84 protein-coding genes and 1 riboswitch (2 of these 85 cut by a window edge) are annotated in these 115,343 nt (G+C 72.2%); of the genes, 41 read left to right on the plus strand and 43 right to left on the minus strand.

Features of this window, described 5'->3' with window-relative positions:
- The 5 genes from WMF42_RS04490 to WMF42_RS04510 all read left to right on the plus strand — a co-directional run.
- Positions 1 to 1,260: the end of a protein kinase domain-containing protein gene (locus WMF42_RS04490; protein ID WP_437690397.1), read on the plus strand. 2,355 nt of this gene lie to the left of the window's left edge; only the last 1,260 of its 3,615 coding nucleotides appear in the window; its start codon lies off the left edge, out of view; the stop codon is at positions 1,258 to 1,260.
- 146 nt (positions 1,261 to 1,406) lie between these two features.
- On the plus strand, positions 1,407 to 3,203 hold the full coding sequence (locus tag WMF42_RS04495) for a hypothetical protein (RefSeq protein ID WP_437690399.1): 1,797 nt from the start codon (positions 1,407 to 1,409) through the stop codon (positions 3,201 to 3,203).
- Positions 3,200 to 4,150, plus strand: coding sequence for a 3D domain-containing protein (locus WMF42_RS04500; protein WP_437690401.1), 951 nt, complete (start codon positions 3,200 to 3,202; stop codon positions 4,148 to 4,150). The genes WMF42_RS04495 and WMF42_RS04500 overlap by 4 nt, the downstream gene beginning before the upstream one ends.
- A 147-nt stretch (positions 4,151 to 4,297) precedes the next feature.
- The gene (locus tag WMF42_RS04505) at positions 4,298 to 7,123 is read left to right on the plus strand and encodes a protein kinase domain-containing protein (RefSeq protein WP_437690403.1); all 2,826 of its coding nucleotides are present in this window, start codon (positions 4,298 to 4,300) and stop codon (positions 7,121 to 7,123) included.
- The gene (locus WMF42_RS04510) at positions 7,120 to 11,304 is read left to right on the plus strand and encodes a DnaJ domain-containing protein (protein ID WP_437690405.1); all 4,185 of its coding nucleotides are present in this window, start codon (positions 7,120 to 7,122) and stop codon (positions 11,302 to 11,304) included. The genes WMF42_RS04505 and WMF42_RS04510 overlap by 4 nt, the downstream gene beginning before the upstream one ends.
- A gap of 29 nt (positions 11,305 to 11,333) precedes the next feature.
- Here the strand turns inward: WMF42_RS04510 and WMF42_RS04515 are convergent, their stop codons facing one another.
- Together WMF42_RS04515 and WMF42_RS04520 are read right to left on the minus strand one after the other, a co-directional pair.
- Positions 11,334 to 13,217, minus strand: coding sequence for a S41 family peptidase (locus WMF42_RS04515; protein WP_437690407.1), 1,884 nt, complete (start codon positions 13,215 to 13,217; stop codon positions 11,334 to 11,336).
- A complete protein-coding gene (locus WMF42_RS04520) occupies positions 13,214 to 13,369 on the minus strand; it encodes a hypothetical protein (RefSeq protein ID WP_437690409.1) in 156 nt (51 codons plus the stop codon). Before WMF42_RS04520 ends, WMF42_RS04515 begins: the two co-directional genes overlap by 4 nt.
- A 204-nt stretch (positions 13,370 to 13,573) precedes the next feature.
- Between WMF42_RS04520 and WMF42_RS04525 the strand changes: the two genes are divergently transcribed.
- Positions 13,574 to 14,413 (plus strand): sigma-70 family RNA polymerase sigma factor, encoded by an 840-nt coding sequence (locus WMF42_RS04525; RefSeq protein ID WP_061613340.1) that lies wholly within the window; start codon positions 13,574 to 13,576, stop codon positions 14,411 to 14,413.
- Between the two features lie 87 nt (positions 14,414 to 14,500).
- On the opposite strand, the gene WMF42_RS04530 is transcribed toward WMF42_RS04525, so the two are convergent.
- Complete coding sequence (locus WMF42_RS04530) at positions 14,501 to 15,334, minus strand: MBL fold metallo-hydrolase (RefSeq protein WP_061613339.1); 834 nt, start codon at positions 15,332 to 15,334, stop codon at positions 14,501 to 14,503.
- 289 nt (positions 15,335 to 15,623) lie between these two features.
- Here WMF42_RS04530 and WMF42_RS04535 point away from each other — a divergent pair, with 289 nt between their 5' ends.
- From WMF42_RS04535 to WMF42_RS04545, 3 genes are all read left to right on the plus strand, one after another.
- Complete coding sequence (locus WMF42_RS04535; protein ID WP_437690412.1) at positions 15,624 to 16,169, plus strand: YdcF family protein; 546 nt, start codon at positions 15,624 to 15,626, stop codon at positions 16,167 to 16,169.
- 2 nt (positions 16,170 to 16,171) lie between these two features.
- Positions 16,172 to 18,598: a peptidylprolyl isomerase gene (locus WMF42_RS04540; protein WP_437690414.1), complete on the plus strand. Its 2,427-nt coding sequence runs from the start codon at positions 16,172 to 16,174 to the stop codon at positions 18,596 to 18,598.
- Positions 18,599 to 18,766: 168 nt separating this feature from the next.
- The gene (locus WMF42_RS04545) at positions 18,767 to 19,891 is read left to right on the plus strand and encodes a glycosyltransferase family 2 protein (RefSeq protein WP_437690416.1); all 1,125 of its coding nucleotides are present in this window, start codon (positions 18,767 to 18,769) and stop codon (positions 19,889 to 19,891) included.
- 97 nt (positions 19,892 to 19,988) lie between these two features.
- On the opposite strand, the gene WMF42_RS04550 is transcribed toward WMF42_RS04545, so the two are convergent.
- The 3 genes from WMF42_RS04550 to WMF42_RS04560 all read right to left on the minus strand — a co-directional run bounded on the left by WMF42_RS04550 (position 19,989) and on the right by WMF42_RS04560 (position 24,282).
- On the minus strand, positions 19,989 to 20,750 hold the full coding sequence (locus WMF42_RS04550) for a YdcF family protein (RefSeq protein ID WP_437690418.1): 762 nt from the start codon (positions 20,748 to 20,750) through the stop codon (positions 19,989 to 19,991).
- 172 nt (positions 20,751 to 20,922) lie between these two features.
- Positions 20,923 to 22,764 carry an MYXO-CTERM sorting domain-containing protein gene (locus tag WMF42_RS04555; protein ID WP_437690420.1) on the minus strand — a complete coding sequence of 614 codons (1,842 nt, stop codon included), beginning with the start codon at positions 22,762 to 22,764 and terminating at the stop codon, positions 20,923 to 20,925.
- An 87-nt stretch (positions 22,765 to 22,851) separates the two neighbouring features.
- On the minus strand, positions 22,852 to 24,282 hold the full coding sequence (locus WMF42_RS04560; RefSeq protein ID WP_437690422.1) for a PQQ-dependent sugar dehydrogenase: 1,431 nt from the start codon (positions 24,280 to 24,282) through the stop codon (positions 22,852 to 22,854).
- A gap of 109 nt (positions 24,283 to 24,391) precedes the next feature.
- Here WMF42_RS04560 and WMF42_RS04565 point away from each other — a divergent pair, with 109 nt between their 5' ends.
- The 3 genes from WMF42_RS04565 to WMF42_RS04575 are packed head-to-tail and all read left to right on the plus strand — an operon-like array spanning position 24,392 to position 27,444.
- The gene (locus tag WMF42_RS04565; RefSeq protein WP_437690424.1) at positions 24,392 to 25,150 is read left to right on the plus strand and encodes an EboA domain-containing protein; all 759 of its coding nucleotides are present in this window, start codon (positions 24,392 to 24,394) and stop codon (positions 25,148 to 25,150) included.
- A 23-nt stretch (positions 25,151 to 25,173) separates the two neighbouring features.
- Positions 25,174 to 26,058 (plus strand): TatD family hydrolase, encoded by an 885-nt coding sequence (locus WMF42_RS04570; RefSeq protein ID WP_434045694.1) that lies wholly within the window; start codon positions 25,174 to 25,176, stop codon positions 26,056 to 26,058.
- A 12-nt stretch (positions 26,059 to 26,070) separates the two neighbouring features.
- Positions 26,071 to 27,444: an alkaline phosphatase family protein gene (locus tag WMF42_RS04575; protein ID WP_437690426.1), complete on the plus strand. Its 1,374-nt coding sequence runs from the start codon at positions 26,071 to 26,073 to the stop codon at positions 27,442 to 27,444.
- Between the two features lie 59 nt (positions 27,445 to 27,503).
- Here WMF42_RS04575 and WMF42_RS04580 read toward each other — a convergent pair whose 3' ends face one another.
- From WMF42_RS04580 to WMF42_RS04595, 4 genes are all read right to left on the minus strand, one after another.
- Complete coding sequence (locus WMF42_RS04580; protein ID WP_437690428.1) at positions 27,504 to 28,103, minus strand: hypothetical protein; 600 nt, start codon at positions 28,101 to 28,103, stop codon at positions 27,504 to 27,506.
- A 474-nt stretch (positions 28,104 to 28,577) separates the two neighbouring features.
- Positions 28,578 to 29,459, minus strand: a complete 882-nt coding sequence (locus tag WMF42_RS04585; RefSeq protein ID WP_437690429.1) for a UbiA family prenyltransferase — start codon at positions 29,457 to 29,459, stop codon at positions 28,578 to 28,580.
- A gap of 2 nt (positions 29,460 to 29,461) precedes the next feature.
- Positions 29,462 to 30,865 (minus strand): metabolite traffic protein EboE, encoded by a 1,404-nt coding sequence (gene eboE / locus WMF42_RS04590; RefSeq protein WP_437690431.1) that lies wholly within the window; start codon positions 30,863 to 30,865, stop codon positions 29,462 to 29,464.
- A complete protein-coding gene (locus WMF42_RS04595) occupies positions 30,862 to 32,082 on the minus strand; it encodes a 3-dehydroquinate synthase (protein ID WP_061612373.1) in 1,221 nt (406 codons plus the stop codon). Before WMF42_RS04595 ends, eboE begins: the two co-directional genes overlap by 4 nt.
- A 254-nt stretch (positions 32,083 to 32,336) precedes the next feature.
- Between WMF42_RS04595 and WMF42_RS04600 the strand changes: the two genes are divergently transcribed.
- The 4 genes from WMF42_RS04600 (at position 32,337) to WMF42_RS04615 (ending at position 38,036) form a co-directional block, all read left to right on the plus strand.
- Entirely contained in the window at positions 32,337 to 32,945 is a 609-nt protein-coding gene (locus tag WMF42_RS04600; protein ID WP_061612374.1) for a polysaccharide biosynthesis/export family protein, read from the plus strand.
- Positions 32,946 to 32,947: 2 nt separating this feature from the next.
- A complete protein-coding gene (locus tag WMF42_RS04605; RefSeq protein ID WP_233562522.1) occupies positions 32,948 to 34,429 on the plus strand; it encodes an oligosaccharide flippase family protein in 1,482 nt (493 codons plus the stop codon).
- 193 nt (positions 34,430 to 34,622) lie between these two features.
- Entirely contained in the window at positions 34,623 to 35,957 is a 1,335-nt protein-coding gene (locus tag WMF42_RS04610) for a nucleotide sugar dehydrogenase (RefSeq protein WP_061612376.1), read from the plus strand.
- 384 nt (positions 35,958 to 36,341) lie between these two features.
- Positions 36,342 to 38,036 (plus strand): SpoIIE family protein phosphatase, encoded by a 1,695-nt coding sequence (locus tag WMF42_RS04615; RefSeq protein ID WP_061612377.1) that lies wholly within the window; start codon positions 36,342 to 36,344, stop codon positions 38,034 to 38,036.
- Positions 38,037 to 38,120: 84 nt separating this feature from the next.
- Here the strand turns inward: WMF42_RS04615 and WMF42_RS04620 are convergent, their stop codons facing one another.
- From WMF42_RS04620 to WMF42_RS04640, 5 genes are all read right to left on the minus strand, one after another.
- Entirely contained in the window at positions 38,121 to 39,524 is a 1,404-nt protein-coding gene (locus WMF42_RS04620; RefSeq protein WP_437690434.1) for a hypothetical protein, read from the minus strand.
- Between the two features lie 88 nt (positions 39,525 to 39,612).
- The gene (locus WMF42_RS04625) at positions 39,613 to 41,469 is read right to left on the minus strand and encodes a CpsD/CapB family tyrosine-protein kinase (protein WP_061612379.1); all 1,857 of its coding nucleotides are present in this window, start codon (positions 41,467 to 41,469) and stop codon (positions 39,613 to 39,615) included.
- Entirely contained in the window at positions 41,462 to 43,021 is a 1,560-nt protein-coding gene (locus WMF42_RS04630) for a GumC family protein (RefSeq protein WP_061612380.1), read from the minus strand. The genes WMF42_RS04625 and WMF42_RS04630 overlap by 8 nt, the downstream gene beginning before the upstream one ends.
- A gap of 290 nt (positions 43,022 to 43,311) precedes the next feature.
- Positions 43,312 to 43,611, minus strand: a complete 300-nt coding sequence (locus WMF42_RS04635) for an STAS domain-containing protein (RefSeq protein WP_044985570.1) — start codon at positions 43,609 to 43,611, stop codon at positions 43,312 to 43,314.
- Complete coding sequence (locus WMF42_RS04640) at positions 43,608 to 44,168, minus strand: ATP-binding protein (protein WP_061612381.1); 561 nt, start codon at positions 44,166 to 44,168, stop codon at positions 43,608 to 43,610. Before WMF42_RS04640 ends, WMF42_RS04635 begins: the two co-directional genes overlap by 4 nt.
- A 92-nt stretch (positions 44,169 to 44,260) precedes the next feature.
- Between WMF42_RS04640 and WMF42_RS04645 the strand changes: the two genes are divergently transcribed.
- Entirely contained in the window at positions 44,261 to 44,992 is a 732-nt protein-coding gene (locus tag WMF42_RS04645) for a sugar transferase (RefSeq protein ID WP_061612382.1), read from the plus strand.
- A 99-nt stretch (positions 44,993 to 45,091) separates the two neighbouring features.
- On the opposite strand, the gene WMF42_RS04650 is transcribed toward WMF42_RS04645, so the two are convergent.
- The 5 genes from WMF42_RS04650 to WMF42_RS04670 all read right to left on the minus strand — a co-directional run bounded on the left by WMF42_RS04650 (position 45,092) and on the right by WMF42_RS04670 (position 52,339).
- A complete protein-coding gene (locus WMF42_RS04650; protein WP_061612383.1) occupies positions 45,092 to 46,468 on the minus strand; it encodes an O-antigen ligase family protein in 1,377 nt (458 codons plus the stop codon).
- A 116-nt stretch (positions 46,469 to 46,584) separates the two neighbouring features.
- Complete coding sequence (locus tag WMF42_RS04655; RefSeq protein WP_437690439.1) at positions 46,585 to 47,550, minus strand: hypothetical protein; 966 nt, start codon at positions 47,548 to 47,550, stop codon at positions 46,585 to 46,587.
- 198 nt (positions 47,551 to 47,748) lie between these two features.
- The gene (locus tag WMF42_RS04660; protein ID WP_437690441.1) at positions 47,749 to 50,247 is read right to left on the minus strand and encodes a hypothetical protein; all 2,499 of its coding nucleotides are present in this window, start codon (positions 50,245 to 50,247) and stop codon (positions 47,749 to 47,751) included.
- Positions 50,244 to 51,254, minus strand: coding sequence for an NAD-dependent epimerase/dehydratase family protein (locus WMF42_RS04665; protein ID WP_434045708.1), 1,011 nt, complete (start codon positions 51,252 to 51,254; stop codon positions 50,244 to 50,246). Before WMF42_RS04665 ends, WMF42_RS04660 begins: the two co-directional genes overlap by 4 nt.
- The gene (locus WMF42_RS04670; RefSeq protein ID WP_061612386.1) at positions 51,251 to 52,339 is read right to left on the minus strand and encodes a Gfo/Idh/MocA family protein; all 1,089 of its coding nucleotides are present in this window, start codon (positions 52,337 to 52,339) and stop codon (positions 51,251 to 51,253) included. The genes WMF42_RS04665 and WMF42_RS04670 overlap by 4 nt, the downstream gene beginning before the upstream one ends.
- Before the next feature lie 227 nt (positions 52,340 to 52,566).
- Between WMF42_RS04670 and WMF42_RS04675 the strand changes: the two genes are divergently transcribed.
- Positions 52,567 to 53,808 carry a glycosyltransferase gene (locus WMF42_RS04675; RefSeq protein WP_063815973.1) on the plus strand — a complete coding sequence of 414 codons (1,242 nt, stop codon included), beginning with the start codon at positions 52,567 to 52,569 and terminating at the stop codon, positions 53,806 to 53,808.
- Between the two features lie 276 nt (positions 53,809 to 54,084).
- Positions 54,085 to 54,462 carry an STAS/SEC14 domain-containing protein gene (locus WMF42_RS04680; RefSeq protein WP_061612387.1) on the plus strand — a complete coding sequence of 126 codons (378 nt, stop codon included), beginning with the start codon at positions 54,085 to 54,087 and terminating at the stop codon, positions 54,460 to 54,462.
- Positions 54,463 to 54,646: 184 nt separating this feature from the next.
- On the opposite strand, the gene WMF42_RS04685 is transcribed toward WMF42_RS04680, so the two are convergent.
- A complete protein-coding gene (locus WMF42_RS04685) occupies positions 54,647 to 55,849 on the minus strand; it encodes a P1 family peptidase (RefSeq protein ID WP_437690444.1) in 1,203 nt (400 codons plus the stop codon).
- Complete coding sequence (locus WMF42_RS04690) at positions 55,846 to 58,188, minus strand: D-alanine--D-alanine ligase family protein (RefSeq protein ID WP_437690446.1); 2,343 nt, start codon at positions 58,186 to 58,188, stop codon at positions 55,846 to 55,848. Before WMF42_RS04690 ends, WMF42_RS04685 begins: the two co-directional genes overlap by 4 nt.
- A 179-nt stretch (positions 58,189 to 58,367) precedes the next feature.
- Between WMF42_RS04690 and WMF42_RS04695 the strand changes: the two genes are divergently transcribed.
- The 3 genes from WMF42_RS04695 to WMF42_RS04705 all read left to right on the plus strand — a co-directional run bounded on the left by WMF42_RS04695 (position 58,368) and on the right by WMF42_RS04705 (position 63,268).
- Positions 58,368 to 60,842, plus strand: coding sequence for an ATP-dependent helicase (locus WMF42_RS04695; protein WP_437690448.1), 2,475 nt, complete (start codon positions 58,368 to 58,370; stop codon positions 60,840 to 60,842).
- Positions 60,843 to 61,005: 163 nt separating this feature from the next.
- Positions 61,006 to 61,995, plus strand: coding sequence for a hypothetical protein (locus WMF42_RS04700; protein ID WP_437690450.1), 990 nt, complete (start codon positions 61,006 to 61,008; stop codon positions 61,993 to 61,995).
- A 253-nt stretch (positions 61,996 to 62,248) separates the two neighbouring features.
- Entirely contained in the window at positions 62,249 to 63,268 is a 1,020-nt protein-coding gene (locus WMF42_RS04705) for a hypothetical protein (protein WP_437690452.1), read from the plus strand.
- A gap of 92 nt (positions 63,269 to 63,360) precedes the next feature.
- Here WMF42_RS04705 and WMF42_RS04710 read toward each other — a convergent pair whose 3' ends face one another.
- Both WMF42_RS04710 and WMF42_RS04715 read right to left on the minus strand, forming a co-directional pair.
- Positions 63,361 to 64,428, minus strand: coding sequence for a hypothetical protein (locus tag WMF42_RS04710; RefSeq protein WP_437690454.1), 1,068 nt, complete (start codon positions 64,426 to 64,428; stop codon positions 63,361 to 63,363).
- Between the two features lie 566 nt (positions 64,429 to 64,994).
- Entirely contained in the window at positions 64,995 to 65,801 is an 807-nt protein-coding gene (locus WMF42_RS04715) for an MBL fold metallo-hydrolase (protein WP_437690456.1), read from the minus strand.
- A gap of 188 nt (positions 65,802 to 65,989) precedes the next feature.
- Here WMF42_RS04715 and WMF42_RS04720 point away from each other — a divergent pair, with 188 nt between their 5' ends.
- From WMF42_RS04720 to WMF42_RS04730, 3 genes are all read left to right on the plus strand, one after another.
- Positions 65,990 to 67,213 (plus strand): MFS transporter, encoded by a 1,224-nt coding sequence (locus tag WMF42_RS04720; protein WP_437690457.1) that lies wholly within the window; start codon positions 65,990 to 65,992, stop codon positions 67,211 to 67,213.
- Between the two features lie 648 nt (positions 67,214 to 67,861).
- Entirely contained in the window at positions 67,862 to 69,100 is a 1,239-nt protein-coding gene (locus WMF42_RS04725; RefSeq protein ID WP_437690459.1) for a DNRLRE domain-containing protein, read from the plus strand.
- A 167-nt stretch (positions 69,101 to 69,267) separates the two neighbouring features.
- On the plus strand, positions 69,268 to 70,191 hold the full coding sequence (locus WMF42_RS04730; protein WP_437690461.1) for an N-acetylmuramoyl-L-alanine amidase family protein: 924 nt from the start codon (positions 69,268 to 69,270) through the stop codon (positions 70,189 to 70,191).
- A 63-nt stretch (positions 70,192 to 70,254) separates the two neighbouring features.
- Here the strand turns inward: WMF42_RS04730 and lon are convergent, their stop codons facing one another.
- Entirely contained in the window at positions 70,255 to 72,666 is a 2,412-nt protein-coding gene (lon, locus tag WMF42_RS04735) for an endopeptidase La (protein WP_061606388.1), read from the minus strand.
- Between the two features lie 121 nt (positions 72,667 to 72,787).
- On the opposite strand from lon, the gene WMF42_RS04740 reads away from it, so the two are divergent.
- The 4 genes from WMF42_RS04740 (at position 72,788) to WMF42_RS04755 (ending at position 77,875) form a co-directional block, all read left to right on the plus strand.
- Positions 72,788 to 73,771 (plus strand): alpha/beta hydrolase, encoded by a 984-nt coding sequence (locus WMF42_RS04740; RefSeq protein ID WP_061606389.1) that lies wholly within the window; start codon positions 72,788 to 72,790, stop codon positions 73,769 to 73,771.
- Between the two features lie 15 nt (positions 73,772 to 73,786).
- The gene (locus tag WMF42_RS04745) at positions 73,787 to 74,176 is read left to right on the plus strand and encodes an NFACT RNA binding domain-containing protein (RefSeq protein WP_061606390.1); all 390 of its coding nucleotides are present in this window, start codon (positions 73,787 to 73,789) and stop codon (positions 74,174 to 74,176) included.
- A gap of 358 nt (positions 74,177 to 74,534) precedes the next feature.
- Entirely contained in the window at positions 74,535 to 75,455 is a 921-nt protein-coding gene (locus WMF42_RS04750; RefSeq protein ID WP_437690463.1) for a transposase, read from the plus strand.
- Positions 75,456 to 76,081: 626 nt separating this feature from the next.
- Positions 76,082 to 77,875, plus strand: a complete 1,794-nt coding sequence (locus tag WMF42_RS04755) for an AMP-dependent synthetase/ligase (RefSeq protein WP_061606392.1) — start codon at positions 76,082 to 76,084, stop codon at positions 77,873 to 77,875.
- A gap of 112 nt (positions 77,876 to 77,987) precedes the next feature.
- Here WMF42_RS04755 and WMF42_RS04760 read toward each other — a convergent pair whose 3' ends face one another.
- The 5 genes from WMF42_RS04760 to WMF42_RS04780 all read right to left on the minus strand — a co-directional run bounded on the left by WMF42_RS04760 (position 77,988) and on the right by WMF42_RS04780 (position 83,345).
- Entirely contained in the window at positions 77,988 to 78,710 is a 723-nt protein-coding gene (locus tag WMF42_RS04760; protein WP_061606393.1) for a glutathione peroxidase, read from the minus strand.
- A gap of 296 nt (positions 78,711 to 79,006) precedes the next feature.
- Complete coding sequence (locus tag WMF42_RS04765) at positions 79,007 to 80,020, minus strand: hypothetical protein (protein WP_437690466.1); 1,014 nt, start codon at positions 80,018 to 80,020, stop codon at positions 79,007 to 79,009.
- Positions 80,021 to 80,102: 82 nt separating this feature from the next.
- Positions 80,103 to 81,293 carry a methylated-DNA--[protein]-cysteine S-methyltransferase gene (locus tag WMF42_RS04770; protein ID WP_437690468.1) on the minus strand — a complete coding sequence of 397 codons (1,191 nt, stop codon included), beginning with the start codon at positions 81,291 to 81,293 and terminating at the stop codon, positions 80,103 to 80,105.
- 237 nt (positions 81,294 to 81,530) lie between these two features.
- Positions 81,531 to 82,373 carry a helix-turn-helix transcriptional regulator gene (locus WMF42_RS04775; RefSeq protein WP_437690470.1) on the minus strand — a complete coding sequence of 281 codons (843 nt, stop codon included), beginning with the start codon at positions 82,371 to 82,373 and terminating at the stop codon, positions 81,531 to 81,533.
- A 66-nt stretch (positions 82,374 to 82,439) separates the two neighbouring features.
- Positions 82,440 to 83,345, minus strand: a complete 906-nt coding sequence (locus WMF42_RS04780; RefSeq protein ID WP_437690472.1) for a hypothetical protein — start codon at positions 83,343 to 83,345, stop codon at positions 82,440 to 82,442.
- A gap of 81 nt (positions 83,346 to 83,426) precedes the next feature.
- On the opposite strand from WMF42_RS04780, the gene WMF42_RS04785 reads away from it, so the two are divergent.
- A complete protein-coding gene (locus WMF42_RS04785; protein ID WP_437690473.1) occupies positions 83,427 to 84,293 on the plus strand; it encodes a hypothetical protein in 867 nt (288 codons plus the stop codon).
- Between the two features lie 35 nt (positions 84,294 to 84,328).
- Here WMF42_RS04785 and WMF42_RS04790 read toward each other — a convergent pair whose 3' ends face one another.
- Genes WMF42_RS04790 through WMF42_RS04800 form a run of 3 tightly spaced genes read right to left on the minus strand, consistent with a single transcriptional unit; the run spans position 84,329 to position 86,035 of the window.
- Positions 84,329 to 85,162 (minus strand): nucleotide-binding enzyme, encoded by an 834-nt coding sequence (locus WMF42_RS04790; protein WP_434045730.1) that lies wholly within the window; start codon positions 85,160 to 85,162, stop codon positions 84,329 to 84,331.
- On the minus strand, positions 85,159 to 85,566 hold the full coding sequence (locus WMF42_RS04795) for a sigma factor-like helix-turn-helix DNA-binding protein (RefSeq protein ID WP_437690475.1): 408 nt from the start codon (positions 85,564 to 85,566) through the stop codon (positions 85,159 to 85,161). Before WMF42_RS04795 ends, WMF42_RS04790 begins: the two co-directional genes overlap by 4 nt.
- Positions 85,538 to 86,035 carry an HD domain-containing protein gene (locus WMF42_RS04800; protein ID WP_437690477.1) on the minus strand — a complete coding sequence of 166 codons (498 nt, stop codon included), beginning with the start codon at positions 86,033 to 86,035 and terminating at the stop codon, positions 85,538 to 85,540. Before WMF42_RS04800 ends, WMF42_RS04795 begins: the two co-directional genes overlap by 29 nt.
- A gap of 226 nt (positions 86,036 to 86,261) precedes the next feature.
- Between WMF42_RS04800 and WMF42_RS04805 the strand changes: the two genes are divergently transcribed.
- A complete protein-coding gene (locus tag WMF42_RS04805) occupies positions 86,262 to 86,855 on the plus strand; it encodes a hypothetical protein (RefSeq protein ID WP_437690478.1) in 594 nt (197 codons plus the stop codon).
- A 200-nt stretch (positions 86,856 to 87,055) separates the two neighbouring features.
- Entirely contained in the window at positions 87,056 to 88,096 is a 1,041-nt protein-coding gene (locus WMF42_RS04810; RefSeq protein ID WP_061610336.1) for a serine/threonine-protein kinase, read from the plus strand.
- A 405-nt stretch (positions 88,097 to 88,501) separates the two neighbouring features.
- On the opposite strand, the gene WMF42_RS04815 is transcribed toward WMF42_RS04810, so the two are convergent.
- Positions 88,502 to 89,233, minus strand: coding sequence for a haloacid dehalogenase type II (locus WMF42_RS04815; protein WP_063815886.1), 732 nt, complete (start codon positions 89,231 to 89,233; stop codon positions 88,502 to 88,504).
- 247 nt (positions 89,234 to 89,480) lie between these two features.
- On the opposite strand from WMF42_RS04815, the gene WMF42_RS04820 reads away from it, so the two are divergent.
- Positions 89,481 to 90,395, plus strand: a complete 915-nt coding sequence (locus WMF42_RS04820) for a LysR family transcriptional regulator (protein ID WP_437690481.1) — start codon at positions 89,481 to 89,483, stop codon at positions 90,393 to 90,395.
- Positions 90,396 to 90,407: 12 nt separating this feature from the next.
- Here WMF42_RS04820 and WMF42_RS04825 read toward each other — a convergent pair whose 3' ends face one another.
- On the minus strand, positions 90,408 to 90,965 hold the full coding sequence (locus tag WMF42_RS04825) for a hypothetical protein (RefSeq protein ID WP_437690483.1): 558 nt from the start codon (positions 90,963 to 90,965) through the stop codon (positions 90,408 to 90,410).
- A gap of 71 nt (positions 90,966 to 91,036) precedes the next feature.
- Positions 91,037 to 92,923 carry a translational GTPase TypA gene (typA, locus tag WMF42_RS04830; protein ID WP_061606313.1) on the minus strand — a complete coding sequence of 629 codons (1,887 nt, stop codon included), beginning with the start codon at positions 92,921 to 92,923 and terminating at the stop codon, positions 91,037 to 91,039.
- A 103-nt stretch (positions 92,924 to 93,026) separates the two neighbouring features.
- A riboswitch (cobalamin riboswitch) is annotated at positions 93,027 to 93,233 on the plus strand.
- 237 nt (positions 93,234 to 93,470) lie between these two features.
- Here typA and WMF42_RS04835 point away from each other — a divergent pair.
- From WMF42_RS04835 to WMF42_RS04870, 8 genes are all read left to right on the plus strand, one after another.
- Positions 93,471 to 95,678, plus strand: coding sequence for a TonB-dependent receptor (locus WMF42_RS04835; protein WP_437690485.1), 2,208 nt, complete (start codon positions 93,471 to 93,473; stop codon positions 95,676 to 95,678).
- 65 nt (positions 95,679 to 95,743) lie between these two features.
- The gene (locus tag WMF42_RS04840; RefSeq protein WP_437690487.1) at positions 95,744 to 98,233 is read left to right on the plus strand and encodes an ATP-binding protein; all 2,490 of its coding nucleotides are present in this window, start codon (positions 95,744 to 95,746) and stop codon (positions 98,231 to 98,233) included.
- A 260-nt stretch (positions 98,234 to 98,493) separates the two neighbouring features.
- On the plus strand, positions 98,494 to 100,188 hold the full coding sequence (locus tag WMF42_RS04845) for a serine/threonine-protein kinase (RefSeq protein WP_061606316.1): 1,695 nt from the start codon (positions 98,494 to 98,496) through the stop codon (positions 100,186 to 100,188).
- 454 nt (positions 100,189 to 100,642) lie between these two features.
- Entirely contained in the window at positions 100,643 to 103,096 is a 2,454-nt protein-coding gene (locus WMF42_RS04850; RefSeq protein WP_061606317.1) for a sodium-translocating pyrophosphatase, read from the plus strand.
- A gap of 132 nt (positions 103,097 to 103,228) precedes the next feature.
- Positions 103,229 to 103,432: a hypothetical protein gene (locus WMF42_RS04855; RefSeq protein WP_061606318.1), complete on the plus strand. Its 204-nt coding sequence runs from the start codon at positions 103,229 to 103,231 to the stop codon at positions 103,430 to 103,432.
- A gap of 191 nt (positions 103,433 to 103,623) precedes the next feature.
- Complete coding sequence (locus WMF42_RS04860) at positions 103,624 to 106,029, plus strand: alkaline phosphatase PhoX (protein ID WP_437690490.1); 2,406 nt, start codon at positions 103,624 to 103,626, stop codon at positions 106,027 to 106,029.
- A 14-nt stretch (positions 106,030 to 106,043) separates the two neighbouring features.
- Positions 106,044 to 107,732 carry a hypothetical protein gene (locus WMF42_RS04865; RefSeq protein ID WP_437694205.1) on the plus strand — a complete coding sequence of 563 codons (1,689 nt, stop codon included), beginning with the start codon at positions 106,044 to 106,046 and terminating at the stop codon, positions 107,730 to 107,732.
- A 505-nt stretch (positions 107,733 to 108,237) separates the two neighbouring features.
- Positions 108,238 to 109,623, plus strand: coding sequence for an MATE family efflux transporter (locus WMF42_RS04870; protein ID WP_061605335.1), 1,386 nt, complete (start codon positions 108,238 to 108,240; stop codon positions 109,621 to 109,623).
- Between the two features lie 9 nt (positions 109,624 to 109,632).
- Here the strand turns inward: WMF42_RS04870 and panD are convergent, their stop codons facing one another.
- The 7 genes from panD to WMF42_RS04905 form a co-directional block, all read right to left on the minus strand.
- Positions 109,633 to 110,088 (minus strand): aspartate 1-decarboxylase, encoded by a 456-nt coding sequence (panD, locus tag WMF42_RS04875; protein WP_437690492.1) that lies wholly within the window; start codon positions 110,086 to 110,088, stop codon positions 109,633 to 109,635.
- Between the two features lie 125 nt (positions 110,089 to 110,213).
- Positions 110,214 to 111,437, minus strand: a complete 1,224-nt coding sequence (locus tag WMF42_RS04880; RefSeq protein WP_437690494.1) for a hypothetical protein — start codon at positions 111,435 to 111,437, stop codon at positions 110,214 to 110,216.
- A 357-nt stretch (positions 111,438 to 111,794) separates the two neighbouring features.
- Positions 111,795 to 112,871, minus strand: a complete 1,077-nt coding sequence (locus WMF42_RS04885; RefSeq protein ID WP_437690496.1) for a metallophosphoesterase — start codon at positions 112,869 to 112,871, stop codon at positions 111,795 to 111,797.
- A 99-nt stretch (positions 112,872 to 112,970) separates the two neighbouring features.
- A complete protein-coding gene (locus WMF42_RS04890; protein WP_061608815.1) occupies positions 112,971 to 113,516 on the minus strand; it encodes a DUF1232 domain-containing protein in 546 nt (181 codons plus the stop codon).
- A gap of 121 nt (positions 113,517 to 113,637) precedes the next feature.
- Positions 113,638 to 113,793, minus strand: a complete 156-nt coding sequence (locus WMF42_RS04895; protein ID WP_437690498.1) for a hypothetical protein — start codon at positions 113,791 to 113,793, stop codon at positions 113,638 to 113,640.
- 13 nt (positions 113,794 to 113,806) lie between these two features.
- The gene (locus WMF42_RS04900; RefSeq protein WP_437690500.1) at positions 113,807 to 114,910 is read right to left on the minus strand and encodes a hypothetical protein; all 1,104 of its coding nucleotides are present in this window, start codon (positions 114,908 to 114,910) and stop codon (positions 113,807 to 113,809) included.
- A 46-nt stretch (positions 114,911 to 114,956) separates the two neighbouring features.
- Positions 114,957 to 115,343 carry the end of a dipeptidase gene (locus WMF42_RS04905; protein WP_437690502.1) on the minus strand. 687 nt of this gene lie beyond the right edge of the window, so only the last 387 of its 1,074 coding nucleotides appear in the window; its start codon lies off the right edge, out of view; it ends in the stop codon at positions 114,957 to 114,959.

Here is a 115,343-nt window from a genome sequence, read left to right on the forward strand (position 1 = left end):
GCGCTGCGCCTTGTCCAGGCGGAGGCCCACCGCTGGCGGGGCGAGCTCGAGCAGGCGCAGCGCTGCGCCGCCCAGGCGGCGCGGCGCCTGCCCCGCGGCGCGCCGCTCTGGTTCCGCGCGGCCGACGAGCTGATGATCGCGAGCGGCCGGCGGGGCGACACCATGCTCACGACCGCCTGGGCGAAGGAGGTCACCGCGTGCGGCGATCTCGCCGCCGAGGGCCCCGGCGACGAGGGCGCGCGGCGCCCGGAGGTCCGCGCCGAGCCGCTCGCGGCGGACGCCCGGGCGGCGCGGGTGATCGCCCTGTGCTCGGCGGCGCGCCAGCTCTTCCCCGCGGGGCGCTACGCGGAGGCGAGCGCGCTGATCGCGCGGGTCCGCGCCCTCGTGGCGGATCTCGCGTCGCTCACGCCGCGCGTCGCCGCCGAGGTGCACCGGCTGCGCGGCGCGCGGGCGCGGCACGTCGGCGATCCCGCGGGCAACCTCGCGGGCTACGCGGCCGCGATCGACGCGTTCGAGCGCGCCGGCGACGCCCGCGACGCGTGCAGCGCCCGCGTCAACCTCGGCGTCGCGCTCCTCGAGATCGGCGACGTCGAGCGGGCCGGCGAGGAGCTCACCGCCGCGCTCGAGGCGGCCGAGCGCATGGGCCTGCGCGCCGTGGCGACGCGCGCCCGGCAGACCCTCGGCCGCGTTCTCGCGGCCCGGGGCCAGCTCGACGAGGCCCTCGCGCTCGCGCGGCAGGTCATCCTGGAGTGCCGCGGCCAGGGCAACCTGCGCTTCGAGGGCGGCGCCCGCGTCCACGCCGCCCTCATCGCCCACGCTGCCGGCGATTTCCGCGCGGCCGAGTCCGACGCCCGCGGCGCCGCGGAGCTCCTCGAGGTGGCGCCGCCGTCCCGCGCCGGCGCGCTCGCCGCGCTCGCGCGCGCCCTCACGGCGCAGGGGCGCGCCGACGAGGCGCTCGCCGCAGCGCGCGAGGCCTCCGAGCTCCTCGCGCGCCACGGCGGCATCGAGGAGTTCGAGTCGCTGGTCCTCGTCGCCTTCGTCGAGGCGGCGCGCTCCGCGGGCGATCTCGAGGGCGCGCGCGCCGCCGCGGCGCGGGCCCGCGGCAGGCTCCTCGCCCGGGCCGCCGCGATCCCGGAGCCCGCCCTGCGCGAGAGCTTCCTGCACCGCGTCCGCGAGAACGCGATGCTGCTCTCGCTCGCGCGCATCTGTCTCGGCGAGTCCTCCGTTGTCGTCGCCGCCCGACGCGCCTCGAGGCCCTGACGCGCCGCTGCGTCCGCGTCGCGCCTCGTCGCGGCCCTGGGCCTCCTCTCGGCCCCTGGCGCCGCGCCTCGGCCACGCCGCGCCGCGCGTCCGGCGATTTCGCAGGTTCGTGGTCGATCGCGGCAGGAAGGCGCTACGGTTCGTTCGTGATCGTGCATCCGACCTCCTTCTTGCGCCACCGCGCCGCCGCGGCGCTCCTGGCCGCCTTCGTCGGCCTGAGCGCGGGCGCGCTGGGCTGCAAATCGCCGGGCGCGCCGGCCGACGCCGGCGTCGCGGGCCTGAGCCCCGTGCCCGCGCCGGCGGGGCTCGTCGCCGAGGCGTTCCTCCCGACGCCCGACGCCACGTGGGCCAAGGTGCGCGCCCTCGTCGGCGGCTCGGCGGCGCTCCTCCCGGGCAGCGCCGGCGCCCTCGCCGCGTCGCTGCTCGGCCTGCCCATCGCCGTCGCGTCCGAGATCGACGGCAGCGTGCCGGTGCTCGGCGCGGCCGTGGAGGCCCCCGACCGGCCGCGCCCTCGGGTCGTGATCGGCATCCACGTGAAGGACGGCGGGCGCCTCGTCGATCAGCTCACGCGCGGCGAAGGGGCGCGCTTCCGCGCGGCGCCCGACGCGGCGACCTCGATCGCGCTGCTCGAGCCGCTGCAGGGGACGAGCCCGGCGGCCCTCGGCGTCCTCGGCAACTACCTGCTCGTCGCCGAGAGCGCGGGCGATCTGACCACCGTGGGCCCGTATGTCGCGCGGACGATGCCGCAGGCGCAGGCGCCGAAGGAGGACCTCGCTGTCGAGATCCCGCGGCCGGCGATCGAGGGGCCGGTGCTCAGGGCGGCGCGGAGCGCCTGGGACCAGGCCCGCGGGCCGGACGGCGCCCCGCGCCCCACCGCGGTCCCGCTCGCCCCGGCGATCGAGGGCGCGCTCGCGATGCTCGGCGATCTCGAGCGCGCGCGCGTCACGCTGGTGCTCGACGAGAACGCGCACCTGCGCGTCTCCGGGACGCCGAAGGCCGGGGGCGGCCCGGCGTCGAAGGCGTCGACCGATCTCGCGGTGGGCGACGTGAAGCCGCTGCTCGAGCTGCCCGCGGACGCGCTCGCCGGGATCGTTGTCCGCGACCGGGCCGCGTCGCGCGCCGAGAACGTCCCGAAGCTCGTCGACGCCCTCGCGGGGCTCGTCGAGGGCGGCCTCCCGCCCGCGGAGCGGGAGCGGCTCGGCGCCGTCATCCGCGCGGCGTCGGACGCGCGCGGCGACTGGTTCGCCGGCGGGCTCCGGTTCAACGAGGCAGGCCCCACGGCGTTCGTGCGCGCCGCGGTGGGCGACCGGGCCAAGCTCGAGACCGCCGTCCAGGATCTCCTCGGGATGGCGGAGATCCAGCCCGTCAAGGCCGCGCTGCAGCGGGAGGGGCTCCGGATGTCCACCGGCAAGGCGGAGCTCCCGCAGCTCGAGGGCGAGGTGCGGCGCGTGCGGTTCGAGCAGACCGCCGCCGCGGGCCAGCCCGGCGCAGGCCAGCCGCCGGCGCGCAAGGGGCCGGCGGGCCCGGGCGCCTCGGCCGACAAGCGCGGGGCCGGCGCGCCGGGCGTGTCGCAGCCCCCGCCGACGATCGAGCTGCTCTACATCGTCCGCGACGACGGCCTGTTCGCGTCGGTCGGCAACGACCCGAGCGCGGGTCTCCGCAGCGTTGTCGCGGCGCCCCAGGGCGAGCGCCTCGGCGGGGTGCCGGCCATGAACGCCGCGCTGGCCCCGCTCGGCTCGGACATCGCGTTCGCGATGGTGGTCGATCCGCTGCGGCTCGTCGCGAGCCGCCTCGGGCAGCCGGGCGCGGGCGATCCGGCGCCCGTCGTGATCGCCGCCGGCGCCGCGCCCGCTGCCGCCGGCGCCCCCGCCGCGCTCTGGGCGCGCGCCGACATCGCCGCCGCGGCGATCCGGGAGCTCATCCGCCTCGGGGGCGCCTTTTGACGAGCGCGGCGCGCGCCGGCGCGTGCGCGGTCCGCGGGCTCCTGCTCGCGCTCGTCGCGGGGTGCACCGCGAAGGCGGGCGCCGACTGGGTGCACGACGGGTCGAGCGAGCCGCAGATCGCGCGCGGCGGCGGCGGCTGGCTCCACGCGCCCGCGTCCGACGACGGCGGCCGCGACCGGGGCGCCGCCAGCGCCGGCGGTCCCGGAGGTCGCGTCGCCAGGGCGCCGGGCGATCCTCGGCGCGGCGCCGCGGACGCGGACCTCGGGCAGGACGAGCCCGCGATCCTCGTGCGCGAGCACGGCCGGCCCGCGCGCGCCGCCGACGCTGCGCAGGCGGCGCGCGGGACGCGCACGGCGTCAGATCCCGGGCCCGGGCTGTTCCGGAACACCTACTACGACTTCCCGACCGAGGGCGGCGGGCCGAAGGACGCTGTGCTCTACGACGCGGCCTGCGCGCCGCTCGCGAGCGTCCCGCGCGCGTTCCACGATCAGGTCTGCGTCCAGGGGAGCGGCCGGCTCGTCTCGGGCGACACCGTGAGCTTCGCGCGGCGCGGCTGCGCGTGCGCCGACGTCTGCCCGCGCACAGACCAGCAGGTTTGCTTCGAGCGGCTCGACCCGCGGCGGTTCCCCTACGGCCGGGGCGCGACCGGGCGCCCGATCACCCCGCTGCGCACGGTCGCTGTCGACTCGAGCGTCATCCCGCTCGGCACATTGCTCTATGTGCCCGAGCTTGTCGGCCTGCCGCTCCCGGGCGGTGGCCGCCACGACGGCTGCTTCGTCGCCGAGGATCGGGGCATCAAGGTCGTCGGCCGGCAGATCGACGTCTTCACCGGCGATCCAGCGGTCACCGCGCGCCTCAACGCCCTCTTCCCGTCGAACCGCGGCGTGCGCCCCGTGCTCGACGACGCGCGTTGTCGCACGATCGTCGCCGCGCCCGGGCCATCCTGACCGGGCGTCCCGCCCTCGGAGCGCCTGGGGCCGGGGCAGGGACCTGCCAGCGGTAGGGTCGACCGCCCTCCCGCGCGAAATCCGCGTGAAATCCGGAGCCTGGTGAGGGCGCGGAGGTGATACGATTTGCCGCCTTCCGGTGGCCAAATGACCTCACGCGGCGTCATCCCCGAGTCCGTTTTCCCTCCGCCATCGGAGGTCACGGACGCGCCGGACGAGAAGCTGCGGGCGCGCGCCCGCGTCGGGATGACCGTCAAGAACAAGTGGCGGATCGACGCCCTCCTCGGCGTGGGCGGCATGGCCTCGGTGTACGCCGCCACGCACCGGAACGGCTCGCGCGCCGCGCTGAAGATCCTCCACGCCGAGTTCGCGCGCGACGTCGGCATCCGCGAGCGGTTCCTGCGCGAGGGCTACGTCGCCAACAAAATCGATCACCCCGGCCGGGTCGCGATCCTCGACGACGACATCACCGAGCAGGATGAGCCGTTCCTCGTCATGGAGCTGCTCGACGGGGAGACCGTGCAGCAGCTCTGGAAGCGCAAGAGCCGGAAGCTCCCCGTCGCGGAGGCGCTCTGGATCGTGGGGGAGGTGCTCGACACGCTCGAGAGCTTCCACGCCGAGGGCATCGTCCACCGCGACCTGAAGCCCGCGAACATCTTCATCACGAAGGACAACGCGGTGAAGCTGCTCGACTTCGGCGTGGCCAGGCTGCGCGGCGCGCCCGGCGACAAGACCAAGGCCGGCACGGCGCTCGGGACCCCCTCGTTCATGGCGCCCGAGCAGGCGATGGGGCTGACCGAGGGGGTCGACGGCCGGGCGGACCTCTTCTCGATCGGGGCGACCCTGTACGCGGTGCTCAGCGGCCAGCGGCTCCACCAGGGGCGCTCGGACAACGAGGCGTTCATCCTCGCCGCGACCACGCCGGCGCCCTCGCTCGCGCGGATCGCGCCCGAGTTGCCCGCCCCGGTCATCGGCCTCGTCGACAAGGCGCTCGCCTGGGATCGGCGCAACCGCTACGAGTCGGCCGCGCAGATGCGGCAGGAGGTGCTGCGCCTCCTCGAGGAGCTCGGCGCGTCCGCCCCTCGCCGCAGCGCGCCGCACAGCACGCTGCGCCCCCCACCGGACGACTCGCCCACCGCTGTCGGGCAGCTGCCGCCCGAGGAGCCCGCGCCCCAGGAGGAGCTGGGCGACGCGGAGCCGGACGACCCCGCGGTCGCGCGGCTCACCGAGGTGTTCCGCCGCGTGGAGCGGCTGCTGCCGGCGGTGCGCCACTACGGCTGGAGCCATCCGGACGCGGACAACAAGCTCCGCGCGGCCTTCCAGGCGATCGTGGAGGCGCTGCGCGCCGACGCGAACCTCGTCTACTGGGCGCTCTCGCCGTACGCCTTCGAGCACCGCCGGCGCACGGTCTGGGAGCCGTCGCACCCGCTCGATCTCGTCCCGTACAACCTCTTCGCGGCCGGCGTGCGGCGCGTGCAGCTCCTGCCCGGCATCACGGAGGACGAGCTGCGCGCGCTCTGCGAGGTGCTGCTGCTCGATCCGCTGCGCGACCTCGCCCCCGAGGACGACGTCGCGGCCGCGCTGTGGGAGCGCCGCCTCGAGCACGTGCGCTACGACGTGGTGAGCGTCTTCGTCGAGGGCGACGCGGCCGACCGCGAGCAGTTCTGGCACGAGGCCGACGACCTCGAGGGCATGGCCCGGCGCGCCGCCGAGGAGAAGGCGAACCGCGCCGAGGCGGCCGCGATGGTGATCGACACCGACGCGGCCGCGCTCAAGGCCGCGCGCCGCGCCGCGAGCGCGCTCGCGCTCGACCCTGTCGCGCAGCGCGCGCTCGGCACGCAGCTCGTGCTCAGCCCGGATCGCTGGAGCGAGCGCTTCGTCGAGGTGGTGGCGGACGCCTTCCTGAACGCGAAGCGCTACCAGGACGTCGAGCTCGTGGCGGAGCCGATGGCCGCCTCGGCGCGCGATCTCATCCTCGCGCGCCGCTTCGACACGCTCTTCGCGATGCACGACGCGGTCGAGAAGGCGCTGGACGCGCTCGCGCCCAGGCAGCAGGGCGGCGCGCTCGCGGCCGAGTTCACCCGCGGCATGTTCCCGCCCGACACGATGCGGCTGCTGCTCCGCGAGGCGACGCGCGTCCTCATGACGGGCACGCCGGGCGCCGCTGCGCCGCCCGCCCCTGTGGATCTGGATCTCGTCGCGCAGCGCCTCGCGCCGGTGCTCCAGCGGCTCGGCCCCGAGCACCTGCCGGTCGCGATGGAGGCCGTCGGGCAGGTCGGCCACGAGGCCCTGCGCCGCGCGCTGCTCGGCCACCTGGAGCGGACGCTGCCCGGGCACGAGGAGGGGGTCGTCGACGCGCTCATGACGCTGGATCTCGACGTCTCCCGCCCGATCCTCAAGATGTTCGCCGCGTCGCGGACGCCGGGCGCCCTGGGCGCGCTGAAGCGGCTCTCCGGGTGCGCGAACGCGGCGCTCCGCTGCGAGGCGATCGCGCACCTCGCGGCGAGCCCCGAGCAGATCAGGGACGAGCTGCTCTCGCTCGCCGAGTCGGCGCCGCCCGACGTGCGCGTCGCGGCGCTCCGCACGCTGGCGCACCACCAGGTCCGCGCGGCCGGCCCGCTGCTCGTCCGCCGCGTGCAGGACAGCTCGTTCCACCAGCTCACGCTCGACGAGCGGCGCGAGTTCCTCGGCGCGCTCTACACGCTGAACCCGGCGCGCGGCGAGTCGGTCGCCGTCGAGCTGCTCCAGCGGCACGGCCTGCTCGCGGACGACGCGGCGGAGCAGACGCGCTGCCTGTCGGCGGAGCTGCTCGGCCGCGAGGCGCGCTCGCAGGAGGCGCTCGACGCCGCGCTCGCGGCCGCGAAGCGGCGGCCCTGGAACAGCCAGCCGCTGCGCGACGCCGCGAGCGCCGCCGCCGAGGCGATCGCCGGGCGCCTCGGCAAGCGGATCTCGACGACCGGGGAGCTCCCGTGACCGCGCCCCAGGTCGACGTCATCAGCCAGAACATGTCGGAGAACATCCGGCGCGAGCAGGCGCGCGACCTCGCCGCCAGCGTGGTGCAGGCGCTCTTCCGGCTGGTGAAGCTCTCGACGCTGCACTCGATCGACAACCAGGCCATGGTGCGGCAGGTCGAGGAGACGGTCTCGCTGATCCAGGACTTCGGCCAGCGCTCCGGCCACAACGTCTCCGTCCTGTTCACCCGCGGATCGGTCTTCGTCTCCGGGCAGCTCCTCAAGGCGAACCGCGCCGTCTACGAGGGCGCGCTCGAGCTCGGAGACATCCTGGGCCGCTGCGGCTACTCCGAGATCGGCATCGCCAGGGACGTCCGCGCGAGCGACCTCTACGCGCTCGCCTCCGCGCTCGCCGAGGCCCTCCGGAGCAGCAAGCCGGCGCTCGTGGACCGCCCGGCGCCGCGCGTCCGCCTGCGCGCGGTGGACGAGGCCGTGCTCCGCCGCGAGGTCGCGATCGATCGCGAGGGCGACGAGGCCGCGGCCATCGTGCGGACCTACGCGACGGCGATCGTGATCATCCGCCGCTTCTACGACGACCTGCGGCACGGCCGCTACACGCTGCGGCAGGGCGTCAAGCGCATCACGCAGCGCCTCGTCGACCTCTCCGGGAACGAGACCCCCGCCTTCCTCGGCGTCACCGCGCTGCGCAACCAGAACCACGACGACGCGGGCCGCGCGGTGAACACCGCGATCCTGAGCCTCGCGATGGCCCGGCAGATCACGAGCGACGTCGTGCTCCTGCAGCGGCTCTCCATGGCGGCGCTGCTCTTCGACACCGCGCGGCCCCGGCTCACCGGCGTCGCGAAGAGCGGCGCGGGCGGGCTCGTCCCGCAGCTCAGCGAGCAGCAGGAGGCGGACGTCCCCGCGGGCACGGCCGTCGTGCTGACCGCGCTCGGCCTCGTGAACGAGCCCAGCGTGATGCGCACGGTGATGGCCTACGAGGCGCACTGGGTGCGGCGGCAGCCCGCGCTCGGCCAGGTCTACCGCGGGCTCCGCCAGCCGACCTTGCAGGCGCGCATCCTCGCGACAGCGCGCGCCTTCAACGATCTGTTGACGGCCGCGCCGGGCGAGGCGCCGCTCTCCGCCGACGAGGCGATCGCCACGCTCGAGCAGGAGGCGGCCGATCCCGCGGACCGCACCGTGCTGCGGCTGCTGGTCGGGGCGCTCGGGATCTTTCCGACCGGCACCCTCGTGGAGCTCTCGACCGGGGAGGTCGCGCTGGTCGTCCAGACGCCGTCGCACCCGGCCCGCTACTCGCAGCCGCGCGTCCGGCTCGTCCTCGACGCCTCGGGCGGCCCCATCGCCGCGCGCGCGCTCGAGGTCGATCTCGCCGAGCGGCCCCGCCAGGGCGAGCCGACGCGGCACATCCGTCGGATCGTCGCGACCAGCGACGACCCGGCCGTCGCCTCGATGCGCGCCTACGCGGCGGTCCAGGAGGCGCCGCAGGCGTCGCACCGCGCGCCGGCGAGCGCGGCGGAGCCGTCGGCGATCCGCACCATCCCGGTGCCGCCGCCGGCGTCGCCCTTCAACAGCCTGCGCATGCCGCCGCTGCAGCCGATCACGCGGCCCTCGTCGCCCACGCTGCCGATGACCAGCGCGCCGGCGGGGCGGAGGACGCAGCCGCGGCCCGGCGACGCCGGCCGCGGGCCCGCGTCGTCGCCCGACGCCTCGCAGGCGGCGCTGCCCGACGACGGCGGCGCGGAGGCCAGGATGCTCGCGGATCTGCCGCCGGCGCCGTCCGGCAAGCGCTCGCCGACCTTGCGGCCGGGGCGCACCACGGCGCGCTGGCCCGATCCACCGCAGCAGCAGGAGCCCGCCGCGGCGGAGGACCCGTACGCGCTTCCGGGCGCTCAGCGAGAGGAGTCGTGGTCCGTGCAGACAGACAGCGAGCCTGACGAGATCCCGGAGGAGAGCGCGCGGCCGTCCACGCCGCGCACGCGCGGCTGGGGAGAGCCGCCGCCGCGGCGCGATCGCAGCCCGGAGTCCGAGCTGCCGCCGTCGGCCATGGCCGGCCCGATCGCCGTGCTGTCGCTGCCGGCCGATCCGCCGACCGCGGAGGGCACCCTCGCGCGCACGCCGCTCGTGCACCTGCTCGTGTACATGCTCGACCGGCGCCTCACCGGCACGACGTGCTTCGTCGACCCCGACGGCGTCCGCCACGGCATCTTCTTCAGCGACGGCGTGCCGGCGAAGATCTGGACCGGGACGATCATCGCCCCGCTCGACCGGGTGATCGTCGAGCTCGGCCTCCTCGGCGAGGCGACGCTCCGGGAGACGCTCCGCGAGATCACGAAGCGGCGGGTGCTGCACGGCCGGCTGCTCGTCTCCCGCGGCCTGCTCGACCGGGAGACGGTCTTCGGCGTGCTCCGCCAGCAGCTCGTGCGCAAGCTGGTCGCGCTCTACGACCTCTCGCCCGGGACGCGGTACGCCTACTACGACGGCCAGAACCTGCTGTCGTCCTACGGCGGCCCGGAGCTCATCGGGTGCGAGCCGCTCGCGGTGATCATGGCGGGGGTCCGGCTCCACGCCGACGATCCGCTGATCGACGCGACGCTCGATCGCATCCACAGCCGGCCGCTCGGCCTCCACGTCGAGGCCGAGATGAAGCGGTTCCAGCTCCACCGCGACGAGGCGGCCGTGGTCGACCTCCTGCGCACGCGGCGCATGACGATCGCCGAGCTGGTCGGGGCCGGCGTCGCGCAGGAGCGCGTCGTGCGGCTGACGATCTACGCGCTCGCGATCACGCGGCACCTCGATCTCGGCGCCCCCGGCCGGCGCCCCGTGGGGCTCGGCCGCGGCCGCGCGACCGGCGCTCCCCCGGCCGACGCGGGGCAGGCCCCGCAGCGCGAGCCGCCCGGCGCGGCCGCGCGCTCGCCGCGACCTACCTCGGGCTCGACGGTCCCCGGGCCGCGCCCGGCGCGCGGCGAGGCCGAGGGCCGCGCGTCGCCGAGGCAGCCCGACGACGCCGCGGCGCCGTCGAGCAGGCGGTCGGGATCGCCGTTCGCCGAGCCGGTCGCTCCGCGCCGAACGACCACCGCGCCGCCCCCGTCCGCGGCGCCGGAGGCGCGCGGCGCGGTGGTCTCCGGGCCGGCGGCGTCGTTCGAGCCGCGCGCGTCCGGCGGCGCGCCCCGCGGCGCTGACCCGAGGGCGCCGAAGCCGCCGGCCGCCCCCGGCGCCCGCGCGCAGCCGCAGCAGGCGCCCACCGTGAAGATGCCCGTCGTCGGCGCGGAGGGCAGGGCGGCGCGCGGGGGAGGGCGCGCCGAGGCGGCGGGTCATCCGCCGCCGGCGCGCGCCCCGGAGGCGGCGAGGCCGCAGGCGGCCGCCGTGCCCGCGCCGGATCTCCCGCCGCCGCCGCACGCCGGGCTGAGCCCCGAGCTCGCGGCGCGGCGCGCCACCGTCGAGGCGCGCGCCGCCACGATCGACGGCGAGAGCTTCTTCGAGATGCTCGGCGTCGCGGAGGACGCCCCTCCGGAGCGCGTGCAGGGCGCCTACTTCACGCTCGCCAAGCAGTGGCACCCCGACCGGACGCCGCCGGAGCTCCAGGACGTCAAGCCGCTGGTCGCGCGCGTGTTCGCCCGCATCAGCGAGGCGTACCAGACGTTGAGCGATCCGAGGCGGCGCGCCGAGTACCTCCAGGGGTCGAAGGAGTCCGCGCCGCCCCCCGAGGACGAGGAGAAGATCGCCCGCGTCGTCGACGCCGCGCTCGAGTTCCAGAAGGCCGAGATCCTTCTCAAGAAGAACGATCTCCTGGGCGCCGAGATCCGCGCGCGGCGCGCCCTGAACGAGGACCCGGAGCAGCCCGAGTACATGACGCTGCTCGCGTGGATCCAGGCGCAGCGGCGCGGCGAGCCGCCCGCGCTGGCGGAGGGCGCCACGAGCGCGTACTACGACGATCTGATCCAGACGCTCGACGCCGTTTTGCAGAAGGAGTCCCGCTACGAGCGGGCGCTCTTCTACCGCGGCATGCTCCTCAAGCGCTCCGGGCGCATCGACAAGGCGATCCGCGATTTCCGCCTGGCGGCCGAGATCAACCCCAAGAACCTCGACGCCATCCGCGAGGTCCGCGTGCAGGAGATGCGCAGCCGGACGAGCAACGATCCGACCCCCGCGGGCGGCATCCTCGGCAAGCTCTTCAAGCGCTGAGCGCGCAGCGCGCTCACGTCGGCCGTGCGTCAGCGCGCCGCTGCCCGGACCGCGCCGAGCGACCGCAGCGCGCGGCAGACCGTCTCCTCGCGGCAGGGCCCCACGCGCCCCGCGTGCGCCGGCCAGGGCACGTCGCGCACGCGGTGGAGATCGCGCACGTCGGGGCCGCGCCACGGGCCGAGCGCCCGGTCGACGCGCGCCTCGCGCTCGTTCGTGGCCGGCAGCGAGAGCTGCACCTGCGGCACGATGCCGACCTTCTGCACCGGCGCGCCGTCGGGCAGCGCGTAGAGCAGCGTGGTGAGCCGCAGCACGCCGACGTGCGCGTCGTCGTCGAGGTACTCCTGGGCGCACCCCTTGCCGTAGGTGCGATCGCCGATGACCACGCCGCGCCTGTAGCTGGCGATCGCGCCGGCGATCATCTCCGCCGCGCTCGCGGAGTCGCCGTCGACGAGCACCGCGAGCGGCCCGCTCCACCCGCGCTCCGGCGGGACGTCGGGCGAGCGCTCCACCTCGACGCCGCCGTCGCGGCGCCGCATCGGGAACAGCGGCACGCCCGGCAGGAACAGCCCGAGCGCGGCGATCGCCCCGTCGGTCGAGCCGCCGCCGTTCGCGCGCACGTCCAGCATCACGCCCCGCGCGTCGCCCTGCGCCCGCGCGCGGGTGAGCGCCGCCGCGACCCGGTCTCCGAGGTCGTCCGGCACGTCCGGGATGGTGATCACCGCGACCTTGCCGTCGCCGTACCGCACCACATCGAGCGGCAGCTCCGAGGGCGCCGGCTCTGCCGGCTGCGGCCCGGTCGCGTGCGGCGCCACGATCAGATCGAGTGGCGCCGCGGCCCCGCGCCGGAGCACCGCCACGCGCGCTGTCGTCCCGGGGCGCACGTCGGCGAGTACGGCGAGCTGCTCGGCCTGCTCGACGCTCATGCCGGAGATGGGCAGGTCCTGGATCCGGAGCACCACGTCGCCGTCCGCCAGCGGCGCGAGCGCGCCCCGGTCGATGCGCACGCCGAGCGCGGTGCGCGTCATCTCCTGCCACAGGCGGGCCGGCGGGTGCGCCTCGAGGTCGAGATCGTAGATGGAGACCTCCTCCTCGAGCGGCGCCCAGGCCCCGTGCGCGTCGAGCTGCGGCACGTACGCGCGCACCGCCGCCGCGATCACCGCGCGCGCCCAGCCTTCGTCGCTCATCGACGGCGCCGTGCGCTCCCGCACGGCGTCGGCGTAGCGGGCGAGCGGCTCTCCGAACCGCGCGCGCAGCCCGCCCACCTCGCGGCCGAGCTCGCGCGCGAGGTCCCGTGCGCTCCGCGTCACCTCGCCATCCTCGAACGGCGCCGAGGACATCAGCTCCCACGCCGCGGCGAGGGTCGCGGGCGGGCTGGCCATGCCGCGCTGGTAGCCCTCGCCGAAGATCCCATCGAGCTCGCGCGACCACCGGGCGAGCTCCTGGCCCACGCGCAGCGCCACGGGGCACGCCCCGCTCCCCACCGGCGCATGCAGCTCGGCCAGGAGCGCGTCGGCCTCCCGCCGCAGCGACGCGCCCACGGGCGCGTCCGGGGCGACCGACCACAGCCCGTGCGGATCCAGCCAGTCGGAGGTCGCTTCCGCAAACTTTGCGGGATCGACGCGGAGCGGCGGGGCGGCCAGCGTGGTGCGGGCCTGGGCGATGATGGCGCGCGCCTGATCGCAGCCGAGCGACGTCGGCGCCCCGGTCGGCACGGCGATGCCGCGGTCGAGGGCGTTCGGGTCGCAGCCGGCGCCGTCGATCTCCTCGTCCGCCGGCGACACGGCGTCGCGCAGGGACCGCGCGATCCCGCGCTGCGCCTTTGCGAGGGGCGGTTCGGCCTCGCGGGAGAGCAAGGCGAGCGTCGCCAGGCTTGCGGCGATGCACGCGACGGAGCTCACGACGCGTGTCCTCACTGCTCTCCGAATACCACGGCGCGGGGCGCAGGGGCAGGGGCGAGCGCGGCGCGCGGCGCGCCTGCCGTCGTCGCCGTCGTCGCCGTCGTCGCCGTCGTCGTCGTCTGCTTCCGCCGCTCGCGCGCCGTGGATCTGGGTTCAGCGCCGCGCATGGGTGCTCCTCCGCTTTCCCGCAAAGCTTTCGCGTCCCTCCGGGGATCCGAACACGTTGCGCATTCCAGCGCAAAAAAAGGCGATTTCCTAAGGTTTATCCCGGCATCCCCCCTGCATCTGCCCCGGTGCCGCCCACCGGCTTGCAGAGGTCTCCCAACCAAGTCCTCCTTGATCGGGCGCGCGCGGCGGAGAGCAAAGAGACCATGAGCACCACCTGGGATCGCGCGGCATTCTCGGCTTATCGTACAGAGCTCGCGAGCTACGCCACCCTGAGCCCGGAGGCGGAGCGGGAGCTCGCGCTCAGCTGGCGCGCTGGTGATCGGGACGCGGGCCGGCGCCTCATCGAGGCGTGCTTGCCCTTCGTCATGACGATCGCGCTCGAGTACCGGCGGTGGGGGCTCCCGATGGAGGACATCGTCCAGGAGGGGAACATCGGCCTCCTGAAGGCCGCGGAGCGCTTCGATCCGGACCGCGGCTGCCGCCTGGCCACCTACGCGGCGTACTGGATCCGGGCGGAGATCCGCGAGCACGTGGCGCGGGGGTACCGGATCGTGCGCCTCGGCTCGTCGAAGAGCGAGCGACGCGCGCTGCGCATCTACCGCAAGACGCACGAGAAGGACCCGGCGGTGCTGGCCGAGCTGAGCGGCCTGACGGAGGAGCGGGCGACCGAGCTGCTCCCGCTGCTCATGGCGCGCGACGTCAGCCTGGAGCGCTCGCCGACCGAGGACGGCGTCGCCCCGGTGGATCGGCTCGCGTCGAGCTCGCACACGCCGGAGGAGGAGGCCTGCGACGCCGACGAGCGCGAGCAGCTCTCGCGCGCGCTGCTCCAGGTCGTGAACGAGCTGTCGCCGCGCGAGCGCCGCATCATGAACCTGCGCTGGCTGACCGACAGCCCCGTGACGCTCGAGCAGCTCGGCGCCGACTTCGGCGTCAGCAAGGAGCGCGTGCGGCAGATCGAGGAGCGCGCGAAGAAGCGGATGCGCGCCCGCATCGAGGAGATCACCCGGGAACCGAGCCGGGAGCCGATGGCGAAGAGCGCGTGACACGGCGGCGGCGGCCGCGCCCCCTGCGACCCCCGCGGGGGCCGTCCGCCGCGCGACGCTCGTCGGAGCTCGCCTGGATCTCGACGACTAGAGCTCGATGACCGTGCCCTCGCGGGCGGCGATGGTGTTCGGGAAGAGCTCGCGGGCGCGCATTTCCTTCTCGCGCACCATCGCGTCGGTCTGGTTCGGGTCGTGGTGGTGCAGGACGAGCTGCTTGGCGCCGCACGCCTTCGCGAGCTCGCAGCCCGCGACGAACGTCGCGTGACCCCAGCCCGTCTTCGGGCCGCCGCCCACCTCGCCCGCGTACTCCTCGGGCGTGTACATCGCGTCGAAGATCAGCACGTCGGCGCCCATGGCGAGCTTCTTCAGCTTCGGGTCCACGATCGCGTAGTGCTCGGAGTCGGTGATGTACACGACGACCTTGCCCTCGTGCTCGACGCGGTACGCGTACACGCCGTTCGGGTGGTTGCCGCGCGCGTTGGTCACGCGCACGTCGTCGTTCGGGCCGATCGTGACCACCTCGCCCTCGTAGAGATCGCGGAAGGTCATCGCGGCGCCCATCTCCGTGAGGTGCACCGGGAAGCTCGGGTAGTCCATCTGCCCGGCGAGCGTCTCCTCGAGCGTCCGGGAGACGTTCAGGCCGCCGTAGAGATGTATCTTGTTGCCGCGCACGAACGCCGGCGTGAAGAAGGGGAAGCCCTGGATGTGATCCCAGTGCACGTGACTGAAGAACATCCAGGCTTCGAAGGGCATCTCCTTGACCAGATCCTGGCCGAGGAGACGGAGCCCCGTCCCGCCATCGAGGATGACCAGCGTCTCACCGGCACGAATCTCGTAGCAGCTCGTGTTGCCGCCGACTTCGACCGTGCCTGCACCGGGCGTGGGGATGCTTCCGCGAACCCCCCACATCTTGATCCGCATCCTGCCTCGCTCGCTGAACCCCGCCCGTTTCAAGGTAGAGCTATTAGATTCCGAGCGCGGGCAGCGTCAAGCCGCCTGGTGCACCGGGAGCAAGGAAGGTCGCAGACGTGGAGACCTGGCCGGGGGAGCAGGGGCACGGCGCCAATGTAGTTGCAGGGTAGTCGCCGACCCCGCGGCGGCCCGCGGAAGCGCCTGAACAGGCGGCGGCGCGGCCCGGCGCGCGGGCGGCGGCGCGGCCCGGCGCGCGGGCGGCACCGAACGCCGCGGCCGATGGGCTATGGTCGGGCCCATGCCGCTCCACGCGGACGCCATCGTCGTCCTCGGCTGCAGGATGCTCCCGTCCGGGCGCCCGGCGGCCCCCGGCGCGCGCCGCGCGGCGACCGCGGCGCAGGCCTACCGCGAGGGGGTCGCGCCGCGGGTGATCGCCAGCGGCGGGCGCCGCTGGGGCGCGCAGATCGAGGCGCGCGTGCTCTCCGCCGAGCTGCGGCGCGCCGGCGTCCCCGCGGACGCGATCGTCCAGGACCTCTGGTCGCTGACGACGCACGAGAACGCGATCTTCAGCGCGGCCCTCCTGCGCCGCATGGGCGCGCGGCGGGCGGCGATCGTCACCTGCCCCTGGCACATGGCGAGGGCTCTCCAGAACTTCCGCGACGTCGGGATCGACGCCTGCGCGCTGCCGTCGCCGCACGTGCGCGCGCCGATGGTTGCGCGCGCGTGGCAACGCGGTCACGAGGTGGTCTCCATGTGGCTCGACGCGCGCGCGATGCGCCGCCGGCGGATCCTCAGCGAGAGCGCCGACTGGCTGCTCGACGCCGACCGGCAGGGTGAAACGTGATCATGCCGCGAAGGCGCTCCTCCTTCTCTCTCCTCGCGCTGCTCGCGCTGTCCCAGCCCCTCGCCGCCTGCGACGGGCAGCCGGCGCCCGGCCCCGCGCCCGACGCGGGCAGCTCGGCGCCGGCTCCGGCCGCCGCCGGCGCGGCGCAGGATCGGCTCGGCGCCCTCCTCGCCGCCGAGCAGCGCCGCGCCGCCTTGGAGGTGAGCCCCGCCGACCAGCAGAGCCGCGACGTCGACGTGCGGCGCGCCGCCGCGCGCGCGCTCGCGCGCATCGGCGGCGACGCGGCGCGGCCCGGGCTCGTGCGGGCGCTCGCCGACGAGGACGACGAGGTGATCGCGTGGGGCGCGTACGGCCTCGGGTCCTCGTGCAAGGAGCACGAGGGCGAGACGGTCTCGATGCTCGTCGCGCGCGCCCTTGCCCGCGACGCCGGCCCGGGCCTGTCGGCCGCCCCGAGCGCCGTCGCGCCCGTGAACGGCGGCGCGGCGGCGGCGAGCGCCGTCGCGCCCGCGGCGTCGGCGTCCGCGCGTGGCGGCGGCGCGGCGGCGAGCGGCGCCGCCGCGGGACCTCCGCGGCTCGACGCGGGCGGCGCGATCGCGCGCGCCATCGGGCGGTGCGGCGCCGAGGCGTCCGAGCCGACGCTGGTCGCGTGGCTCGAGGGGCCGCGCCAGCGCGCGGTCCACGCGGCGTACGCGCTCGGCGATCTCGCGGCGATCAAGCTCAAGCTCCGGGAGGAGACGCTCGTCGCGCTGCTCAACCTCGCCTCGGGCAGCGCGGCCAGCCCGCCGGTGCCAGAGGCGCTCTACCCGATCGGGCGGCTCGAGCACGTCCCGCTCACGGTCATCCCCCGGATCCGCGACGTCGCCGCCGCGCGGCTCGCGGAGGCGGGCGACGCGCGGCTCTTCGCGGTGCGCGCGCTGGGCAGGGCAGGGGAGGCGGCCGTCGGCGAGCTCGCCCGCGTGCTCACCACGCGCGGCGTGTTCACCGCGAGCGAGCGCGCCGAGGCCGCGCGCGCGCTGAAGCGGCTCGGCGCGCCCGGCCAGCGCGCGCTCGCCGACGCTGTCGCCTCGCTCGTCCCGAGCGCGGACCCGATCGCGCTCACGGGCCTCGTGAGCGAGGACTTCGGCGCGCTGCTCACCGCGCTCGAGGCGCTCGGCGCGGCGGGCGCCGCGCGCAAGCCGCTCCGCGATCTCGCCGCCCTGCCGCCGCCGCCGAGCGCGCCCGCGGCGATCCTCCGCCGCGTCGCGTGGCTCCGCTGCGGCGCGGCCAGGCTCCTCGCGGGCGAGAACTTCCGCGATCCGCTGCTGCTCGGCTGCGACGTCACGGCGCCGGGCGCCCCGGGGAGCAAGCCGGACGCCGGCGCGCCTGTGCGCGGCTCGATCGGCGCGCGGGCGGTCGTCGAGGTGATCGGCCGCGGCGCCATCACGGGCGCGCGGCTCGCCGCCTTCCGCGCCTACGCCGAGTCGGGCGAGCTGCGCGCGAGGGAGGCCGCGATCGAGCTCATCGCCTCGCACGAGGAGATCGCCGGGGCGCCCGATCTGCTCGCGAAGGCGCTGGCCGCGGAGGAGCCGGGCCTCGTCGCCGCCGCGGCCGAGGTGATCGCGCGGCAGCCGCAGCGTGCGTCGGAGGCCCCGGGGCAGGGCAAGCGCAAGCGCAAGGCGGGGCGCGAGGGGAAGGACGCCCCCACCGCTGTGACGTCGCCGGCGATCGAGGCCGCGCTGATCGCGATCCTCGATCGCCCCGCCGCGCGCGACGACCCGGAGCTGATCGGCGCGGCCATCGACGCGGCGGGGGCGCTCGCGCTGAGGCCGGCCGAGGCTCGCCTGGAGGAGCTCTGCAGGTCGAGCTACCCCACGACGCGGGCGCACGCGGGGACGGCGCTCGGCGTGCTCCGCGGCCGCAAGGTCGCGTGCGACGCCGGGCTGCCGGGCGACGCGGGCGCGGCGGGGCGGCCTGCCGTCGCGCCGCCGGTCGGCGAGGTGCCGCCCGAGGCTTCCGCGCTCGTGCGCGAGCCGGCGGTGCTGACGTTCGACACGGACGCCGGCGAGCTCACGATGACGCTCGACCCTGCGCTGGCGCCGGTCGCGGTGACCCGCTTCGTCGACCTCGCGCGCCTGGGATACTACGACGGCAAGATCGTGCACCGCGTGGTGCCCGGCTTCGTCACCCAGTTCGGCGCGCCGTTCGGCGACGGCGCCGGAGGTCCTCCTGGCAGGCCGGCGCTCCGCTGCGAGACGTCGCCGGTCGCGTTCGAGCCGCTCCGCGTCGGCGTCGCCCTCGCCGGCCGCGACACCGGATCGAGCCAGCTCTTCGTCATGCACGCGCGCGCGCCGCACCTCGACGGCCAGTACGCGGCCGTCGGCGCCGCCGCCGGGCCGTGGGCGGCGCTCGTGGATGGAGACGTCATCCGGAGCGTGAAGGTGCGGAACTGATCGCGCGCGGCGCGCACGCGCCGTGTGTCGCGACACGCGTGGCGCGCCATGCGGTGACGAACGTGCGACATGCGCCGCGCGGCGCGCAGGCGAGGTGAACCGCTCGACCCCGGCGGGGGCGTCCATGTCGATTGACAACCGCCCCCGACCGGCGCTTTACAGTTTAGCGTGGTAATTGCCTCCTTTTTGGCCGTGGCGGTGCTCGTGTACACGTACGTCGGGTACCCGGTCGTTATCGGCGTGCTCGCGCGGCTGTGGCCGGCGCAGCGGAAGGAGGATCCGGGCTACCTCCCGACCGTGACGGCGTGCATCCCCGTCTACAACGCGGCGTCGTACCTCCCGGCGAAGGTCGAGAGCCTCTTCGCGCTCGACTATCCCAGGGACAAGCTGGAGGTCCTGCTCTACTCCGACGGCTCGACCGACGACACGGTGCTCGTGGCCCGGCAGCTCGCCGAGCGCGATCCGCGGGTGAAGGTGATCGTGAGCGAGGCGCGGCGCGGGAAGCCGGTCGGCGTGAACACGATGCTCGGCGTCGCGACGGGCGAGGTGCTGCTGATGACCGATATCCGCCAGCCCCTCGTGCCCGGCGCGCTGCGGGCGCTCGTGCGGCTGCTGGCCGACCCCGATGCGGGCTGCGTCTCCGGCAACCTCGTCCTGAAGGGCTCGGCGGGCTCGGGCGCTTACTGGCGTTACGAGAACTGGATCCGCCTCCAGGAGGGGCGGTTCCGGAGCATGGTGGGGGTGACCGGTCCCATCTACGCGATCCGGCGCGCCGACATGGGCCGGCTCCCGGAGGGCGTCATCCTCGATGACATGTGGGTGCCGATGCGGCTTCGCCTCGAGGGCCGCGAGATCCTCTTCGCGCAGGACGCGATCGCGTACGACGACGCCTTCGGCGACGAGCGCGAGTTCGGCCGCAAGGTGCGCACGCTCGCGGGCAACTACCAGCTCTTCTCGCTGCTCCCGGCGCTCCTCGTTCCGTTCAGGAACCCGTCCTGGCTCGAGGTCTTCTCGCACAAGGTGCTTCGCCTCGTGTGCCCCTGGGCGCTCGTCGCGCTGCTGATCACATCGACCGCCGCCTGGGTCGGCGCCGAGGCCAGCGGCGACGTCTCGTGGACGCTCTACGCGGCGCGCGCGCTGTTCGGGGGGCAGGCGGCGTTCTATCTGCTCGCCGTGCTCGGGGGTGTCGCTGGCAAGCTCGGCGCGCTCGCGCGCACCTTCGTTGTGCTCAACGCGGCGGCGGTGGTCGGCCTGTGGCGTTTCCTCCGCGGGTCGCAGAAGGTCACCTGGTAGCGCGAGGGCGCGAGAGCGCTCGACGGCGCGAGAGCGCTCGACGACACAAGGGCAGAAAATGCGCGACGTCGTGAGCGCGGCGCCGTGACCTCGCCGGTCACGGCTCCAGCAGACCGACGAGCTCGTGAACGACGCGCTGCGATCGGTAGAGGGCGAGCGACGACGGGAACAGCCCCTCGAGCCCCTCGGGCGGCAGCGACTGGAACCTGACCGGCGCGGGGAGGACGTCGAGGCCTGCGCGCTCGAACATGCGGAGCGAGCGCCGCATGTGCATCGCGCTCGTCACGACCACCGCCCTCTCGGCCGAGAGGCTGCGGGCGATCCGGGCCGCGTGGATGGCGTTCTCGCGGGTGTCGCGCGACTCGGTCTCCAGGATGATCTTCTTCCTCGGCACGCCCAGCTCGACGAGCAGGTCGGCCATGCTGCCCGCGAGCTCGGTGGGCGCGCGCTGGACGTCCCGTCCCGAGATGATCACGTGGCCGAAGCCGTGCTCGCGGTAGACGCGCACGGCGCCGAGGCTGCGCTCGAGGCCAGCCGCCGACTGCCGTTCCATGGCGGGCTCGCCGAACTCGTCGGCGTCGATCCCGGCGGTGAGGAGGATCAGGACCCGCCGCTCGGGCGGGGTCCCCGCGAGGTCTGCGCGCAGGTCCCTCGGCGGCGTGCTGATCCGACGCGCGAGCGAGCTCGAGACCCACGGCATGGAGAGCAGCCACAGCGTGAGCCATGCGCTCCACGCGAGGGCTCGGCCGGCCTTCGAGCGGCGCGCGCGGTAGCTCCAGTCGCCGCCGGAGAGCGCGAGGCCGAGCCCCGTGGCGACGAGGATGAGGAACAGGGGATCGACGAGGCGGGAGATGGGCAAGGCGAGGCTCGTCGTGGGGCGCTCGGTACGTGTCTATGCTGGCACCGGGCAGCGAGGCGAGCGAAAAACGTCGCGCGACAAGGCGGGACGGACGCGCTCAGGGCCTCGCCCGTCGTCCGGGCGAGGCTTCCTCTTCCCCTGGTGGGTTGAGTTCACCCTGGTGGGTTGATGCTCAACGGGGCTTGTGCGCTCGCCGGCGCCGGGCTGCGGCGGAGGCGAGGGCGAGCCCTGCGAGCGCTGCGGGGAGCCACCGGTCGTGGCTGTTGCCGGGCGTCCGGCAGCCGCATCCGCCGTCGTCGCGAGCGCCGTCGGCGGCGCCGCCGGTCGGGCTCCCGCCGACGCCGCCGCCACCGCTGCCGTCGCCGCCGCCGCTGCCGGTGGTGTCGGGCGGCGCTCCCAGATCGATCGGCGCGTCTTCGCTTGCGACGAGGATGGGCGGCGCCTCGCCGGTCTCCTCGTAGATGGCCATGAGCTCTTCTCCCTTGTCGTCCGTGACGTTCGCGGATCGAAGGAACTCGACGTACTCTCTGGTCATCGACTGGTAGTAGACGCGCGCCGAGAGCGTCTGGGCGCCGGAGGCGTCGGCCGGCACGGTGAGCGTGAACCTCGCCTCGTCGTGGTTGCGGTATCCGCCGTTCCCGTCGCTGAAGTCGATCTCCTGGCTCGGCTGGGTGGTCCGCGACGGGACGAAGCCCTTCGGCGGGATACGGGTGTCCGAGATGATCATGTCGTGGAGCGCGAGGTGATCCCCCTTCTCACCGACGCCTGCCTCGCTGTTCCACCGCCCGTGCACCGCCCGGTACTCGTGGGTCGCCGGCTCGCGCTGGATCTCGCCCGTATCGGCGTCGTAGCCGCCGAGCAGCGGCCGCTCGACCCCGGCCTCATCGACGAGGAACACGGCGATCCAGGCGCGCCGGCTGTCCGCGTAGCCCGTCGGGAACTTGTGACCGGTGAGGTTCTCGACGCGCACGGTGACGGTGATCTCGCCCCCGGGTTCACCCTGCTCGGGGGCCTCGACGAGCGTGACCGATGCGGCGGAGGCGAGGCTCTCGAGGGTGCGGTCCAGGGCGAGTTGAAAGGAGGTGGCGCGCTCTGCGGCGCGGATCGGGTCAGCCGCCATGACGGCCTGGATGCCCCAGTGGTTGCCGCCGACGATCAGGTGGTCGCGAGGATCGGTGCGCAGCGGCGCGTTGTCGGCGACCGTCCACTCCCCGGCCTTTCTGCGCATGTGGCAGTCGATGCAGCTCTTCTCGCTCGGCTTACCATCGCTGAAGTCGCTCGAGGCCCACTCCTCATAGGTCGTGTCAAGAGGGAATTCGATGTTCGTGTCCTCCCCGCTCGCGTCCCGCAGCATCACCTCCGGGTTCGTGACCTGGTGACACTGACCACAAAACCGGGAGTCGGCGAGCATGGGGGCCTGCTCGCCAACGTGAGACCTGGAGGCGATGTTCTCGTAAGGACCGTACATGACGGGTGTGTTGATGAACCCAGCGGCCTCCGGTGAGTAATCGAAGACGAGCTGAGCATTCCCGAGGAAGTACGGCTCGGCGTTATCGGGGCCATTGGTTGGCAGCGCCCGGTGGCAGACGTTGCAGCTGACGCCTTGGCCGTCGACGATCACGCCGTCGACGGCGGCGTTGGGGTCGAATCCAGAGCCATCCGGAGGTGTGGCCCTCCCATTCAAGAAGCCGATGGGTGAGTGGCAGCGCAGACAGAAGGTGCCGATCCCCGCGGCGTCCTGGTTCGCGATCGTCAGGGCCGCCTTGAAGACAGGGTCCCGCCAAGCATTGGCCATCATGGTGCCTGCCCATGTATCCGTGGGCATGTAATCCCGAGTGTCCTCGGATTCTGCTAGATGGCAGCCGTCGCAGCGCTCGGCGGTGCCGAGGTTGTTCGGTTGTGGCATGTCGTTTGGCGTGGTGCCCTTGAGGTCATCGATCCCGGCCGCTGCCTCGTGGCTTAGCAGCCCGATCGCGAGCGCCCACCCCGCCGCCTGTTTCAATGTTTTCCGCATGGCTCAAGTCCAGACTTGTCAAGCTGCGCTTCAGCAGTATCACCAGCGACGATCCATCGCGCGCGCCCCCGATGGACGCGGTGCAATCTATTCCGGATCGATCCGGAAGACGCTCCCTCCATAGGAGACGACGTACAGCTCGCCGGCTGCGTCCTCGGCGAAAGAAGCCAGACCTTGGATGGTGCTCTCGGAAGCGAGGTCCTGGCTGAGCGAGCTGCTGGGCTCGATGAGGCCGTCCTTCCAGGTGAGCATCCAGATCCTGTCGGTGGCGTAATCACCGAACAGGTATTTGCCGCGAAGCGCGGGGATCCTGCTGCCACGGTAGACGTAGCCGCCGGTCACTGAACCGTCGCCGCGGTTGTGATCATAAGAGTGGACGGGCGCCGTGATCGTCGGCGACGTGCACCCCGGCGGCTCGTCTGCCTTGAGGCAGGTGCTCCCTTCGGTGACGCTCCATCCGTAGTTCTTGTTGCCCTGGCCGCGCGGCTCGATGTTGATCTCCTCGAAGAGTCGTCCGCCGACGTCGCCGATGTACAGATCACCCCTGCAGCGATCGAAGGTGAAGCGCCACGGGTTGCGCAAGCCGTAATCCCATACGTCCGGATCTCCACCGGTGAGATTGCCGTCCGGGGGCGTCGGATACTTGTCGACGTCGATGCGCAGGATCTTGGCGTATTTCACGTTGATGTTCTGGCCGTTGTTGTTCGGGTCCGGATCGCTGCTGCTGCCGCCTCCGTCACCGACGCCGATGTAGAGCATGCCGTCGGGGCCGAAGGCGAGCATCCCGCCGTTGTGATTGCCCACCAGCACCGGTATCGAGAAGAACTCGCGTTGCGACTGCGGGTCCGCTTGATCCGGGTTGCTCGTCGAGCGCCTGTACTCCCGGAGGACCAGCGTGCGTGACCTCGTGTTGAAATAGACGAAGAACCTGCCGTTGTCCGCGTAGTCCGGATGAAACGCGAGCCCGAGGAGCCCTCGCTCGTCGTCGTTACCGGGCGTCTGATAGACATCCGCGGCGATATCGAGGAACGGAGCGCTCTGCACCGCGCCTCCGCTGACCAGGCGGATCTTTCCGCGCTGCTCCAACACATAGAGTCGGCTGGCGTCTGCCGGCTCGCTCGTCGCGAACAGAGGAAGCTCAAATCCGCTCGCTACTTCCGTGAGCTTGAGCGGCGGCACGGTCCCGCCCGGCTCGTCGCAGTCGATAGTTCCATGCCCGCCTGCGCCGGTTCCGGTCCCGGGGCCGGCTCCCGAGCCGTCCGTTCCGCTGGTGGACGTACCGGCTCCGCTGCCCGTCGCGGGGGTGCCCGTGCTCGTGGCGGTAGCGCCGCCGGTCCCCGTTCCACTGGTCGTCGTTCCACCGGGACCGGATCCCCCGCCCGCGCCGCCTGCGCCGCCTGCGCCGCCCGCCCCTGCTCCGGAGTCGCTGCCCCCGCAGCCATTCAGTGTGACGCCCAGCCCGAGAAGGGCGGCTGCGATCGGCATGTAAGACAAAAGGAAACGCTTCTGGTCCATCATGCCGTAGGAGGCTATCCGAACAGCGCGCTCCTTGGTATAAATTTCCACCGCTCGGCGCCACGTCCTCACGTCGTGCCAGAAGCATCCGGAACCGGCGAGCACGACTACAATGAAAGACCCTTCCCTACTGTTGCTCGAGATCCTGTCGCACCGGATTCCGCCAGCGGCCGCCTCCTGGCTGGAGCGCGTCGAGGCGGTGGCCGGGACAGGTGTGCGTCAAGGGGCAGAGCGCGTCGCGTCGATGAGCGAGGTGTCTGCCTGGTTCGATCGCGACCACTTCCAGGCGACGTTCACCGCGGCGGCGCGCGCGCTCGGCAAGGCGCCGCTCGGCCTTCAATCGGACGAGCGAGAGGCGCTGAACGCTGCCGGCGTCTCTGCGGCGGTCGACCGCTGGCGCCTTGATGAGCTTGGCCGGGCAACGATGATCGCGCTGGTGTCGAGGAGCCTCCCCCCCTCGGAGCTCGATCCGCTGCTCGGGACCTGTTATCAGCAGGGCGACAGTCGCGAGCGTCAGGCGATCCTGAGGGCCTTACCGTTCGTGAGCGGAGCGGAGCGCTTCGTCCCCCTTGCGGTGGATGCGTGCCGTACGAACGAGCTGCCCGTCTTCGAGGCGATCGCCTGCGAGAATCCTTACCCGGCAGCCTGCTTTCCGGACCTCAACTTCAACCAGATGGTCCTCAAGGCCATGTTCATGGGCGTGGCGCTCGCCCGGATCGTCGGGCTGGAGCAGCGGCGATCGGGCGAGCTCGCCAGGATGGCGGAGGATTACGCGAGCGAGCGGAGGGCGGCTGGCCGGAGCGTTCCGGCCGACATCGGCCTGCTCTCGCTGGAGCAAGAGCACGAGCGCGCGACGCGGATCCCCGAGTGAAGCCGCGCGCGCTGGAGGAACCAGTGAAGCTATTCGATCCTCATATCCACATGACATCGCGAACGACGGACGACTACCAGGCGATGGCCGCCGCCGGCATCGTCGCCGTCCTCGAGCCCGCGTTCTGGCTCGGCCAGCCAAGGACGCACGTCGGCACGTTCGAGGACTACTTCGCGTCCCTGCTCGGCTGGGAGCGCTTCCGGGCCAGCCAGTTCGGCATCCGCCATCTCTGCACGATGGGGCTCAACCCGAAGGAGGCCAACAACCCCCGTGTGGCGCAGGGCGTCATCGATCTCTTGCCGCGCTACCTCGACAAGGAGGGGGTGGTCGCGGTAGGCGAGATCGGGTTCGACGACATGACGGCCGAGGAGGAGAAATACCTGGTCTTGCAAGTCGAGCTCGCGAGAGAGCACGATCTCCCCGTCCTCGTGCACACGCCGCACCGCGACAAGAAGCGCGGCACCGAGCGGACGCTCGCCCTGCTGCGGGAGCTTCGTTTTCCGGAAGAGCGCGCGCTCATCGACCACAACAACGAAGAGACGCTGCCGCTCGTGCTCGCGACCGGCTGCTGGGCTGGTCACTCCATCTATCCGAACACGAAGATGGACGAGGACCGGATGGTCGCGCTGGTCAAGAAATACGGCGCGGAGCGGATCCTGATCAACAGCGCGGCGGACTGGGGCGTGAGCGATCCGCTGAAGGTGCCGAAGACGGCGGCGCGGATGCGCGAGAACGGGATCGCGGAGGAGGTGATCGAGCGGATCGTGTGGAAGAACCCGCTCGCCTTCTTTGCCCAGAGCGGTCGCCTCGATCTGACCGAGTTCGGCGAGGCGCCTGCCGTGGATCAACGCGCGCTGTTCGAGGGCAATTCGGTCTTGCGGGGACAGACCCCCGTCGTGCAGAGCTGAACGAGCAGACCCATGCACCGCACCGTCGTCCTCAACGTCGTTGGCCTCACCGGCGAGCTCCTCGGCGACGCCACGCCGAACCTTCAGCGGCTCGCTCGCGAAGGCGCCATGCGTCCCTTGCAGACCGTGCTGCCAGCGGTCACGTGCACGGTCCAGTCGACGTTCACGACAGGTCTCCTCCCGAGCGGTCACGGCTGCGTCGCGAACGGCTGGTACTTTCGCGACATCGCCGAGGTGAACCTGTGGCGCCAGGCGAACCAGCTCGTGGCGGGGGAGAAGATCTGGGACGCCGCGCGCCGGCGCGACCCGACGTTCACCTGTGCCAAGCTGTTCTGGTGGTACAACATGTACAGCTCGGCAGACTACGCGGTGACGCCGAGGCCGATCTACTGGGCGGACGGGCTCAAGCTGCCGGACATCTACACGGAGCCGGCGTCGCTGCGCGATGAGCTCGTATTCCGGCTGGGTGAGTTCCCTCTGTTCAACTTCTGGGGGCCGAACGCGGATATCCGGTCGACGGCGTGGATCGCGCGGTGCGCGCGCCACGTGTACGACACGCGACGGCCGACGTTGACGTTGGTTTACCTCCCGCACCTCGACTACAACCTGCAACGGCTGGGGCCGGATCACCCCGCGATCAAGGATGACCTCCGCGCCGTGGACGCCGTCTGCGGCGAGCTCATCGAGCATGTGCAGAAGGATGGGGCGCGCGTCATCGTCCTGTCCGAGTACGGCATCACGCGCGTGTCCGGGGCAGTGCACATCAACCGAACGCTCCGAGAGCAGGGGCTGCTGCGCGTCCGCGTTGAACGTGGGCTCGAGAAGCTTGATGCCGGCGCCTCCGAGGCATTTGCCGTGGCAGACCACCAGGTGGCGCATGTCTACGTGCGTCGTCCGGAGAGGATCCAGGAGGTGAAGGCGCTCCTCGAAGGGCTGCCCGGGGTGGACTTCGTCCTCGATGCGGACGGCAAGCGCTCTGCCGGGCTGGATCATGCGCGGTCGGGCGAGCTCGTCGCGGCCTCACGAGAGGATCGATGGTTCAGCTACTATTACTGGCTTGATGATGAGAAAGCCCCGGAGTTTGCCAGGACCGTCGATATTCACCGCAAGCCAGGGTACGATCCTGTCGAGCTCTTTGCTGATCCCGAGCTACGCTTCCTGCCGGCCAGCGTGGGCTGGAGGCTCATCAAGAAGAAGCTCGGTCTACGCTATCTGATGGACGTGGTCCCACTCGATACTGCGCTGGTGAATGGATCTCACGGGCGCTTGAACGAGCGTCTGGAACGAGGGCCGCTGGCCATTTCCAGTTGTGGTTCGCTGCTGCCGGATGAGCGTGTTCTTGCCGTTGATGTCAGCAAGATCGTGCTGGATCATCTCTTTGGCTGATGCTCGTGCCCACGACTTCGTGCAGCAGTCCCACGTGGTCGGCATGATGTGACGTTGTGCTAGATTCCGAGCTTCGCGAGGAACAGAGCGTCAGCCTCTGCCTCCGACGTGCCCGTATCGAAGTCAATCCCGCTAGAAAATGAGCCCGTGACGACGATCTCGTTGCTCGGGTCTGTCTCGACAGCGATGCCGAACGAAATTCCGTGGGCGCCGTAGGATTTTGCCCAGAGCGTGTTCCCTGACGCATCGAGCTTGAGCACCCATGGTGACGGAAGCTCGTGATGTTCCAGGATCTCGTTGTCCACCCTCAGCTCATCCGCGAACTCGCCGATGAGTACAAGGTTGTTGGAGCTGTCAGCGCTGATGCCGCCTATCGCATTGTGGCCGGTTCCTTCGAAGTCGCGGCTCCATCTGTGGTCTCCCGACGTGTCGCTGACGCCAGTCACGATGACGTTGCCGGAGGCGTCCACGCTCACGGATGTCGCTTCCTGAGCCGCTGCGTCTCCGAACTTGTGACTCCAGAGATGATTTCCGGATCTGTCAAAGGCGGCGACGAACGCGTCCGCTTCGCCGGCGCTCTCGAGTGGCTCAGCGCCGAGCTGTATGGCCTCGAAGAAACGGCCTGCTACGATGATATTCCCTTCTTTGTCGGTCGCCACGGAGTGTGCGACTGCTTCCTTGCCGAAGGACTATGCCCACAAGGTGCAGTCGAATCCGTCGCAATTTTCATCCTCGTCGAGCGCGCAGCTCTCCTGGTCAGGCAATTTTTCGTTCGTGCACGCGCCCCACGCGCTTCCATCGCCATTGCAGGTCCGTAGGCCAGATCTGCATGATCCGACGTCTGCCGTGTCCTGCGGGCCGCTATAGCATCGCTCCATCGTCCTGGGAGTACATGCGCTCGCGCTGTCATTCCCGCCTGGGCCCTGAGCCTCCGACCCGGAAGCATCTTCGAACTCGTCAAGGCCGAGGACGAGCGCGCATCCGGACCCTGCGAAGATGAGCGCAAGGAGGCCAGCCTGAAAGCTTCGAGCGCGATGTGACATGATGGTTCTTGCCTCCAGCGGATCGAGATGTCGTATCCCGGTCTTGATCAAGGACAAGGCTGGCTGAGCTGCCGATCCCGATGCCCGTCCTCACGTCCCCCTGACCACCCGCTGCATCGCCAGCGTCAGCGGAAACCCCAGCATCGCCAGCGCCGCCGCGCAGCCGGCCCCCGGCGCGCCCGTCCTCGCGATGAGCACCGCGTCGAGCAGCGAGATCCCCGCGATGAGCGTCACCACGGCGCGCGGGATCCGGTCCTTCCGCGTCCCCCGGAGCAGCCTGACCGCGTGGATCACGCAGCCGACGAGCGCCCCGTAGGCGACGATCCCCATCATTCCCGTGAGCGGCGTCCCCATCGCGTAGAGAAACGGCACCGCCATGAAGCCGAGCGCCCACAGGCTGCGGACCGCCAGCAGGTTCTCCTGCTTCGCGATCGCCGTCAGGCCGATCAGGTAAAACAGCAGCGCCATCCCCCCGCCGAACAGCGCGATCCCGAGCTGCCCCCCGGCCGCGAGCGCCGCCGTCACATAGACAAGCACGCGGCACAGCCCCATGAGCGCCGGGCTCAGCGGATTGCCCTTGTGCCAGGCGTCGTACAGCACGATCGCCCCCGCGAGCAGCGCGCTCGCCACGGCCGGCGCCGCGCCCCGGCTCTCCGCGTACCCATGGCCGCCGACGAGCAGCACCCCCGCGCCGAGCAAGCCGTACCCCACCGCGAACACCTCGCGGGCGCTCACGAGGCCGGACGGGATCGGCCGCTCCGGGCGCTCGCGCGCGTCGATCTCCCGATCGAAGGCGTCGTTCAGGAACATCCCACCCACGTACATCAGCGACACCGCCAGCCCCACGAGCGCCACCTCGCGCGCGCGCAGGACGGCCCCCGACAGGGCCATGCCGCAAAGCACGTTCGTCCAGACCGTGGGCAGGTTCGAGACGCGGCCGAGCCGCAGATACACCCGCGCGCGTGACGTCATCGTCATGCTCCTTCTCCGCCAGCCGCACCGACGCCAGCGCCGGCGCCATCGCCCGATCCTCCGCGCACCATCCGCTCCTCCACCCAGCGGAGCTCCCTCGAGACCGCCTCGACCACGCCTCCGCGCCGCTGGTCCTCCGGAAGGACATCCCACGTGTAGGTCTCGACCTCGAGGTGCTGCGTCGCTGGCCGCTCGCTCAGGTGCGACAGCAGCGCCGCCAGCTCCGGCTGCGTCGTCCCGAGCGCTCCCTCGATCCCCCGGAAGATCGGCACATGGAAGTGGACGCGCCACTCCTCCGGCCGCTCCTCCGGCGGCGCCGCCCGCGCGCCCTCGAGCGCAGCCAGCGCCTCGGGCAGATCCAGGTAGCGAACGAGCTCGCCCCCGCCGCCGCCCGCGCCGCCGCGCCGCTCGACCACCTGGTGCAGGTACACGACGTCCTCCGCGTAGGCGCGCAGCCTCGCCATCGTCGCCGGATCGCGCTCCGCCACGCGCGCGCGCAGCCCGGCGCTGAGCTGCACCTTGTGCACGCCGATGCCCGCCGCGCGGAGCGCCGCGAGCGACGCGGGCGCGTCCTCGAACTCGACCGCCATGTGGCAGGCGTCGAAGCAGAGGCCGAGGTGCGCCCGCAGCGCCTCCTCCGCGTCCGGCAGGCTCATCCCTGTCAGCGCCGAGAGCTCCCGCGCGCGCTCCCGCGCGAACACGTGCCCGGTGAAGAAGGCGATCGCCTCGGGCGTCGTCTCGAGGAAACAGCACGGCTCCGGCTCGAGCGCGAGCGCGATCCGCTTGCCCGTGCGGCGGTGAACGTCGACGAGGTGCACGGCGTGCCTCACCAGCCGTCGCGCCATCGCCTCCGCGTCGTCGGGCGCGCGCACCCGCGGCCTGAAGGCGCCGGGCACGGTGCTGACGCTGCCCATCAGGCCCTCCTCGGCCGGCAGCAGCGCGGCGAGGAGCGTCGCCAGGAGATCGCTGTAGGCGAGGCGCTCCTCGTCGAGCCAGTCGGGCAGGTACACGCGCTCCTTCACCGGCGCGCCATGGAACCGGCCATAGGGGAAGCCGTTCAGCGTGAACACGTAGAGGCCGTTCCGCGCGAGGAAATCGCGGAACGCCTCGAGCTCCGCCGGCGCGGCGAGCTCCGCGGCCGCCCTCGCCGAGAGCCGCAGCCCCACGCCGCACCGCGGGCGCTCGACGCCGCCGACGCCCGCGCCCTCTCCGTCCCGCGGCGCGCCCTCTCCATCCCGCGGCGCGCCCTCTCCGTCCCGCGGCGCGCCCTGCCGGCCGCCGGCCGCGCGCGACCAGATCGCGAGCAGGTGCGTCTCCAGGCCCTGCTTCACCTCCGCCCACGTCTCGCCCGGGTGGATGTTGGTGCAGTACGTGAGGTGCGGCGCCCCCGCGCACGCGAGCCTCATGACCGCGCCGCTCCCGCCGCGCCGGCCGCCGCGGGCGCCCCCCGCCTCCCGGCGCGCTCGCGCAGCCGCGCGATCGCCGCGACGATGTGCCGCTCCTCCATCGCGTGCACCTCCCGCGCGCGCCCGACGTCCTCGAGCAGCGTCACCGTGAGCTCGCCCCCGAGGTGCTCGCGGAACTCGTCCAGCCCGTCGAGCACGCACAGCCGCTCGCCCCGCTCACCGCCCCCGCGCGTGAGCGCGAGCGCGTCGTCCCACAGCGCGAAGCCGAGCGCCTCGAGCGTCGAGAGCACCGCGGCCGCCGTCGCCTCGCTGCAGAGCCCGGCCAGCTCGGCGTAGACGGTGTCGATCGCGATCCCGATCGCGACCGCCTCCCCGTGACGCAGCCGGTGCCTCGTGAGCGACTCCAGCTTGTGCGCAGCCCAGTGCCCGAAATCGAGCGGCCGCGCGCTCCCGAGCTCGAACGGGTCGCCCGCTGTCGCGATGTGCTGGAGGTGGATCTCCGCCGACCGGCGCACCAGCGTCGCGAGCGGCGCGAGCGACCCCGACGCGAGCGCGGGCGCATGCTCGGTCAGCCACGAGAACAGCCGCGCGTCCCGGATGAGCGCGACCTTCACCGCCTCCGCCATCCCGGCCACCTTGTCGCGCAAGGAAAGCGTCTCCAGGAAGCGCGGATCGATGAGCACCGCGAACGGCGGCGCGAACGTGCCGAGCAGGTTCTTCTTCCCGAACGCGTTGACGCCGTTCTTCACGCCGACCCCCGAGTCGGCCTGGGCGAGCACCGTCGTCGGGATCCGCACGACCCGCACGCCCCGGTGCACCGTCGCCGCCGCGTAGCCGGCCATGTCGAGCACCGCTCCGCCCCCGACGATCATCACGAACGACTGCCGATCCATCCCGAGCGCGTCGAGCCGCGCCTGCAGCGCCGCCGTCGCCGCGCCGTCGTTCTTCGACGCCTCTCCACCAGGGACGACGATCGGCTCGGCCACGAGCGAGAGCCGCTCCGCGTGCGCGCCGACGTACAGCGCGATGTCCTCCGCGATCGACGGCCAGGCCGCGGCCACGCCGCCGTCGATCACCGGCAGCACCCGGTGCCGCCGGCGCGGCTCCCTCGCGGCGATCGCGGACGCGAGATCGGCGTTGCTCGGCGAGAAGACGCCCTCCGTGAAGTAGACAGGGTACTCGAAGGGGACCGCGATCCGTTGGACATGAAGCAGCATCAAAGCCGAGCTTCCAGAGCGACCCTCGGGCCGTCAAGCCGGTTCCTCGCGAGGATCCTGCGCCTTGTCGCAGGATGAAAACTTCCCCTTGGCGGCGGACGGCCTTCCTGCAATGCTGGCGCCGCTCGGTGAGGACCGCGCAACCGCGCAGCCGTACTGCCGAGATCGCCGCGATCGAAACCCCGTACTGCCTGACTTCCTCCTCGATGCAGACGCCCATGGAAGGCACAGCCCGTCCCACGAAACGGTCGTTCATGAGAGGAACGCTTGTGGCGGCGGCAGGGCTCGCGCTCGCCGCGCTCTCCGCCGGGTGCTCGCCCACGTACATCTACAATCCGGCGAACTACGCGAAGGAATACGACCCGCGTAAGCACGAGTACGTGATCGGGGTCGGCGACCAGATCCGGATCAACGTCTGGCGCATGGCCGACCTGTCGAGCGACGCGCTCGTCCGGGCCGACGGCGTCATCACGATGCCGCTCATCGGCGACGTCTTCGTCTCCGGCAAGACCCCGAGCGAGGTGCGCGAGGAGCTGAAGAAGCGGCTCTCGGAGTTCGTGAAGGACGAGACCGCCGTGATCACCGTCGCGGTGACCGGGATCAACAGCTACCGGTTCGTCGTCAGCGGCAACGTCGCGCGCGCCGGCATTTACGCCTCCAACTACTTCGTCTCCATCTCCGAGGCGCTCGCGCTCGCCGGCGGCCCCAACCAGTTCGCCTCGACGGATCAGATCCTGCTCATCCGCATGGATAGCCCCGGCAAGTTCCGGCACATCCCCGTCAACTACGACGATATCGCCTCGCGGAAGCGGCCTGAGCAGGACCTCGTGCTCAAGGCGGGCGATACCATCTTCGTGCCCTGATCGTGGCCGGCTCCTCCGCGCTCGCCCGCAAGGCCGTCCTTGGCGCGGTCTGGACGATCGCGACGGGGCTCGGCTCGCGCGTGCTCGGCCTGATAGGCACCCTCGTGCTCACCCGGTTCATCGCGCCGGATGTGTACGGCGAGGTCTCGGCCGCCTCCGTCGTCATCATGACGGCGCATTTTCTTTCGAGCCTCGGGATCGGGCAGTACATCGCGTCGCGGCCGAACCTCGACCGCCAGATGCTCTTCAACGCGACGGTCTATTTCCACGCGGCGGGGCTCGTCGCCATCGGCCTCATCTACCTCCTCCGGGAGCCAATCGCGGTGCACCTCGTCGGCGCGCCGGGGATGCTCGAGTTCATGCCCGGGCTGATCCTCGCGATGCTCATCGACCGGCTCTGGTACATCCCCGACCGCCTGCTCATCCGCGAGATGCGGTTCCGCAGCGTCAGCCTCCGCAACGCAGCCGGCGAGCTCACCTACACCGCGGCGTCGGTCGTCCTCGCGATGCGTGGCTGGGGCGGCAATGCCATCGTTGTCGCCACGCTCCTGCGCGCGTTCGTGCGCGTTGTCACCACGGTCCCGGCCGTGAAGCTCGCGGAATGGCTCACGCCGAGCCCCCTCTCGCGCGAGAAGGCGCGCGAGCTGTTCGCCTTCGGCATCCCGCTGAACTTCGGATCGCTGGCGAACTTCGGGGCGTCCAAGTGGGACAACCTCGTCATGATCCGCCTCTTCGGGGAGCACGTCGGCGGCCTCTACAACCTCGCGTGGAACCTCGCCGACATCCCGGCCTCCCAGGTCGGCGAGCGCATCGGCGACGTGCTCGTCCCGTCGTTCGCGAAGCTCGAGCCGGAGCAGCGCAAGACCGCGCTCGTCCGCGCGCTCACGCTGCTCTCGCTCATCATCTTCCCGCTCGCGGTCGGCCTCGGCGCGGTCGCCCCGACGATCCTCAACGACACCTTCTTCAACGAGGCCTGGGAGCCGGCCGGCTCGCTCCTCGCCGTGCTGTCGGCGCTCGGCATCACCCGCCCGATCGGCTGGGTCATGTCCTCCTACATGCAGGTCTACGGCCGCACGCGGACGATCATGATCCTCGAGTGGCTCAAGGTCGGCGCGATCATCGGCGGCATCGCGCTGCTCGGATCGATCGGCGGCGTGCTCTGGGCCTGCGCCGGGGTCGGCGTGGCGTTCGGGGTGCACGCTCTGGCGAGCCTCTGGGTCGTCCAGCGCGCCGACGGCGTCCCCTACATGCGCCTGCTGCGCCCGCTGATCCGCCCGCTGATCGCGTGCCTGCCCATGGTCGCGGCCGTGCTCGCCGTGCGCTACGGCGTGCGGGAGCTCGGGCCCTTGCCGCGCGGGTTCCGCCTGGGCGCCGAGGTTGTCGCGGGCGGGTCGGTCTTCGTCGCGTCCGCGCTGCTGATCGCGCGGCAGGCGTCGCGCGACTTCCTCCAGCTCGCCCGGGAAGCGGTGCGCCGCCGCCGCTGAGGTGTTTCCCGATGCTGAGGTGTTTCCCGACGCCGCCGGTCCACCTCCACCAGCAGGACCGCTTCCCGGCGCCGGGGATCCGCTTCGACACTCGAGCGAATTTTGGGGGCCTGTGGTAGCGTCGGGCCCCTCTCTTCGAACATGGGTCGGGATCCGCGTGGCGGTTCCCCTCCACCACTGGAGATAAAAGGAAATGGCAGAGACGCATCCCGCTGCGGTCGAGAGCCTCCTGGCGAAGATCACCGCACGCGAAGCCCAGGTGGGCATCATCGGCATGGGTTATGTCGGCCTGCCGCTGGCGCTCACGTTCATCGAGAAAGGCTTCCGCGTGCTGGGCTTCGACGTTGACCCCGAGAAGGTCACCGCGCTCGCCGAGGGGAAGAGCTACATCAAGCACCTCGATCCTGCGCGCGTGGCGGCGGCAGCCAAGACGGGTCGACTCGAGGCGACGGCGGACTTCTCGCGGCTCAACGAGCCCGACGCCATCCTCATCTGCGTCCCCACCCCGCTCACGGCCCAGCGGGAGCCCGACATGAGCTACGTCGTCGGCTCCTCGCAGAAGATCAAGGAGCGGCTGCGCAAGGGGCAGCTCGTCGTGCTCGAGTCCACCACGTACCCCGGCACGACCGACGAGCTCGTGAAGGGCATCCTGGAGCAGTCGGGCCTGCGCATGGGCGAGGACTTCTACCTCGCGTTCTCGCCCGAGCGCGAGGACCCGGGCAACCGGGATCACAGCACAGCGACGATCCCGAAGGTCGTCGGCGGCGTCGACCGCGCCTCGCTGGTCCTGGCGCAGGCGCTCTATTCGCAGGCGATCGCGCGCACCGTGGCGGTGTCCTCCGCCCGCGCGGCCGAGGCGGCGAAGCTGACCGAGAACATCTTCCGGGCGATCAACATCGCCCTCGTGAACGAGCTCAAGGTCGTCTACGACTCCATGGGCATCGACGTCTGGGAGGTGCTCGACGCCGCCTCGACCAAGCCGTTCGGCTTCATGCGGTTCAACCCGGGCCCGGGCTGGGGCGGTCACTGCATCCCGCTCGACCCGTTCTACCTCGCCTGGAAGGCGCGCGAGTACGGCGTCTCGACGAAGTTCATCGAGCTCGCCGGCGAGGTGAACGTCGAGATGCCGCACTACGTCGTCAACAAGCTCCAGCTCGCGCTCAACGATCGCGGCAAGGCGCTGAAGGGCACGAAGGTCCTGCTCCTCGGCGTCGCCTACAAGAAGGACATCGACGATCCGCGCGAGAGCCCTGCGTTCGAGATCATCGAGCTCCTCCGCCGCCTCGGCGCCGTGCTCAGCTTCCACGACCCGCACGTGCCCAAGCTGCCGCGCATGCGCACCTGGCCGCACCTGCCGGAGCTCTCGTCGTTGCCGCTCAACGAGGACACCCTCAAGAGCCACGACGCGGTCTTGCTCGTCACCGATCACTCCGTTGTCGACTACGACTTGGTGCTCAAGCACGCCGCCCTGATCGTCGACACCCGCGGCGTCTACCGCGCGGAGAACCAGAAGGTCATCAAGGCCTGACGGAGGGGGCCCGCGCGGCGCCTCTGCCCACCTGCACGGCGCGCTCCCGGCCGCCGCGCGCGCAAAGGTGGCGCGGCGCGGCGCGGCGTGGGCGGCGCGCCGCGGCGGGGCGGTCCTTGCGACAGCGGGTCCCTCCGTCGCGCGCCCGCCTGCTCGCCCGCAGCACCGCGATGTATCGCGCAACACCCGCGTTGTGGGCGGTGCTCGGCGGGGCTGCTCGCGGCGCGCCTGCTCGCGGCGCGCCCTTGGTTACAGGTCACGGATGAGGGCTCTTTCCGCGGTCGCGAAATTGCCAGCATCCCCTTGATGTCAGGGCGCCGGTTCGGTACCCATCGAAGACGGTCCATGTCCACGCCGCCGCCCATGGTCGGGCCAGGTCGAACGATGTCGCCTGCAGATGAGAGCCTGGGCTCTGCGCCATCGAGCTCGGATTGGAAGGGCCACCTGGAGATCCGCCTCGGCGATCTCCCGGGGACGCGGCGGCCGCTGACCGAGTCCCATATCGTCATCGGCAGGGCGCCGGGCGTTCAGCTCACGCTCGACCACTACACGGTCTCCCGGCGCCACGCGGAGCTCTTCTGCGATCCGTTCGGCAGGTGGTGGATCCGCGACCTCGGCAGCACCAACGGCACGCTCGTCAACGACGAGCGGATCAACGAGAAGGTGCTGAAGCCGGGCGATCGCATCGGGATCGGCGACTACGTCCTCGAGTTCCAGCTCACGGCGCGGGCCCCCCGCGTGCCGCTCGAGCCGGGCGGCCTCCATTTCGAGGAGGACAAACCGACAGCGATCCGCAAGCTCGGGGAGCTCGACCCGCCGCGCATCGCCGCGAAGCACCTGTTCACCTTGATGGACCTGTCGCGGCGGCTCCTCAGCATCGAGGACGCCACGGACCGGTTCGACGCGCTCTGCCAGCTGATGGTCCGCGAGGACTTCCACGGCAGCATGGCGCTCGCCCTGCGGCTCCGGCAGAACGGCGCGCTCACGATCCTGTCCGGGCCGCATCGCCCGTTCCAGTCGCTCCGGCGCGAGGACTCGGTCGCGCCGCCGTACATCTCGCGCCGCGTGCTCGCGGCGGTGCAGGACACGCGCGAGCCGGTGCTCGCCGGCAACCTGGTGAGCGACAGCGCCACGGTCGAGCTCACGATGTCGCGCGACGTCATGGCGCTCTGGGTCGTCGCGTGCCCGCTGCGGGTCGAGGAGCAGCTGATGAACCTGCTCTACGTGACCTTGCCGCCCGACTTCGGCAGCGTCGAGTGGCTCGGGCTCATCGCGCTCGCGGCCGAGGTCTACCAGCAGGCCGAGTCGGCCTGGGAGGCGCGGCGCCACGCGCAGGCGCACGCGGCGATCGAGCGCGAGCTCGAGATGGCGCACCAGATCCAGCGGACCTTCGTGCCGAAGCGGCTGGAGTTCAAGGCGCTGGACGTGGCGCTCGGCTTCGAGCCGTGCCGGTGGGTCGGCGGCGACTACGTGGACATCGTCCCGATGCCCGACGGCCGCCTCCTGCTTGCTGTCGCCGACGTCTGCGGCAAGGGGCTCCAGGCCGCGCTCATCGGGTCGAGCGTGCACACGATGGTGAGGGCGACTGTCGACGCCGGCCGCGGGATCACGGGCATGATGGACCGGCTGAACGCCTACCTCTGCGAGTACCTGCCGGAGCAGTCGTTCGTGACGATGGTGGCCGTCGCGCTCGACCCGGCGACGGGCCGCATGGAGTGCGTCAACGCGGGGCACCCGCCGGCGCTCGTCGCGACAGCGGAGGGCGGCCTGCGGCACCTCCAGGCGGCCGTCAACCCGGCGCTCGGGATCGGCCTCGTGCCGATGGAGGCGCACCAGAGCGTGCTCGCGCCCGGCGAAGTGCTCGCGATGTACACCGACGGGCTCACCGAGCTGCGCAACTCGTCCAAGCAGATGCTCGGCCTGCACGCGCTCGGCACCGGCTTCGCCAAGCTGTGCGCCGCCAGCGCTGGCCGCCCGGTCGCGTCGATCGCCGACAAGCTCACGCAGATGCTCGAGGAGTTCCGCGGCGATCAGCTCCCCGAGGACGACAGGGCCTTCCTCCTCGCGCGCCGCACCTGAGCGCGCCCCGCGCGGCAACCCGGCCGCGATGGGCGTGAGGGCGGCGGCCGGGCAGCTCGGTGAGGCCCCCCGGGCGACCAGGGGTCAGGGCGCGGCGTCGCCGGCCGCCGCCGGCTCCGAGCCCTCCGGCGGCTCGATCGGCTCCGGATCCCGGTGCGGCGGGCCCACGGGCCCCGCCGAGCCGAAGGGCTGGGTCATCGAGATGCGCGAGCCCGCCTCCATCCGCCGCGGGAACGCGCCCGACACGGACACGAGCAGCGCGTTGCGCACGATGCGCGTGTCGGGGAGCTCCGCTGTCCTCGCCGCTGTGTGCTGGTTCGTGTGCTGGTAGCGGAGCGCGAGGGCGAAATCGGGGATGACGATGACGGGGCTCCAGAGCAGCGCGACGTCGGTGAGCACCGCGGTCGTGTTCGGCCCCGTGTCGAGCTCGCCCTCGGCGTTCCTCTCGAGGGGCCGCGCGAACTGCACGCCGGCCGAGCCCTCGACCGACAGGCGCCAGGAGGGGCGGAGGATGGGCGCGGCGGCGCGGAGCGTGAGCTGGTGAGAGAGCTGGATCTGCTGAAGGAAGACGTTGGGCGTCGCCGCGTACATGTACGCGAGCTCGGCCTCGCCCCGGTCGTGCGTGTAGCGCAGGGCCGCGAGCCCGGCCGGCCTGACGAGGGACTCGGCGTCGCCCGTCAGGTCGGTGGCGACGACCCCGCCGACGTCGAGCTGGCTCGAGAAGCGGCGGCCGAGGTCGTGCTGCCAGCTCGCCACGAGCGTGCTGAGGAGCTGGTCGCGCCCCACGTACGTGTCCGGGGTCGCGGGGTCGGCGTCGGTCACCGGGACGTTGTCGAAATGGGTGTAGCCGACCGAGAGCGCGAGCGACGCGATGTCGTGCCGGAAGATCCGCTGCGCGCTCAGCGTGTTCGCCGCGCTGTACGTGCGCTGCGGGCGGTCCAGGAGCGGGTTGTAGACGAGGAACGTCGCCGCCTGGCCGAGCTGCCAGACCGGCGAGGGCTGGAACGAGAACCCCTCGTTGACCGACCCCTGCACGAAGTTCGTCGTGCCGCCCGCGGTGCCCGCGATCGTCGTGGTCCCCGGCGCCTGCTCGAGCTGGAAGGTGTTGAGCTGGCCCTGCGATCCGGCGGCGCCGAGCGTCAGCGTCGTCCTCGGCGACGTGACGAAGCGGCCGGACCACATCGCCATGTTCGAGTACGAGTTCGCCTCCGAGTGCAGGAAGAAGAAGCTCGCCGCGAAGGTGTAGGACAGCGTCTGCGAGGTGCGCGGCGTCGTGTACGTGAAGATCAGGCCGGGGCTCGCGGTCCCGAAGCCGTCGGCCTCGGGGCCAGGCCCGGCCGGCGGCTCGGCCGCGGAGCTCACGTTGTCGGTGACGCCGCTCGACCCGGTGAAGACGCCCTGGAGATACGCGTCCTGCGCTCGGGCGTCGTGATGGGTGAGGATCGCGCAGCCGAAGGCCGCGACCGCAATACCTCGTCCGGGGCGCATGAGGGCCGCAAGGTAACAATGGAGGCGGCGCGCGGCTACGCCTCCCCCACCTTTCGACGTGGGGAGCTGCCGGCCGCGCGCCGAGCGCTCAAGTGTCGAGCAGGACGACACCGAGGATGGGCGCCGGCCGGAGCTGCTCGATGGCCTGACGGATCGCCTTGCGGGTCGACTTCTTGACCAGGGACGTCATGACCACGCCGCTCACCGAGTCGGCGATCACGTTCACGTCCATGCTGCCGAGCACTGGCGGCGTGTCGATGATGATGTAGGCGTAGCCCGCGCGCTTGAGGCTCTCGATCGCGCTCGCGAACGCCACCGCGTCGAGGATCGGCGGGCGCTCCTTGCTCGGATCGACGGCCAGGACGTGGACGGGCGTCTGGAGGGCGAGCCTCGGGTCGGGCGACCTGCTGCCCGACGGCCCGTTCCGCTCCAACGACTCGGCCGTGTCGTCGCTGGGCGCCACGGCGGGCGCCGGCGCGGCCTGCTCGACGACGACCCAGGGCGCGTACCGATTGTTGACGTGGCGCTGGACCTGCTCCGAGAAGCAGCTCGGCGGGTCGAACCGCAGCGCCCTGGCGATGCCTGGCTTGCGGATGTTCGCCTCGACGAGGAGGATCCGCCCGCGGACGGTCTCGCGCAGCGCGAGCGCGAGGTTGATGGCGCACGACGTCTTGCCCTCGCCCGGCGACGCGCTGGTCACCGCGATCGTTGTCCCGGCGCCCAGCGGCAGCTTGCGCCGGAGCGTGCGGTAGGCGTCCGCCTGCGGCGAGTACGGCGCGTGGACCATCACGATGTTCGGATCGACGGCGTCCGGCATCGGGAGCGGGCGCACGGTGATCTCGCCCGGGCCGCCCAGGGACTCTTCCGGGAGGAGCCCGGCGGTCTCCGGCCCTGCGGGCAGGGAGCGCATGTGCTCGATGTGGAGCGACGGCGGCTCCTCGAACGTCGGGTCGAGCGACTGCAGCTTCGCGTCCACGGCGTGGTGCGCCGGGGTCGACACAACGCGGTTGAAGATGAGGGAGGGCGGCGAGGCGAACGCGCTGGTCGCCGAGCGCTCCTGCGGCCTCTCGGGCGGCGGCGGCTGCTGCGGCGGCAGCTGCGGCGGAGGCACCTCGCGCACCGTCACCTCGCGCGACGCGGGCGGCACCACGCGATCGAAGACGAGCGACGGGGGCGAGGGGTACGTCCCGCTGAACGAGCGCTCTAGCGGCGGCGAGCCCGCCGGGTGCGCCGGCGCGTCGCGCACCCCCACGTCGCGCGCCGGCGGCGCGATGACGCGCGCGATCGGCACCGGCGCCGACGCGTTCGTCGCGCCAGGGCCGCTGGACACGAGTCCAGGGCTGCTCAGGGTGGCGCTCAGATCGACGACGCGCGTCACCCCGGGGCCCACGCCGGGCCGCTCGGGGCCGGGCGGCAGCGCCGGTGTGTGCACGCCGTGCATCGCCACATGGCCCGGGTGCCCGCCGTGGTTCGCGGGCAGACCCCCCGCCAGGAACAGCGTCGCGGCCGCCGGCCCTCGGGGGGCCGCCGGCTGCTGCATGCCAGAATGGACGCCCGCCATCGGGCCGGGGCCGAGCCGTAGCCCCATCCCGTGCGGCGGCTGCGCGTGGCCCGACGGCGGCAGCTCCTGGCGGATGGTCGGCGAGTCGAACGCGGCGTTCGGGTCCTCATGGCTGGAGCTCGGGCGCTCCGCCGAGACAACGTCCTCGGCGTCGTTCGCGAGGCGCAGGACGCGGGCGATCATCTCCTCGCGCACGTCCGGATCCGGCGCGATCGACCGCCAGTTGCCGACCACGTTGCGGAGCCGGCGCGCCTCGATGACGAGGGCGCGGACCCGCGCGGTCTGGTCAGCGCGACTCAGGAAGTCGCAGACCTGATCGAGCGCCCGCTCCAGGGAAGCGACCGGCGGGGGCTTTCCCGGCTCAGCACCGCCTGTCTCAGCCACGGCGGCCTCGGGACCCGCGCGTGGCGGCTGGCACGATGACGAGCACCGGAGCGAGCGCCATGCGATCGATATCTTCCATGTCGTAAACCCGATCGTCGAACACGATGCCACGCGCCGCGGCGGCCGCGATGCCGGCCGCAATGGACATGAAGAGCCCGCCGATGGCAAGGATCAGCCGCGACGGGCTCGAGGGCGCGCTCGGCCTGTACGCCGGGTCGAGCACCTCGATCTGCGCCGAGTAGCCGCCCTGCTCCGAGCTCGCGGCCATCTCCGCGCGGAACGACTTGCCCTCGAGATCGGCGAGCCGCTGCTGCGCCCGCGCCTTCTCGCGGCTGAGCCGGGACCACTCCGTCTCGGTGTTGATGATCTGCTTCGCCGTCTCGCTCGCGTCGGCCGCGTTCCCCTTCTTCGCGCCCCTGCGCGCCGCGATCTCCCGCTCGAGCGCGGCGAGCTGGGACTTGATCTTCGCCTTCTCGGCCTCGTCGGTCGCGGCGACCTCCACGATCGGCGGCGGCGGCAGGATCAGCGCCTCCTCGGCGCGCCGCAGCGCCGCCTCGGCGTTGCTCACGCGGGCCGCCGCGGCCCGGACGTCGGGGTGCTGCTCGGTGAAGCGGGACTGCTTGTCCGCGAGATCCCGCCGCGCGGTCGCGAGCTCCTGCTCGGCCTGATCCCGCTGCCGCACGAGCGCGGGGGACGGCGCCCCCGCGGAGCCCGGCGCCGCCTGCTCCGGCTTGCCGGTGAGCCGGGCCCGCAGGCGGGGCACCTGCCGCTCGAGCGCCTCCAGCGTCGGATCGGCGCCGGTGGTGCGGCGCTCCTGCGCGCGGATGGCGGCGCCGGTCTGCGCGCCGCCGGGCGCTGCCTGCTCGGCGGCGAACTCGGGGTGCTGGGCCAGGAACGCCGCGAGCTCGGCCTCTGCCTTCTCGACGTCCTGCTCCGCGCGCTTCAGCTCGGCGTCGAGGAACTCGTTCGTCAGCTTCGCCTGCGACCTGCGCATCCGCGTCGTCTCCTCGACGAGGATGTCCGCGAGCCGCTGCGTCACCTCCTGCGCCTGCTCCCGCGTCTCCCCTTCGGCCGAGATCGCGAAGGTGTCGGTCGATCGGGCCTTGAAGGTGATCTTGAGGCGGAGCCGGTCGACCGCGTCGACCATGCCCCGCTTCTCGAGGACGTCGGGGAAGAGGTTGAACTCGGTCACGACCTTCTCGAGGTTGGAGCGCGCGAGCAGCGTCTCCTTCAGCCGCGCGGAGAGGGTGCGGAGCGGGTCGGGCCCGTCCGGCCCGAGGTACGTCGCCTTCACGCCCTCCCGGTAGAAGATCACGGTCTCGGAGCGGTACGCGGGCTTCCTCGACTGGACGACCAGCACCGTGAAGCCCACCCCCGCGAGCGCCACGAGCACCGCCACGTACCAGTGCGCCAGGGTCCGGTTGATCATCGCGCTGATGCTGGGCGGCTGCGGGCCCGCAGGCCGCGCCGACGCATCGGCGGGAAGTGCCCCGAGCGGCTCCTGGGGCGGGGGGAGCCCGGCGGGCTGCTGGTTCATCTTCCAGTTGTCCATAGTCCCCGCTCCTCGAAGGTTGGCTTGCGCCGCTCGGTCCGGAGCGCGTACGCCCCGGTCCGGCAGACGGCTGCCTATGGTAGACGTGTGCTGCCCGAGCGCCAGCTTGTTGCACGCGGCCCTGTGCGCCGCGTCGCTGCGCCCACTCTGCGCCTACTCCATGCCCCGCCACGCTCGCGGGCAGGCGTGGCCGCGGTCCAGCGCCGGCGCGACGCCTTCGTCGACACCGCGCCGCCCTTGCCAGCGCTGCCGCTGTGGCCTGGTCGGCGGCGAGCACGCCGCCCCAGACGTCACGTCGGGAACACCCGGTCGAGGCGCAGCAGGCGGAAGATGGCGCGCGGCTGATCCCTCAGCCCCACGATGCGCACCTGGCCGCCGTTCGCGCGAACCCGCTTGAACAGCGAGACGATCACGCCGACGCCAGAGCTGTCGATCAGCCGGAGCGACGAGAGCTCGAGCGTGATGTTCTGGCGGTTCTCCGCCACCAGCTCGTCAACCAACGTCCTGAACTCCGGTGCGGTCACTGCGTCGAGGGTCCCCTCGAACTGCACGACCGTCTCATTGCCGTTATCGGTCCGCGTATAGCTCATTGGATTTTGATTCCCCCAGCGGCGCGGGCTGCGCCCGAGCGGGAGACGCTCCGCATTCGGAAACTGCTCGTCCGATGCCCCGTCGCCTCGGCGAAGTCGGAACCGGACGGCTCTTGTTCACTGCTACCTTCGCTGCCGTCGCCGGCGATGCACGAGCTGCCGTCCCGCCGCTTCACCAGGCGGAGGACATTCGGGCTGCCGGGATGGTAGTCGACCTCATCCATGAATGATTTGATGATGAACAGCCCCATCCCGGACTCGGGGAGGTCGTCGATGGGAGGGTTCTCGATGGCCGCGGGATCGAAGCTGCACCCCGTGTCCATCAGGCGGATGATGATGCCGTCCGCGTCGGACTCGATCTCGATGTCGACGTCGCCCGGCGGCCCATCTCTATATCCATGAATCGCGATGTTGTTGAACGCCTCGCCGAACGCCGAGACGGTCTGGGCCTCGAAATCCTCCAGGCTCAGGCCGGGCGACCCGCCCTCAGCCCTCCGAGGCGCGGCCATCTTGCAAGCGGCCGCCACCACGCGGAGGGCGAGGTGGCGATAGGTCAACGAACCTGGTACTCGGAGTCGGATCACGCCCAAACCTCCATCCGAGCTTGTACCCTACCACGTTCTGAACTATGGGAGCCACAAGGTAAACAGTGACACCTGGCGTTCGTGTAGCGAAACGTGCGATCGACATCGCGGGCTCGCTCGTGGGTCTCACGCTGACCCTCCCGCTCTACCCCCTCATCGGCGCGGCCATCTACCTCGAGTCGCCCGGGCCGATCTTCTACATGCAGCGCCGTGCCGGGATGCTCATCGGCACGGAAGTACGGGACGGCGTCGCCTACCCGCGGTTCGTCGAGTTCCACATGCGCAAGTTCCGTTCCATGCGCGTGGACGCCGAGAAGATGACAGGGCCCGTGCTCGCCCAGCAGGACGATCCGCGCATCACCCGCGTCGGGCGCTTCCTGCGCAAGACGCGGCTCGACGAGCTCCCGCAGTTCTGGAGCGTGCTCATGGGCGACATGAGCATCGTGGGGCCGCGCCCCGAGCGGCCGGAGCTGCTCGTGAACCTCGCGCTCGCCATCCCGTTCTTCGAGGAGCGGATGCGCGACATCAAGCCGGGCATCACGGGCCTGGCGCAGGTCTCGCTGGGCTACACCGGGCGCGCCCCGGCGGAGAGCGAGGTCGCGGCGTTCGAGGCGACGCTGACCAACCCGTTCGGCCTCGAGGAGGCGGAGGGGGCCGAGGCCGACGACATGCGGATGAAGCTGCTCTTCGACCTCGCGTACGCCGCGTCGCTCGAGAAGCTCTCGACGTTCCTCCAGATGGAGCTGTCGATCATCCTGAAGACCCCGCTCGTGATGGTCCTCGGCCTCGGGCGCTGAGCCCGGAGGCCGGCGCGCTCCGCGCCCCCCGCGCCCGCCTCGCGACGGCGCTGGCCCCGCGCGCCAGCGACCTCTGATGAGGCGCGCTGACCGGCGGGGCTAGCCCCTCCTGCTCAGCACGAAGATCACGAGCACCAGGAAGAGATCGGCCAGGATGAGCCGGTACACGTCGCGCTTCTCGAGGCGGATCGAGAAGTTGGGATCGACGCTCTTGATGGCGCAGTACAGCGCCCCGGCGAGGCCGAAGTAGATCCAGAGCACGTAGTGGTAGGTGAACGAGAGGAAGAAGATCCCGACCATCATCCCGCAGAACCCGGCCATCATCGCCATGGACCAGGCGCGGATCCCCGCGAAATGGGCGCCGTGCTCGTACCGCTTGAGCGCGACCAGCGAGATCTTGAGCGTGAGGTAGATCATCGCGCTCCACGCGAACATCCCGAGCGGGCCGAGCTCGGAGAGCGCGAGGAGGTAGGCGTTGTGCGCGGTGAGCCAGTGGTGCTCCGTGAACTGGCGGTAGCCCGCGCCCATCAGCGGGAACATCCGGTAGATCAGGAGGCCCTCGGAGAGGATCTCCGTGCGCTCGTTCGCCGACTCCTCCGCCTCGCCGCCGCCGCGGCCGCCGAGGAGCATGAGCGGCGCGGCGAAGACGGCGCCGAAGAGCGCGCCGCGGACGCCGTACTTCTTGACGAAGTAGACGCCGAGCACCGTCGCGAAGACGAGCTGGCCGCCGCGCGACTGCGTGAGGATGATGGCGGTCGCGATCACGAGCAGCGACGCGAGGACGAGGAGCGCGCGCGTGAACGATCGCTTCTGCTCGAAGAGCGCGAAGCTGAACGGCAGCACGATGCCCGAGGTGAGCGCGAGCTCGTTCGGATCCTGGAGCACGCCGCGCCAGCGCACGCGGCCGTTGATCGTCGACGTCTTGAAGAGGCCGACGCGCTCGCACAGGTACTCGGCGTCGGGATCGGCGCCCGGTCCCTCGCGGCAGTCCATGCGGGTCTCGCAGAAGCGGCCGTCGGGGATGCCCGCCTCGCCGCGCGAGCCGCCGATTGTCTGCGTCATCGCGAGGCACTGAAACGACGAGAACCCCTGGTGGATGGCGACGCCCGCCACGAAGAGGCCCATCACGAGCACCGTGCCGGCGAGCTTCTGGAAGCCCTTGAAGCCCTCTGGGCTGTGCCCGATGAGGAAGAAGAGCACGAACGTCACGCTGATCGAGACGAAGCCCTCGGAGAACTCGCCGGGGTTCCGCAGGCCGAGCGTGAGCACGCACCAGAGGTAGACGACGATCGCCCACCGGAGCTGCGGGGTCGCCTTCAGCCTGACCTTGCCCAGGGCGAGGTCGAGTCCCATGCCCATGAACGCGAGGCCGAGCCACAGGTAGAGGAACGGCAGGTTCTCGAACCGCTCGTCCCACTCCTGAGGCCTGCCGTAGATGAAGATGATGAGAAGGATGACCCCGGGGAGCGCGAGCATGTCGAGGGTCCTCAGCGAAGACGCGGTTCGGGTGGAGGGCGACGTTCCGGAGAATCGCGGCCCGCGTCAAGCACGTCGCGCTCGATCCTCCCGGCGGGAGGGCCGGGCGCGCGACGTCACGTGCTGAGGCCCATGCGGCGCACGGCCTGGTTCAGGAACGGCACGAACTCGTCCGCGGCCTTCTCGTTGCCCTCGCGCGACGGGTGGTTGTCGGTGCCCCCCTCCGAGCCGTACTGCGAGAAGTTGGACTCGCCCCTGTTCGTGAGCACGTCGTAGTAGTCGAAGACGACCACGTTCTTCTCCGGATACCCGCTGAGCCAGCCATCGGGCGACTTGACCCAGTTGTTGAACGAGCGGGCGTGGTCGGCCTGGCGCTGCAGGACCTGGGCCTCGGAGGGCCTGCCGAGGATCTGCTTCACGGTCCACTTCCAGGCGGGCTCCTTCGAGCGCTTGAGGACGTTCGCGGGGGCGGTGACGTAGACGAACAGCGTGTCCTTCCGCTTCGCGAGCTCGGGCAGGAGCGACGCCAGCGTGGCCTTCGCGTTCCAGACCGTGAGCTCCGGGCCGGCGGGGTTGCCAGGGGCGGTGCCCTCGCCGACAAAGCGGTTGTTGGGATAACAGGACTTGAAGACGACGATCCGGTTCACCACGCCGTCCGGGTGCATCTGGTCGTTCATCGCGACCCGGAGCACCTTGTCCATCCTGTCGCGGAACTTGGGCGCCCAGTGGAAGAGATCGGTGTCCTCGCCGATCGCGCTGCCGTAGGAGGCCTCGTGGACGCGGTAGCCCTGCTCGGTGAGCTTCTTCTTGAGCCCGCCGCCGTTCGGGTGCGCCTCGTAGACGCACGACGCCTTCTCCTTCTCGGGGCCCGGATCCGTGAGCATCTGGCCGCCGACCGAGTGGTGGATGAAGAGCAGATCCAGCGGGGCGTCAGGCCGGGCGCTCGAGGTGCCGGACAGATCGAGCGAGCTGGCCTTCGCGATGGGGCCCGTCGCGGCGGGAGCGCTGCCCTCGACAGGGATGAACAGGGCGCCCAGCGCGACGAAGAACGCGCCGGCAGAGACGAGGTGCTTCTTGCTCATGACATCTCCGTAGAAGACGTGGCGGGGGAACATGAAGTATCGCAGCGCGCCGCGCCGAGGACAAGCCGGCGCCCGAGGGGGCGGCCGCGCGCAGGGTCGTGGCGCTCGGCGGCGGGCGTGGCGCTCGAGGCGGGATCGGCGGGGACGTACCCGCCGCTTCCGGGGACGACGGCTGCGAGACGCGTCGGCGCGGGGCGCTCAGAAGGAGAGGACGCCGCCCTCGTCGGCCTTGGTGGCCGAGCCGGGGCGGATGGTGATCTCGTCGCCGCCGCCGCCGGGCTTCTTGCTCACGTCGTACGAGGCGCCGGGGGTGAGCCCCGTGACGAGGTGCCTCGTCACGCCGGCGGGCGCGGTGTACTGGACCTGGGACACGGCGCCCAGATCGACAGGGAACAGGACCAGGGTGCCTTTCACCGCGACGCCCGCGAAGGGCGTGCCCTGCTTCGTTCGCACGAGCGCCGCCGGGTCCGCCGCCGCCTTGCCGTCGGCGCCCTGGAGCACGTGGAGGAAACGCGTGTCTCTCGGCATGGGGGACGGCGGCTCGGTCCGCAGGGTCGCGAGCATCGACTCGAACTCGGCCGGCTTGGTGTCCCAGGTGCCCGTCGGTTTGTACGGCTCGGCCGCGAGGACGGGGTTGTCGGGCAGCAGCGCGGTCACGAAGAGCTTCTGCCCCTTGGGCGTCGTGACCGTCGCCAGGTTCCCCGCCACTTGCGCGGCGCTCGGCGTCTGCAGGAAGAAGCGCTTGAAGCGCCCCTCCTTGCCCGTCGCGGCGCGGTCGTAGAGCACGAGGTGATCCGGCTTGAGCCACACGAGCGAGCGGCTGACGTGCTTCACGTCGCCGATGTTCTCGTAGTCGGAGTTGTAGAGCGGGGTCGCGTCGCCGAGCACGTAGACGTAGTCCTGCGCGAAGCTCTTCGCGAGCACCCGGGGATCGTGCGTGTGCACGAGCGGCCACTGGGAGCCGCGCCGCCAGAGCTCGCCGCGGTTCGGGTCGTCGTGGCGGCGGTTGCGGTCGTTCTCGACGGCGAGGGTGTTGTGCTGCTCGGAGTTGCCGAAGAAGGCGCCGTACCCGATGCGCTCCTTGGTGAGCCACTCGCCGCCGCGGTAGAAGCCGAAGCTGAGGCCGTCGCCGTGCTGGTGGTCGATGTGCTCCCAGCCAAGCTGGTAGTGGAGCCACGTCGCGTCGGGCCCCCAGCTCGTCCTCGCGAACACGTGGCCGAGGCCGGCGCCGTAGTGCGTGAGCGGGATCGAGGGGCGCGGGTCGGTCGGGGTCACCGCCGGGTCGAGCAGCAGGAAGTACAGGATCGAGTGCCGCTTGTGCACCTGGCCGAGCGTCGAGCGGGCGCGCCGCGCGAGGCCCGCGGCGCCGCCGGGACCGGCGTGGATGGCCATCCAGCGGAGCGCGTTCAGGCGCTCGGCGTTGCCGCTGTTCTGGGCGTGGAGGCCGAGCGCCGCGAACGGATCGATGTGATCCGTGTACTCGTAGCGCTGGCCGTCGCCCGTCCACGCGGCCTCGTGGGTCGGCCCGATCCGGCCCTGGGGCGTGGCGGGGCTCAGGCTGTGGAGGTGGGCCGGGATGAACTCGTGCCAGAAGGGGTTGCCGTCGAGGTGCACCTGCGGGCCCCACTTCGCCGGATCGGCCTCGCCCGCGGTCTGGATGGCGAGGAGCGTCTCGCTCACGTAGGCCAGCGTCGCGGGGCCGTACTGGAAGCCCTCCGGCGGCACGCCGCCGCGCGCGTCGTTCCGGAGGACGCTGTCGCTCATGTAGAGCCACGCCCCGGCGACGTTGGCGAAGTAGTCCCGGAGCCGCGGGTAGGTGCCGTTGTGCTTCTGATCCGGCGGGTCGTCGGCCTCGTCGAACGCGAGCGACAGGAGCGTGAGGTTGCGCATGTGCGACGTGAAGTAGTTGTTCACGGCGTACCGGCGCTTCCTCGGCTCCTTCAGCATCGCCGGGTCGTTCAGCTTGCCGATCGGCTCGGGGTGGGCGTGGCTCGTCGTCGTCGACCTGAGCTGCTCCTCGGCCCAGCGCAGGAAGACGGGCCGTATCGCCGCCTTGTCCTGGGGCGAGAGGTACCCGTAGATCCAGTCGACCGTGAGGCCGAACGACTCGCCGGCCCAGCGGGCGCGGTCGCCCCTGGCGAAGTTGCGGTTGAAGGGGTCCTTGGGATCTCCCTTGTTCACGCGGTCGACGATGTAGAGGAGGATCTTGCGCGCGCGTGCGGCGTAGTCGTTGCGGGCCGCCTCGTCGCTCGAGACGAGCGACATGAAGGCGAACAGCTCGGCGTGCGCCTCGCAGTAGACGCGGCTGAAGGCGCAGTCGCCCTCGGAGGGGATCTGGCCCTTGTCCATCGCCGCCACGGCCTCGGCCGTGACGGTCGCGAGCTCCTTGAACAGGGGGTTCGCCGGCGTGGCGCGCGCGCGCAGCTTCGGCAGGTCGGCCTCGCGCACCCAGAGCCTCGGGTGCCCCTTGGCCGGCACGGCCGGCGGCGCTGGCGGCGCCTGGAAGCGCGGCGCCGCGACAGCGAGGGCCGCGGCGCCGGACTGCGTCTCCTCGGCGCCCGGATGCGCGCCGGGCTGCGCGCCCGCGCCGCTGTGCACCGCCGGGGGCCCCGGGGTCTGCCGCCGGTCGCAGCCGGCGAGGAGACCCGCGAGGCCGAGCGCCAGCGCGAGCGGCGCGAGCGACCGCCCACGCGTCATGTCGCGCGTTCCCGGAGATAGGCGAACGTGCGCTGCAGGCCCTCCTCGGTGGAGACGAGCTGCTTCCAGCCGAGCGCCTTCAGCTTGGTGTTGTCGAACCGGTTCCCCTTCCAGGAGGTCGCGCTCTTGTACGGCGTGAAGACGGCCGGGAGCTGACCCTTCGAGTAGGCGTGATATCGCTCCACGAGCTTCGATATCCCGGTGAGGGCGACATAGGGCACCGAGAGCGAGCGGATCGGCTTCACCTCGCGCTTGTAGCGGGCGAGGTAGACGTCGGCCGTGGGCAGGTCGTCGTCGTGGACGTTGTAGACCTGCCCCTTCGCGACCTCGCTCCGGCCAGCGACGGCGATCGCCTCGGCGCAGTTGTCCACGTACGTCAGCGGGAGGATGTTGCGCCCGCCGAGGTGCAGGAACACGCCGAAAAGGCTCATCCCGACGCGGCCGGAGAAGGCGTTGCCGCCCGGGCCGTAGATGACGCCGGGGCGGAGCACCGTGAGCGGGAAGCCGTAGCGCGCCTGGTACTCCCAGAAGAGCTTCTCCTGCCGGAGCTTCGCCTGCGAGTAGAGGTCGCGCTGCGCGGGCCGCGACTCGAGCGGGGTGTTCTCGTCGACGATGTACCCGCGCGGGAGGTCGGCCACGCCGTAGACGCCGAAGGAGCTGATGAGGATGACCCGCGGCGACCGGCCCGTGTGGACCAGCGCCTCGAGCAGGTTCTTCGAGGCGACAACGGTGTTCAGGAACATGTCCGCAGGCGCGCCGCCCATGGCCGCGGCCACGTGGTAGACAACGTCCACGCCCTCGACAGCGTGCTCGGCGGCCTCCTTCGTGGCGAGGGAGCCCACCGCGACCTCGAGGGGGACGCCCCGGCGCTGCTCGAGCTCCTCCAGCCGCGCGCGGTTGCTCGCCGGGCGGACGAGGCAGCGGATGTCGGTCTCGCCGTGGGCGAGCAGCCGGTCGACGAGGGACGACCCGAGGAAGCCGTTCGAGCCAGTGACAAGGACTTTCATGTGCGCGCCTTCTCCTGCGGGACCTGCCGGAAGATCTCATCCATCATCCACGCGACCCGGATCATGTCCCGGTACGAGATCGGCAGCTCCGCGCCCCGCGTGATGCTGTCGTAGAAGAGCCCGATCAGGCGGTTCATCCCCGAGAAGAAGTGGAAGTCGCTGCGGGCGAACCGCACGACGTTCTTGCCCCCTTCGCGCAGGTAGGAGAGGGCCTGATCGAAGGCGGGCACGACGCGGCCGATGGCGCTCGGCAGCTTCGGCGACGCGTCGAGCGTGACCGTGCGGCTCGTGAAGTCGACGTGGAGCGTGTTCTTCGTGCCGTAGACGCGGAGGAAGTGCCCGGGCGGCCGCGCGTGCGACGAGAACGTCCCGTACGCGCTGACGCGCGCGCCCTGCACCGTGACGCGGAGCTCGTCGAGCATGTCGTCGCGCGCGTCGCCGAAGCGCTTCTCCCGGAGCGCGTAGGCGGTCGCGGTGACCTTCGGCTGCTCGTCGTCCACGAACTCGACGACCTTGTTGAGCAGGTGGTCGATGTTGTTGTGGAACAGCTTGCCCGGGAGGCGGTGGACCCAGTGCGATCCGTCGCCGAGGAGCGCCGCGCCGAAGGGGCCGGAGAGGTTGTAGCCGAAGCAGCTCTCCACGTGGACGGGGTCGCCGAGCACGCCCTCGCCGATGAGGCGCCGCATCTCGACGGCCGGCGGATCGAACTGGTACTCCCAGCCGACGGTCATCTTCTTCCCGGCGGCGGTGCAGAGCTCGATGAGGCGCCGCACGTCCGAGAGGTTCAGCGCGGTCGGCTTCTCCACGTAGACGTGGGCGCCCGCCTCGATGGCGCGCCGCGCGAGGAACAGGTGGGACTGCGGAGGGGTGGTGATGTGGACGACGTCGGGCTTCTCGACGTCGAGCATCCGGTCGAACGAGTCGTAGTGGCTCGGGATGCCGTAGCGCACCGCGATCTGCTCGGCCATCAGGAGCTCTAGGTCGCAGACTGCGACGACCCGGGCCCGCTCCGGCATCTTCTGGATCTCTTCGATGTGCCCGTCGGCGATCTTGCCGCAGCCGACGATCGCGATTTTGAGGGTCATGGGGCGGCGGAGCGTACCGCAACGGGGCAGCCGAGAGCTAGGCTCTCGGGCCGCTCGTCGCGCGGCGAGCGCCGTCGGGGTCGGGACGCGCGCGCGGGTCGGCGCAGGCCGCGCGCGCGGCCTGCGTCGATCGCGCGTGGGGCGCGCGCGGTGGACGTGCCTGGTGACGATCGCGGCGGCCTCGGGTAGGCTGCGCGGCGCATCATCACAACGAAGGGCGGTGATCCGTGCGCGTGCTTCATGTTCTTCATACGTCGCTGCCTGTCATTGCGGGGTACACGATCCGCAGCGACTACATCATCAAGCATCAGGCCGAGCACGGGATGCGTCCGGCGGTGGTGACCTCGGCGCAGCAGGGGTCCGGGGACACGCTGAAGGAGGAGATCGGCGGGATCTCCACCTGGCGGACGCGCGAGCCGTCCGGCAAGAAGCTGCCGGTCGTCCGGGAGCTCTCGCTCGTGCGGGCGCTGGAGGCGCGCGTCGAGGACGCGATCCGGGAGTTTCAGCCCGATCTCGTGCACGCGCACTCGCCCATGCTGGTCGGGCTGCCGGCGCTCGCGGCGGCGCGCCGCTTCGGGCTGCCGCTCGTCTACGAGGTGCGCGACCTCTGGGAGAACGCCTCGGTCGATCGGGGCAAATTCGCCGAGGACTCGGTGCCTTACAAGATCGCCGCCGGCCTCGAGAGCATCGTCTACAAGTACGCTGACGCGACGGTGACGATCTGCGAGAGCCTGAAGAACGCGGTCGCGCCGCGGGTGCGCAGCACGGACGCGCTCTACGTCGTGGGCAACGGCGTCGACTCGGACAAGTTCGCGCCGCGGGAGGCGCCGCCCGGCGCCTGGGAGCGCTTCGGGCTCGCCGGAAAGAGGCTCATCGGGTACGTCGGCACGTTCCAGCCGTACGAGGGGCTCCAGACGCTCATCGCGGCGATCGGCGACATCGCGCGGGAGATCCCGGACGCGCACGTCGTCATCACCGGGGCCGGCGGCCAGGAGATGGAGCTCAAGGCGTTCGCCCGCGAGCGAGGGGTGGAGTCCAAGGTGACGTTCACCGGGCGGGTGCCGCACGACGAGGTGTTCAACATCTACGCGATGGCGAGCCTGCTCGTGTATCCGCGCATCCGGACCCGGACGACCGCGCTCACGACGCCGCTGAAGCCCCTCGAGGCCATGGCCATGGCCCGTCCCGTGATGGTGAGCGACGTCCCCGCGATGGGAGAGCTCGTGCGCTATGGCGAGACGGGGTTCGTCTTCAAGGCCGGCGACAGCGCCGACCTGACGCGGCGGTGCGTCGAGGCGCTGAAGGATCCGGAGCGCCTCGATCGGGTCGGCAAGAACGCGCGCGAATGGATCCTCAAGGAGCGGCAATGGCCCACGCTGCTCTCGCAGTACGCGACCATCTACGAGAGGGCGATCGCCGCGCGCCGCGGACAGGGCAAGTCGCACGTCGGCGAGGCGCGGACGGCGTGACGGGCCGCGCGCGCCGGCGCGTGGCCCCGCGCCGGGCGCGCTCCCCCCGCGAATGAGCGGGAGCCGGCGCGGGCGGCGCGGCGCGTCTCCAGGAAACACGCCGTCCGCCCCGCGCCGGGGCGCCGTCTCCCGCCTCCCTGCGCGCGCCTCTCACGGCCGACCGCCGGCATCGCGGCCGCCCGGGCGGCGCGATCCCGGGGCTCGCCCCCTGCGATCCAGGGTATGATCGCGCGGCCCCATCCCGCCCCTTCGGGAACTGGCAGGAGGTCTCTCAACGTGTTCGAGATCAAAGTCGACCGGATCCACGCCATCGTGGATTTCGTCCTCGAGGGCCGTGTCCGCCTCGAAGAGATGGAGAACTTCGTCAGCGAGCTGAGGAAGGCGTGCGAGGGCCTGCAGGGCCGGGAGATCAAGATCAAGGCCGATGTCCGCGGCTTCCGGCCGATGGCGCCCGAGGTCGCGGAGAAGATCCGCGCCGTCCAGGAGTTCGGCCTGGAGCTCGGGGTGATGCGCGTCGCCGAGATCATCGAGAGCGACATCGTGGCGCTCCAGCTCAACCGCGTGGCGCGCGAGAGCGGCACGGACAAGGTCCTCCGGCGCTTCTGGGACGAGGACGCCGCCCACGAGTGGCTCCTCCACGGCGATCCTGAGTAGCGCGCCGCTCGGCAGATCGTCAGGCAGCGTCTAGGATACCGAACAGGTCGAAACCCCGAGAAAACGAGCGCCAGAGGCACAGAGGGCACAGAGGGCACAGAGGAACAACCGAAAAACTCTGTGCCCTCTGTGCCTCTGTGGTTCGAATCTCTTCATTCCTGGGTGTTTCAAGCTGCTCGGCGCTCTAGCGCAGCGGCGGCGGATCGCAGGGGTGGGGGGGGCGGTAGCGCCGGAGGACCTCGGCCACGGCGTCGAGCGGCAGGGCGGGGGCGTGGTGGCCGCTGTGGCCGGTCATGTCGACGCCCGCGCACATGGCGTTGAGGATCGCCTCCTCCACCACGTCGACGGTGGCCTCGTAGAGGCCGTCGATCTCGGTGTCGAGGACGAGCTCGGCCATGTGCCGCCCGGGCGCGAGGGGGTGCACGCTGAGCGAGCGGCTCGATCGGGGCGCGCTCCACTGCTCCATGGCGACGCGCGGCACCCGGTTCGCTGTGCTCCAGGTGAGGACGATCTCGCCGGAGTTGTTGGCGGCGTACCCGCCGGTCCGGCCGATCGCGAGCGCGGCGCGCCGCGACAGGCGCGCGAGCTGGCGGTGGATGAGGGGGGCGTCGGTCGCGACAAGCACGATGATCGAGCCGGCTGGCCCCCGCCGCGGGACGTGGGCGAAGCGGTCGCTGATCAGCCGGCCCACCGGGACGCCATCGACGCGGAGCAGCTCGCGGTCGCCGAAGTTCGAGAGCACGAGCGCGCCGACAACGGCGTCGACCCCGCCGACCGGCACGCGGCGGCTCGAGGTGCCGATCCCGCCCGCGAAGTGGAAGGTCTGCATGCCGGTGCCGGCGCCGACGCACCCCTCGGCCACGGCGCCGCCGCGGACGTTGTCGATCGCCTCCTCGACGTCGGCCTGCGTGATGTGCCGCCCCACGGTGTCGTTGAGGAAGCTGTCGTCGCACTCGGCGACGACAGGGATCACGACGTCGTACTCCTTGCCGATCTGCGGGTGGCGATGCAAGAGCCACGCGACGGTCGCGTCGAGGACGCGGCCGACGCAGAGCGTGCTGCAGAGCAGGATGGGGGTCTCGCACAGGCCCCATTCGTTGATCTGCGAGAGGCCAGTCACCTCGCCGGCGCCGTTCAGCACGTAGCTGGCGGCGAACACCCGATCGAGGAACAGATCGCCGTCGGCCGGCATCACAGCGGTCACGCCCGTGCGCACCGGGCCGATGCCGGGGACGAGCTCGCCCTCGCCCTCGATCTTGGTCACGTGGTGGACGCGCACCCCGGCGACGTCCGTGATCGCGTTCTCGGGCCCGGTGGGAAAGCGGCCGATCGCGACGCCCAGGTCGCGCAGCCGAGGGCGCCGGATCGAGGCCGAGGGCGCGCTCACGGGCCAGCGACCTCCCGGCTCGCGGAGGGGAGGGGGGCGAGCTCCGCGGCGAGCGACACCGACCCGGCGAGCGCAGGGGCCGGCGTGGGCTGGGAGCCCGGCGCGGGCTGGGAGCCCGGCTCGGCCGCGCCCGCGGCGCCGGTCGCGCCCGCGGAGCCGGTGGGCGGCGGGGCGGCCGGGGGCGCGGCGGCGCCGGCCGCTGCGCCGGCCGCGGGCGCCGCGGGGAGGGCGGACTGCGGCGAGGCGGCGCGGGCCTCGCGGTGGCGCTTGAGGCAGCCGGCCATGATCTCGCCGATCAGCGACCGGTAATCCATCCCCGCCACCTTCGCGATCACGCAGAGGTCGCTGAAGTCGGGCGTCAGTCCGGGCAGCGGGTTGATCTCGATCACGTACACCCTGCCGTCCTTTGCCATGCGCAGATCGACCCTGGCAACGTCGCGGCATCCGAGCGCCGTGAACGTGTCGCGCACGACCTTCTCGATGCGGCGGAGCTCGGACGGCGTGACCTGCGCGGGGCACACGAAGCGCACGCGCGGCGTGTCCGTCTGCTTCTCCTCGTAGCCGTAGACGGGGTAGGTGGGCGGGTCGACGAAGACGACCTCCATGGGCGGCAGCACCTTCGGGCGCCGCTCGCCGAGCAGGCCCACGGTGAACTCGCGCCCCGCGATGTACTCCTCGATGAGCGCCGGCTGGTGGTAGCGATCGACGAGCTGCCTCGCCGCCGCGCGCGCCGCGGCCTCGTCCTTGACGACGGACGCGGAGGTGATCCCCTTCGAGGTGCCCTCGGCGTTCGGCTTCACGATCACCGGGTAGCGGAACGGCTTCAGCTTCTCGCGCCCGGTCGTGACCACCTGCCACTCGGCCGTGTCGATGCCGGCGGCCCGCAGGATCTGCTTGGTGAGGCCCTTGTCGAGCGCGAGCGAGAGCGTTGTCGCGTCCGAGCCGCTGTAGGGGATGCCGAGCAGCTCGCAGAGCGCGGGCACCTGCGCCTCGCGGCCGCGGCCGCGGAGCCCTTCGGCGATGTTGAAGACGACGTCGACCCCCGCGGCGGTGAGCGCGCGCGGCAGATCCGGGATCGCCTCGAGCGGGACCACCGTGTGGCCGTAGCTCTCGATGGCGCTCGCGATCGCCTGGATGGTGCGCGGCGAGTCGAACTCGGCCTCGGAGTCGTACACGGCGCCGGCGCCGGCCTTGCCCGGGCCTCCCTCCGCCGCCGCCTCGCCCCGCTTCATGTTGTAGGTGAAGCCGACGCGCAGCGAGGTCCGCTTCGCCCGGCGCGGCGCGTTGCTCTCCAGGAGCGGCAGGAGCCCGCGCCGCTGGCACGCGCTCCGGACGATGGCCCGGATCACGCCGTCGAAATCGACGCCGCGCTGCGCCGCGGCCACGAACACGCTGGCGCCCGGCTGGAGCGTGGGCAGCCCGTCGACCTCGAGGAAGTGCACGTCGTGGCCCTGGTTGCGCGAGGACGACGGCGTGACCCGGAACTCGCAGCGGGCGTGGTCCTTGAGGTCGAGCGCGCGCACGATGCGCGCGGTGAGCGACCGGATGCGCTCGATGGTCTGCGGGGGGAGCTGCGCGGGCCGGCGGGTGACGCGCTCGGGCTTCGCGTGCTTCAGGTTGAAGTCGTACACGTTGTAGCTGCCCGGCACCTGGGGATCGATCACGAACTCGACGGGCGTGAGGACCCCCTCGGGGATGCCGGCGCCGCTCGGGCGCGCGCCGCCCGCCTCCTTGAGGCCGTCGACGAAGGCGCACGCGACGTCGATGCCGGCGACGTAGTGCTCGACGAGCAGCCCCGCCTCGAAGCGCGCGAGCTGCCGCTCGACCACCTCGGCGAGGTGGTGCGCGTCCTCGCAGACGCTCCACTCCCTGTAGATCCCCTTCGAGGAGCCCTCGAAGTTCGGCTTCACGATGACGGGGAAGCTCACGTCGTCGAGCGCGCCGCCCTCCAGCGTCGTGCGGTTGACGAGGCGGGCGCGCGGGGTGGCGACGCCGTAGCTCGCGAGGAGGCGCTTCGTGAGCGACTTGTCGAGCGCGACGTTCAGCGCGTAGGCGTCGGAGCCGGTGTACGGGATGCCGAGCTCGTCGAAGAGCGACGGGTAGAACGCCTCGCGCGTCTTGCCCTTGTGGCCCTCGGCCGTGTTGAAGATGAGGTCCGGCTGGAGCGCCTCGAGCCGGGCGAGGACCCGGGACGCGGGGCCGCTGACCTCGATCCGCTCCACCTCGTGCCCGGCCCGCTCGAGCGCGCCGGCGATGGCGGCGATCGTCTCGGGGCTGTCGAACTCTGCTTCCTCGGCGGATCCCGTGATCTTCAGGTTGTGCGTCAGCGCGATGCGCATGGTCTCTCCTGTGCCGCTCGTCCCGGCCGCGTCTCCCCCGGTGCTCTGCCGGGGGCGCATGCGCGTGCGAGGTTACGGCGAGCGCGCCCGGTTTGCGGCGGAAAAAGCGGGGAAGCGTGGCGGCTGTCTGTGGGCTGGCCGGGCTCCCGCTCGCGCGGGGGCCGTGCTAGCGACGCCGTGTGGATCGTTTCGCCGCACCCGACGCCTACCCCCCTCCGCCGCCCGAGCCAGGCCTTCCCTACGAGGAGCTGAACGAGCCGCAGGCGCGCGCGGCCTGCCACGCCGAGGGGCCGCTGCTCATCTTCGCCGGCGCGGGCAGCGGCAAGACGCGCGTCATCGTGTACCGGATCGCGAACCTCATCGTGACGCACCGTGTCCCGCCCTACCGGATCCTCGCGGTGACGTTCACGAACAAGGCGGCGTCCGAGATGAAGCGCCGCCTGGAGGGGCTCATCGGGGCCGACATCGTGAAGGACCTGTGGGTGGGCACCTTCCACGCTGTGTGCGCGCGCCTGCTGCGGCGGCACCACGAAGCGGCCGGGCTCGACAAGAACTTCGTCATCTACGACGACGACGACCAGCGCGCGGTCATGAACCGGGTGCTCAAGGAGCTCAACCTCGACGATCGGCGCTACCCGCCGCGCCAGGTGCTGTCGCGCATCCACGCCGAGAAGCAGGAGGGGCGGGGGGCTGGCGAGTTCGAGCGGAACGGCTACTTCGACGACGCGATCGCGCGGTGCTTCGCGGCGTACGAGCGGCACCTCAAGGCGGCGAGCGCGGTGGACTTCGACGACCTCCTGCTCTCGGTGCTGCGGCTCGCGGAGGACCCGGCGAGCCTCGCCGGCGAGGATCTCCGGGGGCGCTTCCGCCACGTGCTCGTCGACGAGTTCCAGGACGTGAACCAGGTGCAGTACCGGCTCGTCCGTGCGTTCTGCAAGGGCCACGACAACCTCTGCGTTGTCGGCGACGACGACCAGAGCATCTACCGCTGGCGCGGGGCGGACGTGCGGATCGTGCGCGGCTTCCGGCGCGATTTCCCGCACGCGGAGGTGGTGAAGCTGGAGCAGAACTACCGCTCGGTCGGGCACGTCGTGCGCGGCGCGCTCGGCGTGATCCGCCACGCGTCGGATCGCGAGCCGAAGGAGCTGTGGACGTCGAACCAGGACGGCGCGCAGATCGACGTGGTGGCCGCCGACAGCGAGCACGACGAGGCGGCGTGGGTGGTCGAGTGCATCCGTGAGCTGATCGCGCAGGGCGTGTCGCCGAACGAGATCGCGGTGTTCTACCGGATCCACGCGCAGTCGCGCGTGCTCGAGGAGGTGCTGCGCGAGGCGCGCATCCCGTACCAGATCATCGGCGGCACGCGCTTCTTCGAGCGGGCCGAGGTGAAGAACCTGCTCTCGTACCTGCGGGTGGTGGTCAATCCCCGCAGCGACGTGGATCTCAACCGCATCATCAACGTGCCTGCGCGCAAGATCGGCCAGAGCACGGTCGACAAGCTGATCCAGGCGGCGGACGCGCTCGGCGTGTCGCTCTACGAGGCGATCGAGCCGCTCGTCGGGGGCGCGGTGCCGCCGTCGGCGGTGCAGCGGTCGGCGCTGCCGGCGGGCCGGATCGAGCCGCTCGCGGCGGCGGCGAAGCGCAGCCTGCTCGGCTTCCGCGACCTGATGCAGGGGCTGATGCAGGAGGTGCCGCGCCTGTCGCCGAGCGAGCTCGCGGAGGAGGTCCTCGCGCGCTCGGGCTACGCGAGGATGCTCGAGCAGGACGACAGCGTCGAGGCGGAGGCGCGGCTCCAGAACTTGCGCGAGCTCGTGCAGTCGCTGGTGGACTACGAGCAGGAGGCGATCGCGGCCGGCGACGAGGCGACGCTGGCGGGCTACCTCGAGCGGGTGAGCTTGGTGTCGGACGTCGACGCGCTCGTGGACATGCCGAAGGTCGCGATGATGACGATCCACGCCGCGAAGGGGCTGGAGTTCCACGCTGTGTTCCTGACGGGCATGGAGGAGGATCTGTTCCCGTTCCGGAGCCAGGACCCGAACCGGAAGGGCGATATCGAGGAGGAGCGCCGGCTGGCCTATGTGGCGATCACGCGGGCGCGGCAGCGGCTCTGGATCACGCACGCGGCGCGGCGGGCGATCTTCGGCCAGACGCGTTATTGCCTGCCGAGCCGCTTCCTCGCGGATCTCCCGCCCGCGTCGGTGCGCCCGATGGCGACGCCGACCAGCCTGATGGCGCAGCGCCGGATGGACGTCGGGGGCGGGTATGGCGCGTCCGGGCGCTCGGCGCCCGCGTTCGGCGGCTCGGGGGCGCGTTCGTGGGAGGGCCGCGAGCGCAGGCCCGCGGCGCAGGCCGAGGAGCGGCTGGCGTGGTCGCGGTTCCCGCGGGAGGGCGAGCCGACGAGGGCGCCGGCGCGCGACGTGGATCGCGCCGAGCGGGCGCCTGGCGAGCGGTATGTGGAGCGGGAGGCGGTCGACGCGGGCGGCGACGGCGGCGAGGGGCTCGCGCTGCGGCGCGGGATGCGGGTGTTCCACGAGCGGTTCGGGCCGGGCGTGGTGGAGAGCGTGGATCCGGGGGCGGATCCGATCGCGACGGTGAAGTTCTCGGGGTGGGGGAAGAAGCGGATCAAGGCGGCGTTCCTGCGCGCCGGGACGTGAGGGGCGCACGGCGGCGGGGAGGCCCTGGTCGGCCCCCTTCGTGCGCCGCCGCTGCTTCCGCGGCCGCCGTCGTTCTGGTACGTGAGCCCGTGCGCGCCCCTGGCGGTCGGCTCGCGGCGCCCGCGTGAGCCCCTGCGCCGGGGGCGCGAGGAGGGCCACCCCCATGCACACGAACCTTCGTCATGCCGTCGCGTCGGCGCTGGCCGCCGCGCTCCTCTCTACCTCGGCAGGCGCCCTGGCAGAGCCTCCGTCAGGCGCCCGGGACCGGCTCGTGGCGCAGGCGCACGCCGCCGTGGACGAGGGGCGCCTCGCCGACGCGCGCGAGCTCTGGATGGCTGTGTGGAAGCTCGAGCGCTCCGAGGTGGCGGCCTGCACCATCGGCGCGCTGTCGTTCCGGATCGGCGACATGCCGGCCGCCGTGCGCTGGCTGTCGCTCTGCAAGGAGATCATGCGCGCGCCGAGGACCCCCGACGAACGCGCGCTCCACGAGTCGCGGCTCGTCGATCTCGCCCGCGCGCGCCAGCTCGCCGGCGAGCTCCGCGTCGTCGCGCCCGCGGGCGCGACGGTCACGATCGACGGCGCGCCGGCCGAGATCGAGGGCGACAGGCCGATCCCCGTCGAGCCCGGGCGCCGCGTCGTGCGCGCGGCGCTCGACGACAGGACGGCCACGGCCGATGTCGACGTCCCGCGCGGCGAGACGCGGGAGGTGAGGTTGACCTTCCCGCCGCCGCCCGGACCGCAGCGCCCGGAGCCGGAGCCGGAGGCGCCGCGCGCCGCGCCTGCGGGCCCCGCGGCGCCGCCGCCGGCTCGACAGGGGCCGAGCACAGCGCTCGTGGTCGGCGGCGTCGGGCTGTCCGCCACGTTCGCGGCGCTCGGCGGCGTGATGCTCGTCGGCGCGGAGAAGCGCGAGGAGGCCATCCTCGCCTCCGCCCGCGCCGCGGGCCCGAACGGCTGCTTCCGCCTGACCGGGCCGCTGTGCCAGCACGCCGCCTCGGCCCGCGACGACATGCGCACCTTCAGGGCGATCGGCGTCGCCGGCTTGATCACCGGCGGCGCCGTCCTGGCCGCCACGCTCGGGTACACGTTCTACCCGCGCGGCCAGACCGAGGTCAGCGTGTCTTCGGAAGGCTTTGCGATTTCAGGCGTCTTCTGATCACGAAATCGACATCGATCCTGCGCGACCGGCGCTGACAGGAAAACAGCGCCGGCGGGTCGCGGACTGACGAAAACTTGCGTGACCGCCGCCGGCGGAGCGCGGCATAGTGGGCCCGTTCGAGGATCAGGCCAATGGCACGTCGGCGGATTGGGGCCGTCGGGGTGCTGACCAAGCCAGCCTTGTGCCGGAGGACGGGACGCGCGATGAGCTCTGTCAAGCTTTGTGCCGTGGGGCTTTTTTTCTCACGGTCTTGCCGCTTCCTTTCGCCTGTGGTGGCGAGCCCTATGTGGGGGGCGACTGCGCGACAACGAACGACTGTCTGTCGGACGGCCAGACGGTGCCGGGCACGGCCTGCATCAACGAGCGCTGCGAGTGCGCCGAGCCGGGCAAGGTGGCCTGCTGCGAGCGGGGCGAGAGGGAGCCGGACTGCTTCATGATGTGCCGGCCTTGCGACGAGTGCGCGGAGGGGACGGCCGAGTGCTTGGGCGTCGTCGATCCGTCGGAGCGATGTGAGAGCGACGCGGAGTGCCCGGGTCCGCCGGACCCGCGGTGCGGCGCGGGGCGGTGCGTGGAGGGGAAGTGCGAGCTCGATATCAAGGCGGGTCGCCTGGCCTCGCAGCTCCGCGGCGACTGCAAGCAGGACGAGTGTACGGAGGAGGGGATCGTGGTCAGCGTGCCGGCGTACGACGTGTACAACGATGGCAACCAGTGCACGAACGATCTCTGCGACTACGACCGGCCGCTGAACGCGCTGTTCGACGGCGTGATCTGCCCGATCTCGGGAGCCGGGAGATGCCATGAGGGGCGGTGCGTGGAGTGCCTCGCCGAGGATCCGACGCTGCACTGTGCTCCGGGGCTGGCCTGTGACGGCGTGTTCTGCGTGCCGGCCCACTGCGTCAACATGGTGCTCGACGCCGGCCGCGGAGAGACCGCTCAGGACTGCGGCGGACCGTGCAAGCCGTGCAGGAACGGGGATCCTTGCGACGCCGGGGCTGACTGCCAGTCAGGGGTCTGCGCGATGGCGCACTGCAAGGCGCCGACGTGCAGCGACGGCGTGAAGAACGGCGCCGAGACAGGCGTGGACTGCAGCGGGGCGTGTCCCCGCCGCTGCCCTGACGGCGGCGGCTGCGAGTCCGGCGAGGACTGCGCCAGCGGCGTCTGCTGGGCCGGCGCCTGCGAGCCGCCGTCCTGCAAGGACGGCGTGGAGAACGGCGACGAGCTCGGCGTGGACTGCGGCGGCAAGGGGTGCGACGCGGCGTGCCCGGGGTGAGCGGCGGGGCGCGGCATGCGGTGGCCATCTGAAGGGGGCAGCCTTCTGCGCTCAGCGGACGCGCTGCGGTGCACGGCGGTCAGCGGTAGCCTTCACAGCCGAGCGAGCCGTCCATCTTCGAGCAGCACCCAAGGAGCCGAAGCCGAGTAGGCGTCGATCCCGCCGATCGGCAGACTCGGCGCACCTGTGATCCGCTCAAGCCCTCTGTCCAGCAGCCGCTGCCCGCGATCGGTGAGGCGATACACCTTCGAGAGCATCCGATAACCAGGTGGGTTCGGACCGGGGGCTCGCTCCACAGCCGCGCTTGAGTCGTGCTCCGCCCACTGGGCGAGGCGATCTTCCACGAACAGGTCGCCCGTGCAGCAGCCGAGATCTCGCAAGTCCGATCCCAGGTGTGATCTGTTGCAGTATACTTTTACTGGGGTTTGCCATTCCTCTGTTGACAGGATGGTCAGAATGAGCTCGTCGAACCGGCTGAGGCGCAAGGCGCCTCCCGGGCTCATTCCTGGGAAGAAGCAAGAGAGGAGCCTCCACAAGGGGGCGAGCTCCGGGAATCCCTCGACACCGTGCGCGCAGCTCTCCGCGAACGGCAAGGGGTTCTCATCGACGTAGCTGTCCCAGAGGCGAACGGCACGATCGTAGCGTTCCATCGGCCAGGAGCGGGCCCTGCCGAGACGGTCCAGAAGAACGTTGTCGGGGTGGTGCGCTACCGACGCGGAGCAGTCGAACGGCGGTATTCTCGGTGGCTCGGGAAGCCTCTTCATCGTGCCGTACACCGGTTCGAGCTCGATGATGAGGACGTCACTGCATGGGATCCCCAGGCGCCGCAACCAGCTACAGGTTCTCCAGAGGTTCACCCGTTCGTGAAGGCTCCCGGATGCCCACAAGACCACGGGCGGTTTCCAGTCAACTTCGGATGAGTAGAGGCGATCCCATTCTTGTCCTGAGTCGTCCATGTTCGAGCGATGCTCACATAAAGAGCACCACGCCTCACGCGTCCGGACATGCTCCAGTGGGTCCCGGCGGCTCGGTCCGATGATAAGGCGTTCCGACGCGCGTACGACGGTTGCCGCGCCGAGCTGCACCAGGCGCTCTGTCGCTGCCGAGTCGAAGGTGACGTGCGTTGCGCCCAGGAGGGTTGGATGGCTTGTCGCGTTCATCAGAATCCGCATCGAAAGCAGTCGACATATGTGTAGGGTCTGTCTTTCTCGCAATCTTCACGGCAGATATCGCAAAGGGTCCTGCCCCAATCGATTTCACGCGTGCAACGTCCACCCTTGCCTCTGCATATTTAGTGACTGTCGGCACAGTCATTGGCTGGCGTGCAGCCTGCCATCAGCTCGAATGCTTGGCTGCCCACCTCTTCGCCTCCGCCTCCGCCTTCGTCGCCGTCCCTGAGGTAGTCCCCCGCTCCTGCTGAGCCTGCTGGATATCCAGCGCCCGCACCGCCCGGCTCCATGGTGTCACAAGTGTACCGCAAGTCGCACGCCGGCGCGAACACCGTCGTCAACGCGCCGCATAGTACGAGCGCGCCCGCCTTCTTCAATCCGTGCTCCACGTATTCCTCCCGAGCCGTTTTCGGATGCGCGTGGCGCTATATCATCAGAAAATCGGGGTCAACCGGTGACGCGGCGCACGGCGGCAGGGCTCGGCGCCACGATTGATCGAGGTCGCCGCCGTTGATCGGATCGCGCCTCAAACTCGCCCAGACCGCCGACGAGGGGCCCTATATCCACACCTCACCCAGCAGCGGCAGCACGCCCACCTTCACGTCGCGCGACGCGCGGCCCAGGCGCTCTGCCAGGCGCTCGCCCTGCATCTCGGGGAGCGCGACGGCGGGGCGATCCAGCGGAAGAAAGAAGTTGTCCCAGTGCGAGAAGAGCACCGCGCGCGGCGACAGGGCGCGCGCGACGCGCTCGGGGAAGCCGCGTGAGGCGGTCCAGCCGGCCACGCAGAGCAGGAGCAGGTCGGGCTCCCGGCAGTCGAGGCTCGCCTCGACGAGCTCCGCGCTGCCCAGGTGGACGATGAGCCGGCCCGCGACCCGGATCTCCACGGCGAAGACGGCGCCACACCGGTAGCGCTCGGCGCGGAGCGGGACCTGATCGCAATCGGAGATGTCACCAGGGAAGGGGACCCGGCCGAGCATCAGGCGGGAGTGGGCGCTCGGCAGGAATCGCAGGCGGAACGGGCCGACCTCGGCGACGACCGGCTCGCCGCCCGGCGCGCGCTCGACGTCGCGCGCGCGCGCCGGAGGGACGCCGGAGGCGCGGCACAGCGCCGCCGCGGAGCGGGAGCCGAAGACGGTGGCCCCCGTGCGGAGCGCGATCTCCGGGATGTCGAGCGCGTGATCGAAATGGGTGTGGCCGGCGATGATGGCGTCCGCGCGCGGCGCGTGGCGCGCGACCGCGGCGACGTCAGCGACGAGCCGGCCGAGCACGCAGCGGCGGAGCGAGGCGCGCGTGAGGTACGGATCGATGAGCACGACCGCGCCGCCGTGCTCCACGGCGAACCCCGCCGTGCCCAGCCACCGCACCCGGACGGCGCCGGCCGGCGCGAGCGACCGCGGACAGAAGGTGTCGGCGATCCTCGGCGCGCGCTCCCGCGGCCGAGGGGCGGGGTGAGCCCGCGCGGCTTGCTCCTCGTCATCGCCATCGCCGTCGACGCGCCTGCGTCCGTGTTTCGAGCGACCGGGGTTCGACCGCTCGGTTACGATTCCGGCTCGTGGCAGACCGAACGCGCGCCGGCAACCTCGCCGCCCTCGCCGCGCTGTACTTCGCGCAGGGGATCCCCTTCGGATTCCAGGCGACGGCGCTCCCCGTCTTCCTGCGGGCGAGCGGCGTCTCGCTCTCCGCCGTGGGCTTCTCGGGGGCGCTCGCGCTGCCCTGGGTGGCCAAGGCGCTCTGGGCGCCGCTCGTCGACCGCTTCGGGTGGGAGCGGATCGGCCGGCGCCGCTCGTGGATCCTGCCGCTCGGGGTGCTGCTCTCGCTCACGTGCGCGGCCGCCGCGTTCGTGCCGCCGTCGCGCCACCTCGGCGCCCTGCTCGCGCTCGTCTTCCTGATGAACCTGCTCGCGGCCACCCAGGACATCGCTGTCGACGGGCTCGCGATCGACCTGCTCGGGCGCGGCGAGCTCGGCCTCGCGAACGCCGCGCAGGTGGTCGGCTACAAGGTCGGCATGCTCGTCGCCGGCGGGCTGCTCGTGTGGGCGAGCGCCTGGATCGGCTGGCGCGGCCAGTTCGGCGCGATGGCGGCGCTCGTCTTCCTCTCGGCCCTCGCCTCGCTCGCGCTGCGCGAGCCGCCGGCGAGCGCGATCGAGGCGCGCGATCGCCGCTCGGTGCGCGAGGTGCTCGCGACCGTCCTCGTCGCCCTGCGGGCGCCGGGCGCGCCCTGGGTCGTCGCGTTCCTCGGGACCTACAAGCTCGGCGAGGCGATGGTCGACATGATGTTCAAGCCGTTCCTCGTCGACGCGGGCTTCCCGCCGCACCAGATCGGCCTGTGGGTGGGCACGTACGGCCTGGTGGCGTCGATCGCCGGGTCGCTCGCGGGAGGCCTCCTGGCGCAGCGGATGCCGCTGCTCGCCGCGGTCGGGGTGACCCTGGCGCTGCGCGCCGTCGCGATGGCCGGCGAGTGGTACCTGGCCGCGGCGGGGACGCCCACCGCCGAGGCCGTCATCGCGGTCACCGTGGCCGAGCACCTCTTCGGCGGCGCCGTCACGACCGCTGTGTTCGCCTTCATGATGTCGCGCGTCCGGCGGTCGGTCGGCGCGACGCATTACACGCTGCTGGCCAGCGTCGAGGTGCTCGGGAAGTCGCCCGCCGTATGGCTGTCGGGCGCGCTCGCCGAGCGGCTCGGCTATGCAGGGCTATTCGCCCTGGGGACCGCGATCTCGGTCGCCTTCCTCGGGCTGCTCTGGCCGCTCCGGGCGCGGAGCCCGGGCGAGGGGTGAGCGGGTCTCACGGATCCGTGGCCGTCGTGTGCGACGGGCTCCGCGGCCGTCGCGAGCGCTGATCCCGCCGCGCCCCGCCGCGCGCCCGGGGCCCGTGATGGGGAGAAACCGAGCCCTCTAGGGCACAGAGGCCGCAGAGGGAAGAGCGTGTAAAATTCAACTCTGTCGCTTCTGTGCCCTCCACGCCTCCGGGGCTCCTCTTCTCGTGAGACCGGGGACGAGCGCCGGCGATGGTGCGGTTGCGCATGAACATTGATGACCTGTGCGCCCATTTCATGATATAACGAGACAGCGCTACGGCTACCAGCTTCAAGAAATTCTCGTGATCGCGCTCGTCCGACTCCGCGCGTCGATCGCCCCGCCCGCGGCCTTCATCCGCCCCGGGGCGGGCGAGGTCCTCCCGGGGCGACGAAGCTCAAGGTCGGCCACGATCCGGGAGGCGAACGCCTCGTGACGGCCGTGCCGCCGTACTTTCATGCCGCACGCGCTGGTTGACGAACAACGACTTACGCGGTCCGCCTCCGGGCAAACGTAACAGCTTATCGGCATCGTCCATGCTTCGTAAATACATTTTTCAATCCATAGCGTGCGGCAGCTCGCCGCACGGCGCGGCGCCTCTTTGCGGGCGCCGCAACGAGGAGCTCTCTCATGAGAACCGCCTATCCGTCGATCTTCTCTGCGTTCGCGCTCGCCTGGATGATCTCCGGCTGCATGGCGGCAGCCGAGCCGCAGGAGGATAATGATGCCGCCATCGGCGAGGGCGCGGCGGCGCTCGTCGCCTGCTCGGTGCTGCCCTCCGGGAACATCGTCACGAACGGCAGCTTCGAAACGCCGAACGTGTCGTCCGGCAATTCGTCGGTGTACAGCTCGATTTCCGGCTGGCAGGCTGCCTTTGGTCAGATCCAGGTCCATGACCACACGAACGGCATGAACCCCGCGCAGGGAAGCCAGCACGTCGAGCTGGACGCCCAGAGCTCGAGCGGCATCTACCAGAACCTCACGACCATCCCGGGAGCGACCTACGAGCTCCGGTTCGCCTTCGCCGCGCGCCCCGGCACCAGCGCGAGCCATAACGTCCTCGGTGTCACCTGGGGCGGCCAGCCGGTCGCCACGCTCACGACCGCCAGCTCCGCGTGGGTCTATTACACCTATACCGTCGTGGCCTCCGGCACGACGACGCGGCTCCAGTTCAACGATCAGGGCATCTCGGACGGCCTGGGGACGCTCCTCGATCACGTCACCGTGGTCGCCGCCGATACGGATCACGACGGCGTCTTCGACTCGTGCGACAACTGCCCGGCGGTGTCCAACCCCTCCCAGGCCGACGCCGACGACGACGACATCGGCGACGCCTGCGACGCCCCGTCCGAGCCCCAGTGCGCCGTCGTGCAGCGCGGCACGTACGGGGCCGTGCGGGATGCGCACGTCCAGCCCGGGGTCTCGTGGCCGTACGGCGACTACCCGTACATCGTCTTGAACACGCTGCCGGAGGGCGTGCAAATGGGCGTGCTGGCCTTCGATCTGTCGTTCATCCCGGCGGGCTCCGACGTCGAGTCCGCGACCCTCTCGCTCTCCCACCCGTGGAAGGCGAGCGCCGGCGTCATCGAGGTGCACCGCGTGAACGGGCCCTGGCAGGAGTCGACCCTCCACGCCGGCAACTTCCCCGGGTACAGCGCGGCCGTCGAGGTCACGATCCCCACGGTCGGCGCGGACGCCATCGCGACAGCCGACGTGGCGGCCCTCGTCCAGACCTGGGTGGATGGATCCCAGCCGAACCACGGCCTCGCGCTCCAGGATCCGAACGGCCGGACCGACATCCGGTCGAGCGAGCAGGTGAACGTCGCCCTCCGGCCGAAGCTCGAGGTCTGCTACACGCCGGCCCCGTAGCGGCGGTTCCGGCCGGGCCGCCGAGGGCCGCGCCGGGGCACGATCGCGCAGACGCCCCGGGCGATCTCGGGGGGTCGCTCGGCACGTCGGGCGCCGGCCACCTCCTCCGCGCCGGTTTGCCGAGAACCTGACGCCGCGCTCCGCCTTTGATAGCAAGCGGAGCCGCGGTGATCTCGCGCAGGAAGCTCGTCCTCGGTCTCGCCGGCGCCGCCGGCGTCGCCGCCCTCTCGCGGGCGCGGTGCCCGGGCCCGCCGCGCGACCCCGCGGCACGGCGCGCGCTCAAGCTCCCGATCGCGCCGAGCGGCTGGCCGTTTCCAGGAGCCCGCGTCGTCGCCCCCGCCGCCGTCTTCCCGAGCGACTTCGGGGTTCGCCGCATCTACCTCGACCCGGGCCACGGCGCCCCCGGCAACGCGGGAAACGTCTCCTGCTTCTGCGTGGAGGAGCAGGATTTCACGCTCTCCGCGGCGCACGCGCTCGCCGAGCGGCTCAACGCCACGGGGCGCTTCGAGGCGCGCGTGGGCAGGACGGCCGACCGGCCGGTGCGCTATCAGGAGCGCGCCGAGGACGCCGCGCGGTGGCGCGCCGAGGCCTTCGTCAGCCTGCACTCGGACGTGCGCGGCAGGATCGAGACGTGGTCGCCCGCGCCCGGGCGGACGTGCCCGTTCAACCTCGCCGCGCCGGGGTTCGCCGTGCTCTGGTCCGACGAGGGCGAGCCGGCCCTCTGCGCCCGCCGGCTCGCCCTCGCCCGCGCCTTCGCGCGGCGCATGGTGGAAGCGGGCCTCATGCCGTACCGCGGGGCCTCCTACAGGGGCCTGTACGAGCCCGACAGCGCCCAGGCAGGCGTCTTCGTCGACCGGCACCCCCCGGGGCAGCGCATCTTCGTGCTGCGACGCCCCACCATGCCCTCCGTCCTGATCGAGACGCACCACGCGCTCGACGCCCGCGAGGCCGCGCGCTGGACCGAGCCCGCCACGCTCGACGCCTTCGCCGCCGCCACCGCCGCCGCGCTGGCCGACACGGTTGGAAGAGGCGACGCGGTGGCCGAGACGCTCGGCGGAGGTGACGCGCCGGCCTCTCGGCCGCCCACCTGAGCAACCCGGCCGCCCGCCCCCGGCTGCGGCCCGCCCCCGGCGCCCGCCGTGCCCAGCGCCGCGTCAGGACGCCCGCGCGTGCGGGACCACCTCCGGGGGCTCCAGCCGCATCGGGCGGAGCCGCAGGCAGAGCGCGATCGCCTCGTCGAGCGTGGTCACCAGGTAGAACTCCAGCGAGCTCCGCACCTCGGCGGGCAGATCGTCGAGATCCGCCTCGTTGTCCGCAGGGATCAGGATCTCGAAGATCCCCGCCCGGTGGGCCCCGAGCACCTTCTCCTTGATGCCCCCGATCGGCAGCACCGTGCCGCGCAGCGTGATCTCGCCGGTCATCGCGATGTCGCTCCGCACGGGCCTGCCCGACAAGGCGCTCACCAGCGCCACAGCCATCGTCAACCCCGCGCTCGGCCCGTCCTTGGGCACCGCGCCCGCCGGGACATGGATGTGGACGTCGCGCCGCTGCAGCCGATCGAGCGGCACCCCGAGCTCCGCCGCGTGCGCGCGCGCGTAGCTCAGCGCCGCCCGGCCGCTCTCCTTCATGACGTCGCCGAGCTGCCCCGTCAGGACGAAATCGCCCTTGCCAGGCATCACGCTCGCCTCGACGTGCATGATGTCGCCACCGGTCTGCGTGTAATACATGCCAGTCGCCACGCCCGGCTGATCGTGCTGCAGCCTTCGCTCCGGGCGCATCCTGGCGCGACCGAGCAATTCCTTCACGTCATCTCCGGTGCCCACCATCGCCCGCTCGCTCTCACCCCCCGCGATCCTGCGCGCGGCCTTTCTCGCCAGGGCGCCGAGGGTCCGTTCGAGCTGCCGCACGCCCGCCTCGCGCGTATATCCGCAGATGATCTCGCCGAGCGCCGCGCCGGTCACGCGGAGCTGCTCCTCGCGCAGCCCGCACTCCCGCCGCTGGCGTGGCAGCAGGTACCTCCGCGCGATCTCGTGCTTCTCCTGCTCCGTGTATCCCGCGAACAGCGCTGTCTCCATCCGGTCGAACAGCGGCGCGGGGATCGTCTCCCGGAAGTTCGCCGTGCAGATGAACAGCACCTCGGACAGGTCGAACGGCAGGCCGAGGTAGTGATCGACGAAGCCGTCGTTCTGCGCAGGATCGAGCACCTCGAGCAGCGCCGCGCCAGGATCGCCCTGGAAGGAGGCGCCGAGCTTGTCGACCTCGTCGAGGACGATCACCGGGTTCTTCGACCCGACCCGCTTGATGCCCTGGAGGATGCGGCCCGGCATCGCGCCGACGTAGGTGCGGCGATGACCGCGGATGTCGGCCTCGTCGCGCGCGCCGCCCAGCGAGACGCGGACGTACTTGCGGCCGAGCGCCCGCGCGATCGACTCCGCGATGGACGTCTTGCCGGTCCCGGGCGGGCCGAGGAAGAGCAGGATCGGGCCGCGGGAGATCGCGCGGCTCCGCTCTCCGTCGCCTCGCGCCTGCTCGACGCGGAGCTTGCGGACGGCAAGGAACTCGAGCACCCGGTCCTTCACGTCGTCGAGGCCGTGGTGATCCTCGTCGAGGATCGCCCGCGCCCGATCGAGGTCGACGTGGTCCTCGGTGCGCTGGTTCCAGGGCAGATCGGCGACGAGCTCGAGCCACGTGGTCAGGACCTGCGCCTCGGGCGATGTCTCCCGTCCCATGCGCCGCAGCCGCGCGAGGTCGCGCCGGGCCTCCTGAAAGATCTCCGGCGGAGGGCTGGCCCGCTGCAGCTTGTGCTCCAGACGTGCCGCGACGTTCTCGTCGTCTTCCTCGCCGAGCTCCTTCTGGATCGCGCGGAGCTGCTCGCGCAGGTAGAGCTCCCGCTGCCGCTCGCCGAGCTCCTCCTCGACGGTGGTCCGGATCTTCTCCTGGGTCTCGACGATGCCAATCTGCCGGTAGAGGTGCAGGGCGAGGCTGCGCATGCGCTCTTCCGTCGAGAGGGTCTCGAGCAGCGCCTGCTTCTCGGGGGTCGGGAGGTCCAGGTAGAAGGCGATGTGGTTCACGAGCTCGGCCGGGCCGAACATGCTGCCGACGAACTGCTTGAGGACGTCCTCCGGCGCGCCGCGGTGACGGCCGTACTCGACGGCGCGCTCGCGCACCTCGCGCGAGAGCGCTTCCAGGGCGCTGTCCTCCTCTGGACGGAGGGGGAGATCCGCGAGCTCGATGACGGGGGCGCGGATCACGCCGTCGACCTCCGTATAGCGCGGCGCGGCCGCTCGCCGTTCGCAGCAGAGCACGAGCTGGAGGCCCGACCCGAACCGCTGCACCTGGGTGATGCGGGCGATCACGCCGATCGAGAAGAGGCCGGCCGTGGTGGGCTCCTCGGCGGCGTCGCGCTGGGCGACCGCAAAGATGCGCTTGTCCTCTCCCTCCATGCGGAGGGCGGCCTCCACCGCGCGGAGCGTCTTCAGCCGTCCAACCGTGATGGGCGTCGCTATCCCAGGGAAGAGGACGGTGTCGCGCAACGAGAGCACGGGCAACGATCGGCGCTCGGGCATGGTCCGGGGATCGTGCGAACCTCATGCCATGGAGGACCGTACCGAAAACTCCTTTTCGGCGCGGAAGCATCGAGAATCGCGGTCACGCGCGCGGGGCGATCGATGGTAGGGTCCGCTCCCGATGCCCGCAGACACCTTCACGTTTCAGGCGGACGACGGTCGAGAGCTCTTCGTGTACCGCTGGCTCCCGGACGACGGGGCGCGCGGCATCTTCCACATCGCGCACGGCATGTCCGAGCACGCGGGCCGCTACGCGCGCCTCGCGCAGGCGCTCTGCGCCGCCGGGTGGGCCGTCTACGCGAACGACCACCGCGGCCACGGCAGGACGGCGCGCGGCGACGACGAGCTCGGCTTCTTCGCGGGCGAGGGCGGCTTCCAGCGGGTCGTCGACGACATCGCGCAGCTCATCGCCCGCGAGAAGGGCGACCACCCGGGGCTGCCGGTCGTGCTCTTCGGCCACAGCATGGGCTCGTACCTGGCGCAGGAGTACCTGATCGAGCGCGGCGGCTCGATCCAGGGCGCGGTGCTCTCGGGGTCCTCGGGCAAGCCGAGCGCGCTCGTGAACGCGGGCCGGCTCATGGCGCGGGCGGAGCGGCGGCGGCTCGGCGAGCGCGGCAAGAGCGCGATCCTCCAGGCGATGAGCTTCGACAGCTTCAACAAGGCGTTCGCGCCGACGCGCACGGGCTGCGACTGGCTCTCTCGCGATCGCGATGAGGTCGACAGGTACATCGCGGATCCGCTCTGCGGCTTCGCTGCGACGGCGTCGCTCTGGGTCGACGTGCTCGACGCGATGGTGGAGATCGCGCGGCCCGAGCGGCAGGCGCGGATCCCGAAGGATCTGCCGCTGTATGTGTTCTCCGGGTCGCGCGACCCGGTCGGCGGGCCGCTCAAGGGGGTCGCGCAGATGCTCGAGGCGTACCGCGCCGCCGGCCTCCGCAACGTGACGCACCGGTTCTATCCCGGTGGGCGCCACGAGATGCTGAACGAGATCAACCGCGAGGAGGTCACGCGGGATCTGCTGGCGTGGCTCGCGGCGGAGGTGAAGACCGACGCGGTCGCCCCGGCGCGGCCGGCGCAGCCGAGCGCCGGCGCCGCGTCGGGCTGAAGGCGGAGGGCCGGCATGGGCAGCAAGGGGAGGCCATACCGCACGCTCACGATCGACGGCTTCGAGGTGCTCGTCGGTCGCGGCGACGAGGACAACGACGCGCTCACCTTCGATGTCGCCGCGCCGCACGACCTCTGGCTGCACGTGGCCGGTGGCACGCCGGGCAGCCACGTGATCGTGCGCAACCCCGAGCGGGTCGAGGTCCCGCGCGAGGTGGTCGAGCGCGCCGCCGCGGCCGCCGCGTGGTACTCGAAGGCGAGGAGCGCCGCCAAGGTGGAAGTCCACGTCTGCCGCGCCGCGGACGTGAGCAAGCCGCGCGGCGCCCCCGCCGGCACGGTGCAGCTCGCGCGGTGGAAGAGCGTGCGCGTGCGGCCGGAGATCCCGGGGCGACCCGACCCAGGTTGACGCTTCGCGACCCGACCGAGGTTGACGCTGGCGACCCGAGGTTGACGCGACGCGGGGCGACGCGGGGCGACGCGGGGCGACGCGGGGCGACGCGGGGCGACGCGGGGCGACGCGGGGCGACGCGGGGCGACCGACCCAGGTTGGGGCGGCCCAGGTTGGGGCGGCCCAGGTTGGGGCGGCCGGTGGCCGGGGCGATGACGGCGACGACCGGATCCAGGTCGGCCTGAAGTGTCCCAGCACGCCACCCCAAGGTGGCGGAAACCGGCGGAAATCGACGTCCGCCACCCATCGGCCAGGGCAAGCACTTGAAATGATTCACCTCGCCTCTCGGCACATACTTTGTTGATGAGTTCCGGCCATGAGCCAGCCTCGCCAGATCGCTCCAGGCGCGACCTACCTCATCACCCGCCGCGTCGTGCGCCGGCACCTCCTCTTCCGCCCTGATGCGGCCATCAACCAGCTCCTGGTTTACGCCCTCGCGGTCTCGGCCCGCCGCTACGGGGTGGAGGTTCACGCCGTTTGCTCGATGTCGACCCACCTACACCTCGTCGTGACCGATGTGCAAGGTGTCCTGCCGCGCTTCTTGCAGTTTTTCCATCGCCTCGTTGCCCTTGGCACAAAGGTGCTGCGCAAATGGGAAGGACCGGTATGGGACCATGAAGCGACGAGCCTGGTTCGGCTTCTGACGCACGCGGCGTTGGTGGAGAAGATCGCCTACGTCCTCGTGAACCCTGCGGCCGCTGGCCTCGTCCGCCATGCGAAGGAATGGCCGGGGGTCAAGGTAGATGCGGGTGAGCTCGGCCTTGGCATGCTGCACGCGCCGCGTCCTGGGGTGTATTTCGACCCGAAGAATCCGCAATGGATCGAGGAAACGACGCTTCCGCTCACACTGCCGCCGGGCATTGAACACGATGGCGCGGAGGCATTTCGTCGTGAGGTCGCCGCCGAGATCGAGCGACAGGAAGCGCAGGCGCATGCGGAGGTGCAGCGGCAAGGGCGCCGCTTTCTGGGAGCCGAGCGAGCCAGCAACGTTTCGCCTTACGAGCGTGCGACGAGCTTCGAGGCGCTGCGCGACCGCAATCCAACGTTCGCAGTCGGTCGTCAGCAGGGGGACGCATGGCGAACCGCTGCGGCCGCGGTGCGGTCGTTCCGCGCGTCGTACCGCGCGGCGCTCGGACAATGGTGTTCTGGCGTGCGCAGCGCGCTATTTCCGGCGGGGACGTGGTGGATGCGCACGTTTCACGGCGCCCTCGTGAACGATGCGGTGCTCGTGGTGTAGAACCGCGCGCGAGAGCGGGGCAGCGAGACGGGTAGGGGTGGATGACGGCTTTGGTGTGTTGTTGGGAGGGCGAGGAGGGCGGCAGGCCCTCCACGCAGGAGTGCGCGAGAGGATGCGAATGTGTCCTGCCGCGTCGTGCGCGCACGATGGGGAGGCGGTGCCGGAGGCTCTGTTTGACCGAAGAGGACCGTCCCGTGCCAAGGCCGAACCCACACGCATCCATCAACCCGGAGCCGTTCCCCGGGCCAGGTCGTGGGATCGGTCAATCCGGGTTGAGTTGTTGTCGATCGTCCCAGGGCGCCGGGGCAACCCGGGTTGGGTGGCCCCTTGGGTCAATCCGGGTCGGGTCGCCCGCTTCGGGTCAACCTGGGTCGGGTCGTTGGGTCGCTCCTCGCTCCTTGAACCTGGGTCCGGGTCGCTTCGGGTCAACCTGGGTCGGGTCGCTGGGGTCGGGTCGCTGGTCGCTCTGGGTCGTGAACCTGGGTCCGGGTCGCTGGTCGACCTGGGTCGTGAACCTGGGTCCGGGTCGCTGGTCGCTTCCGTCGAGGCTGATTGACAATGCCCCCGCGGCTCCCGCATCCTGACCCCCCGATCACCTCCAAGGCCCGAGGCCGCAGGAAGATGCCATGAGCACCGTTCTCCACCGTCTGGATCAGTGGGCCAACGAGTCCCCTGACGCGCCGGCCCAGCGCTACAAATCCCAGGGCGAATGGAAGACGCTGACGGCGCGCGAGTACCGCGACCGGGTTTACCACCTGGCGCTGTTCCTCGAGTCAAAGGGCTTCGACTCGAGCCAGGTCGGGGCCATTCTCTCCTACAACTGCCCGCAGTGGGTGCACGTCGATCTGGCCGCGCTGCTCGTCGGAGGCAAGTCGGCGGGCCTCTACCCGAACTCCACCGCGAAGGACATCCAGTACATCCTGAACCACACCGAGGCGACGCTGCTCTCGGTGCAAAACAAGGAGTACTTTCAGAAGATCTCCGGGGCAAACGGCGAGCATGCCGTCCCCGACATCGTGCGTTGGATCCTCGTCTTCGACGGCGACACATCGATCTCTCCGAAGGCGATCTCGTACGAGCACGCGCTCGCCGAGGGGCGCGCGCTCGCCAAGCAGCCGGGCGCGAAGACGTACGCCGACTACCTGGCGAAGATCGACCCGAATGCGGGGGCGTTCCTGATCTACACCTCGGGCACGACGGGCAACCCCAAGGGGGCGATGCTCTCGCACGACAACCTCGCGTTCACGTCCGACGTCGCCGCGAAGTACTGGGGCCTTCCGTTCGCGCGCGGCTCGATGTTCTCATTCCTCCCGCTCTGCCACATCGCCGAGAAGCTCCAGTGCGTGGGTGTCGGCATCACGCAGCGCTCTACGGTCAACTTCTGCTCGAAATTCGAGAACGTCTCGACCGAGCTCCCGGACGTGCAGCCCACGCTGCTGCTCTGCGTGCCGCGCCTCTGGGAGAAGATGATGGAAGGCGTGATGGCGAAGGTGCGCAGCGGCAAGGGCGCGAAGAAGAAGCTGGCCGAGTGGGCGCTGTCGGTCGGCGCCCGCGTCGCCGAGGCGAAGTACGCCGGGCGCGCGCCGAGCCCGCTCGATCGCGTACAGCTCAAGCTCGCCGACAAGCTCGTGCTGGGCAAGGTGCGCGCGGCGCTCGGCCTGGGCAAGGCCGAGCTGCTCGCCTCGGGCGCTGCGGCGCTCGCGCCGCACATCTCGACGTGGTTCCGCGCGCTCGGCCTCGAGATCCTCGAGGACTTCGGTCAGACCGAGTCGACGGGCGTCATCTGCATGACCGAGCCGGGCGTCGAGAGCGCGGGCACCGTGGGCAAGCCCGTGCCGGGCCTCGACTTCGAGCTGGCCGAGGACGGCGAGATCCTGACGCGCGGCCGGCACGTGTTCGTGGGCTATTACAAGGACGAAGCGGCGACCCGGTCCGCGCTCGAGGACGGCTGGCTGCACACGGGCGATCTCGGCGAGTGGAACGAGCGCGGGCAGCTCAAGATCCGGGGCCGCAAGAAGGAGATCCTCAAGACCTCGGGCGGCAAGATGATCGCGCCGCTCCCCATCGAAGAGAAGCTCAAGGCGGCCGAGATCATCAGCCAGGTGTGCATGGTAGGGGACGGCCGCAAGTACCTCTCCGCGCTGATCACCCTGACCGAGGTGAAGCTCGCCGAGCTGAAGGACCGCGGGGGCCTGAACGGCGACGCGATCACGAGCCCCGAGGTTGTCAATCAGGTGAAGGCGCACATCGACGCTCTGAACGCGGAACTCGCCAGCTTCGAGCAGATCAAGAAGTTCACCGTCGTCGGCCGCGAGTTCTCGGTCCAGGACGGCGAGATGACGCCGACGCTCAAGATGAAGCGCAACGTCATCGAGCAGCGCTTCCGCGGGCTCATCGACCAGATGTATTCCGCAGACTGAGGGAAGCCGGGGAGCCCCGCGAGCGCAGAGCGGAAGCCGGGGAGATGGATGTGGTCAGCGGCTTCCACGGGGGCCGGGCAGCCCGAGTTGCCCGGCCCCCGCCGTATCCGCATCAACCCTTGGCGAGATACGCCTCGAGATCGTCGGCGCCGCCGACGTACTGCCCGTCGACGAAGACCTGCGGCGTCGACGACTTGCCGCTCACGGCCCGCAGCCGGCGCGGCGAGGCCGACACCTCTTCATAGGGCACGCCCCGCTCGTCCAGGAGCCGCTTCGCCTTCGTGCAGTAGCTGCACCCGGGCTTCGTGAACAACAGCACGTCGTGCGGCGCCTTCGACTGCGGATCGAGGTACTTGAGCATCGTGTCCGCGTCCGACACCTCGAAGGGATCCCCCTCGACCTCGGGCTCGATGAACATCTTCTTGATCACGCCGTCGTCGACCAGCATCGAATAGCGCCACGAGCGTTTGCCGAACCCGAGGTTCGCCTTGTCGACGAGCATGCCCATCTTCTCGGTGAACTCCCCGTTCCCGTCGGGGAGGAACTGGACCTTCTCGGCGTGCTGGGCCTTCCCCCACTCATCCATCACGAACGCGTCGTTCACGGACACGCACACGATCGCATCCACCCCGCGGCGCTTGAGCTCGCCCGCGAGCTCGTTGTAGCGCGGCACATGGCTGCTCGAGCAGGTCGGCGTGAAGGCGCCCGGCAGCGCGAACACCACCACCTTCTTGCCGGAGAACACGTCCTTGGTGGTCACGTCCTTCCACTGACCGTCGACACGCGTGCGAAACGTGACATCCGGGACGCGCTGCCCTTCGAGGTTCTTCAACATGACTCTCGTGCTCCTCCAGTGCTTTTCTGGTTGCGATCGGGGACGGCAACCTTGTTCAACGTCGTGCGGCGCCCGTGCGGGCCCGCCGCGCTGGCGAGAACTTAACCCCTCGCATCCACGCCGGCCACCCGTTGCGCGTGATCCCGAAAGCGCGCGCCCGCGGCGTCGATGCGGCACAGCCCGCTGTGGCGCTCTTGCACCCGCCCGCCGTCGGAAAAGGCCCGACAGGCGGCCCCGACGCAGGGCCTCTCCCCCGCGGGCGCGCACCCTCGTCCCTGGCGCGGGCGCGCCGGCGCTCAGCGGCAGCCCTCGGCGCGATCCCAGTCGAAGCGGTCCTCCCGCACGTCGCGCCGCCGCTCCTTCCTCCCCTTCACCCCGACCTCCGTCTCCATCTCGTAGCGCGCGCGGCTCGAGCGCAGCGTCGCCGGATCCGTCTCCGCTTCCAGGCGGATCACGCGGCGGAAGCTGATCTGATCGAGCGCCTTCTCCTCGTCGCTCGACAGCTCGTGCCCGGCGTCCCGCTGCAGGTCGGCGACCACGTGCCGCATCGCTCGCCAGCCCGCCTCGTCGTCCAGGGTGGAGGTGAACGACACCCGGACAAGCCCGCTCGGCCCCGTCGCCGGGCCGTGGTGGTCGTAGCGCACGCGCATCGGGATCTGGCGCTCGCCGAAGGCGACCTCGTCGACCGCCTCGCGCGACTCGCCCGGCGCGATCTCGAGGCCCGCCCACGCGCCCACCCACGTCATCCAGTGATCGCCGGCCTTGGTGATGAGCATCGCCTTCATCTGCGGCGCGGGCAGGAGCTTCGCGACGTTCGCCACCTGCTGCGGGCCCTCGAGGAACAGCGGCGAGCCGAGGAGCCGCTCGGCCGAGTCGCCCAGCTCGCGCACGCCCACGTACGCGCCCTCGCGCGAGACAACGAGGACCGGCGCCGTGGCCATCAGCCCGAGCGACGGGCCGGGCTGCGACCCGGCCCCCGCCGACGCGACGTCCTGCCCGTCGATCTCGAGGAACCTCATATCCTCGAACCGCACGTCGAGGTTGCCGTCCACGCCCGGCAGCAGCGACAGCGTGTACCGCAGGCGCGCCTTGCGGCCCCGCTTGTCCGTGACCTGCTCGACGGGCACCCGGCACGGGACCTTCCAGCCGAACGCGAAGACCTGCGGCGAGGGCGCGCCCGCGGCCTCCGCCGGGGCGCGCGGCGCGTCCGCCGGCGCCTTGACCGCGCCGACCGGCGCGGCACGAGCGCAGGCGGCGGCGCTGGCGACGAGAAGGAGAAGGAGAAACGGCGTCGTCCTCGGCATTCCCATGGCTCCTCCGGACGAGGAGCGAGAGGCCGCTCGCTCCCCCACGGTAGGGAGTCAGCGCCAGCGCCGGCGCGGAGGCAAGGGGTCAGCCGCTCCGCGCCGTGTCCACCGCGCGCCACAGGTACCAGCTCGCCACGGTGCGGTAGGGCCTCCAGCGCGCGCCGTGCTGCTCGAGCGCCTTGCGCGCCGGCAGGTCGCCCTGACCGAGCGCGATAGCGAAGCCCTTGCGGATGCCGTAGTCGTCGACGGGCAGCACGTCCGGGCGGCCGAGGCGGAACATGAGGAGCATCTCCACGGTCCACCGGCCGATGCCGCGCACCTGGGTGAGGCGCTCGACGAGCTCCTCGTCTTCCATGCGGCGGGCCTCGGCGAGCGTGGGGAGCTCGCCATCGGCGGCCCGCCGCGCGAGATCGCGGAGCGCGAGGAGCTTCGCGCGCGAGAGGCCCGCGCCGCGGAGCTCCTCGTCCGGCGCGCGCAGGATCTGCTCGGGCGTGGGGCCCTCGTGCGCGCGCGGAAAGAGCGCGCGGACGCGCGCGAAGATGGTCGCCGCGGCCTTGCCGGTGAGCTGCTGGTAGACGATCGACTCGGCGAGCGCGACGAAGAGGCTCGACGTCCGGTCGAGCCGCATGCGGAACGGGCCGACGGCGTCGATGAGGCGCGCGAGCGCCGCGTCGGACGCGCGCACGTGCTCGACCGCGGCGTCCGGATCGAAGCCGAGCGCGCCGCCGCCGCCGCCGTCATCGGTCCCGGCCGCGCCGCTCGCTTGGGCGCCCTCGATCGCGAGGAGGCGGAGCTTGGTCGTGACGCCGCCGCTGCCGGAGAAGCCGCCGACCTTGCCGCCGGCGGCGAGCACCCGGTGGCACGGCACGACGATGGGGAACGGGTTGCGCCCGAGCGCCTGCCCGACCGCGCGCGCCGAGCCGCGCGCGCCGAGCCGTCCGGCGATGTCGCCGTAGGTCAGCGTGGCGCCCGGCGGGATGGTGCGCGCGACCTCGTAGACGCGGCGGTGGAACGGCGGCACGCGCTCCATGTCGAGCGCGACGGCGGAGAGATCGCTCGCCTCGCCGCGCAGGAGCGCGACGATGCCGTGGAGCGCGCGCTCCACGTCGGGCGGCGGCGGCGTCTCCCGCGCGTCCGGCAATCGCTGGAGCACGCGCGCGCGCGTCTCGCTGTCGCGCGCCTCCGGGAGCTGCACGAAGGCGACGCCGCGCCCGCCCCAGGCGATACCGCACCGGCCGATCGCCGTGTCGAAGAGCGTGAATCCGTGGGCTGTCATGGTCTGGCGCGAGCGTAGCGCCGGCCGCTATCGCCCTTCTTGGAGATTCTTGCGCTCCGGGAGCGGCGCTCGATTGCGCCGCGCGCGACGACAGAACCGAGAAATTCCGCAGCGTCGAAGGAATGTATCCTGAAAGATTCTTTCCCTGGCGTCCCTGGTCCCCTGGCGGTTCTTCTCCTTGCTCGTCGGGTTCGAGGCGTCACTCGTCGGGTCCGAGACGTCTCGTCCGAGCGCCGTTTACAGGGCGCGGTCGAGCCGGTCCTGGACGAGCTTGCGCTCGCCGCGCGCCGCCTGGCGGAAGCCGCGGGGCGAGACGCCGGCCGCGCGGTGGAACGTGCGCACGAAGTTGGAGAGGTCGCCGAACCCGACGTCGAGCGCGATGTCCGTGATCGACAGGGCGCCGTCGGCGAGCAGGCGCGCCGCGCGGCGCAGCCGGGCCCGGACCAGGTACTGGTGCGGGGTCACGCCGAGCACCCGGGCGAAGAGGCGCAGGAAGTGGAACGCGCTGAGGCCGGCCTCCCGCGCGGCGCGCTCGAGGTCGAGCGGCTCGTGCGCGTGCGCGTCCACCCAGAGCGCCGCCTCCACCGCCCGGCGGCGGTCGCGCGCCGCGGCCTCCGGCGGGCGCCGCTGCTGCCCGGAGACGACGTCGACGAAGCGGGCCGCGAACAGCATCCCCGCCTCGTCGAGGCCGACGCCGCTCCTGCCCTCGGCCGCCGCCTGCGCGAGCTCGCCGAGCACCATCAGCTCGGGCAGCGGCGGGACGCCGCCGGCCCGCCAGGCGTCGCTCCGGCCGCCGATCGCGTCGACGAGCGCCGGCGCGAGGTGGAACGACAGGCACTCGTCGCCGGCGACGTGGTCGTGCGTGCACATGTATTCGTCGCCGGGGTGGCCGACCAGGAGCGACCCGGCCACGAGCTCGAACGCTTGCCCCCGGACGCGGTAACCGAAGCTGCCCTTGCGCACGTACGAGACGGAGAAGCCGCCGTGCAGCTCGACGAACGCCGCGTCCCCCGGGCCGGCGCTGCACCGGTAGTCGAGCACCGAGATGGAGTCGCGCCGCACGACCGTCGTGACCACCATGTTCATCGAACCTACCGGCGGCGGCGAACCGAGGCAATCGGCGGCCGCTCCGCCATGTCCGGCCGCTCACCGCGGCCCGGCGAGGCGTAGGCCGCGGCGCGCGATGACGGCATCGACCTGCGCGCTCGGCGTGAAGTACCACGCGAGCACAGCCAGCCCGTTGCCGAGCGGGACGACGAGCACGCGGGCGGATGCCGCGTCGAACCCCAGCGCAGCGAAGTATCGGTTCTTCGCCAGGATCGTGGCTGGGCTCGGCGCCGCCTCGGGCACGACGACAGGATGCGCGAGGATCAGGTTCACGCCCGAGCGCGCGAGGTAGTCGAGCGGCGCCGTGACAGCGTGGCCAGGGCGGTAACCGCCGCGTATCTCGGGGTAGCGCACGGGGGTGCCGTGCCGCGCGATCCACACGTCGTTGAGGCCGAGCATGTCGATCGCCGTCAGGTCGGACGCGAACGGGATCGCGCCCGCGGGGCGGACGGCCACGGAGACCGACGGATCATGATCGACCGTGTCCCCGAGCGCCGCGCCGACGCGCAGCCAGCCGACGTCGGGATCGAGGACGTGAGCACGGAGGGCGGCGATTGTCGTGACGCCGAGGGGCGGTTCGAAGCCCGGCACGCGGCTCGCGCGCGCGGCCGACGCGCCGGCGAGGACCGCGAACGTGGTGATCGCCAGCGGCGCCGACGCGCTGAACGCGGTGCGCGCGAGCAGGATCGCGCCGATGGGCATCGCGGGTACGAGGAGCCGGTACTCCATGAAGTCGCCGCCGGCCCACGCGACGAAGCCGACGGCGGCCAAAAGCGCCGCGGCGAGCGCGCGGATCGAGCGATCTCTCCCGAGCCGCCGCGCGGCGAGCGCGGCGAGGACGAGCGCGGCGGCGAGGCCGTTCGTCCACAAGAAGGTGCCCACGTAGCGCGCGCCGAACGCCAGCGGCGCGTCCGCGATCCGCTTTGCGTAGAAGGGATTGGGCACATGACCTATCCCACCCGCTATGCGTTCTGGGGAGCGGGCGACCACCTACCGTGCCGGCCGCGGATCGAGTAGTCATTTGCCGTGACGCGCCATCCCCTCGGTCTCTCCGCGCTGATCTCCGGTCTCGTCCTCGCCAGCTGCAATGCGATCTCGGGTATCGACGGCCTGACCTTCGACGGCGTGGGCGCGAGCGGAGGAGCCGGCGCCCCGCCCGGCGTCGGCGGCGGCGGGTCGGGCGGCGATGGAGGAGCGGCCGTCGGCGGCGCGGGCGGCGAGGCCGGCGGCGCGGGCGGCGAGGCCGGCGGCGCGGGCGGCGAGGCCGTCGGCGCAGGCGGCGAGGCCGGCGGTGGCGGTGGTGACTGCGACGGGGAGCCGTGCCCGACGCCGACGGGCGTCGACGTCGTGGACCAGGCCGACACCGAGGTGCACGGCAATCGCGGTACGGCCACGCCGGCCACGGAGCGGTGCCCGGGGAGTCAGGTGATCGTCGGGTTTCGAGGGACCGTGGGGATGCTCGGGGAGTCGTACATCCATGGCAAGATCCAGGCGCAGTGCGGCCACCTGGAGCTCACCGGAGACGGCTCGTACACAATCACCACGGCGCCCGGCGACGTGACGGCCCTCCAGGGCGCCTATGGCTCCGAGTCCTGGGACATGATGTGCCCGGAGGACGAGGTGGTGGTGGGCTTCAGCGTCTGGGCCGGCAGCTACGTGGATCTCCTCTTCATCGCTTGCGCGCCCCTCGTCGTGACGGGACCTCCCGGCGGTCTCCGCGTCGAGATCGGACCCGTCACGTGGCCGGACGGCGTGGGCGGCGACGGCGGCAGCGAGTTCCCGGACACCTTCTGCGGCGCCGACCCGATCGCGAACCGCTTTCAGACCGTCTCCGCGAACGGACCCATCGCCGCCTTCGGCCTGGGCTGCGCCACGCCGTCGCTCACGTACTGACCCGCCGGCTCGCGCTCGCGCGCCCGCGGGCCGCCTCAGGCGACGTCCTCGAAGCCTGGAAGCGGATCGTAGTCCTGGTCGGGGTCGTCCTCCTCGCCGGGCTCGGCGCAGGCCGGCTCGTCCTCGCCCTCTGCGCCCTCGAGCAGCCCGTCGAACGGCCCGGGGAGCGGCGCATCCTCGTCGGCCTCGAGCAGCGCCTCCATCCCTTCGACCTCGCCCGTCTCGAGGTAGCGCTCCCAGGCCGTGGGGTGGTCCCGGGCGCAGAGCGCCGAGAGCGCGGCGATGCCGAGCCGCACGATGGGCTTGCCGTCGGTGCTGCTGCGGGGCCGCGCCCGCAGCTCGCGCGGGGCGTACAGCGTGAGCTCGAGGGGCGCCACGTCCGCCACGTGGTAGTGGACGTACTCGCGGATCTCGCCGCCCTTCTGGATCGTCACGCGCTCCCGGTCGAAGGTCCAGCCGAGCGCGCGGACATGCCGCTCCAGCGCCTCCTCGTCGGCCGGGAACACGTGCAGATCGACGTCGCTGCCGCGGCGGATGTGACCGGTGGAGACCGAGCCGATGAGCCGCGGCGAGAACGGCGCGAGCGCGCGCATGGCCTCCAGCGCCACGATGCGCAGCGCGAACAGCCGGCGCGTCCGCCCGCTCCCCTCGGCGCGCTCGGCGAAGCGCAGCAGCGCCTCGCGGATCTCGCCGTTGGAGGGCAGATCCGCGGGGCGGTAGCGCGCCCTTCGTCCCTCCACCTGGCCGAGGATCCGCTTCGCGGCCATCCGCTTGGCCGTGAAATACTGGTCCACGCCCTCCTCGACCATGAGCCGCGCGGCCTCCGCGGCGATGCGGGCCCGCAGCCCACCGAAGCGCTCGGCGCTCATCGCGGAACCCGCGCTGCGCGCGCCGCCTGGGCTGCCTGCGCCCCCGCGGCGCCGAGCGCCGGCTCGAGGGCCTGTCGCAGCCGGAGCATCGCGCCCCCGATCAGGCGGCCGCCGCGCGGCGCCCCGAACAGGCGCTTCTGCACCACCTGCTGCGCCACCCCGAGGCGGCGCGCGATCTCGCCCTGCGACAGCCCGTCGAAGAAGTAGGCCTCGACGACCTCGCGCTGCTTCGCGGTCAGCGCCGTCTCGACGGCGTCCCGCACCGCGGCGCAGAGCCGCGCCCGCCCCGGCGGCTCGGCCTCGTCGCCCCAGAGCCGGCGATCGTCGCCCCAGCGGTCGACGTCCTCGCAGAGGACCTCCCGGCGGGCCTTGCGGCTACGCGAGCGGCTCCTTTCGCAGATCATGGGCGGGGGCGGGCTCGCCGCCGATCGAGAGTAGGGTCCAGTCCGCGCCGTCGAGCAGGACCTCCACGGCGGCCTCCGCGCGCAGCACGGTCGCCGCGGGCGAGCGGCCGCCGAGGTCCCAGCGCCGCAGCCGCGTGAGGTCGGCGAGGGCCCGCGTGCGCCGGAGCCGCCGCTTCGTCGCGGCGGGCGCGCGCAGCAGGTGGAGGTGGTGCCGCACGAGCCAGACCACCCGCGGACAGACGAGCTCCGCGAGCACGTCGGCCCCCTCCTCGGCGTGGTCGGCGGAAGCGAACGCCTTGCCGACGTCGTGGAGCAGGGCCGCGGCCCAGAGCCCGCGGTCCGCGGTCTCGCGGCGGGCCAGGTCGAAGACCTGCAGGGAATGGAAGAGCGCGTCGCCCTCGGGGTGCCAGCGCGGGTCCTGCGGCACACGATCGAGCGCGAGGAGGAGATCGAGGAGTTCCAGGTGCATCACGGGGAGGGCGGTTGGGCCGCCCGCGGGCTGCGGGCGAGCGGTGCCCCTTCACCCTGGGGCGCGGTCACACCCACCGGAAGGCCGTGCTCCCCGGGGGAGCAAGAGACTAGCGCAGCAGCCGGCCGAGCGCCTGCAGCGAGGACGCGTGAGCGCTTGCTGCGAGGACGCGTGAGCGCCTGCGGCGAGGACGCGTGATCGGCTGGAGATACGTTACGCTCGCCCCATGACGAGCTCGCCTTCACCACGTGTTCCTTCGATCCGGCGGACCTCACGGCGTCCCCTCGGCGAGGCGCTCGCGCGCGCGGCTTCCATCCTCGGCCTGTGCGCGCTGCCCATGTGCGATTCCCTCGACAACATCGACGTGGAGGTCGGCGGCAGGGCGGTCGTCCCGGCGGGGACGATCCTCGACGACGTCCTCGGCGTGCTCGACTTCGATGCTTTCCAGAACATCGATCTCTCGGCGGAGTTCGAGAACCAGGGTGTCACCAAGGACGACGTGGACTCGGTGCAGGTCCTGGCGTTCACGCTGCGCGTCGAGAGCCCGGAGAGCGGGAGCTTCGATTTTCTGCGCTCCGCGTCGTTCTTCGTCGAGACGGAGGGGCAGCCGCGGGTGCTTATCGCGAAGCTCGACGAGGTGCCGCGCGGCGCGCGCGAGCTGTCGATGGACGTGGTCGAGGGCGTGGATCTCAAGCCCTACGTCGTGGCGCCGAGCATGAAGATCACGAGCGAGGCCCGCGTGAGCGGTCGGCCCGACGAGCAGACGACGGTGGTCGCTGACGTGCTGCTCGACGTCGACGCCTCCATCCCCGGCTGCTAGCGCGCGGAAGCGATCGCGGTCGATTGCAGAAGCGACCGGCGAAATGACCCGGGAAACCATCGAGCCAGCGATTGCTTCGCCTGCGTCCAACGGCGGATGGCGGGTGACCGACGGCGGATGGACCGACCCTTGACATGGAACCGTCGCCGCTGTCTGCTTGTCGGTGCGCACTTGCTTTCGCATCGCCACGGGGGGTCGGCATGCATCTCGGATCTACCATCGCGGATCGCTTCGTGATCGAGCGGCTCGCCGGGCGCGGAGGGATGGGCGAGGTCTATCGCGGCCTCGACCGGAGCACGGGGCAGCCCGTCGCGATCAAGATCCTGGACGAGCACTGGGACGCGAGCCTCGCGCGGTTCGCCCCCGATGCGCTGATCCTCGCGCGGCTCGACCACCCGCGCCTCGTGCGCCACGTGGCCGAGGGGGTGCTCCCCTCAGGCGAGCCCTACCTGGTCATGGAATGGCTCGACGGTGAGGACCTCGCGTCGAGGCTCGCGGGAGGCCGGATGCGCGCGCAGGACAGCGTGGCGCTCGCCCTGGCCATCGCCGAGGCGCTGGGCGCGCTGCACGAGCGCGGCATCGTCCACCGCGACCTCAAGCCGAGCAACATCTTCCTCGTCGGAGGCCGCGTCGATCGGATCAAGATCCTCGATCTCGGCGTCGTCCACGTCGAGGCGCTGACGCGCCTCACGGCCACGGGGACGCCGCTCGGCACGGTCGCGTACATGGCGCCCGAGCAGGCGCTCGGCGCGAAGGAGATGGACGCGCGCGTGGACGTGTTCGCGCTCGGCTGCGTGCTCTTCGAGTGCCTGACGGGCGGACCCCCGTTCGCGGCCGCCACCATGGCGCGCGCCCTGACGAAGATCCTGTTCGCGGCGCCCCCGCGCCTGCGCGACAGGCTGCCCGGCGCGCCGCCCGCGCTCGACGCGCTGCTCGCGCGCATGCTCTCGAAATATCCCGGCGATCGGCCGCCGAACGGGCTCACCGCCGCCGCCATGCTGCGGGCGCTCGGCGATGTGCGCGTCCCCGACGTCGGGCTCCGGAAGCCAGAGTCGATGAGCGGATCGCCGGCGCTCGCCAGGACGACGGCGGCGGAGCGCTCCCCCGCGCTCACGCAGCACGCCCAGCGGGGCGCGGCGGCGAGCCAGAGCGGCTCCCCGGTGGAGGCCAGGGGGAGCCAGCCGCTCGTCGACGCGGCGCTCGCGCGCGAGGCCGCCGTGCACGGCGGAGCGCTCAAGTGAACAGGGGAGCCTGACCAGGTACTCCGCCGTGCTTTCCGGCGTCACGCGGAATGTCTCGCTCCGGCTCTCTGAATCGGATGCTTGAGAATCATGGGGCGCACCCCGCAAGGACGAGGCTCGCGTCAAAAGAGCAGATGGCGTGACGTTCGGTCTGGCCATCTCACCATGTGTCGTGAATATAGGTGTCTGGCGGGAGCGAGTCGTCATGGACGGGCTATCGCAGGTAAGATCGCCGGGCGGTCTGCCATGAGCACGCACCCCCCTCGGGCCGATTGTTCCATTCGGCCCGAGGGCTCTTTCCCTGACGTGCTGGCGGTTTCTCTTCCTCTCTTCTGGCGCCTCTGGCGGTTCACAGGATTCCCGTCCGAGCGGCGCATCTCTCGATGTCTTCGCGCCCTGCTGCGTTCACGCCCCCGCCGTCACGAGCTCGACCAGATCGGCCAGGCTCGCTCCCGTGGCGTCGGCGGTCACGCCGAGCTCCTCGGCCGGCAGGCCCAGGCGGTTGACCCAGAACGTCGGATGGCCGAACCACCGGGCGCCCGCGGCGTCCCAGCCGGCGAACGGGACGAACAGGATCGCCTCGCGCTCCAGGCCAAACGCGTCGAGCGCCATCCGGTACGCGCGCGGATCCGGCTTGTACGTCCTCGCCCGATCGGTGCTGAGCACGTGCTCGAACAGGCCTTCCAGCCCGGCGCTCTCGATCGCGGCGTCGAGCATCCGCGGCGTGAAGTTCGACAGGAACGAGAGCCGGACGCCCGCGTCCTTCAACGACCTCAGCGCCGGCGCCGCGTCCGGCCATGCCCTGAGATCGAGGTAGGCCCCGAGGAGCCGCGCCCGCTTCTCCTCGCCGAGGTCGAGCCCCAGCAGCCGCTCGGCGAACACCAGCGCATCCCCTGTCACCTGCCAGAAATCCGCGTATTGCCCCGACGCGACCCGGAGCCACGTGTACTCGAATTGACGGGTGCGCCAGGCCTCGCTCAGCAGGGCGCCCTTGCCCGGGGAGAGCTCCTCCGCGAGCGCGGCGATCGGCCGCGGATCGAGGACCGCGAAGGCGTCGAAGGCGATGGCCCCGATCGTCGGGGGCGACACCGGCGGCGGCCGCGCAGGACCGCCCTCCGCGGCGCACGAGGCGGTCATGGCCAGCGGGGCCGAGCCCAGGAGTCCTGTTGCGGCGACCCCTGCGACGAGGTCGAGAAACTCACGGCGACGTGAAAGCATGCGGGCCTCGATCGGGTGATTGGAATCGAATGTTTCGAGATCACGAGAGCGCGCGCCGAGCATGCGCGCCCCGCCGTTGCCCGGGGATCCGCCATCGCCGTATACTCGCCATGCATCCTTGCATGACGTGGAGCGCTCTCCGGCAGCAGCGCCCCGCGCCGGAGCCATGCTCGACTGGGACGACCTGCGCTATTTCCTCGCCGTCGCGCGGCACGGCAACCTCTCCGCCGCCGCGCGCGCGCTGAAGGTCACGCAGCCGACCGTGGGGCGGCGCCTCGAGGCGTTCGAGCGGCGCCTCGGGGCAAAGCTCTTTCTGCGCTCGCCGTCCGGATTCGCGCTCTCGGCCGCGGGCGAGAGCGTGCTCGGGCACGCCGAGCGCATGGAGCAGGGCGCCCTCGCCGCCGAGCTCGCCGCCGGCGGGCGCGACGCGGGCCTGAGAGGCCAGCTGCGCGTCACGGCGTCCGAGTGGCTCGCCGTGCGCGTCCTCGGGCCGCTGCTCGTCCCGTTCCTCGCGCGGCACCCGGCCATCTCCGTCGACCTCATCGCGGACGCGCGCTGGCTGAGCCTGCCGCGGCGGGAAGCGGACATCGCCCTCCGCCCCGCGGCGTTCGAGCACCACGAGGTGTTCCAGCGCGAGGTGGCGCGGATCGGGTTCGGCCTCTACGCGTCGGAGACCTACCTCGCCGAGCGCGGCCCGCCGGACTTCGACCGGCAGTGCGAGGGCCACGCCCTCGTCACGATGAGCGACGAACCGCCGGCCGTCGCCGACCTGCCCTGGCTCGGCGCCGTCGCCGGGAAGGCCCGCGTCGCCGCCCGCACCAACGGCCGCGAGGCCCAGGCGACGATGGGCGCCGCCGGCGTCGGGCTCGCCTGCCTGCCGCGCTACCTGGGCGACGCGACGCCGGGCCTGCGCCTCCTTTCGCCTCCCTCGCCGCCGCCCGAGCGCGCGCTGTGGCTCGGGGTGCACCGGGACGCGCGCGCGGTGCCGCGCGTGAAGGCGCTCGTCGCGTTCGTCGTCGACGCGCTCGCCCCGCTGCGGCGCGCCCTCCGGCCCGAGCCGCGCCCGCGGCCGATCAGGTGACGAGCGCCCGGGCTACGGGGCGCCGTCGAGCTGACACGCCCGGTGGCCCTTGAACGGCTCCGAGCAGACGTCCTTGAACGACGTCTCGCACGCGGACGCGCTGGAGCCGAGGCACTCGAAGAGCGGATCGAGCCAGCGCGCGATCTGCTCGCAGGACGTCATCGACGAGATCTGGATGCCGGCGCTCATGCAGTCGAAGTACGGCGCCGTCAGCGCGTTGCACGGGCGCGGCGCGGTGAGCAGCTCCGCGCAGGCGTCGCGGCAGCCGTTCGCCGGGCACGCGCGGTCGAACAGCGCGCAGAAGGCGCCGCATGAGGCCATCTGCGCCTCGACCGGATCCGCGCCGCCGGCGCTCGACGAGCGCGGGCCCGCGCCGGCGCTCGACGGGGCGGCCGGGCCCGACGCGGCGCTCGACGGGGCGGCCGGGCCCGACGCGGCGCCCGCCGTCGCGCCGGCGCCCCCGGACCCCTCGTCGCCCCCGGAGGACGCGTCGACGACGACGTTCCCGCCGCACGCTCCCGCGAGCGCGACGAGCGAAGACAGGCCCGCCGCGAGCAGCGTCGTTCTCATGCCGCGAGTCTACACCGGCTCGGGTAGCGCAGGGGCGCGCGCCGCGCCGACCACGCCGCGCGCGCCGCCGATCACTCCACGGCCTGCGACTGCTCGATCGCGTCCTCGCGGCGCTCCCGGCGGTTGCACGCGAGCACCTTCTTGCGGACGCGCACCGCGTCGGGCGTGACCTCGACCAGCTCGTCGCCGTCGATCCACTCCATCGCCGTCTCGATCGTGAGCAGCCGCGGGCTCGCCAGGAGGACGTTCTCGTCCTTGCCGTGGTTGCGCACGTTGGACAGCTTCTTCTCCTTGATCACGTTGACGTCGGTGTCGTTCGGCCGGTTGTGCTCGCCGATGATCATCCCCTCGTAGACCTCGACGCCGGGGACGATGAAGAACATCCCGCGCGGCTGCAGGTGGTGCAGCGCGTACGGGGTCGCCACGCCGGCGCGATCGGCGACGATGGCCCCGGTCGGGCGGCGCATCATCGGGCCGCCCCAGGGCGCCCAGCCGTCGAACATCGTGTTGAGCAGGCCGGTGCCGCGCGTCGCGGTCAGGAACTCGCCGCGGAAGCCGATGAGCCCGCGCGACGGCACCCGGAACTCGAGGCGCGCGCGCCCGAAGCCGGGGTTCGTCATCTTCACCATCCGGCCGCGCCGGGTGCTGAGGCGCTCGGTCACGATGCCGACGTAGGTGTCCGGCGCGTCGACGACGACGAGCTCGATCGGCTCCATCACCTCGCCGTTGATCTCGCGCGTCACCACCTCGGGGTTCGAGAGCTGCATCTCGTACCCCTCGCGCCGCATCGTCTCGACCAGGATCGCGAGCTGGAGCTCGCCGCGGCCGAGCACCACGAACGTGTCCGGCACCTCGGTCGGCTCCACCCGGATCGCGAGGTTCTTCATCGCCTCGCGCTCGAGCCGCTCCTTCAGGTGGCGGCTCGTCAGGTACTTCGACTGCTTGCTCTTGCCGGCGAACGTCGACGTGTTCACGCCGATCTTCATCTTGATCGTCGGCTCCTCGACCACGATCCGCGGCAGCGCCTCGGGCTGGCCCAGATCCGCGATCGTGTCGCCGATCGTGACCGCATCGATCCCCGCGATCGCGACCACCTCGCCCGCGACGGCGCTCTCGACAGGGACGCGCTTCAGCCCCTCGTAGGCGTAGAGCATCTTCACGTAGCCGCGCGACTGCCCGCCCTCGCCGAGCAGCGCGACGTCGGCGCCGGACCGGGCCGTGCCGCGGACCACGCGGCCGACCGCGAGCCGGCCCACGTAGTCGTCGTGCGTCGTGTTGCAGACGATGACCTGCAGAGGCCCGTCGGGGTCGCCCGACGGGCCGGGGACGCGCTCGAGGATGGTCTCGAAGAGCGGCTGTAGGTCCGTCGCCTCGTGCTCGAGCTCGCGCTTCGCCTGGCCGAGCTTCCCGATGGCGTAGAGCGTCGCGAAGTCCATCTGCGGGTCGCTCGCCTCCAGGTCGCAGAAGAGGTCGAACACCTCGGAGAGCACCTCGTGGGCGCGCGCGTCGCCGCGGTCGATCTTGTTGATGACGACGATGAGCGGGAAGCCGCGCTGGAGGCACTTCGAGAGCACGAACCGCGTCTGCGGCAGCGGGCCCTCGGCGGCGTCGACGAGGAGCAGCGCCCCGTCGGCCATCATCAGCGTGCGCTCGACCTCGCCGCCGAAGTCGGAGTGGCCGGGCGTGTCGACGATGTTGATCTTGACCCCGCGGAACCGGATGCTGGTGTTCTTCGCGAGGATGGTGATGCCGCGCTCCCGCTCGAGGTCGTTCGAGTCCATGACCCGCTCGGCCACGACCTCGTTCTCTCGGAAGGCGCCCGACTGGCGGAGCATGTGATCGACGAGCGTCGTCTTCCCGTGGTCGACGTGGGCGACGATGGCGATGTTGCGGAGATCATTACGCGGCATATACAGCGGCGGCCGTGTAGCACGCGACCCACGGAGGAGCGAGCCCATCCTCGCCAGAGTCCGAACGGTCGGCCGGCGCGCGCGGCCTGGCCGCGCGCGCGGTGAGCGAGCGGGGTGAGCGGGAGCATTGACAGCCGAAACCGCGCCGCAATAGGGTGCGCGCCGCGTTGGTGCCTGGGCCCTTGCCCAGGCTGAATAGGGAACCCGGTGAGAATCCGGGGCTGCCCCGCAGCGGTAAGCGAGAACGACCTCCACGACGAGCACTGGCCCGAGAGGGCTGGGAAGCGGTGGACAGTAGGAAGTCGGCCAGGCCGAGACGCTCGCAAGCCCGAAGACCTGCCATCGCCCGGCGACAGAGAGACATCTGGCGCCGGTTTGACCTGGGAGCCTCGAGGGAGGCGGAGAGGTCCGAGCCGCCGCGGCCGTCCGCGCGCGTCCCGGAGTCCGACCCGCCCCCCGCGCGATCTCCCGATCGTCCGCGGGGGCGAGAGGTCGGCCCGGCGCGGCGCGCGACGGGCATGCCCTCTTTTCCTCGCGGTGCCCGGCGCGAGCGGCCCAGAGCCGCCCTGCGCGACGCCACCGAAGGAGGACGCGCATGCTGCGCGCGACGATCACGAAGCGGAACGGACGCTGCTTTTCACGACACCTGCTCGCCGCGCTATCCATCTCGCTCGCCGCCGCGCGGCTCGCGCGCGCCGAGGGCGAGGTCCCCGAGGCGCCTCCGGTCCCCGAGGCGGCCGCGGGCGCGCCCTCCGACGGCAGCGCGGGGGCGCCCGCGGACGGCGGGGGGCCGATCGAGGTCACCGTCCACGCGGAGAGGCCGGGGAGCGAGGCCGCCTCGCGCGTCTCCGTCGGGCACCGCGAGCTCGAGCTCAGGCCGAGGCTGAGGCCGGGCGACATCGTCGAGGCGGTCCCGGGGCTCTTCGCCGTGCAGCACGCCGGCGGCGGCAAGGCGAACCAGTACTTCCTCCGCGGGTTCGACGCGGACCACGGGACCGACGTCGCCTTCTTCGTCGACGGCGTCCCCGTCAACATGGTCAGCCACGGCCACGGGCACGGGTTCACCGACCTCTACTTCGTGATCCCGGAGCTCGTGACAGGGCTCGACGGCGCCAAGGGGCCTTATTCCGCGAGCATCGGCGATTTCGGCACCGCGGGCGCCGTCAACCTCCGCTTCGCCGAGAAGCTCGACGAGAGCCACGCGCAGCTCAGCGTGGGCCAGTACGGGATCCGGCGCGGCCTCGTGATCGCCTCGCCGGAGCTCGGCGACGCCTGGCGCGCGGTGGCCGCGGCGGAGGTCTACCGGAACGACGGGCCCTTCCTGAACCCGGAGCGGCTCAAGCGCTTCAACGTGTACCTGAGGGCGACGCACGATCTCAGCCCGACCGGGAAGATCCAGATGACCTGGATGTCCTACGGGTCGACCTGGTACGGCTCCGGTCAGATCCCCGCACGCGCCGTGTGCGGCGAGGGCGAGCAGGGCCACCCGGGCCCGCCGCCGCCCGCTTCCGACCCGCCGTGCATCGATCACTTCGGCTCGGTCGACCCGACCGAGGGCGGGGCGACCGAGCGGCACATGGCCTCCCTCGCGTACACGACGGCGTGGCGGGACGCCGACCTGAGCGCGATGGCGTACCTCGTCCGCTACCGCTTCACGCTGTACTCGAACTTCACGTTCTTCAGCGAGGACCCCGTCCACGGCGATCAGATCGAGCAGAACGACGACCGCGTCGTCGGCGGCGCCGATCTCCGGCTGCGCCGGAGCTTCGAGTACCGCGGGGCGAAGCTCACGACGTCGCTCGGCGCGCAGATCCGCGCCGACGCGATCGACAAGTCGCTCCACCACGACGAGGCGCGCGAGCGGCTCGAGGAGCGGGGCAGGGCCCACGTCGACGAGGGCCAGATCGGCGTCTACGTCGAGGAGGACGCCCGGATCCGGCGCTGGCTCCGCCTCGTGGCGGGGCTGCGCGGGCAGTGGATCGACGTCAGCGTGGACGACAGGCGCGAGGATCTCGGCACCACCGGGAGCCGGTCGAGCGGCTTCCGGGGACAGATGCAGCTCTTCCCGAAGCTCACGGCGATCGTCTCGCCGGTCGATGGCCTCGATCTGTTCGCGCATTACGGGCGGGGCTTCCACTCGAACGACGCCCAGGGCGTGGTGCTGGGCGAGGGCGGGGCGACGCTCATCACCCCCGCGACGGGCTACGAGCTCGGCGCGAGGGCGACGCCGCTGCGCGGCCTGACGCTGAGCGCGGCGGGGTTCCTCCTCGATCTCGACTCCGAGCTGGTCTGGAGCGGGGACGCCGGCGTCACCGAGCCGTCGGCGCAGACGCGGCGCTACGGCCTCGAGATCGGCGCGCGCTACAGGCTCGGGAGCTGGCTCTTCGCCGACGCCGACGCGACCTTCACGCGCGCGCGGTTCCGCGCGAACGCGGGCAACGGGAGCGCGGTGGCCCTCGCGCCGACGCGGACGCTGACCGCCGGGGTCGGCGTCCGCCCGACGTTCGGCGCGCTCACGCCGTTCGCCGCGCTCCGGGTCAAGTCGATCGGCGCGCGGCCCGCGACCGAGGACGAGTCGCTGACCGCCGAGGGGTTCACGTCGATCGACGCCAACGCCGGGCTCCGGTGGAAGGACGTCGAGGTGGCCGTGGACGTCCAGAACCTCCTCGACGCGACGTGGCGCGAGGTCCAGTTCGCGAGCGCGTCGCGCCTGCCGCACGAGCCGGCCGCGGTCACCGGGATCCACTACTCGCCGGGGTGGCCGTTCACCGCGATGGGGCGGGCGACGCTGTACTGGCGGTGAGCGACGCGGCGCGGCGCCGCGCCCGTTGCGAAGGCGCGGGCCCTGGGCTTCCATGCCGCCCGCCCGTGCCTCCGCCCCCGCTCTCCCTGCTCCGCACGCCGCGCGCCCGCGCGGAGCTCGTCGCGAACGGCTGGGAGCTGTTCTCCGCGCTCCTGTTCCTCTCGGCGGTCGTCCCCGCGGCCCTCACCACGCCGTGGCCGGCCATCCTCTTGCTCGCCTCGATGGCCCTGTCGACCGCGCTCTCGGGCGCGCTCGTCCGGCGCGGCGACCGCGGCTTCGCCATCGCGGCGGCGATCCGGACCCTCTCCTGGCCGCTCGCCGTCCTGCCGCTCGCCGGCCGGGGCGCCCCCGCCGCGCCCCCCTCCTCGTGGCCCAGCCCGCTCGGGATCGGCCACGCGACCCCGCCCGCGTGGCTCGGCCTCCTCGTCACGGCGGTCGCCTTCGGCGTCATGGCCGGCGGCATGCGCCGCGCCATCTACCGCGCCCTGCTCCGCGCCGACGCTGTCGACGGCGGCGCCTCCGAGGCCGCCTCCGCGCGCGCCCTCGCCGCGGCGCTCCGGCCGCGGCTCGCGGAGTCGGCCACGGCCGCCGGCATCGTCGGCGGGCACGTGATGCTGCTCTTCGCCGTCGCGTTCCTCCGCACCCAGAGCCAGGTCGTGTTCCAGGCGTGGTTCGAGGTCGTCCCGCTCCTCGCGCTCTCCGGCACCCTCGGCTTCACCTTCGCCGTGCGCCCCGCCACGCGCGCGATCGTCGCCGCCCTCGAGGCAGGCCCTTCCGGCGACCGCGCGCTGCTCTCCCGCGGCCTCGCCCGCGCCGAGCGGCTCCCCGACGTGCTCGCGTACCTCAACTTCGCGCTGTGGCTCGCGTGCACGGCGATCGGCGTCGCGTACGTGCGCCCCGGCGCCGCCTTCACCCTCGCCGACGGGCTCATGCAGCTCGGCTTCGGCGCGCTCTTCGGGTTCGGCGTCTCGTTCTACCAGCGCGCGTGGCACAAGGACTCGGTCGCGCGGGCCGTCGACCTCTTGCGCGCGTGGACGGGCGCCGCCGACGCGCGGCGCGGCGCGGCGCCCATGCCCCTCCGGCGGCGCATGCTCCGCGACTTCGGGCTGCCGCTCCTGTTCACGGGGCTGCTCTCGCTCTTCTCGTCGATCGGCCTCTACCGCGCGCTCGCGACCGGCTCGTCCTTCAACGAGGACTTCAACGCCGTCACCGCGCTCTTCGCCTCGTTCTCCCTCCTCGTGCTCGCCGCCCTCGGCGTCGTCGCGCGGGCGGCGCGCGAGCTCTCCCGGCCCATGGCGCAGCTCGCCCGCGCCGCCGACGAGGTCGCCCGCGGCGAGCTCGACGCCGTCGTGCCGGAGCTGTCCGGGCCGCGGGAGGTCGTCGGCCTCGGCGAGAGCGTCGAGCGCATGCGCCAGGCGCTGTCCCGCACCATCGCCGAGCTGGAGCGCGAGCGCGCCGGCCTCGAGGAGAACGTCGCCGCGCGCACAGCCGAGCTCACGCGCGCGCTCACCGAGCTCCGCCGGGCGCAGGCCGCGCTCATCCAGGGCGAGCGGCTCGCCTCGATCGGCGAGCTCGTCGCCGGCGTCGCGCACGAGATCTACAACCCCCTGAACGCGATCGCCGGCGCCGCCCAGCCGATCGAGGAGCGCGCCGCCGAGCTGCGCGCCGTGCTCGACGCCTACCGGGCGGCCGAGCCCGAGCTCCCGGAGGACCGCCGCCGCGCGCTCGAGGCGCTCCGCGAGCGGCTCCAGGCCGAGGCGGCGCTCGACGATCTCGTCGGCATCTCGACCCTCGTCCACCGCGCGGTCGAGCGCAGCGTCCGCATCGTCACCAACCTGAAGAGCTTCTCGCGCGTCTCGGGCGAAGCGCTGCCCGTCGACCTGCACGCCGGGCTCGAGGAGACGCTGCTGCTGCTCGGCCCGCGGCTCCGCCACGCGCGCATCGAGGTGATCCGGCGCTACGGCGAGCTGCCGCCCGTCACCTGCCGGAGCGGCGAGATCAACCAGGTGTTCATGAACCTCCTCGTGAACGCCATCCAGGCGCTGGAGGACGCGAGCGCCGCCTCGCCCTCGCCGCCCGGCGCCGCCCGACCGGACGCCGCGTCGTCCACCCCCGACTCCCCGGCGAGCGCCGCCTCGACCGGCGGGGGAGCCGGCGCGGGCGGAGCCGCGCCGCGCGCGCCCGGCGGGCCGGCGATCTGCGTCGAGACCTGGGTCGACGACGACATGGCGGCGGTCGCGATCATCGACAGCGGCCCCGGCGTGCCGCCCGACCTCGCCCAGCGCATCTTCGATCCGTTCTTCACCACGAAGCCGCGAGGGCAGGGGACGGGCCTCGGGCTCTCGATCTCGACGGACATCGTCCGTCGGCACGGCGGCACCCTCACCCTCGCGCCCGCGCCCTCGCCGGCGGACGACGGCCGCGGCGGAGATCCGCGCCGCGGCGAGCTGGCCGGGGCGCGCTTCATCTGTCGCCTGCCCCTCGATCCTCGCCCGGGCAGCGCCCGCCCGCAAGCCGACGCGCCCCCGGCCGCGCGGCCCTCCGCGGACGCTTGAATGCGCGCGCAAGCGGCGCCGATCTCCCACCCCGACGCCACGCGGAGCGCGCGCGAGATTCATCTCCACCCGGGCCGCGGGCCCGTAGACCGGCTGTTTCAAACCGGATACCTTCAGCGAGCGATCCGACTCACCGCACAGCGCAATAAGGCCCCTTAGACAAGCAAAACGCACTTCGGGGAGCGCTGAGGAGAAACGAAGGCACCATGGAGCGCGCGATTCAGCGACCGGCAGGTCCCAAGGCTTCGAGCACCGATCCGTTGATCGGGAAGGTCGTGGCCGGCCGGTACCGGCTCGAGGCACGGCTCGGCGAAGGCGGCATGGGCGTCGTTTACCGCGCCCGTCACGTGCTGATCGACCGGGTCGTCGCCCTGAAGCTCATCCGGCCCGATCTCCGCGGAGAGACCCATCTCCGCGCGTGGATGCTGCGCGAGGCGCGCGCCGCAAACCGCGTTGATCACGCCCACATCATCGATATCCACGACATCGGCGAGACCGAGGAGGGCGAGCTCTACCTCGTCATGGAGTACCTCGTCGGCACGCCGCTGTCGGCGGAGCTCGCGCGCGGCCCGATGCCGATCGCGCGATCGGTGGACATCCTCGAGCAGATGTGCGCCGCGCTCGCGCGCGCCCACGACCTCGGCGTCGTGCACCGCGACCTGAAGAGCGACAACATCCTGCTCACCCACCGCGGCGGCCGGAAGGATTTCGTCAAGATCCTCGACTTCGGCCTCGCCGCCATCGCGCGCGACCCGCGCCTCGCCCCGAAGGGCGCGGTCTTCGGGACGCCCGAGTACATGTCGCCCGAGCAGGCCCGCGGCGAGGAGGCGACGGCGCAGTCCGACCTCTACGCGCTCGGCGTGCTCTTCTTCGAGATGCTCACCGGGCAGCTCCCCTTCCGCGCGAACGACCGCGACACGCTCCTCGAGATGCAGCGCACCCACGCGCCGCCGCGCCCCCGCTCGATCCGCCCCGACGCGCACGCCCAGGGCGAGGCGATCGTGCTGCGCCTGCTCGAGAAGGACATCCGCAAGCGCTACCGCGACGCCCATCACCTCCAGGAGGAGCTGAAGGCGCTCCAGCGCGGGCTGCCGGCCCACGCGTGGGAGGTCGAGGGGGGCGACGGCGTGCCGGTGCCGCCGCCGCCGCCGCCGCCGCAGAGCGCGGGCGTCATCGAGTGGGCGAGCCGCGCGGCCCTCTTCTCGCGCATGGTCTCCCGCGCCTACCCGTCCGGGCAGGTGCCGCAGGAGGTCCAGAACGGCCTCGCGCAGGCCTGGGACCTCGCCGCGCGCGCCAACAAGCTCGAGGGCGAGGTCGCGAGCCTCACCCGCAAGCTCGAGGCGCTCGAGCGCCGCGGCCGCGCGCTGCGCGCCGAGATCGGCCGCAAGGTCGAGGAGCTCGCGCACGAGGAGTCGCGCGTGATGCGCGAGGCGATGGCCGACGGCGAGGACGTCGAGAAGGTCCGCGTGGAGCTCGCCGCCGCCGAGAAGCTGGCGCTATCCGCGCGCCAGCTCGCCGACGCGGCCGCCCGCCAGGGCAACCACGACCCGCTCGTCTACGAGCGCGCGGGCGCGGCCGGCGCCACCGCGCAGGCGAAGCGCGAGCAGCTCGGGCGCTACGAGCACAAGAAGAACGCGCGCGAGGCGAACGCGCGCGACCTCCGCCGCCAGATCGACGAGCTACGCGCCCAGCTCGCCCGCTACGCCGAGGCCCTCGAGGAGGACCTCGCGCAGGGGCGCGAGCGCGTCGCCGCGCGCACGCGCGAGGGGCTCGCGTACGAAAAGTCGTTCAGCGAGGCGTCGAACCTGCTGCTGAGCCACCTCCGGAACAAGCCGGAGTGTCGGGATCTCGTGGCGGAGCTCCTCACCTCGCACGCCAGCCCGAACGCCGATTCGGGCTCCGATCAGCGGGTCTCCGGCTCGGACAGGCGAATGAACGCGACCGAGCGCAACTGAACGCGACGAGCTGAACGCGACACGCTGAACGCGACGAGCTGAACGCGAGAATCCGTGAAGGAGCGCGGTAATGCGCGCTCCTCTCCACGTTCTTGCGCGTTCCTACGTAATCTCCCTACGCGATCTCCTGACGCACCGGCGCTGACAAGCGCTCTTGCCGTGCGCGCGCATCGCACGCCCTCTCGACGGCGTCTGCCACGCATGGTAGCTAGCGCGCGCCTCGGCGGTCCCGGTTCCGGTGGAGGCTTGCCCGGCAGCTCTGGGCATCCCGACACCGCCGGTCGCTGAGGGGCGAGGCTGTGCTGAAGCGTCGGCGTTAGAGCAAGAACCCATCCGGCAGCGCGCCGGTTCCCCTTCCCCTTTACGCAGGCGGCCAACCCCTCGGAACCACGAAGCAGCGGGCGGCGATGGCGTCGCCCTCTGCCTCGGCATTTGCGATGGAGGCACACCGTCCATGAACGTCATCCGGTCTCAAAAGGCCTGGCTCGCACCGCTGCTGGCCGGGCTCGCTGCGCTCGCCCTGCTGCTCAGCGGCGGGCTCGCCAGCGCCAGCGAATCTGATCTGGTCCTCCCCGACCTAAGCTCCCAGTCGTTCGGCGGCGTCGACGGCCGCACGCTGCTCCTGGGCGGCATCGGCGTCTGCGCCCTCGGGTTCGTGTTCGGGATCGTCATCTTCTCGCAGCTCAACAAGCTCCCGGTCCACCGCGCGATGCGGGAGATCTCGGAGCTCATCTACGAGACCTGCAAGACGTACCTCGTCACGCAGTTCAAGTTCATCCTGGTCCTCGAGGTCCTGATCGGCGCGGTCATGGTCCTCTACTTCGGCGTGCTGCGGCACATGGAGGCCACGAAGGTCGTGGTCATCCTGCTGAGCAGCCTGGTCGGCATCGCCGGCAGCTGCGGCGTCGCCTGGTTCGGCATGCGCATCAACACGTTCGCGAACTCGCGCGCCGCGTTCGCGAGCCTCAAGGGCAAGCCGTTCCCGACCTACGCCATCCCGCTCAAGGCGGGCATGAGCATCGGCGCGGTCCTCATCAGCACCGAGCTCATGCTCATGCTGATGATCCTGCTCTTCATCCCGGCCGACTACGCCGGCCCGTGCTTCATCGGCTTCGCCATCGGCGAGTCGCTCGGCGCCTCCGCGCTCCGCATCGCGGGCGGCATCTTCACGAAGATCGCCGACATCGGCTCCGATCTCATGAAGATCGTCTTCAACATCAAGGAAGACGACGCGCGCAACCCGGGCGTCATCGCCGACTGCACCGGCGACAACGCCGGCGACTCGGTCGGCCCGAGCGCCGACGGCTTCGAGACCTACGGCGTGACCGGCGTCGCGCTCATCTCGTTCATCCTCCTCGCCGTCCCCGACCAGGCCGTCCAGGTCCAGCTCCTCGTCTGGATCTTCGTGATGCGCATCGTGATGGTCCTCGCGAGCATCGGCTCGTACCTCCTCAACGAGGCGATCGCGAAGGCCTCCTACGGCGACGCCGACAAGATGAACTTCGAGGCCCCCCTGACGCGCCTCGTCTGGCTGACCTCGATCGTGTCGGTCGCGCTCACCTACGCCGTCTCGGCGTTCATGATCCCGAACATCGGGGGCGACTCGTCGCTCTGGTGGAAGCTCTCCTCGATCATCACCTGCGGCACCCTGGCGGGCGCGATCATCCCTGAGATGATCAAGATCTTCACCTCGACCGAGTCGCGCCACGTCCGCGAGGTCGTGACCGCGTCGCGCGAGGGCGGCGCCTCGCTGAACGTGCTGTCGGGCCTGACGGCCGGCAACTTCAGCGCGTACTGGATGGGCATCGTCCTCGTCGTGCTGATGGGCACCTCGTACCTCATCTCGGCCCAGGGCCTCGAGCAGCTCATGATGGCGGAGAGCGTCTTCGCCTTCGGCCTCGTGGCGTTCGGCTTCCTCGGCATGGGCCCGGTGACCATCGCGGTCGACTCGTACGGCCCGGTGACCGACAACGCGCAGTCGGTCTACGAGCTCTCGCTCATCGAGAGCGTCCCCAACATCGAGGCCGAGCTGAAGAAGGACTTCGGCTTCACGCCGAACTTCGACAAGGCCAAGCACTACCTCGAGGAGAACGACGGCGCGGGCAACACGTTCAAGGCGACGGCGAAGCCGGTGCTCATCGGGACGGCGGTCGTCGGCGCGACGACGCTCATCTTCTCGATCATCGTCGTGCTCACGCGGGGGCTGACGGCGAACGTGGACAAGCTCTCGCTGCTCCACCCGCCGTTCCTGCTCGGCCTCGTGACGGGCGGCGCGATCATCTACTGGTTCACCGGCGCGTCGACCCAGGCGGTCTCGACGGGCGCTTACCGCGCGGTCGAGTTCATCAAGGCGAACATCCGCCTCGATGGCGTGGAGAAGGCCTCGATCGCGGACAGCAAGAAGGTCGTCGAGATCTGCACGCAGTACGCGCAGCGGGGGATGTTCAACATCTTCCTCGGCGTCTTCTTCTCGACCCTCGCCTTCGCCTGCCTGGAGCCGTTCTTCTTCATCGGCTACCTCATCAGCATCGCGCTCTTCGGGCTCTACCAGGCGATCTTCATGGCGAACGCCGGCGGCGCCTGGGACAACGCGAAGAAGCTCGTCGAGGTGGAGCTGAAGGAGAAGGGCACGCCGCTGCACGCGGCGACGGTCGTCGGCGACACCGTGGGCGACCCCTTCAAGGACACCTCGTCCGTCGCGATGAACCCCATCATCAAGTTCACGACCCTGTTCGGCCTGCTCGCGGTCGAGCTGGCGATCGAGATCGACCGCACGACGAGCGTCGTGCTCGCGGCCATCTTCTTCCTGCTCTCGACGGTGTTCGTGTACCGCTCCTTCTACTCGATGCGCATCAGGTCGGGCGAGAAGGAGCCCGCCGCCGCGACCGGCGCCCGCGTCACGGCCTGATCCGGCCGTCTCTTCCCCTCGTCCCGCCTCTCCCCCCTCACGCGCGTTGACGTCCCCCCGCCGCCGTCCGGTCCCTCGGCGGCGAGCGGGGAGGGCCTTGCACCCAGGGCGCTCGCACTATAGTGAGCCCTCATGCGAGCGCTCTGCCCCTCCTGCGGCCTCCATCACGAGGTAGTCCGGGTCCTCGACGACGGACACGGCGAGCAGCGCAAGGACGTCTACCAGGTCGCCCCGCTCCAGGGTTGCGAGCGCACATGGATCTCCGACAAGGAGCTGCTCGAGGCGCGCGCGCGCTTCGATCAGGACATCGTCGTGCCCGACGACGACGACGAGTAGCGCGGCGCCTCGCGCCGGTGCGCTCGCCCCCTCTCGGTCCGTGATCTTCGCCGTCCGGCAGAGCGCGCGTGAGCCGCGCGTCGCGCGCTCGTGACGCGCGCGACGTCTGACATGAAGTCGTCGCGCTCGTCGCACCCGGGCGACATCATCGCCGGGCATCGTCTGCGGCCAGAACCGGCGGAGACGATGAGATGATGACGAAGCGGAGCCTGAGGTCGGCGTTCCTTCTGGTGCTCGCGGGCGGCCTCGCCGCCCTCGGGGGCGGCTGTGGCGAGGAGGGGGCGCAGGGCGCGCCTGGCCAGGACGGCGCCCGCGGCCAGGACGGCGTGGACGGCGCGCGTGGCGAGGACGGCGCGCGTGGCGAGGACGGCGCGCCCGGTGAGGACGGCGCGCCTGGCGAGAGCGGGGCGCCGGGCCAGGACGGCGCCGACGGCGCTGACGGCGCTGACGGCACGCCGGGCCAGGACGGGCAGCCCGGTCCGAAGGGCGATCCCGGCGAGGACGCGCCGCCGCGGACCAGCGCCGCGAGCCTCGCGGACTACGTGAAGGAGCGCGTGGCGCTGTTCGCCGCCGGCGCGTTGCCCGCGGGCGAGCAGTTCCCGCTCCACGCGGCCGCGACCGACACCCTCCGGGCGCTCGCCGGCGTGCGCTCCGACGTGCTGGTGAGCTGGCTCGATCCGCTGACGTTCAGCACAGCGCCGGACGCGCCCCGCTTCGGCGCCAACAACGATTACATCGCCTTCTTCGGCCAGGGGTGGGACGCCACGGCGGGCGACGCGCCGCAGTGGAACGGCTCGGGCACCGCGGGCTGGCTCTGGGTGAACCACGAGTACGTCTCGGGCAGGAGCCCCACGGTCAGCTCAGCGCCGACCGGGCAGCACCTCGTGCTCGCCCGGCACCTGAGGGCGCTCGGGGTGCTCACGAACGACGTCGCCTCGAGCGTCTGGTCGCAGCAGGACGTCGACACGTTCATCCGGTGGGAGAAGAAGCAGGTCGGCGGCTCGTGGCTCCGCGCCGTGCAGGACCCGTCGACAGGCGCGTGGTCCGTCGATCGGAGCGCGGCCGCGGTCCGCTACGACGCCACGAGCGCCACGCGGACCCGGGTCGCGGGGCAGGCGCTGCTCGGCCCGGGCAAGGACGACGCGACAGGCGAGGCGCTCCCGCAAGGGGTCGTCGCCGGCATCATGGGCGACTGCGCCGGCGGGCTGACGCCGTGGGGCACGGTGATCTCGGCCGAGGAGAACGTGCAGGACTACTTCGGCGATCTCGAGGCGAGCTGGTCGGCCGACCAGAAGTTCCTCACCGGCAGGGGCTTCGACCCGGGCGCGGACGTGAGCCCTGTCGTCGAGGCGAGCGCGACGGCGGAGTTCGGGCGCATCGCCGACCCGAACGGCCGGCAGCTCCGCGACCACTACGGGTACCTCGCCGAGATCGACCCCGGGCAGCCCGCGGGCGAGTTCGAGGGCGCGACGGAGCCCGGCGTGGGCCACATGAAGTTCGGCTTCATGGGCCGCGCCCGCTGGGAGGCCGCGACGTTCGCTGTCGACGGCGACTGGAAGCTCCTGCCGGACCAGCCGATCGTGATCTACGGCTCCGACGACCGCCGCGGCGGGCGCATCTACAAGTACGTGACCGCCGGCAAGTACACGGCCGGGATGGCGCGGGCCCAGATCCGCGCGCTGCTCGAGGCCGGCAAGCTCTACGCGGCGCACTTCGAGGGCCTCGACAACGCGACAGGCGACACCCTGCTCGCGACAGGCGCGGCCCCGACCGAGGCGGCCCCTGGCGTCGGCCGGTGGATCGAGCTCTCGGTGAGCAGCGCGGCTGTCGCGCCGAACGCGGCCGCGCTCGGGGCGGCGGCCACCACGGTCGGCGAGGCGCTGCGCGACGTGCGCTGGAACGGGATCGGCGGCTTCGCGACGGACGACGACGTCCGGCGCGCGCTGTTCACGGCGAGCAACAAGGTCGGGATCATGGAGCTGAACCGGCCCGAGGACATCGAGTGGAACCCGCGCGATCCGAGCGGCTCGCCGCGGATCTACGTGACGTTCACGAACCACACGCGGCCGACGGCGCTCGATCAGCGCGGCGTCCTCTTCGCGCCGGAGGTCCACGCGATGGCGTCCCCGAAGCGCGCGGACGAGGTGGGCTCGATCTTCGCGATGGAGGAGGAGGACCCCGCGGCGCCCGGCGCGTCGGCGACGTTCCGGTTCTTCGAGGTGTGGCACGGGTCGAAGGGGCAGGGCGACTTCGACGCGGCCTGCCCGGACAACCTGCTCCTCGACCGCGAGGGCGGCGTGTGGTTCGGGACCGACGGCAACTTCGGGGCGAACCCGCACGCGGACGCGTTCTACTACCTCGATCTCGACCCCGCGCACCGCGAGGGCGCGTCGGGCGTGGTCGCGCCGAGCTTCGGGAAGGCGTTCCGCGTCGTGGCGATGCCGAGCGACGCGGAGGCGACCGGCCCGCAGTTCACCCCGGACATGGGCACGATCTTCATGTCCGTGCAGCACCCCGGCGAGGACGCCTACAGCGCCTGGCCCGCGGGCAACGACGCGCTGTCGAGCGTGATCGCGGTCAGCTTCCTCCCCGGATGAGCCCCGTGCGACGCATGCGTCCGATGCGCCCCGCGCGCCCCCTCCGTGAGCGCCGCGAGGGCCTGCTGTCCGCGTCGCTGGCCCTGGCCGCGGCGTCGGCCGTCCTCGCCGCGGGATCGAGCTGCGGCGGGGGCGCGTACGACCCGCTCGCGACAGCGGCCGCGCGCGCCGGGCGCCCGGGCAACCTCGAGGCGTCGATCCCGCCGATGTGTTACGCGAGCACGGCGGGCGGCGCGAACGGCTGCTGGACGTGCCACACGACCGGGTTCGGCCCGAACACGCTCGCGGATCACGACCTCCAGCGCGCGTACAGCTTCTCCGACGCGGCGCGGAAGAACCCCTGGGTCAACCTGCTCGAGGACCTCTCGGCGGCCGCCGCGCGGACGAGCGACGCCGAGATCCTCGAGTACATCCGGGAGGACAACTACGCGCCGCTGCGCAGCGCGCTGCGGGCGCTGTCGGAGCGCCGCGAGTACCCGGGGTACGTGCCGGATCTCGACCTCGCGGCCGGCCTCGACGGCGAGGGCTTCGCGGCCGACGGGAGCGGGTTCCGGGCGGTGCGGTACAAGCCGTTCCCGGGGAGCTTCTGGCCCACGAACGGCAGCGCCGGCGACGTGTTCATCCGGCTGCCGGCCGCGTTCCGCGAGGACGCGTCCGGCGCCCCGTCGCGGGAGGTCTACAAGCTGAACCTCGCGCTGCTCGAGGCGGCGATCGCGTCGCCGTCGCCGCTGCCCGGGGCCCGCGAGGCGGGGGCCGCGGGCGCCCCGGAGGGGCGGGAGGTCGAGCCGGTGAGCGAGGTGGTCGCCGGGGTCGATCTCGACGGCGACGGCGCGATCGAGGCCGCGGTGACGCGCATCCGGCGCCTGCCGGCGCGCTACGCGGGCGGGGCGGCCGGGGTCCCGGTGCGCGCGTGGATCTACCCGCGGGGGACGGAGCTCCTGCACTCGGTGCGCTACCTCGACCCCGACCGGCCGTCGCTGCTCGCGGCGCGGATGAAGGAGCTGCGCTACGCGCGCAAGGTGGACGAGCCGGACGACTGGGCGATCTCGCGCGCGTACGAGCGCGAGGCCGAGGAGAAGGAGGAGGGGTTCCCGCCGCGCTACGCGGGCGCGCCCGAGGTCGGCCTGCGCAACGCGTTCGGCTGGCAGATCCAGGGGTTCATCGAGGACGAGCAGGGCCGGTTGCGGCTGCAGACAGCGGAGGAGCACCGCGCGTGCATGGGGTGTCACAGCGCGGTCGGCGTCACGGTGGACCACACCTTCTCGCTGGCGCGCAAGGTGCCCGGCGCGGCCGGCTGGCGGCACCAGGACCTGCGCGGCATGCCCGACGCGCCGCAGGCCGGCCACGCGGAGCCGGAGGTGCTGACGTACATGCGCCGCGCCGGCGGGGCCGACGACTACCGCGGGAATGCGGAGATGCTCGCGCGCTTCTTCCCCGGCGGCGCGCTCGACGAGGCCGCGGTGCGTCGCGGCGCGCCCGGCGGCGATCGCGATCTCGCGTACCTCGTGGCGCCGTCGCGCGAGCGGGCGCTCCTGCTCGACAAGGCCTACCGCGCCCTGGTCCGGGCGCAGCGCTTCGAGGCGGGGCGCGACGTCATGCTGGGGCCCGCGACGGGGATGCTGCGCGTCGTGGACGGGGAGTCGACGGGCCTCGGCGAGGCGCAGAGGGTGTATCTGGACGGGAGGGTTCACCTCGCCTGGTGAGGTCTGGGGATGTCGAGGAGAGGAGTGTCGAGGGGGGTCTTCTCGTGTCGCCTTGGCGCCGTGTGAGCCTGCATCCCTCCGGTCTCCGGTCTCCGGTCTCCGCTCTTCCGTCTCCCGTCAGCCCTCTTCCGTCTGGCCTCTTCGTGCGCGTGCGCGTGCGCGTGCGCGTTCCCGTCCTCGGTCGTGCCGCTACACGTCTCACGGTGACGGGAGAAGGGATGGAGCGGGAACGCGCACGCGCACGCGCACGAGCACGCCAGACGAGGACGGGGATCGGGAGACGGAGGACGGGAGACGCGATACGGAAGACGGAGGCCGGCAGAGGTGGTCGTGAGCGCTTACATGTTGCCTCTCTTTCTCTCCCCGCTCTGCCTCGTCCAGTTCGCGCTAAGTCATCAGAATAATTGATCTTTCTCCTCCGCGGCGCTCGCCCGACCCGCCGCAGCGCAAGCGCGCTTGCCCGCGCGCGCTATGGTGCCGCCCCCTCTCCAGTCCCGGTCTCCCTGTGAACGTCGCCCCCACCCCTCTCGCCGCCGACAGCGCGCGGTCCGAGCTGCGCGCGCTCGTGCGCCTCGCGCTGCCGATCGCGGTCGCACAGGCGGGGCTCGTCTCGATGACGCTCGTCGACGTCGCGATCGTGGGGCGCGTCTCGGTCGACGAGCTCGCCGCCTGCGCCATGGGCAGGACGCTCGTCCACATATGCAACGCGCTCGGGATAGGCATCTCCGCCGCTGTCGATCCGCTCGCGTCGCAGGCGATCGGCGCCGGGCGACCCGGGCAGGCGTGGGCGGCGCTGCGCGCGACGCTGCGCGCCAGCGTGCTCGTCAGCGTCGTCGCGTTCGCTGCCGCGCTCGCGGCGACCTTCGCGCTCGCGCCGATGGGGGTCGACCCCGCGCTGGTCCCCGGCGTGCGCCGCTACATCCTCGGCCACGCCCTCTGGATCTTCCTCTGGCCCGTCTTCCTCGCCAGCAAGAGCTTCCTCCAGGCGCACGGCGCCACGCGGCCCGCGCTGATCGCCGTGATCGTGGCGAACGTCGTCAACCTCGTCGCCTGCAACCTCATGGTCCGCGGCGACGAGGTGCTGCGCTGGGTCGGCCTCCCGCCGCTCGGCCTGCCGCAGCTCGGCGCGCTCGGCGCGGGGCTCGCCGCGAGCCTGGCCAGCGCGGTGCTCTCGTCGATCGTGCTCTGGTCCGCGCGGCGCCGGCGCGGCGCCTCCCAGGACGACGCGGGCGCGGTGCCGGTCGCGGCTGTCTACCGGCTCGGCGTCCCGATCGGCCTGCAGCTCCTCGCCGAGATCGGCGTGTTCGGGATGACGGCGCTGCTCGCGGGGCGGCTCGGCGCCACCGTGGTCTCGGCGCACCAGGTCGCGATAGGGCTCGCGGCCTTCGCGTTCATGGGCGCGATCGGCGTCGGCGGCGCCACCGCTGTCCGCGTCGGGCACGCCGTCGGCGCGGGCCGGTCGCCGCTGCGCCCCGGCCTGCTGGGCGTCCTGCTCGGCGCCGGCATCATGTGCGTGAGCGCCTCGACGTACGCCGCGTTCCCCCGCGCCCTGATCGGCGCGTTCACCCCCGACGCGGAGGTCCTCGCCATCGGCGTCCCGCTGCTCCGCATCGCCGCGCTCTTCCAGATCTTCGACGGCATCCAGGCGGTCGCCGCGGGCGCGCTGCGCGGCGCGGGCGACGTGCGGTTCCCGTTCTGGGCCAACCTCGGCGCCCACTGGGCCTTCGGCCTGCCGCTCTCGATCGCGCTCGCCTTCGGGCTCGACCTCGGCGTCCGCGGCCTCTGGTTCGGGCTGACCGCGGGGCTCATGGCCGTCGCGGCGGTGCTCATGGCGCGCTTCCTCCGGCTGGCCCGCGCGCCGGTGGCGCGGGCGCTGCCGCGCTCCGGGTGAGGCGCGCGATCAGCTCGACGCGCGCGGCGCCGGCGCCTCGGGGGCGGCGCCGGCGCGGGGCGAGGCCTCGAGCGGCCTCCCCGGCGCGAGCGGCCCCGGCGTCTCGGGCGGCTGCTCGGCGAGCGGCCGGTTCTGCCCGTCGACGCGGAGCACGCGCGGCGCGTGCCGCCGCGCCTCGGCGTCGTCCATGTCCGCGAACGTCGCGATGATCACGAGATCGCCGGGCTGGTTCAGGTGCGCCGCGGCGCCGTTGATGCAGACGACGCCGGAGCCGCGCGCCCCCTCGAGCGCGTAGGTCGTCAGCCGGGAGCCGCGCGTCACGTTCCAGATGTCGACCGCCTCGTAGGGCAGGATGTCGGCGGCCTCCAGGAGGTCGGCGTCGATCGTGACGCTGCCCTCGTAGTGCAGATCCGCGTGGGTCACCGTCGCGCGGTGGATCTTGCTCTTGAACATCCGTCGGTTCATGCGTGCTGCCCTCTCCCCTCCGCACCGGCAGGCGCCGCGCGCCCTCGCGCGAGCGCCGGTGGAACGCCCGGCGCGCGCCTCGCTCGCCGCAGGAAGAACAGCTTTCCTCTTAGTCCAAGTGGCGGTCAGTCAAGGAACAATCGCTGCCGGAGGAGCCGGCCGCCCGCCAGGTGGACGGCGCGCTCGTCGGGCAGCGCTCCTTCGTCCTCCGCGTCGTCCGGCAGCGAGCCGGGCTGGCCGATCACGAAGACGGCCTCCCACGCGCCCGCCGCGACGTCCTTGAAGAGCGCCTCGCGCGTGCCCGAGATGCTCGCGCCGCCGCGCTCGTCCAGATCGATCGCCACCGGCCACGGGCGCGCGCTCCCGCCTCGCACGAGGAACGCCTTCACGTCGACCGGCGCGTGCACGCGGCCGCCGGGCGCCAGGGCGATCGTGAGCCGGGCGCCTCGGCCGACGCGGACGACGTCGGCGGCGTCGGCGGCGTCGCGGGGACCGCCCAGCTCACGATCGCCCTGCAGCGGGGCGTCGCCGAGCGTCGCCGCGACAGCGTACTGGGGGAGCGGCGCCGCGCCCGGCGCGAACGGCGCCGGCCGCATCGCGAGCAGCGACACGAGCGCCGCCGCCGCGGCCCAGCCCGCCGCGCCCGCGACAGCCCGCGCCCGCGACCGCCGCGCGGTCCGCCGCTCGACGCGCAGCTCGGGGCACAGCGAGCGCTCGCGCGGCGCCAGGACGACGGCGCGCGGCGCCAGGACGAGGGCATCCGCTCCGCCCGGCGTGCATGCGGAGGCCGGCCCCGGCGGCGCGCTCGAACACGCGCCGCGCGGCGGCTCCAGCGCGCCGGGCGGCTCCACCGCACCGGGCGGCTCCAGCGCGCCGGGCGGCTCCAGCGCGCCGGGCGGCTCCGATTCGTCGCCGATCGTGCGGCACACAGGCGCATCCGTGTTGAGCGGCGAGCTCGTGCCGCTGAGAGAGTCGGCGTCGGCGCCGAGCTGCGGCGGCTCGACGACGTCGTCCGGGCCCTCCGCCTCGCAGTCCCACTCGTGGGGGCCCCGGATGCGGATCCCCGATTTCCGGTCGACGATCGGGCTCGACAGCGGCGCGGGCGCGTCGCGCGGCTCCCGGAGCTGCGCGACGAGCTGGTCGGCGAGCCGGGCGCGCGTCTCGTCGTCGAGGGGCACCCGGGCCTCGCGCTCCGCCCCTTCCTCGCCCGGGCGCGCCGCGGCGCCGCCCTCGGCGCCCTGCTCGCCCTCCGGGAGCGCGTCGCCGGCGAGCTTGCGCCTGCACGGATCCTTCCCCGGATCCTGCTGCGCGATGCGCGTCAGGGCGCGCAACAGCTCATCGTCGTCCATCAGCGGCTCTCCGTGTCGGGCCACGCTGCGCCGCGCCCGAGCTGCCGATATCGGGGCAGCGGAGAAGGTGAGATAGAGGGAACCAGGAGGGGGAGGCATCGCTCACCGAGCTCCAGGGCGGGGTCCCGTACGCCCCGATTCGCCTCGTGGATCAGCGCGAGCGGTAGCTCAGGCATCTGATTCTCTTCCCCTGCGGCTCGAAATGCCCCAGTTTGCCAATGACGTTATCCGGTCCGCTCGGCGCCCGTCAATGGACCCGAGGCGCGCCGCGGCGGCGCGCGCTCGTGTAGGCGTTCTGCGCTGTCCCGACGCGTGTCACGTGTCACGTGTCCGGTGTCGAATCATTGTGTTCGCGGCTCACTTTTTCTCGCCACCAGCGCTTCTTTTCTTCTCGCCCTTGTCGCCGGTCGCGTCGATTGTGTCGCCCGTCAAGATGCGCACCGTGTCACCGGCAATCTCCAGCGCTGCTGGCTTGCCGCCGTAGTGGGCGGCCATGCCGACGTCGATCCGCCAGGCCTTGTCCCCGCAGGCCGAGGTGATGCCGTTTCGCTGGACTGTGTGGCCCATGACCATGCGCTTCGCGGACATCGCGGCGAGCACCTTGTCGAGCGCCGTGCAGGGGCTCGATCCCGGGGTGGGGGGCGGGTCGCTCGAGTAGAGGCGCGCCCACACCGGGCTGTCCTCGGCGACGACGACGGCCGGCGGCGGGGCCTTGCCCTCCATCCATGCGCGCACCTCTCGGTTGATCCTCCCCACGCCGTACCGCGTGTGCGACGGGAGCACACCGCCGTGCGCGAAGACAGTGTCGCCGACCGTGATGATCACGTCGCGCGCCGCGAGCTTCTTCGCGTAGGGGCCGCCGGGCGCGAACGCGGCGGCGCGGGCCCGCGCGGGCGGCGGCACCGGCGCGAGCCGGGGGGCCGCTGTGTCGAGCCCGGGTGCGTCCTCGAAGTCCTTGAAGCCGCCCTCGGTGACGTAGCGGAAATCGAGCTGGACGTTCATGACCTCGTGGTTGCCGTTCAAGGCGTAGACCGCGCCGCCGGCCGCGCGCGCCTCCTCGGCGAGGCGGTCGAAGAGGTCCACGATGGCCTGCTCGCCGTCGCCGCGGTCGACCTCGTCGCCCGTCTGGACGAGCACGAGCTTCCCGCCGATCCAGCGATCCGAGCCGTCGATCGCGCCCGCGATCCGGAGGACCGCGCGCGTGGCCTCGAGGTCGCCGTGCACGTCGCCGATGGCCACCACGCGCTCGGCGGCGGGGCGGGCGTAGGAGCGATCGGCGTCGGGCGGCGGGGCGGGATCGGCCCCGGCGGAGCTCGGGGCGGGCGTCGGGGCGGCGGGGGTGGGTCGCTGCGCCGTCGAGGCCGGGCGATCGGCGTCGCAGGCCGCGGCGAGCAGCGCGGCGAGCAGCACGGAGAGGCGGGGAGCGGCTGACATCGGACGCGGTCCTCCGGGGGTTGCGCTTGGTGTACACCGCCGGCGGCGCTCGCGCCGCGTCGTGCGGCGGGGCGCCGTCGCGCGATCGGACGGGGAGCTTCAGGCCGGGAGCTTGGCCGAGAGGAAGGATTTCAGCTTGATCAGGTTCTTCGCGTCGCGGCTGAAGGTCGGGGCGGTGTAGCTCGATGCCCAGCCGGTGATCTCGTGCAGGAACGACGTGCGGACCTGCTCGTCGCCGAGGATGTCGTCGACGGTGCGGCCGCGCGCGGCGCCCTTCTCCAGCGAGCGCACGTAGCCCTTGAGCCGGGCGTTGTCGGCGCCGAGCAGCTCCGCGATGAGCTCCGCGTCGCGGGCGAGCCGCGCGACTGTCGGCGCCTGGTCGCGCAGCACCGGGCTCTCCGCCGCCGCGAACGACGCGGCGACGCGCAGCACGAAGGCGTCGTCGAGGAAGCCGAGGTCCTCGATGCCGTCCGGGATGAGGTCGAGCGACTTGAAGAGGTAGTTGAGGCCGCCCGCCAGCGAGCGGCGCGCGGGCTCCGGGATGTCCGGCGAGGCGAGCAGGCCCGCCAGGTCGGCGGCGTCGGAGGCGAGGCTGCGCAGCCACTCGGGGAACGTGTCGAGACAGCGGTCGTCCAGATCGGTCATGGGATCCTCCCGGCGGGAGCGGGAGGGTAGTCCGACCGGCGCGGCGCCGTCCACGCCGGCGATGCAGGCCACGGCGCGCCGGCGGGCGGCGTGCGCGCGCGGCGGCGCCGGGACCGGATCTTCACCCGCGGGCCCGCAGCTCGGACAGGAGCTCCTCCGCGTCGATGCCTCCCCCCGTTCGCAGCACGGCGAGCCCCGCCTCCAGGGTCGCGCGCAGCTCGGCCCGCTCCTCGTCGTCCAGCCCGTCGCCGGGCTCGGCCACGAGCCGCTCGAGCATTGTGCCCCTGCCGCTACCCACCGGTCGCCCCGACGCGCCCCGTGACGCTCGCGCTGGCGCGGACGCTCACCTGGATCCGCACCGACGCGCTCGTCGATGCCTCCGCCGCCCCGGCGACGCACGCGAGCGCGTGCGCGCCCGCGTCGCCCACGATGCGCGGCAGCGCGGCGCCGACCTGGACCACCGTCTGGGCGTCGCCGAGGAGCCTCCGGCCGAGCGCCACCTCGGCGTGCAGCAGCGCCGGCAGGTTGGCCTGCAGCGTCGCCGCGAGCCGCGCGGCCATCTCGGCGCCCTGCGACGGGCGCACCTGGACGAGCGCCGGCGTGCAGGCCGCGTAGACGTCCGCGTGCGCGCGGCAGCTCGCCTCGCACTCGGCGTCGGCGCTCGGGGGCCGCACCATCCCCGCGCACTGCGGCGCCTGCCAGGTGCCCTCGCAGCGCGCGTGGCAGGTCGCGTCGCAGCCGCCGTCGCACTCGCCGTCGCAGTACCCGACGCAGCGCCCCTGCGCGTCGTACGCCGAGCACTGCCCGCGGCACTGCCCGGCGCAGCGCCCCTCGCACCGCCCCGCGCAGCGGCCCTGGCAGTAGCCGGAGAGCCGCGCGGGCTCGCACTGCGCCACGATCTGCCCCGGATCGAGCTGCACGTCGCACGCGCCGCTGCAGCGCGCCCCGGCCTGGGCGTTCGCCTGGCACATCGGCGGCGTCACCGCGACCTGCACGCCGGCGCCCTGGCGCAGGATCGCGTCGACGGCCGCCGCGACAGGGCCGCAGGCGCCGCTCGCCTGGCCCCCCGCCTCGTCGCGCGGCGCCATCTGCGCGGGGTGGATCCCGAGGTCCGCGCCCATCCGGCGGCAGGCGTCGGCCACCTGCGCCTCGATCGCCGCGGACACGTCGGCCATGTCCTTCGCCGCCTGCACGAACGTCCTCACCTTCGCGTTCGCCCGCGCGTCCGCGGAGAAGTGGGCCCCGAGGACGTCGCCCGGCCCGCGCAGCTCGGGGCAGACGGCCGCGCCCACGCCCTCCAGGTGACCGAGCTCCGCGCAGCTCGGGCCTGCGGCGGACGCGACGACAGCGAGGGCGGCGAGCCCCCGCACCGACAGGGCGACATTCGTGCGCATGCGCGCCCTTACCACGACCGCCCCGGCGGCGCGCGGCGGCCTTCGCCTACCCGCCCGCGCCGCCGGCCGCGCTCCCGCCCGCCGGCCGCCAGCCGAGGATGCGCAGCGCGTTCCGGGAGAAGACCTTCTCCACGTCGTCCCGCGACATCCCCCGCTGCCGGAGCCGCGCGGCCAGGGCCGGCAGCGCCGACGCGTCGCCGAGCCCCTTCGGCGGGATGATCCCCCCGTCGAAATCCGAGCCGATCGCGACGTGATCGACGCCGGCCACCCGGACCATGTGGTCGACCTGGGCGATCACGTCGTCGAGGTCGGCCTCGCGCGCGCCGTTCACGAACGGGGCGTGGAAGTTGAGCCCCGCGACCCCGCCGCTCCGCCCGATGAGCCGGAGCTGCTCGTCCGTCAGGTTGCGCGGCCGGTTCGCGATCGCGCGCGC

This window comes from Sorangium sp. So ce176, assembly GCF_051519835.1.
Classification (GTDB): domain Bacteria; phylum Myxococcota_A; class Polyangia; order Polyangiales; family Polyangiaceae; genus Sorangium; species Sorangium cellulosum_G.

Excerpts from the sequence above, each read along its gene's own strand:
- WMF42_RS04505 (WP_437690403.1), top strand. The coding sequence starts at position 4,298 with ATGACCTCACGCGGCGTCATCCCCGAGTCCGTTTTCCCTCCGCCATCG.
- WMF42_RS04520 (WP_437690409.1), bottom strand. The coding sequence starts at position 13,369 with ATGCGCGGCGCTGAACCCAGATCCACGGCGCGCGAGCGGCGGAAGCAG.
- WMF42_RS04525 (WP_061613340.1), top strand. The coding sequence starts at position 13,574 with ATGAGCACCACCTGGGATCGCGCGGCATTCTCGGCTTATCGTACAGAG.
- WMF42_RS04530 (WP_061613339.1), bottom strand. The coding sequence starts at position 15,334 with ATGCGGATCAAGATGTGGGGGGTTCGCGGAAGCATCCCCACGCCCGGT.
- WMF42_RS04535 (WP_437690412.1), top strand. The coding sequence starts at position 15,624 with ATGCCGCTCCACGCGGACGCCATCGTCGTCCTCGGCTGCAGGATGCTC.
- WMF42_RS04540 (WP_437690414.1), top strand. The coding sequence starts at position 16,172 with ATGCCGCGAAGGCGCTCCTCCTTCTCTCTCCTCGCGCTGCTCGCGCTG.
- WMF42_RS04555 (WP_437690420.1), bottom strand. The coding sequence starts at position 22,764 with ATGCGGAAAACATTGAAACAGGCGGCGGGGTGGGCGCTCGCGATCGGG.
- WMF42_RS04560 (WP_437690422.1), bottom strand. The coding sequence starts at position 24,282 with ATGATGGACCAGAAGCGTTTCCTTTTGTCTTACATGCCGATCGCAGCC.
- WMF42_RS04565 (WP_437690424.1), top strand. The coding sequence starts at position 24,392 with ATGAAAGACCCTTCCCTACTGTTGCTCGAGATCCTGTCGCACCGGATT.
- WMF42_RS04575 (WP_437690426.1), top strand. The coding sequence starts at position 26,071 with ATGCACCGCACCGTCGTCCTCAACGTCGTTGGCCTCACCGGCGAGCTC.
- WMF42_RS04585 (WP_437690429.1), bottom strand. The coding sequence starts at position 29,459 with ATGACGTCACGCGCGCGGGTGTATCTGCGGCTCGGCCGCGTCTCGAAC.
- eboE (WP_437690431.1), bottom strand. The coding sequence starts at position 30,865 with ATGAGGCTCGCGTGCGCGGGGGCGCCGCACCTCACGTACTGCACCAAC.
- WMF42_RS04595 (WP_061612373.1), bottom strand. The coding sequence starts at position 32,082 with ATGCTGCTTCATGTCCAACGGATCGCGGTCCCCTTCGAGTACCCTGTC.
- WMF42_RS04600 (WP_061612374.1), top strand. The coding sequence starts at position 32,337 with ATGAGAGGAACGCTTGTGGCGGCGGCAGGGCTCGCGCTCGCCGCGCTC.
- WMF42_RS04610 (WP_061612376.1), top strand. The coding sequence starts at position 34,623 with ATGGCAGAGACGCATCCCGCTGCGGTCGAGAGCCTCCTGGCGAAGATC.
- WMF42_RS04615 (WP_061612377.1), top strand. The coding sequence starts at position 36,342 with ATGTCGCCTGCAGATGAGAGCCTGGGCTCTGCGCCATCGAGCTCGGAT.
- WMF42_RS04620 (WP_437690434.1), bottom strand. The coding sequence starts at position 39,524 with ATGCGCCCCGGACGAGGTATTGCGGTCGCGGCCTTCGGCTGCGCGATC.
- WMF42_RS04630 (WP_061612380.1), bottom strand. The coding sequence starts at position 43,021 with ATGGACAACTGGAAGATGAACCAGCAGCCCGCCGGGCTCCCCCCGCCC.
- WMF42_RS04635 (WP_044985570.1), bottom strand. The coding sequence starts at position 43,611 with ATGAGCTATACGCGGACCGATAACGGCAATGAGACGGTCGTGCAGTTC.
- WMF42_RS04650 (WP_061612383.1), bottom strand. The coding sequence starts at position 46,468 with ATGCTCGCGCTCCCCGGGGTCATCCTTCTCATCATCTTCATCTACGGC.
- WMF42_RS04655 (WP_437690439.1), bottom strand. The coding sequence starts at position 47,550 with ATGAGCAAGAAGCACCTCGTCTCTGCCGGCGCGTTCTTCGTCGCGCTG.
- WMF42_RS04660 (WP_437690441.1), bottom strand. The coding sequence starts at position 50,247 with ATGACGCGTGGGCGGTCGCTCGCGCCGCTCGCGCTGGCGCTCGGCCTC.
- WMF42_RS04665 (WP_434045708.1), bottom strand. The coding sequence starts at position 51,254 with ATGAAAGTCCTTGTCACTGGCTCGAACGGCTTCCTCGGGTCGTCCCTC.
- WMF42_RS04670 (WP_061612386.1), bottom strand. The coding sequence starts at position 52,339 with ATGACCCTCAAAATCGCGATCGTCGGCTGCGGCAAGATCGCCGACGGG.
- WMF42_RS04690 (WP_437690446.1), bottom strand. The coding sequence starts at position 58,188 with ATGCGCATCGCGCTGACGCACAACCTGAAGATCACGGGATCCGCCGAG.
- WMF42_RS04700 (WP_437690450.1), top strand. The coding sequence starts at position 61,006 with ATGCACACGAACCTTCGTCATGCCGTCGCGTCGGCGCTGGCCGCCGCG.
- WMF42_RS04710 (WP_437690454.1), bottom strand. The coding sequence starts at position 64,428 with ATGAACGCGACAAGCCATCCAACCCTCCTGGGCGCAACGCACGTCACC.
- WMF42_RS04725 (WP_437690459.1), top strand. The coding sequence starts at position 67,862 with ATGAGAACCGCCTATCCGTCGATCTTCTCTGCGTTCGCGCTCGCCTGG.
- lon (WP_061606388.1), bottom strand. The coding sequence starts at position 72,666 with ATGCCCGAGCGCCGATCGTTGCCCGTGCTCTCGTTGCGCGACACCGTC.
- WMF42_RS04740 (WP_061606389.1), top strand. The coding sequence starts at position 72,788 with ATGCCCGCAGACACCTTCACGTTTCAGGCGGACGACGGTCGAGAGCTC.
- WMF42_RS04745 (WP_061606390.1), top strand. The coding sequence starts at position 73,787 with ATGGGCAGCAAGGGGAGGCCATACCGCACGCTCACGATCGACGGCTTC.
- WMF42_RS04750 (WP_437690463.1), top strand. The coding sequence starts at position 74,535 with ATGAGCCAGCCTCGCCAGATCGCTCCAGGCGCGACCTACCTCATCACC.
- WMF42_RS04755 (WP_061606392.1), top strand. The coding sequence starts at position 76,082 with ATGAGCACCGTTCTCCACCGTCTGGATCAGTGGGCCAACGAGTCCCCT.
- WMF42_RS04760 (WP_061606393.1), bottom strand. The coding sequence starts at position 78,710 with ATGTTGAAGAACCTCGAAGGGCAGCGCGTCCCGGATGTCACGTTTCGC.
- WMF42_RS04765 (WP_437690466.1), bottom strand. The coding sequence starts at position 80,020 with ATGGGAATGCCGAGGACGACGCCGTTTCTCCTTCTCCTTCTCGTCGCC.
- WMF42_RS04770 (WP_437690468.1), bottom strand. The coding sequence starts at position 81,293 with ATGACAGCCCACGGATTCACGCTCTTCGACACGGCGATCGGCCGGTGC.
- WMF42_RS04775 (WP_437690470.1), bottom strand. The coding sequence starts at position 82,373 with ATGGTGGTCACGACGGTCGTGCGGCGCGACTCCATCTCGGTGCTCGAC.
- WMF42_RS04790 (WP_434045730.1), bottom strand. The coding sequence starts at position 85,162 with ATGAGCGCCGAGCGCTTCGGTGGGCTGCGGGCCCGCATCGCCGCGGAG.
- WMF42_RS04795 (WP_437690475.1), bottom strand. The coding sequence starts at position 85,566 with ATGATCTGCGAAAGGAGCCGCTCGCGTAGCCGCAAGGCCCGCCGGGAG.
- WMF42_RS04800 (WP_437690477.1), bottom strand. The coding sequence starts at position 86,035 with ATGCACCTGGAACTCCTCGATCTCCTCCTCGCGCTCGATCGTGTGCCG.
- WMF42_RS04805 (WP_437690478.1), top strand. The coding sequence starts at position 86,262 with ATGACGAGCTCGCCTTCACCACGTGTTCCTTCGATCCGGCGGACCTCA.
- WMF42_RS04810 (WP_061610336.1), top strand. The coding sequence starts at position 87,056 with ATGCATCTCGGATCTACCATCGCGGATCGCTTCGTGATCGAGCGGCTC.
- WMF42_RS04815 (WP_063815886.1), bottom strand. The coding sequence starts at position 89,233 with ATGACCGCCTCGTGCGCCGCGGAGGGCGGTCCTGCGCGGCCGCCGCCG.
- WMF42_RS04820 (WP_437690481.1), top strand. The coding sequence starts at position 89,481 with ATGCTCGACTGGGACGACCTGCGCTATTTCCTCGCCGTCGCGCGGCAC.
- WMF42_RS04825 (WP_437690483.1), bottom strand. The coding sequence starts at position 90,965 with ATGAGAACGACGCTGCTCGCGGCGGGCCTGTCTTCGCTCGTCGCGCTC.
- typA (WP_061606313.1), bottom strand. The coding sequence starts at position 92,923 with ATGGGCTCGCTCCTCCGTGGGTCGCGTGCTACACGGCCGCCGCTGTAT.
- WMF42_RS04835 (WP_437690485.1), top strand. The coding sequence starts at position 93,471 with ATGCTGCGCGCGACGATCACGAAGCGGAACGGACGCTGCTTTTCACGA.
- WMF42_RS04850 (WP_061606317.1), top strand. The coding sequence starts at position 100,643 with ATGAACGTCATCCGGTCTCAAAAGGCCTGGCTCGCACCGCTGCTGGCC.
- WMF42_RS04855 (WP_061606318.1), top strand. The coding sequence starts at position 103,229 with ATGCGAGCGCTCTGCCCCTCCTGCGGCCTCCATCACGAGGTAGTCCGG.
- WMF42_RS04860 (WP_437690490.1), top strand. The coding sequence starts at position 103,624 with ATGATGACGAAGCGGAGCCTGAGGTCGGCGTTCCTTCTGGTGCTCGCG.
- WMF42_RS04865 (WP_437694205.1), top strand. The coding sequence starts at position 106,044 with ATGCGTCCGATGCGCCCCGCGCGCCCCCTCCGTGAGCGCCGCGAGGGC.
- panD (WP_437690492.1), bottom strand. The coding sequence starts at position 110,088 with ATGAACCGACGGATGTTCAAGAGCAAGATCCACCGCGCGACGGTGACC.
- WMF42_RS04880 (WP_437690494.1), bottom strand. The coding sequence starts at position 111,437 with ATGGACGACGATGAGCTGTTGCGCGCCCTGACGCGCATCGCGCAGCAG.
- WMF42_RS04885 (WP_437690496.1), bottom strand. The coding sequence starts at position 112,871 with ATGTCAGCCGCTCCCCGCCTCTCCGTGCTGCTCGCCGCGCTGCTCGCC.
- WMF42_RS04890 (WP_061608815.1), bottom strand. The coding sequence starts at position 113,516 with ATGACCGATCTGGACGACCGCTGTCTCGACACGTTCCCCGAGTGGCTG.
- WMF42_RS04895 (WP_437690498.1), bottom strand. The coding sequence starts at position 113,793 with ATGCTCGAGCGGCTCGTGGCCGAGCCCGGCGACGGGCTGGACGACGAG.
- WMF42_RS04900 (WP_437690500.1), bottom strand. The coding sequence starts at position 114,910 with ATGCGCACGAATGTCGCCCTGTCGGTGCGGGGGCTCGCCGCCCTCGCT.